The following is a 111676-nucleotide window of genomic DNA, read 5'->3' as shown; positions in this document are numbered from 1 at the left end:
CCGATCTTCTTCATGATGCGCAGGTTGGCGGTCATGACCTTGGCGTAGGTCTCGTCGGACATGCCGAGCACGGGCGAGAACCGCAGCAGGCGCTGGGTGGCGACCGACTGCGACTCGGTGTAGCGGTGGATGCCCTCGCTGCCCTGGCGGCGGCCCGTGCCCGACTCGCGCATGCCGCCCATCGGCGCGTCGATGCTGGCGAAGGTGGCCGCGAAGGCCTCGTTGACGTTGACGGTGCCGCACCTGACGTGGCGCGCGATCGCGCGGGCGCGCGCGCCGTCCTGGCTGTAGATCGAGGCGTTGAGGCCGTAGTCGCCGTCGTTGGCGCGCGCGACGGCGTCGGCCTCGTCGTGGAAGCGGTAGAGGGAGACGACCGGCCCGAAGGTCTCGTGGCCGAAGCACGTCATGTCGGGCGTGACGCCCTCGAGGACGGTCGGCTCGAAGACGTAGGGGCCGAGGTCGGGTCGGGCCCGGCCGCCGGTCAGCACCCGGGCACCCCGGGCGACGGCGTCGTCGACGTGGGCCCGCACGGTGTCGAGCTGGGCCTGGCTGACGAGGGAGCCCATGTCGTTCTCCCAGGCCATGGTGGCCCCGAGGGTCATGGCCTGGGTGCGGGCGACGAACCGCTCGACGAAGCGGTCGTAGACCTGGTCGGCGACGTAGAGGCGCTCGGTCGACACGCACAGCTGGCCGGCGTTGGAGAACGACGCGCGGACGGCGCCCTCGGCCGCTCGCTCGAGGTCGGCGTCGCGCAGCACCAGCATCGGGTTCTTGCCACCGAGCTCGAGCGAGCAGCCGATGAGCCGCTCGGCGCACTGGGCGGCGATGACCTTGCCGGTGGCGGTGGAGCCGGTGAAGCAGACGTAGTCGGAGCGCTCGATGATCGGCCCGCCGAGCTCACGCCCGGGGCCGGCGACGACCTGCCAGAGGTCCTGCGGGAAGCCGGCCTCGTCGAGCAGGCGGGCGCCGAGCAGCGCGGTGAGCATGGTCTGCGCGTCGGGTTTGGCGACGACGGCGTTGCCGGCGAGCAGGGCCGGGATGCCGTCGCACAGCGCCATCGTGAACGGGTAGTTCCACGGCGAGATGATGCCGACGACGCCCTTCGGCACCCGGTTGACCTCGACCCGCGTGAGCCCCGGGACGACGCCCAGGCGGCGCTGGGTGGCGAGGTGCTGCCGCGCGGTGCGGGCGTAGTAGCGCGCGGTCAGCGCGATGTGCAGCGCCTCGTCGAAGGCGTGCTTGCGGGCCTTGCCGCTCTCGAGCACGACCAGGTCGAGGATCTCCTCCTGGCGCTCGAGCACGAGGTCGTGCAGCCGCAGCAGCATCCGGGCCCGCTCGGCGACCGGTACGCGTGCCCACACGGCCTGTGCGCGCCGGGCCCGGGCGAACGCCTCGGCGACGTCGGCCTCGCTCGACTGCGGCACGTGGGCCAGCGGGGCGCCGTCGAGCGGGCTGCGCACCGGCACCGTGGTGCCCGAGGTGGCGAGCAGCCGCGACGTGAGCGACTCGACGTAGCCGCGCTCGAGGGCGTAGACCGCGGTGGGGTCGTGCTCCGGGTCGGCCGGCCCCTCGACGAGAGGGTTGCCGGGTGGCGACGGGTCCTGGGGAGCGCTCATACCTACCGAGAGTATGTGACCGGGGTCTCGCGGGCTACCGATCGGTCACTTCTGTGGCGCTTTACACACCCAGCCCGTCTGTCAATCGGGCGGATCGGTCCCGGCATTGGGCAACCGAATGCCGCGCCGGGGCGTCTTCCTTGCGTGAGCAGCACGCAGCAGACGGGCCACCCGGCAACGACACGGCAACGGATCGGCGACGTCGACCGATCCGGTCGTCCTTCCGTGCCACGATCCTCCGCGTGAGTCTCGGCGGATCCCTGGTGAGGAAGTCTCGGACGATGTCGCGCAGGTCGGCCGGCCCGATGGCTCTGCTCGTCGTGCTCGGGCTCCTGGCTGCGGCGCCGGGGTGGACCAGCGCCGGACCGCTCGGGTCCTCCGGCCCAGCACCCGCCGCGACCCCGAGCGAGACGGTGAGCGACGCCCCGACCGACGCCCCGACCGAGACGCCGACGTCGCCGTCCCCGGCACCCGGCACGGTCCGCAACGCGATCGTCTTCCTGGTCGACGACATGAGCGACTTCGCCTGTCGCGACACCGCCCGTTTCCTGCCGAAGAGCTCGGCCTGGTTGAGCGCTCGCGGCACCTGCTTCGAGAACGCGGCGACCGCGACGCCCGTGTGCTGCCCCGCCCGCGCGCAGGTGCAGACGGGCCAGCTGCCGCACAACAACCACGTGCGCACGCAGTTCGAGGCCGGGCGGCTCGACGCCACCGATACCGTGCAGCACGACCTCGGCGAGGCCGGTCTGCGCACCTACGGCATCGGCAAGTTCCTCAACGGCGTCAAGGCCTCGCGGTTCTACGGTCTCGGCGCGCTCGACAACGGCTTCGAGGACTTCGACTTCTGGGACTCCTACCGGCACGCGCCGGGCCGCTTCGCGATGTACGACGACGACGGCTCGGCCCGCTTCCGGGCCACGGGCCTCAACAGCGCCGAGACCAACGGCGCCCTGCTCGACGCCGCCCTCGACGACTACCTCGCCACCGGCGAGCGGTTCTTCGTCTACAGCGCCTTCTTCGCCCCGCACAAGCAGGGCCCGGGCACCTCGACCGACTCGCTCCCGTTGCCCTCGCCGGCCAACGCCCGTCGTCCGGTGCCGCCGTTCCGCTTCGCACCCGAGGCCGACACGCGCGACAAGCTGCGGCTCTTCCGCAAGCTCCGCGCCCCGCGCGCCTACTACCAGCGCCTGTGGAACGCCCGCATCCGCTCGCTCTACGACGTCGACGACCAGATGGCCCGCACCTTCCGCCGCCTCGAGGACGCCGGCGTCCTCGACCAGACCGCGGTCGTGTTCGCCAGCGACAACGGCTACACCGACCGCGGTCAGGTCAACTGGGACGGCAAGGCGATCCCCTACCCGGCGTCGACCGACGTGCCGATGCTGGCCTGGTTCCCGGGCCGACCGCGCGAGGTGGTGCAGCGCGGCGTGCAGCTCGTCGACATCGCCCCGACGCTGTACGACGTGCTGGGGGTCGAGCCGGGGCACGAGCTCGACGGCCGGTCGCTGCGCTCCTCGGTCGCCCGACGGGTGTTCTACGGCGAGTTCAAGCAGGAGGAGAACGCGCTGGTCAAGAACGAGTCCGGTCGGCGCACCGGGTGGGTGCGGTCGTGGCGCCTGCTCAAGCGCGGTCCGTGGTCCTACGTCGTGTGGTATCACGACGACGGCCGCATCCTGGCCCGCGAGCTCTACCGCGACCCGCAGATGCTCGCCAACCTGCTGTGGCCGGGCCACCGCGGGGCGCGCCCGCCCCGGGGCGTCGTCCGGTCGCTGCACCACGAGCTCGTGCGCCTGTCCCGGTGCCGCGGCACGGCCGAGCAGGGCGCGCCCAACCCGTGCCCGTGAGCGGGTCGACGAATCGGGACGACGACCCCGAGGGTGCGAGAATCCCAGCCGTGCCCGAGCGACCCGAGACGCCGTCGTCCGGAGCCCTGGAGGCGCCGCGCCTGGGCCGTGGCGCCTGGACGACGATCGTCGCCGTCGTCGTGCTGGTCGCCGGCGCCCTGGTGGCCAACGTGGTCCAGCGGGCCCACTCCTCCGACTCCCAGGAGCCGCCCGAGCCCGCCGTGCCCGGCGTCGTGACCAACGCGGTGCTGTTCCTCGTCGACGACATGAGCGACTTCAGCTGCGCCGAGACGCGCGCCTACCTGCCGCGCAGCAGCGAGTGGCTGCTCGACCAGGGCACCTGCTTCGAGAACGCGACCAGCTCGACGCCGGTGTGCTGCCCCGCCCGTGCCCAGATCCAGACCGGGCAGTTCTCGCACAACAACCGCGTCGTGAGCCAGGTCGCGGCGCGCAACCTCGAGGTGCGCGACACGCTCCAGCACGACCTCGGCCAGATCGGCATCGACACCTACGGCATCGGCAAGAACCTCAACGGCATCACCGCCGACCAGTACTTCGGCCCCGAGGCGATCGACAACGGCTTCGCCGACTTCGACTTCTGGAACTCCTACCGGGGTCCGGCCGGAACCTTCAAGCTCTACGACGACCAGGGCCGGCGCTACACGCCGACCACCGGTCTGAGCACCACCGAGACCAACGGCGCCTTCCTCGACACGTTCCTCGACGCGCAGCTGCCCACCGGCCGGCCCTTCTTCGTCTACGACGCCTTCGTCGCCCCGCACAAGCAGGACGTCGGCTTCGACGCCGCGAGCCTGCCGCCGCCGTCGGTCGCCCACGCCGACGACCCCGTGCCGCCGTTCCGCTGGGCCCCCGAGGGGTTCGACCGCGACAAGCTCCCGATCTTCCAGGGCCAGCGATTCTCGCGCGCCTACTACGAACGGCTCTGGACGGCGAAGGTGCGCGCGCTCTACGACGTCGACGACCAGATGGCCGACACCTTCGAGCGCCTCGACGAGGCCGGGGTGCTCGACCAGACCGCGATCATCTTCACCAGCGACAACGGCTACACCGACCGTGGCCAGGTCAACTGGGAGGGCAAGTCGATCCCCTACCCGGCCGCCACCGACGTGCCGATGCTCGGTTGGTTCCCCGGCCGCGAGCCCGCCGTCGACGACCGGCCGGTCGCCCTGATCGACGTCCCGGCGACGTTCTACGACGTGCTCGACGTCGTCCCGGGGCACCAGCTCGACGGCCACTCGCTCCTGTCCGACCACCGTCGCGAGTTCACCTACGGCGAGTTCTACAACGAGAACAGCGGGTTGTCGCGTCGCGAGTCGGGTCCGCTCGCCTCGAACCTGCGGTCGTGGCGCTCGGTCCGTCAGGGCGATCGCGCCTACGTCGAGTGGTACGGCAACGGCGGCGACATCGTGTTCACCGAGTTCTACGACGACCCGGGGATGACCAAGAACCTCCTGGCGCCCGTGCACCGTGCCCAGGCGCCCGACCCCGCTCTCGTCGAGTCGTTCCGGCAGACGCTGCAACGTCTCGGCACCTGCCAGGGCACCGCGCAGCAGGGCAGCCCGCAACCCTGCGCCTGACGCCTCACGCGCGGTGCCGCGGGCCCGCCCGTTCGAGACCGCGCTCCCACGTGAGCCGTCCCTCGTGGAGCGTGGCGTGCGCGTCGCAGACCCGCACGGCGTCGAGGTCGTTGGTGGCCAGGACGACGACCGCGCCGCGGTCGGCCTCGGCGCGCAGCAGCGCGAGCACCACGTCGCGGTTGGTGGCGTCGAGCTCGCTGGTCGGCTCGTCGGCGAGCAGCACGCTCGCGCGCTGGGCCAGGCCACGGGCGACGGCGACGCGCTGCTGCTGCCCGCCCGAGAGCTCCTCGACGAGGTGGGCGTGGCTCTCGGCCATGCCGACCGCGGCCAGCGCGCCCGCGGCCGTCTCGCGGGCCGTGGCCTCCTCGGCCGGTCGGCCGCGGCGCGCCATGAGCGGCAGCAGGATGTTCTCCGTGGCCGTCAGCACCCGCGCGAGGCCGTTGCCCTGCGGGATCAGCACGACCCCGGCGTCGAGGGCGTCGTCGTGCGTGCCGATCGCGCGTCCGTCGACCGTCACCTCGCCGTTGCCGCGGGTGACCGCCCGGCAGGTCGCCCACAGCAGCGAGGTCTTGCCGGCACCGGAGGGGCCGGTCACCGCGACCAGCGCTCCGGCGGGCAGGGTCATCGAGACCGGGTGCACCGCGACGTGGTCGCCGTAGCGCACCTCGACGTCATCGAGCTGCAACGTCATGCCTCGCCCTCCTCGACCCGCACCAGCTCGATGCCACGCGGCGTCTCGACCACCCGGAGCAGGGTGCCCGGCGGCACGGTGCGCAGCACGTCGGGCGGCAGCGGCAGCGACCCGTCGGCGGTCACGACGGCGAAGTCCTCGCCGGAGCGTCCTTCCGCCCCGATCCGGCCGTTGCGTATCGTCACCGTGCGCGGGATCCGGGCCGCCACCTCGGGGTCGTGCGTGACGACGACGACGGTCGTGCCGAGCTCACGGTTGACCCGGGTGAGGGCCTCGAGGACGACGTCGCGGGCGGCGTCGTCGAGCTGGCTCGTCGGCTCGTCGGCCAGCACCAGCCCGGGTGCGTGGGCGATCGCGGCGGCGATGGCGACCAGCTGCAGGTGCCCGGCCGGGAGCCCGGCGAGCGGCCGGTCGGCGTCGGGCAGCCCGACCAGGTCGAGCACCTCGCGGGGGTCGGGCAGGGTGGCGTCGTCTCGGCCGTGCCGGCGGGCGGCGCCCTGGGCGAAGGCGACGTTCTCGGCGCAGCTGAGGTAGGGCACCAGGTTGCGCGAGGCGCCCTGGAGCAGGATGCCGAGCTCGGTGGCCCGCAGCACGTCGAGCTCGGGTGCGGTGAGCAGAGCGAGGTTGCGTCCGTCGACGAGCAGCTGGCCGGCGCTGGGTCGTAGCAGCCCCGAGCAGAGCGAGAGCAGCGTCGACTTGCCCGAGCCCGACGGCCCCAGCAGGCCGACGAACTCCCCCGCCCCGACCGAGAGCGTGACCCCGGACAGCGCGGCGACGTCGTGGCCCTCAGTGCGGTAGATCTGCACGAGCCCGACCGTGACCAGGCTCAGGCCGGTCCTGGACGTCGTCGGCGGCGTGCTCATGCGCCACCGTCCCGCACCCGGTCGAGCGTGCTGCGGGCGACCAGCCAGCGCCCGGCCGCGACCGCCGTCGAGCCCAGCACCGCGACCAGGAGCGCCAGCCCGACGACCGCGGTCAGGACGTCGGGGTCGAGGTCGAGCGGGATCTCGGGCTCGGGCACCGCGAAGAGCGGCGTCTGCCCGATGGCGAGGGCGAAGCCGGCGAGGCCGCACCCGGCGCCGACGGCGATGCCGGCCACGACCATGACGAGGTAGAGCCCGCAGGCCGCCCGACGCAGCGCGCGGCGTCCGACCCCGGCCATGCGCAGGGCCGCCAGGTCGCGCGACGCCGAGCGCCACCCGGCCGCGACCGAGACCAGCACGGCGAGCAGGCCGAGCAGCACCGCGAGGCTGCCCGCCGCCGGCAGGATCCGGCTGGTGAGCGCCTCGGCCGAGCCGGAGTAGAGCGACTCGCGGTCGGCGACGGTGTCGACGGGTCGCACGGGGACTCCTCGCTCTGCGAGCTGCTCGCCGAGCGCGCGCCGGTCGGCCGCGTCGGTGCCGTCGCCGTACCAGACCTGGACGGCCGTGCGGCCGGAGGCGTTGAGCTCGCCGGCCCGGACGACGGCGGCGACGTCGGCCACGACGACGTTGCGCAGCGCCCGGGGCACGGCCTCGGACGCCGTGGCGACCACCCGCACCGGCAGCAGGCGACCCCCGGGGCTGACCACGGTCGGGGCGGCGTACTCGGCCGAGACCGGGTGCTGGCGGGCGAGCACGACGGGTAGGACGCCGGGCAGCGAGGCGTGCTGGACGGTGAACGGCAGTCCGCCGGTCTCGCCACCCAACGTCAGCGTGCCCACGCCGGTCGTGGCCGTGGTCGACTCGGCGGCGTCGTTCTCGCGCGGCCAGGTGTCGGTGGGACCGAGATCGAGCTCGGAGACGGTGCCGGCGCCGTCGACGCCGTCGGTGACCCCGATGTCGACGAGGCTGACGTCGCCGGCCACGGGCCCGTCGGGGTCGAGACGCCAGCGCACGACGTCGCACGCGGTGGCGCAGTCGACCGGTGCCTCGAGGGTGCGCGGCTGGTCCGACACGGCGGGCAGGGCGCCGAGCCGGGCGGTGGTGAGGAAGCCGTCGGGGTGCAGGTAGTCGACCTCGAGCTCGAGCCGGGTGTCGGGCTCGTCGACGTCGAGCTCGTAGGGCTCGACCGTGACCTGCAGGGTGCGGCCGGTCATCGTGGGCGGTCGGACGTCGGGCGCGACGACGTCCGCCCACGCCGAGGCCGGGGCCGCGTCGAGCGCGCCGTAGGCGAGCCGCGTGAAGGCCTCGGGCTCGACGAAGAGACCGCCGAGCGCGTCGGCGTTCTCGGGCGAGGTGGTGACCACGAGGGTCGCGCTCTCGCGGTCGGGGTCGATCTCGTCGAGGGCGGCGACCACGGCCCCGGGCGACGCCGTGGTGGCGCCGACGGCGGCCGCGCCGGCCTCGACCTGCGCGCGGTGCTCACGGTTGGCCCCGCCGACGGCGGAGAGCTGCGTGCTGAACACGAGGAACGCGGCGGAGACGCACAGCACGGCGAGGAGCAGCCGGTTGCCGCGACCGCGCGCGAGCAGGACGGCGGCCAGTGCCGGCGCCGGTCGGCCGCGGGCGAGCCACCGCTGGGTGAGACGCCGCGCGACCCAGGTGAGCAGGCGCACCACGAGCACGCTGGCGGCCACGGCGAGCAGCGACGGCGCGAGCAGGATCAGTGCCGACTCCTCCTCGCCCGCCTGGAGGCCGACCGCGACGCCGCAGATCGCCGCGGTGATCAGGACGGTGTCGAGGAGCAGGCTCGACCGACTGGCGCTCGCCACCCGGGGGCCGGTGGTGCGCAGCAGCGCCGGCACGGGCTCGCGCACCACGGGTCGGGCCATCACGACCAGCAGGACCACCGCCACGACCACCGCCGCGGCCCAGGCGGGCACGACGCCGACCGGCGGCGCGAGCGAGGGGTGCTCGGGCAGCCACCACTGCCGCGCCAGCGCGGCGGCGCCGAGCGCGAGCCCGGCACCCGCGACGGCGCCGGCGACGACGAGCACGGCCCACTGGGCGGCCAGGCCTGCCACCAACGACGGGCCACCTCGACCGCGCAGGCGCGCCAGGCCGAGCTCGGGGCGTCGTCGGGCCAGCACGACGCCGACCATCATGGCCAGCACGATCAGCCCGAGCACGCCCACCTGCGCGGCGGTGACCACCATGGTCGTGGCGGCCGCGCGTCCGGACCGGTCGAGCTCGTCGAGCGTGTCGTCGACGCCGGTGTTGACGCTGATCCGGGCCTCGGTCGCCGCGGTGCGCAGCTCGGCGAGTCCGTCGCTCAGGACGGGCAGGTCGAGCGAGGTGAGCCCGTCGGGGTCGACCCGCAGGTCGACGGAGTACTGGACGCCGCGACCGTCGTCGCCGGTGACCGCACCCGGGGCGACGACGAACAGGTCGGAGACCGGGATGTTCAGGTCGGGCCCGATGACTCCCGAGCGGCCGGTCGGCGGGTTGCCGAACCAGTAGGGGTCGTCGGCGTCGACGGGCCGGTAGATGCCGACCACCTCGAAGGCCCCGCCCGGGAACGTGGAGGCGACCTCGGGCAGGACGTCGCCGACCTCGAGCTCGTACATCTCCGCGTCGGCCTCGGAGATGGCCACCGTGACCACACCGACCGCGTCGCTCGTCGCCGACCCGAAACAGGTGCCGGCGACGAGCTCGAGCCGCTCGCAGATGTCGTCGCGCGAGACGAGGCCGCCGGCGATCGGCTTGATCCACAGGGGCGACGTCCACTCGACGGCTGTGTCGAGCCCGCTGATCGGGTCGCTGAGCAGCGCGGCCAGGTCGTCGGGGACGACGTCGTCGAGCGACCCGTCGACGGGGTCGCCGGCGCGACTGAGCGAGATCGTCGTGCTCGGCTCGCCCACGGCGAACGAACGGGCGGTCGCGCTGTCGACGACCATGCGCACGTACCAGGGGGCGAGGACGGCGCCGGCGGTGATCAGCGCCGTCAGGACGACGACCGCGATGCTCTGGCCGCGGTGGTAGGCCAACGCGCGCAGGAGCAGCTGCCAGGACGAGAGCGCACCGGCACGTCGGGTCGACACCATGCGGGCCTCTCACGTCGCGGACAGGCCGACGATAGCGAAGCGCGCCGGCACCGGTCGGGGAACGCGCTGGCGCCCCTGCGCCTTGCCTCAAGTAGTGAACCGAGGTTCAATACTTGGGTGCCCTACCGCCGCACCCCCGCCGTCCAGGAGCGGCTCGACGCGACCCGCGCCTCGATCGTCGAGGCGACGCAGGCGCTCGTCGCCGAGCGCGGCTACGCGGGCTGCTCGGTCGCGCTCGTCGCCGCGGGAGCCGGCGTCGCCACCGGCACGGTCTACCGCCACTTCCCGGACAAGGCCGCGCTGTTCACCGAGGTGTTCCGCGTCGCCACGCAGCGCGAGGTCGACGCCGTCGCAGCGGCTGCCGCCGCGCCCGGCACGGTCGCCGAGCGGGTCGAGGCGTGCGTGTCGACCTTCGCGCGCCGGGCGCTCCGGGCGCCGCGCATGGCCTACGCCCTCATCGCCGAGCCGGTCGACCCCCAGGTCGAGGCCGAGCGCCTCACCTACCGGCGCGCCTACCGCGACATCTTCGCGGCCCTGATCGACGACGCCGTCACCGCCGGCCACCTGCCCGCGCAGGACGCCCAGGTCTCGGCGGCCGCCGTCGTCGGCGCCATGGCCGAGGCGCTCGTCGTCCCCCTGCACGCCGGTGCCGCGTCACGGCGCACCGTGCCCGAGCTCACCGCGTTCGTCGTCCGATCGATAGGAGCCCTGCCATGACGGCCACCCACGAGGTCACCAACCAGGTCCCGCCGCTCGTCGGCCACGACACCGCCGACGACGCCGCCCTGCTCGCCGCCGTCGAGCGCGAGGGCGCGGGGTGGGCGCTCGACGAGCTGCATGCGCTGGGCCGGCTCGCCGGCTCGGAGGAGGCGCAGGAGTGGGGCCGGCTGGCCGAGCGGGTGCCACCGGTGCTGCACACCCACGACCGGTTCGGCCACCGCATCGACGAGGTCGAGTACGTGCCGGCCTACCACGCGCTGATGACCACGGCGGTCGAGCACGGTCTGCACGCCGCACCGTGGGCCGACGACCGCCCGGGCGCGCACGTCGCGCGGGCCGCGAAGTTCCTGGCGTGGAACGTCGACGCCGGTCACGGCTGCCCGATCTCGATGACCTACGCCGTCGTCCCGGCGCTGCGGGCCGCGCCCGACCTCGCCGCGGCATACGAGCCGCTGCTCACCTCGCGCACCTACTCCCCCGGGCTGTCGGTGCCGTCATCCAAGGCCGGGCTGATCGCGGGCATGTCGATGACCGAGAAGCAGGGCGGCTCCGACGTCCGCACCAACGCCACGCAGGCCGTGCCGCAGACCGACGGGACGTGGCGGCTCACCGGGCACAAGTGGTTCACCTCGGCCCCGATGTCCGACCTGTTCCTCGCGCTCGCCCAGGCGCCCGGCGGGCTGTCGTGCTTCCTGGTGCCGCGGGTGCTGCCCGACGGCTCGCTCAACCCCATGCTCCTGATGAGGTTGAAAGACAAGCTCGGCAACCGGTCCAACGCCTCGTCCGAGATCGAGTACGACGGCGCGGTGGCGTGGCTCGTCGGCGAGGAGGGGCGCGGGGTCCGCACCATCGTCGAGATGGTCAACATGACCCGCCTCGACTGCACGCTGGGCACGGCGTCCGGCATGCGCCTCGCGACGGTGAACGCCGTGAACCACGCCCGGCACCGTTCCGCTTTCGGACGACACCTTGTCGACCAACCACTGATGCAGAACGTGCTGGCCGACCTCGTCGTCGAGTCCGAGGCCGCCACGACCGTCGCGATGCGCCTCGCCGGCGCCACCGACCGCGCCGTCCGCGGCGACGCCGACGAGACCGCCTTCCGCCGTCTCGCCCTCGCCGTGTCGAAGTACTGGGTGTGCAAGCGCGGCCCCGCCGTCGCCGGCGAGGCCATAGAGTGCCTCGGCGGCAACGGCTACGTCGAGGACGCCGGCCTCGCCCGCATCTACCGCGAGCTGCCCCTGCTCTCGATCTGGGAGGGCTCCGGCAACGTCGCCGCCCTCGACGCCCTGCGCGCCATGGCCCGCTCCCCCGAGTCGGTCGAGGCGTTCTTCACCGAGGTCGAGCTCGCCGCCGGCGCCGACCACCGCCTCGACGACGCCGTCGCGCTGGTCAAGAAGGAGCTCTCGGACGTCTCCGACCTCGAGCTGCGGGCCCGCCGCGTCGTCGAGCAGCTCGCGCTCGTGCTGCAGGGATCGCTCCTCGTGCAGCACGCCCCCGCGGCCGTCGCCGACGCGTTCTGCGCGTCCCGGCTCGGGCGTGACTGGGGTGGCGCGTTCGGGACGCTACCGGGTGGGCTCGACCTCGGCGCGGTGGTCGAGCGGGGGTTCGTCGGGGTTGGGTGAGTGGGCAATTGCGGCGAACTGGGCTATCCGGTCACGTGCGCATCGTGTGGTTGCGGGTTCGTCGGGTGTGGGCCTGGTGGTGGTGGAAGGGGCAGAGGACCTCGGCGGTGCGGAGGTCGGTGGTGCCGCCGTCGGCCCAGGGTTGTCGGTGGTGGAGGTGGCACAGGTAGGCCGGGACGTCGCACCCGGCGTGTTCGCACCTGCGTTGTTCGGTGATCTTGGCCAGGCGTTGAGTCGGGGTGTGGAACCGGTGCCGGCGTCCGACGGCGAGGACCTCACCGGAGGCGTTCATCCACATCGGGATGATCCCGGCCTCGCACGCCAGACGCAGGAACTCGGTGTGTGAGACCCGGACCCCGGTATCGAGGCACGCTGCCTTCACCCGACCCTGGAGGGCGTCGTAGTCCCCGATCACGACCACGGTCGCGTTCAACCCACCGACCTTCGGCAGCGCAGTGGCGGGGATCCGTTCGATCCACTCACAGAACGCCTGGCCGAGCTTCCGCGCCGACGGCACCGTGACGTCGTAGGACCCGGGACCGTGCTCGGCGCGGACGGCCTTCGGGGCGGCGAGGGCGTGGAGGTGCTTGCGGAGCATCGAGGCCTGCGCGGTCGGGATCGTGAACCGGCCATGGGTCATGCCGGCGCCGTCGTCACGCATCGTGAACCGCGTGCCCGCGCGTGCTTCGGCCTCGAGCCGCTCGAGCGCCTTCGACTCGCGTTCGTCGGCGGACTCGGGGTCGAGGTGGACGTAGATCTCCCGACCCAACCGCCCCAGCGCGGTCGCGTCATGATCAGCGGCCTCGGTGAGCAGGAAGCACTCGGCGCGCTGCTGATCATGGGTACTGACGCGCTCATTACTGAGCCGGACGACCTGGCCCGCGATCGCGACCGCCTGCTCGGCATGCACCGCGCCGCGGGCCATCGCGGCCCGGGTCGACTCCAGCTCACGCAACGCCCTCGCGAGGTCGACCTTGGCGTTCGCGGCCCGGCGGGTGACGTGTGTCTGCTGCTGCAGCCACCGTGGGATGTCTCGGCACGAGGCCCGGTCGGGCAGACCAGCCGCGACGGCTTGTCCGATCACCCGCGCCTCGACCTCGGCCACCCCCGCGACGACTCGTGCCGCCAGGCCCACCAGCCGGGTCATCGTGGCCTCGTCGAGCGACCACGTCGCGACCTCGGCCAGACCTGTCAGCTCGTCGAGCACCCCGCACAGGAACTCCTCGATCGGGTGACCCGACCGAGCGACCTCGGAGTGCTCTGACATGAGTCCATCCAAGCACCCACCACCGACACAAACCGACCGAGAATCCCGCTCAACCACAGGGGTTGTGGATCACTCGCATCACCAGCAGGATCAGCCCATGACCGACGACCAGACCGACCCGACGGACGCGATGCCGGGCCACCTGGGCGGCACGCCCGAGCGGCCGGCGCGGTTCTTCGACAGCCCCGAGGAGTGGGCGGCCTGGCTGGCGCAGCACCACGACACCGAGACCGTGCTGTGGATGGGCCTGAGGAAGAAGGGTGCCGCCGATCGCGGACTGACGTGGGAGGAGGCCGTCGTCGAGGCGCTGTGCTGGGGCTGGATCGACTCGGTCGCGCAGCGCATCGACGACGAGACGCGTCGGCAGCGCTGGACGCCGCGCAAGAAGACCTCGCACTGGAGCCGGGTCAACCTCGACCTCGTCGAGAAGCTGCGCGCCGAGGGGCGGATGCAGCCGAGCGGGTTGGCGATCTGGGAGCGGCGCAAGCACGAGGAGGCGCCCTACAGCCACGAGCAACCCTGGGCCGGCCTGCCCGACACCTACGCCGAGCAGCTCGCCGCCTCACCGGCGGCCACCGCGTTCTGGGACGCCGCGACGGCGTCCTACCGCAAGGTCTGCGCGGTGTGGGTGCGCTCGGCCAAGCAGGAGGCCACGCGCGCCCGCCGGATGGCCCAGCTGATCGAGTGCAGCGCCGCCGGCGAGCTCATCCCGGGCCAGCGGTACGGCGACGTCCCGCGATGGCTCGAGCGGGCCGCGGCCGCCGCGGCACAGGCACGCTGAGCGCTACCGGAGGTCGATGACGATCCGCGACGGCGTCCGGCGCGACGAGACCTCGAACGTGGGCCGGCCGTCGAGCCCGACGAACACCTGCGCCACGCCCTCCCACGCACCCACCGTGTGCAGGTCGACGACGTCGCCGCCGACCTTCGTGCGGGTGCGCCGGACGTCGTCGAAGGGCAGGGTCGGCGTCCCGGTGACGTCGAGGCGCAGGATCGAGTCGCCGTCGAGGTCGACGACGTCGCCGCTGCCCTCGAGCACGGCCTGGTCAACGTAGCGGGCGACCCAGCCCGGGCCGCCCTCGCCGTCGAACGCCACGACGACCCGGGTGCCGCCGTCGTGCGGCCACGCGCGGACGCTGCGCGGCACCAGGTCATAGGGGCCGGACGGCTTCTGCTCCTGGATGTCGGCCACCGCGACGTCGGCCACCGCGGTCGTCGGCGCCTCGGACGCCGGCTCGACGGTGACGTCGGAGTCGCCGCACCCGGACAGCAGGACGAGCGCCGTCGCGGCGGGCAGCACGAACGCGCGAGATCTCATGCCCGTGCGACGCGCAGGTACCCGCGGCGGTTGTCCTCACGACCGCACGAGGGAGGGGGCGGTGGCTCCAGGCTGCTCTCCCTCCCCGGAGCCACCTCGGCGCCGGCCCCCCACGGGCCAGGCGCCTCCCCCACGGTGGCACGGACCGCGCGGCCGTGTGGTGCCCCGAAGGGGTGAGCGTCAGCCCTGCTGCAGGGCCTCGGCCAGCATGACGATGATGCCGCTGGGTCCGCGGACGTAGGTGAGCTTGTAGGCGTCCTCGTAGGTCGCGACGCCACGCAGCGGGTGGCAGCCGTGCCGGGCCGCGATCGCGAGCGCCTCGTCGAGGTCGTCGACCGAGAACGCCACCCGGTGCATGCCGATCTCGTTCGGCATCGTCGGCTCGGTCTCGACCGCGTCGGGGTGGACGTACTCGAAGAGCTCGAGGGTGCCCTGGCCGTCGGGGGTCTGCAGCATCGCGATCCGGGCGTGGTTGCCGTCGAGCCCGACGGCGGTGTCGGTCCACTCGCCGCTCACCTCGTCGCGCCCGAGCACGGTGAGGCCGAGGTCGGTGAAGAACGCGATGGTCTCCTCGAGGTCGCGCACGGCGATCCCGACGTTCTCGAGCTTGATCGGCATGCGCCCACGCTAGTGCGCTGCCGGACGCCATCTAGTAGACGAAGCTGTCGGTGCGCACGAACGCACTGGCCCCGGCCGACGTCTGCACCCGCAACGGCGCCAGCTGGACCGGGTCCCACCCGTCCTGCCACGCGCCGGAGTCGTAGAACGCGGTGAAGCCCGGCGCCAGCGCCGCGCTGCGCCCGGTGACCGGACGACGGGCCCCGCCCTGCGGCGTCACGGTCACGTCGACGTCGCCGCTGACCAGGCCCAGCACGAGGTAGCGCCCACCCGTCGTGTCGACCGGGTCGCCGGGCAGGCCGAGCACGTCGCCGCCGTAGAGCAGGATCGCGTCGGTGCCCTCGGCGTCGACGGTGCCGAAGACGACCGACGTGCGCAGGATCCGGTCGCCGTCGCGCAGCCCGCGCGCCAGCATCGTGGGCCCGTCGGAGGCGATCGCGTAGAACACCTCGTCGTAGGCCCCGGAGCGACCCACCACGAGCACCTCGCCGAGGGGCGGTGCGGCCTCCCACTCGCCGCCGACCCGTCCCTGCGGCGTCGTCAGATCGCCCTGCTCGAGGCGGTCGGGGGCACGGGACGGCGGCGGCTCGCTGTCGGACGTCTCGGTGACCGGTGGCGGGGTGGATGCCGTCGGCTGGGTCGCGACCGGGTCGTCGGGGCGAGCGGCGTCGTCACCCGTGACGAGGCTCGTGGCGACCGCGACGACCGCGACGACGACCGCCGCGGCGACGACGGTGGCCGCCCGTCGCACGGCCAGCCGGCGTCGTCCGGCAGCGCGCAGCGCCACGAGGTCGGGAGGACCGACCGGCTGGGCGGCGGAGTCGTGCGCGTCGACCAGGGCGGCCAGGTCGTGGTCGAGGTCGGGTCGGGTCATGGCTGGGTCTCCTCTCGCTCGGCGTCGGCGTCACGGAGCCGCGCCAGCGCTCGCGACGCGGTGCTGCGCACGGTGCCCGGGCTCACGCCCAGCCGGTGCGCGACGTCCTTCTCGGGGGTGTCGAGGTAGTAGCGCCACACGACGATCGCGCGCTCGCGCGGGGTGAGCGGGGCCAGCAGGTCGACCAGCTCGCTGCGGTCCTCCACGCGTGGCGCCTCGACGAGGACGCCGTCGAGGTCGGCGCCGGTGGGCACCGGACGGCGCCGGCGCGTGGTGTCGATGTAGGCGTTGACGAGCGCCCGGTGCACGTAGCTGTAGGCGCCGTCGTGGCGGACCGACGACCACCGTGCGTAGCTGCGGGCGAGCGCCGTCTGGACCAGGTCCTCGGCCTCGTGGGAGTCGTGCGAGAGCAGGTAGGCGGCCCGCCGCAGTCGCGGCCACGCGGCGAGCACGAACTCCTCGAACTCGCGGTCGCGTCTCGATGGTGGTCGGGTCATGGTTCCCTCCGGCTCGGCACCCCGTCACCCGTCCCTACGCAGCAGACCCCGGCTCGGTTGAGTGGCCCGCGGCCCAGTGTCGCCCGACCCCTACCCTCGTCACCATGACCGCCACGCTCGTCGCGAAGGACCTCTCCGGCGGGCACGGGCACCGCGTGCTGTTCGAGGGGCTCGACCTCACCGTCGCCCCGGGTGACGTCGTGGGCGTGGTGGGGGCCAACGGCGCGGGCAAGTCGACGCTGCTGCGCCTGCTCGCCGGCACCGACTCCCCCCTGGCGGGCTCGGTCGCCACGGCCCCGGCCGACGCGTTCGTCGGCTGGCTCCCGCAGGAGCACGAGCGGCACCCCGGCGAGACGGTCGCGCAGTACGTCGCCCGCCGCACCGGCGCCCACGACGCGACCGAGGCGATGGAGCGGACGGCGGCCGCGCTCGGCTCCGACGCACCGGGGGCCGACGACGCCTACGCGGTCGCCTTCGACCGCTGGATGGCCAGCGGCGCGGCCGACCTCGACGACCGCATCGGGCCGGTGCTCGCCGACCTCGGGCTCACCGCGAGCGGCATCTCGGCCGACGCGCTGATGACGAGCCTGTCGGGCGGCCAGGCCGCCCGGGTGGCCCTCGCCGCCCTGCTGCTGAGCCGCTTCGACGTCGTCCTGCTCGACGAGCCGACCAACGACCTCGACCTCGAGGGCCTGGAGCGGCTCGAGTCGTTCGTGCAGGGCCTGCGCGGCGGCGTCGTCCTGGTCTCGCACGACCGCGAGTTCCTGGCCCGGTGCGTCACGCGCATCGTCGAGCTCGACCTCGCCCAGCACCAGGTCACCGTCTACGACGGCGGCTACGACGCCTTCCTCGAGGAGCGGGCGGTGCAGCGACGCCACGCGCGCGAGGCCTACGACGAGTACGCCGCCACGCGCGCCGACCTCGTCGCCCGCGCCCGTACGCAGCGCGAGTGGAGCAGCCAGGGCACCCGCAACGCGATGAAGAAGTCGCCCGACAACGACAAGATCCGCAAGCGCGCGCAGACCGAGTCGTCGGAGAAGCAGGCGCAGAAGGTGCGTCAGATGGAGTCGCGCATCGCCCGGCTCGACGAGGTCGAGGAGCCCCGCAAGGAGTGGGTGCTGCAGTTCGACATCGCCGCCGCGCCACGCTCGAGCTCGGTCGTCGCGACGCTCGACGCGGTCACGCGCCGTCTCGGCGACTTCGAGCTCGGCCCGGTCTCGCTGCAGGTCTCGGCGGGCGACCGCATCGGCATCACCGGTCCCAACGGCGCCGGCAAGACCACGCTGCTCCGGCTGCTGCTGGGCGACGACCAGCCGGACGGCGGCCGCGCCTCGCTCGGCGCCAGCGTCGCCGTCGGCGTCATCGACCAGGCGCGCACCGGGCTCGACGACGACCTGCCGCTCGGCGCGGCGTTCGAGGCCGTCGTCCCCGAGTGGACGCAGGCCGACGTGCGCACGCTGCTGGCCAAGTTCGGCCTCAAGGCCGACCAGGTGGCCAGCCTCGTCGGACGCCTCTCCCCCGGCGAGCGCACCCGCGCGGCGATGGCGCTGCTGCAGGCACGCGGCGTCAACCTGCTGGTGCTCGACGAGCCGACCAACCACCTCGACCTGCCGGCGATCGAGCAGCTCGAGCAGGCTCTGGAGACCTACGACGGCGCCCTGCTGCTCGTCTCGCACGACCGTCGCCTGCTCGACACCGTGCGCCTCGACCAGCGCTGGGAGGTCGACGCCGGACGGGTCGCCGTCCGCGTCTGACCTCGACGACCCGCTACGCCAGCGGCGGGAGCGAGAAGATCACGTCTCCGGTCACGACGTCGTCGGCCTCGGAGATCACGACGGTGCCGGGCTTGCGGTCCATCACCACGACCGGCACCACGGTGGAGATGCTGTCGCCGGAGACCGTGGACGGGTCCCACCGCACGACCGGCGTGCCGGCCTCGACCGCGTCGCCCTTGGCGGCCAGCACCTCGAACGGCGCGCCCTCGAGCTTGACGGTGTTGATGCCCAGATGGGTCAGCACACCGACGCCGTCGGGGCCGAGGACGACGAACGCGTGCGGGTGGACGGCCACGAGCGTGCCGGCGATGGGTGCGACGACCGTGGTGGGGCCGGGCTCGGGGTCGATGGCGACGCCGGGGCCGAGCATCTCGCCCGCGAACACCGGGTCGGGGGTCTTCTCGATCGGCAGCAGGCGGCCGGGGCAGGGCGCGAGGACGTCGATGGTCGTGGTCACATCAGGTCCTCGATGTCGTCGGCGAGGGTGTCGGCCTCGGGTCCGACGACGACCTGCACGACGGTGCCCGCGGCGATGACCCCGTGGGCCCCCGCGGCCTTGAGTGCCAACTCGTCGACGAGCGAGGCGTCGTTGACCTCGGTGCGCAGCCGGGTGATGCACGGCTCGATCTCGACGATGTTGTCGGCGCCGCCGAGGCCGGCGAGGATCTGCTCTGCCTTGCTGTTGCCGCTCATGGTGTTCTCCTGGTGTGGGCTGGGCCGGTTCACGAGTCTCGGTCGGTCGAGGTGACCTTGGACAGTCCCCGCGGGGCGTCGGGGTCGAGGCCGAGGGCCTGCGCGAGCTCCTCGACGACCAGCTGGGCGGCCACGACGGTGGCCAGCGGTGCGACGGCCTCGGGCAGGTCGGGCCCCGCCACGTGCACGTCGCACGCCGTCGGGAACGCCGCCGAGCCGCCGATGCCGACGACCACGGCGCCGCGCTCGCGCAGGTCGAGCGCCAGGTCGACCATCGCGCCCGCGAGCGGCCCGTCGGGAGCCGCGACCAGCACGGCCGCGGTGCCCGAGGTGACCACCGAGATCGGTCCGTGGCGCAGGTCGGCGTAGGAGTAGCCGCGCACGGGCCGCAGGCAGGTCTCCTCGAGCTTCAGCGCGGTCTCGAGCGCGGTGCCGAGCATCAGCCCGCGGCCGGCCACGACGGCGTAGGAGGCCGCCTGCAGCGCCTCGACGGCGTCGCCGACGCCGGCGCGCGCCGCGAGCAGCCGCTCGATCTCGTCGGCGACCCGGTCGAGGTCGGCGTCGAGGATCGCGGGGTCGGGGGCGAGCGCGGTGGCCAGCACCGCCATGGCCACCAGCTGGCCCACGTAGGTCTTGGTCGCCGGGACGGCGAGCTCGGGCCCGGCCTGCGTGACCAGCGCGACGTCGGCGTCGCACGCCAGCGGCGAGCCGGCGACGTTGGTGATCGCGACGGTGGCGGCTCCGCAGGCCCGCGCCCAGGCCTGGGTCTCGACGATCTCGGCCGTCGACCCGGACTGCGACACGCTCACCACGAGCGTGTCGGACAGGTCGAGCGAGGCGGCGTAGTGCGTGGCGACGCTGGCCGAGGCGAGCCCGGCGACGATGCCGACGCGGGTCTCGAGCAGGTAGCTGCCGTAGACGGCGGCGTTGTCGCTCGAGCCGCGGGCCACGAGCAGCACGCGAGAGCGGCCCTCGAACAGGTGCGCGACGTCGGCGCGCTGCGGGCGCAGCGCGGCCAGCGTGCGCCGCACGGCGTCGGGCTGCTCGGCCATCTCGCGGGCCATCTGCGTGCCCGGCGCCAGGGTCTGGGCGGTCATCAATCTCCTCGGGTCCGAGCCTTGACAGCGGTAGCCATCAGGGTGAGGATCAACTGGTACGTACCAGACCCTACCAGTGGAGGACCAGTGGAGTCGAGGGCCCAGCCGAGGTCGATCACCGACGGACCGTCGCCCAAGCACGTCCAGCTGCGCGACGTGCTGGCCGAGATGGCCGCGCACGAGCTCGAGCCCGACGCGGCCATCCCCTCCGAGCGCGAGCTGATGACGCGCTTCGACGTCTCGCGCTCCACCGTGCGCAAGGCGATCGACGCCCTCGTCGTCGACGGCCTGCTCCACAAGACGCATGGCAAGGGCACCTTCGTGAGCCGCCCGCGACTCGAGAGCCGGCTGCACCTGGCCTCGTTCAGCCAGGACATGCGACGTCGCGGCCTCACCCCGTCCACGGTGCTGCTCGGCGTCGCCTCCGACGTCCCGCCCGTCGACGTCGCCAAGGCCCTCGACCTCGCCGCCGACGCCCGCGCGTGGCGCATCGACCGCGTCCGGCTCGCCGACGGCCACCCGATCGCGCTCGAGAACGGCTGGTACCCGGCCGACCCCCTGCCCGGCCTCGACCGGCTCGACCTCGGCGGCTCGCTCTACGAGATCTTCACCGACACCTACGGCCTCGGCATCGACTCCGCCGAGCAGACGCTGTGGGGCGAGGTCGCCGACGCGCCCACCGCCCAGCGGCTCGACGCCCCGGTCGGCACCGCCCTGCTCGTCTTCCGTCGCGTCTCGCTGGCCGACGGCGTGCCGCTCGAGCACGTCGTGTCGCGCTACCGCGGCGACCGCTACCAGATCCACATGTCTCTCGGCCGCGACCAGCTCGGGTCGGACCGCAGCACCGCAGAAGGAGATCCGTCATGACCACCGCCGAGACCCCTGTCGGGCTCGAGAAGAAGCCGTCGCGGCTCAACCTCGCGCCCTTGCAGAAGTTCGGCCGCAGCCTGATGCTGCCGATCGCGGCGCTGCCGGTGGCGGCGCTGCTGCTCCGGCTCGGCCAGCCCGACCTGCTCGGCGCCGACGGCCTCGGCCTGGAGAACATCTCCGCCGTCATCGGCGCGGCGGGCGGCGCCATCTTCGACAACCTGCCGCTGCTGTTCGCGCTCGGTGTCGCGATCGGCATGGCCAAGAAGGCCGACGGCTCGACCGCCCTGGCCGCCGTCGTCGGCTACCTGGTCTTCAAGGGCGTGGGCGACGCGATGTCGCCGATCATCGGTCTGCCGGTCAACGGCGACGGCACCCAGGAGCTGGTCAACTACGGCGTGCTGGGCGGCATCGTGTCCGGGCTGGTCGCGGCCTTCCTGTGGCAGAAGTACCACCGGATCAAGCTGCCGCCCTATCTCGCCTTCTTCGGCGGACGCCGGTTCGTGCCGATCGTCACCGCGTTCGCGATGATCGCGATCTCGGTGCTGATGAGCCTGGTCTACACCTACTTCGACCGCGGACTGACCAACGTCGGCGAGTGGGTCTACGACAACGACGTCATCGGCGGCTTCGTCTACGGCACCCTCAACCGGCTGCTCATCCCGCTCGGTCTGCACCACGTGCTCAACTCCGGCCCGTGGTTCCTCCTCGGCGACTACACCGCCGCCAACGGCGAGACCTACCACGGCGACATCAGCATGTTCCTCAACGGCGACCCGAACGCCGGGGCCTTCATGACCGGGTTCTTCCCGATCATGATGTTCGCGCTCCCGGCGGCCGCCCTCGCCATCTGGCACGAGGCGAAGCCGGCCTACAAGAAGGCCGTCGGCGGCATCATGCTCTCGGCCGCCCTCACCTCGTTCCTCACCGGCGTCACCGAGCCGCTCGAGTTCGCGTTCATGTTCGTGGCCTGGCCGCTCTACCTCATGCACGCCGTGCTCACCGGCACCTCGCTGGCCCTGACCAACGCCCTCGGCATCAAGGACGGGTTCGGCTTCTCGGCCGGCCTGTTCGACTACGTCCTCAACTACAACATCGCCACGAAGCCGTTGCTGCTCGTCGTCGTCGGGCTCGGCTACGCCGTCGTCTACTACGTCTCGTTCCGCTTCGTGATCCGCAGGTGGAACCTGCGCACCCCCGGTCGCGAGGAGGAGGACGACGCCGACAAGGCCTCTGCGACGATCGACCAGTGATGCGCAGGTGATCGTCTCTGCAGCTCGGGTGCTCACCCCGGCGCGACTCCTCGCGCCGGGGTGGGTGCACGTCCACCGCGACCGTGTCGTCGACGTCGGCGAGGGCGCTCCCCCACGCCCGCCGGACGTCGACCTGCCCGACGCGACGCTGGTGCCGGGCTTCGTCGACACCCACGTGCACGGCGGCGGTGGCGCCTCGTTCGACGAGGGCACCGCCGACGCCGCCGCGACCGTCGTCCGCGCCCACCAGGCCCACGGGACGACGTCCATGGTGGCCAGCCTGGTCACCGACACCACCGACCGCCTCGCCGGGGCGCTCGGCGAGCTCGCGCTCGTCGTCGACGACGGCGGGCTCGCCGGCGTGCACCTCGAGGGCCCGTGGCTCAGCCCCCGGCGCGCCGGCGCCCACGACCCCGGCCTGCTGACCACGCCCACACCACGAGAGGTCGACGCACTCGTCGACGCCGGGCGCGGGCACCTGCGCATGGTCACCCTCGCCCCCGAGCTCGACGGCGGCCTCGACGCCGTCCGCCGGCTGCGCGGGGCCGGCGTCGTCGCGGCCGTCGGCCACACCGACGCGACCTACGACGTGACCCGTGCCGCGCTCGACGCCGGCGCCAGCGTCGGCACCCACCTGTTCAACGCCATGCGCGGGCTCCACCACCGCGAGCCCGGCCCCGCCGGCGCCCTGCTCGAGCACCCCGACGCCTACGTCGAGCTCGTCGCCGACGGCGTGCACCTGCACCCGTCGGCCCTGCGGATGGCCGCGCACGCCAAGCCCCGCCACACGGTCCTGGTCACCGACGCGATGGCCGCCGCCGGAGCCGGTGACGGCGACTTCCGCCTCGGCACCCTCGCGGTCCGCGTGCGCGACGGCGTCGCCCGGCTCGACAACGGCGCCGTCGCCGGCTCGACGCTGACCATGGCCGAGGCGGTGCGTCACGCCGTCCGGGTGTGCGGCCTCGACCTCGTCGACGTCGTCCGCGCGGCCACGCTCACCCCCGCCGAGGCGCTGGGTCTGACCGACGTCGGCGCCCTCGAGCCCGGACGCCGGGCCGACCTCGTCGCGCTCGACGCCGACCTGCGCGTCGTCCGGGTGCTGCGGCAGGGCGCCTGGGTGACCCACGGCTCTTAGAAACGCCTCATCGACGGCGGCTACGGTCGCGGCATGAGCATGATGAAGAAGCTGATGTCCGCCGGCGTCGTGAGCAAGGCCGTCGCCGAGGCGAAGAAGCCCGAGAACCAGGCCAAGATCAAGGCCGCCGCGCAGAAGCTCAAGGACCGCAAGAAGCCCGGCACCGTGCGCTAACGCACGGCGTCATGCCGTGATCCGGCCGCACGGCCGCCTGCACGCTGGCAGGATGCTCGCGTGACGACCGGCTACCGATGCCTTCTCGTGGCCCTGAGCCTGCTGCTCACCGTGTCCGGCACACTGGCTCTCGGTGGGCGCTCGGAGGCACGGACTACTGGCGTGACGACCTCGTACGTGACCGGCACCGTGACGGACACCCAGGGCCGCCCCGTTGCCGGCGTCCTGGTCAGGCTGGCGCCGGTCGAGCGCGAGACAGACTTCGACGAGGGCACCGCCACTGCCGCTGACGGCACCTACCGAACCTCGATCACGGGCACCAGTCAGGCAATCGTGCAGTTCGTGGCGCCGTACGGAGGCGATGTCGTCGGAGAGTTCTACGACGCGGCGCTCGATCTCGAGTCCGCTACGCCGGTCAATCTCCCGCCGTCGGGAACGGTGACAGGCATCGATGCCACGCTCGAACCCACGAGCTAGATCCGCGGCCGAGTCACCGACGACCTCGGTGCGCCCCTGGGCGAGTCGAAGATCATGTTCGCCCCGTCCTCCGAGACTGGCCACTACAACGAGATCACCACAAGGTCCGACGGCTCGTTCGAGCTGCCCTTCGCACGGGGCAGCTACCGCATCGGCGTCCAAGCTGCTGACCACACCACGGAGTGGTGGAGCGAAGCGGCGTCGTTCGCGGACGCCACCGACATCGTCCTCGGGCCCGGCGAAACCCGCACGATCAACGTGAGCCTGACGAAGTCGGGATTCATCCGCGGCCGCATCGTGAACCAGTACGGCCTGCCGGCCCTAACCGGCGTCTACGCCTATCGACGTGCCGGCACCGCCTGGGTGCTGGAGCAGCTGACCGTGCCCTTGGCGAGTGACGGCGGCAACTACAGCCTCGTTGACCTCCCACCCGGCACGTACCGATTGCGGTTCGGTTTCCTGCCGACCGAGCCCAATGGGAACAACGAGTACTAGGAGAGCCACTGGCCCCGGGCTGCGACGCTCGAGCGCGCCCGCGACGTAGTCGTCGGATACGGCCAGACGGTGCGCGGCATCGACGCCGTCGTCGAGAAGCGCGCTGTCATCCGGGGCCATGCCGTCGACGAGCGCCCCGACGAGATCCTGCGAACGTTTCCCGTGGTCTTCGCCCGCTGGGACGGCAGCAGGTGGGTCGAGGTCAAGCGGGTGTGGACGGCGCGTCACGCTTACGACGGCGAGTACGCCGTGGGAGGCCTCGAGCCCGGTTGCTACGCCGTCGTGTTCCACCCGCGCGCCCCGCTCCTGCCGGCCGTACGCCTGCTCGACGTTCGGCGCGGTGTCGAGTACCGAGGCGTCGACGTCGTCCTGAGGCTCCCGCCGCGGGCCACTCCCGTGCGCCCGGTCGTGACCGGCAACCCGCGGGTCGGACGGCGCCTATCGGTCACCAGCGGGCGCTGGGAACCGGCGGTCGCTCGCATGAGCTATCAGTGGTATGCCGACGGTCGACCGATCCGAGGCGCGGTCCGGCAGTCCTACCATCCGGGGCGGCTACGCGTAGGTCAGCGACTGAGCGTGCTGGTCTCGGCCCCGGGCGTGACCGACGCGTACCGGCCGACATCCGTCATGACCGCTCCCACTGTGCGCATTCGTTCGCGCCATCGGAGATAGTTCTTATATGTGAACAGATTCACTGTCTGATTCATATTTATGCACTCGATTCTTGACCTTGTGTGATCGTGGTCATACGTTCACCTGCATGACCGTGAAGCAGTGGGTCGCGCGCGCCGCGGCCGCCGCCGTCCTGGCCCCCGGGCTCGCCCTCCTCGCCGTCGCCCCGGCGCCGTCGTCCGCCGCCCCGGGAGACGTGCCCGTCGCCTGGGCCGAGGTCGAGGACGGCGCCCTCTCGGGCGGCCCGGCCCAGAACTCGGGCGACCACGGCAACTTCTCCGGCACCGGCTCCTATACGTTCCGCGAGACCGGCATGACGTCGACGATGACCGTCACCGTGCCCGAGGCCGGCAGCTATCCCGTCTGGATCCGCTACGCCGCCGGGCCGCTCAGCACCGAGGAGAACAAGACCCGCTCGATGGGCCTGCTCACCAACGGCGGCAACCGCCAGGTCGTGCAGTACGACATGACCAGCTTCGCCGACTGGGAGACCTGGCGGTTCGCCCGCGCCGACGTGACGCTCAACGCCGGCGCCAACACCATCGCGGTCAACTGTGACCGCGGAACCGACTTCTGCCGGCTCAACTTCGACGCGATCCAGGTCGGCGGCACCGCGCCCGACACCTGCCTCCCCACGCCGACGACGCCCGGGTGGACGAGCCTGTTCGACGGCACGTTCGCGACCTTCGACGGGTGGCGCAAGTCCGGCGGCGGCGGCTTCGGACGACAGACCGACTGCTCGATCAGGAGCACCCGGGGTTCGGGCGTCACCTGGTTCACCACGCAGCAGGCCAACGACGTCGCCACGGTCCGCCTCGACTGGCGGCGCAACGACCTCAACGACGACTCCAGCGTCTACCTGGGCTCGACCGCCCGCACCACCCCCGCCTCCGGCGGACACCAGGTGATGATCGGCGACGGCACCGGCAACATCGTCACGAACGGCGCCACCAAGGCCGCCACGGCCGTCGCCGTCAGCGGCGCCCTCCGCCCGATCGGCCAGTGGAACACCTTCGAGATCGAGCTGACGCCGAAGCGCATGCGGGTGCTGCTCAACGACGTCGTCGTGAACACCCTCGACCGCACCGGCACCCCGACGGCGACCGGCTTCGTCGGGCTCGAGCACCGCGGCGGCTTCGACACCGTCGACTTCCGTGACATCCAGGCCCTGCCCGACGTCGCCGTCGGCCGCCTCGACGCCGCCGCCGGCCGCTCCCGGCTCGCGGGCGGCACCGTCGACCCGACAGCCGAGTCGACCCTCGCCAACCTCGTCGCCGAGGCGCAGCGCGACGCGACCGACACCGACCTGTCGTTCGTCGACCCGGGCACGCTGGCCGGCGATCTCGGCACCGACGTCGGCTACCGCGCGGCGGCCGCGGCCCTCCCCTCGAGCGACGTCCTGACCACGATGCGTCTCACGGGCCAGCAGGTGACCGCGGCTCTCGAGCAGCAGTGGCGCGCCGGCCGCACCGCCGTGGTGCTGGGCTCGTCGTCCGGACTCACCTACACCTACGACCCGGCCGCCGCCGAGGGCTCGCGCGTCAGCGGCGTCCGCATCGACGGCGTCGCGCTCGCTCCGGCCGCGACCTACACCGCCGCGGTGCCGGCCACGCTCGCCGCCGGCGATCGCATCCCCGCGTTCGCGACCGGCACCCAGCGCGTGACCACCACGACCACCGGCCTCGCCGCGGTGCTCGCCCACCTCGACTCCCCCGAGCCCACCGCGGTCGACACCGCCCAGCACGCCGTCGGCGTCACGTTCCCGGGTGGACGTCGGGCGTCCTACCTCGCCGGCGAGGCACTGGCGCTCGACCTGAGCGGCCTGTCGTTCTCGGCGCCGGGCGACGTGGTCGACGAGACCGTCGCGATCGAGCTCGGCTCCGCGTCGCTCGGCACGGTCGCCGTCACCGACGGTGCCGCCACCGTCCGGGCCACCGTGCCGGCCGGCCTGCCGGCCGGGCCGGCCGTCGTCGGGGTCACCGGGGCCACGACCGGCACCGTCGTCGAGGTGCCGGTGACGATCGCCGCGACGTCGAGCACGACCGTCACGGTCTCGCCCGCGTCGGTCGCGGTCCGCAGCGGCAAGGCCACGGTGTCGCTCCGCGTCGCCGCCGGCAGCAACCCGACCGGTCAGGTGCGGGTGCTCGTCAACGGCGTGGCGCAGCGCACCGTCACGCTCGCCGGTGGCCGCGCCACCACGACCGTCGGTCCGTTCCCGACGGTGGGCGCGCGCACCGTCACCGCGCGCTACCTCGGCACCGGCACCATCAGGCCGAGCACCAGCGCCGCGGCCCGCGTCGTCGTCGCCAAGGCGAGGCCGACCGTCTCCGCCACGGTGGCACCCACGAAGGTAATCGCCGGCAGGACCAGGCCGAAGGTCACGGTGCAGGTCCGGGCCACGGCCCTCACGCCGTCCGGCCGGGTGACCGTCAAGGTCGCCGGCAGGTCCTACGCCGGCACTCTCCGCGGCGGCAAGGTCACGATCGCCCTCGCCAAGATCAAGAAGGCCGGCACCCTCAAGGCCGTCGTCACCTACGGCGGCGACCCGTTCACCGCCGCCGGCTCGACCAGCGCGCGGATCCGGGTGAAGAAGAAGTAGGGCGGACGGGCTCGGCGGGTTCGCGGTGCGGCGGTCGGGGTAGGCGGTCGGGGTGACCGACCCCGCCGTCCTCCACGACGACATCCTCGCTGCGGCCCGCACCGCGCTCGCCGCGGTCCGCGCGCGGCACGGCGACGACCTGCGGGCCATGGCGCTCTACAGCGACGACGACGCCATGACCGTGTGCGAGGCGTTCGACACCCACAGCCACCTGGCGGCGAGCCGGGACGACGACCCCGACGAGCTCGACTACCGGACCTTCTCACCGGCCGAGTGGGCGATGGAGGGGAACAGCCCGGCCGCGGCGATGTTCGACGACCTGTCGCGGCGCGCCGCAGCCGGTCTCGACGAGACCGATCGCGAGTCGTGGACGACGGGCCTGTTCGAGACCTGCGTGCGCGTGCTCGAGGCCCTCCGGGCCGACGCCGGCGACCTGCTGCTGCTCTTCACCGTGACCGACGGCGGGCACCGCGACGAGCCGGCCTGGATGCGGCGGACCTCCCCTGCCCACGCCGCGCGGTTCGAGACCTACCTCGCCCGTCACGCCTGAGGTACTATCTATACCAATTTAGTCGCCTTTGCATCGGGAGCCCCCATGACCGACCACCACGCCGCCACCGACGACGTCGCCACCCGGCGCGCGATCTCGATGGCCCGGTTCACCGCCGGCGTCACGCACCTGCTCGACGAGCGTCACGACCTGCACGGCGTGCACCCCATGGCCGACCTGGTCTACGACTCGGTGCGCTGGTCGGCCTGACCTCACCGCCCGCGCGGCGAGCAGGATCCGGAGCCGCGGCTGACAACCGAAACGCGTCCGGCCGCGTCTCCCACCCGTGACCCTGCGACGACTCGGCGCCGCAGCGCTCCTCTCCTGCGCTGCCACGGCCGCCGCCACCGTGCCCGGTCCGACCGTCGCCGACCCGGCACCCGACGCCGCCCTCGCCGTCGTCGTCGAGCCGGCCGCCACCCCGGTCGCCGAGCCTGATCCGGTTCCGGAGCCGCCGGCCCCACCACGGCCGCCGCGCGAGGTCAGCATCGTCATGGGCGGCGACCTGCTGTGGCACAACACCGTGTGGCAGAGCGCCGCCGACGACGCCGCCCGCACCGGACGCGGCCCCTACGACTTCGACCCCATGTTCGCCGACCTGCGGCCGATCATCGCCGAGGCCGACCTCGCCATCTGCCACGAGGAGGTCCCGTTCGCCCGGCCCGGACAGCCCTTGCAGAGCTACCCCGTCTTCGCGGCCCCGCCCGAGGTCGCGCCGTGGCTGGCCACCATGGGCTTCGACGCCTGCACGACGGCGTCGAACCACGCCGTCGACCAGGGCTGGGAAGGCCTGCGACACACGGCCGGCCTGTTGGAGCGGGCCGGCATCGCCCACGTCGGCACGTTCCGCAGCCCGGCCGAGCGGCGTCGTCCCGTCGTGCTCGACACCGCCCAGGGGGTGCGCGTCGGCCTGGTGGCCGGCACCTACGGCCTCAACGGGTTCCCGGTGCCCGAGGGGCGGCCGTGGTCGGTCTCGACGTGGGACGCCGACAACCTGCTGCGCCAGGCCCGCGCCGCCCGTCGGGCCGGCGCCGACGTCGTCGTCGTGCACGTGCACGGCGGGGCCGAGTACGACCACGACCCGACCGCCGAGCAGGTCGCCCTCGTCGAGCGGCTCACCCGTTCCCCCGACGTCGACCTCGTGCTCGGCGAGCACGCGCACGTGGTGCAGCCGATCACCCGGGTCAACGGGACGTGGGTCGCCTACGGTCTCGGCAACATGGTCGCCCAGCAGGAGGCGTACCGCACCGAGACCTACGAGGGCGTGACCGTGCGGTTCACGTTCGGCGAGCGACCCGACGGCCGCTACGCGGTCACCAACGCCGCCTACGTGCCGACGGCGTGGAACGTGTACGGCGACGGCGGGCCGGTCCGCGTGCAGCGGATCTCGCGGGCGCTCGCCGACGGCCGAACGTCACCGCTCAGTCGCGCGCGCCTGCTCGCCGCCCGCGCGTCCATCCGCGAGGCCGTGCACGCACAGGGCCGGCAGCCGGAGCTGGTGGAGCGTTGAGGGTCGCGATCGCGACCAGCACGAGCACCATGCCCACCACGCCGGGCGCGCCGAGGCGCTCGCCCAGGAAGGCCACCGCGACCAGCCCGGCCGTCACCGGCTCGACGAGCGTCGCGACGACGGCCGCGCTGCTGCTCGTCGTCCGCAGGCCGGCGTAGAGCAGGGCGTAGGCGAGCGCGAACGTGAGCACGCCGAGGTAGAGCAGGGTGGCGACGGCCTCGGGGTCGGCCGTGACGTAGGGCCCGCCGCCGAGCAGCGCCACGGGCACCAGACCGAGGGCGCCGACCGACGTCGTGGCCGTCGTCAGGACGACGGGGTCGGTGCTGCGCGCCAGTCCCTCGCCCCACGCGGTCGCCGCGGCGTACGCCGTCCCGGAGGCGATGGCGAGCACGACGCCGAGCACGGGCTCGGGTCCGGTGTCGCCGTGGCCGGCGGTGCCGCTGACCAGCACGAGTCCGACCAAGGCGGCCACCACCGGCAGGGCCTCGCGGGGCGACGGCAGCGCCCGGCGTCGGACGGCGTCCCGCCCGGCGAGCAGCAGGGGCGCGAGTCCGAGGCTCACGACGGTCGACACGGTGACCCCGACCGCCACCACCGAGGCGAAGTACAGCGCCTGGTAGGCCGCGGTGCACAGGCCGACGAGACAGGTGAGGCCGGGCCGCTCGCGCAGCAGCCGCCGGACGTCGCCGAGCCGGCGCAACAGCAGGGCCGCGACGAGCAGCACCAACGCGGCGATGCCGGTGCGGTAGGCGCTGATGGTGAGCGGCGAGAGCGGGGCGTGGTCGCGGACGACCTCGACGGCCAGCCCGCCCGTGCCCCACAGGGCGCCGGCGAGACAGATCTGGAACAGGCCGGCGCGGGCGCGCAGGCCGGGACGAGCGAGGGACATGACGGTGCCTTCGAAGAAGAGGGACGAGGAGTCTTCTCCGGAGCGGGTGGTGCTCCGGTCAGGCGACCGGAGGCGGGAGCACGCAGCGCGACGTCATGGCGGCAGTCTGGCAGAGATCGGCGCCGGGGCAGGGCGATGCCCCCGGAACGTGGACGGAACCGGGGGCATCGCGCGCGGGGGTGGGGGTGCCCCGCCGATCAGCGAGGGGGGTAGGCCCAGGCGGTGACGTTCTGGGTGTCCTCGGTGCCGGTGAAGCCCTCGACCGGGGAGTAGGTGTCCTCCACGAACCGCACGTTGGGGTCGTCGGCGGTGCCGCCGATGCCGTCGGGGCCGACGCCGAACAGGTTCTGGAAGTTGGCGCCGCCGGAGTCCATCAGGTTGACGGTCTCGGAGGCGTTGTCGGTGTGGTAGCTGCCGATCATGTGCCCGATCTCGTGGGCGGTGACGTTGCCGACGCCGTTGGCCACGAACTTCTCCCGGTCGCTGGCGGCCGTGAGGTAGGTGTTGAGCGAGGCCGGGCCGGTCGGGTCGCTGAGCACGTCGAGCAGCACGAGCGCGGTGTCCTCGTGGCCGTAGTTGCCCGGGTCGATGTACTGCGCGATGCCGATCGTCGAGATGCCCGACTGGTCGATCGTGCCGCCGACGACCACGCGCGAGACGTTCTCCTTGCCGCGCAGCTCGGGGTGGGTGCGCGAGTTGACCACGGTGACGCGCGGGTCGTTGAGCCCGCCGTCGCCGACCTCCTCGAGGTTGGCGCGCACGACGGTGGTGATCCGGTTGATCAGCGCGCGCTCGCGGTCGCGGGTGATGCCCCACTTGCCGAGGAACGCCGAGAACGGCGACAGCTCGCGGACGCCGGGGCCGCCCCACAGACCGGTGTTGACCCGGCCGCCCTCGAAGTCGAGCAGCACGGTCTGGTTCTTGTTCCGGTCGAGCTGCGCGCCGGGGCGGTAGCCCTCGATCTGCACGCTGTAGGCGCCGGTGAGCCCGGCGACGTCGATGACGTACCAGCCGGCCTCCTCGGCCACGTAACCGAAGGTGGTGTTGCCACCGCCGGGCAGGGGCGACTCGGGTGCGTAGAGCGACGACGCGTCGGTGCCGGGTGCACCGACGGCCTGGCTGCCGTCGGGGCGGTAGACCGTGAGCTCGTCGGCCTGGCCGTTGGCGACGCCGCCGACGACGTCGCCCGGACGCAGCTTGACGGCGTACGCGTCGCGGTCGAGCTGCGACTGGGTGATGGCGAGGTCGTAGGGGCCCTCGTCGGCCCCGCCGGCGCCGGAGCCGCTGTCGGCAGGGTCGGCGGGCAGCGGGCCGGCCGCGGAGTAGCCGGCGACGAGCAGGTAGTGCGTGCCGGTGGTCGCGGCGTCGTAGGAGAGCAGGCTCGCCAGGCCGGCGCCGCCGTCGTCGTCGGCGGCGACGAGCTCGCCGGCGGCGTCGTAGAGCGCGAGGATCGTGTCGGTGGCCTGGCCCGAGGTGTCGGCGACCAGGGAGAGACCGGCGGTGAGGTCGACGGCGTAGACGTCGAAGTCGTTGCTACCGGTGCCGGCCGAGCCGTGCGGCCCGTCGCCGAGCTGGCCGGTGGTCGTCACGGCGCTGACCCCGGAGATGCCGGTGTCGGCAGCCAGCGGGATGGAGCCGTTGTCCTCGGCGGCCGGCTCGAGGGCCTGCGGGGTCGGCGTGGGCAGCTGGGCCTGCTCGCCGATGATCCGCACGACGTTGGACTTGCCCTTCGCCGTGCCGAAGGCGCTGATGCGCTCGGCGTTGGCGAGGGAGTCGTTGGACCCGGCGGTGCCGGCCGGCTCCTGCTCGTCGTGGACGACGACGGTGTTGGCGGCCGGCGTGACGGCGTTGGCCTGCGCCCGCGCCTCGCGGTAGGACGTCGTGGCGGAGCGGGCCTCGCCCGCCGCGGTCAGCGTGGCCTTCCAGGCGGCGAAGTCGACGCCCGCCACGTCCGGCAGGTTGGCCAGGAACGGGTTCGCCCCGGTGGACGACGCCGCGCGGGCCTTCGCCCCGGACGACTTCGGCGCGACCTGGAAGCCGGCGTCGAGCGCCTGCTGCTGGGCCGAGGTGAGCGGGGCGTCGTCCTGGGCGGACGGCGCGGCGACGGCCGTCCCGGCCACCACGAGGGCGGTCAGGGTGAGTCCGACGGGTCCGATCGCGCGCGATCGGCGGGCGGGTCTGATCATGGGCGGGTCTTCTTTCCGAGAGGCTGCGGCCCCCGAGGGACCACGCCCAGGTCGGCCCCATGCCCCACCCTCGCCAGGGTCCCCCGAGGACCCGGAAGGCGAACCTAAAGTCGACTACCTAGGTGGGGGAAGAGTCACCGCCAGACGCAAGGGGTAACCCTCACGCGCCCGCCCTGCTACCCCAGCACGACCTCGACGCGCTGGAACTCCTTGAGGTCGGTGTAGCCGGTCGTCGCCATCGAGCGGCGCAGTGCCCCGATGAGGTTCATGGTGCCGTCGGCCACGCGGGAGGGACCGAACAGGATCTCCTCGAGAGTGCCGACCTGGTCGAGCTTGACCCGCTGGCCGCGCGGCAGCACCTCGTGGGTGGCCTCGGTGCCCCAGTGGAAGCCGTGGCCGGGCGCGTCGGTGGCGCGGGCGAACGGCGAGCCGACCATGACGGCGTCGGCGCCGCAGGCGACGGCCTTGGCGAGGTCGCCCGACTTGCCGATGGAGCCGTCGGCGATGACGTGGACGTAGCGCCCGCCGGACTCGTCGAGGTAGTCGCGGCGGGCCGCGGCGACGTCGGCCACGGCACTCGCCATCGGGACGGCGACACCGAGCACGGTGCGCGTGGTGTGGGCCGCTCCCCCGCCGAAGCCGACCAGGACGCCGGCGGCACCGGTGCGCATGAGGTGCAGCGCCGCCTGGTGCGTGGCGCAGCCACCGACGATGACCGGCACGTCGAGCTCGTAGATGAACTCCTTGAGGTTGAGCGGCTCGGCCTGGCTCGAGACGTGCTCGGCCGAGACCGTGGTGCCCCGGATGACGAACATGTCGACGCCGGCGTCGACCACGGTCTTGGCGAACTCCTTGGTGCGCTGCGGCGACAGCGCGCCGGCGACGGTGACGCCGGCGTCGCGGACCTCGCGCACGCGCTCGGAGATCAGCTCGGCCTTGACCGGCTCGGCGTAGATCTCCTGCATGCGGCGGACTGCGTCGGTGCCCTCGAGCCCGGCGACCTCGGCGAGCAGGTCGCTCGGGTCGTCGTAGCGGGTCCAGAGGCCCTCGAGGTTGAGCACGCCGAGGCCGCCGTGGCCCCCGAGGGCGATGGCGGTGGCCGGCGACATGACCGAGTCCATCGGGGCGGCGAGCACGGGCAGGTCGAAGCGGTAGGCGTCGATCTGCCAGTCGACGCTGACCTCCTCGGGGTCACGCGTGCGCCGCGAGGGCACGATCGCGATGTCGTCGAAGGAGTAGGCGCGGCGGGCCCGCTTGGCCTGGCCGATCTGGATCTCGGTCATGGCCGTAGTTTCGCAGACCCACCGGCCGCCGGCCGTCACCGGCTCGGGGCGGGGCGGGCCGTACGCCGTCCGGCACCCCCCGGGTTCTCAGCGACCCGAGTAGTTGGGCGCCTCGACGGTCATCTGGACGTCGTGGGGGTGGTTCTCCTTGAGCGAGGCCGAGGTGATCCGCACGAACCGGCCCTTGTCCTGCAGCTGCGGCACGGTGCGGGCGCCGACGTAGAACATCGACTGGTTGAGCCCGCCGATGAGCTGGTGCGCCACGTTGGCGAGCGGGCCGCGGTAGGCGACCTGACCCTCGATGCCCTCGGGCACGATCTGGTCGTCGCTGGTCACCTCGGCCTGGAAGTAGCGGTCCTTGGAGTAGGACTTCTTGCCGCGACTCGACATCGCACCCAGCGAGCCCATGCCGCGGTAGGCCTTGTACTGCTTGCCGTTGACGAACACGAGGTCGCCGGGCGACTCGTCGCAGCCGGCGAGCAGCGAGCCCACCATCACGGCGTCGGCACCGGCCACGAGCGCCTTGGCGATCTCGCCGGAGTGCTTCATGCCGCCGTCGGCGATGACCGGGACGCCGGCCGGCTTGCAGGCGAGCGAGGCCTCGTAGACGGCGGTGACCTGCGGGACGCCGACACCGGTGACCACGCGGGTGGTGCAGATGGAGCCCGGCCCGACGCCGACCTTGACCGCGTCGGCGCCGGCGTCGACGAACGCCTGCGCGCCCTCGCGGGTGCCGACGTTGCCGCCGATGACCTGGACGTGCTTCGTGGCCGGGTCGGACTTGAGCCGCTGGACCATGTCGAGGAGCATCCGCACGTTGCCGTGGGCGGTGTCGGCGACGAGCACGTCGACGCCGGCCTCGATGAGGGTGGTGGCGCGCAGCCAGGCATCGCCGAAGTAGCCGATGGCGGCACCGACCATGAGCCGGCCGTGGCCGTCGTTGGAGGCGAGCGGGAACTGCTCGCCCTTGACGAAGTCCTTGACGGTGATGAGGCCCGCGAGGCGGCCCTGGTCGTCGACGAGCGGCAGCCGCTCACGCTTGTGCTGGCGCAGCAGGAGCGTGGCGTCGTCGCGCGAGATGCCGACCGGCCCGGTGACCAGCGGCATCGGGGTCATCACCTCGTCGACCTTGGTGGTGGCCCACTCGGCGACCGGCGTGAACCGCAGGTCGCGGTTGGTGCAGATGCCGAGGAGCCGGTTGTCGGTGTCGACGACGGGCAGGCCGGAGACGCGGTACTCGCCGCAGATGCGGTCGAGCTCCTCCAACGTGGCGTCGGGGCCGATGGTGACCGGGTTGGAGATGATGCCCGTCTGGGTGCGCTTGACGAGGTCGACCTGGTAGGCCTGGTCGTCGATCGACAGGTTACGGTGCAGCACGCCGAGGCCGCCCTGGCGGGCCATGGCGATGGCCATGCGCGACTCGGTGACGGTGTCCATCGCAGCGCTGATGATCGGCACCTTGATGCTGATCTCGCGCGTCAGGCGCGTCGTCGTGTCGATCTCGTCGGGGGCGAGGTCGGAATGACCCGGCAGCAGCAGGACGTCGTCGTAGGTGAGACCGAGGGCGGCGAACTTCTCTGGAACCTCCACCCCCCGAGTCTACGCAAGCCTCCGGGGTCACCCCTTGAGCGGCCGCAGCCCGCTCACGACGATGCGCACCGTGAGCACGTCGCCGGACATCCGGATGCGCCCACGCAGCCCGGCGGCGAGGACCATCGGGAGGACCGCGCGGTTGTCGTGCGCCGTCGTCAGCACCACCTGCTCGGCGCCGGCACCGCGGGCCAGGCGAGCCGCGGTGCCGAGCAGCCGGGTGCCGATGCCACGGCGCTGGTGGGCGCGGTCGACCTCGATCTCGATCGCCGACAGGCCCGGCTCGCCGGTCGGCGTCACCCGGGCGAAGCCGATCGCGACGCCGTCGGCCAGCGTCGTGACGCGGCCGCCGTCGACGACGTAGGCCGGGTCGACACCCCGCCCCATGGCCGCGGCACCGCGCGGCACCGACGCCCGGCGCTCGCGGTCGAGCACGTCGCCGACGAGGGCGGCCACCGCGGCGCCCCGGGCGCGCTCGACCGCGGTGAAGGGCGAGACCCGGCGCACCTGCACCTGGACGTCGTCGACCTGCAGCTCCATCACGTCCTCGGGCGCGTCACCGGGCCGCACGTCGGCGTCGAAGAGCCGGGCCACGACGTGCGGGAACGACGCCGGGTCGGCCAGGACGGCGCGCGCCGCCTCGACGTAGCGCGTCGGCTGGTCGAGCCGGGCCTCCTCGGTGCACGGCAGCACGAGGACGTCGGTGGCGGCGGCGCGGTGCAGGAGGTCGACGACGTCGTCGGGGCCCCAGCCCTCGGGCGTGCGCACGTCGAGCTCGTCGGTGACCTGCTCGTCGTCCGGGAAGACCTGCAGGGCCAGGATGTTGACGCCGGCCTTGCCGCACTCGTGCGCGAGCACGGCCAGCGTGCCGGGACGATCCGGCAGCGTCGCACGCACTCGCCACACCATGCCTCAGCGTGACGGGGCCGGGTTGCGCGACGACGTCACCGGCGTTTCGTCGCCGCTACGACGGGGCCGTCACAGGGGCCGGAGGTCGTCGACGAGCCACTCGCCGTCGACCAGCACGAGCTCGACGTAGGCCCGGTTGCGGCCGAGCACCTCGGGCTCGGCGTCGTCGGCCCGCCCCTTGGCCTCGAGGAGGAGCTGGTCGACGTAGACCAGGCACGTGACGTGCTCGTCGTCCGGGGCGCGGACGACGCCGGCCCCGCGCACGACGGCCTCGGCCACGGCGGCCCGGCGGCGGGCGAACGGACGCACCCGCTCGTCGAAGACCCGGGTGAAGGTCCGGGCGTAGCGCCGCGTCATGCGGTCGGTCGCGGCCTCGAGCGCGACGTCGAGGTCGCGGTGGTCGTAGCGCAGCGTCAGGGGCACCGCCACGACGGCGGCCTCGAGCGCCGCGCGCCCGGGGCCTCGCAGGGCGGCCGGCTCGTAGGGCGGGTCGCCGAGCCCGCCGACCGCCGCCGGTGGGTCGCCGGCCCCGGCCGGGGTCGGGCGGGTGAGGGCGAGCCCGACGCACAGGGCCGAGCCGGCCAGCACCAGCGCGAGGAGCACCGAGACGCGTCGGTCGCCGAGCAACGCCATCGCCTAGGCCACCTCGTCGAGGGCGGCGACCAGCCAGTCGCCGTCGACCCGGTCGAGGGCGACCCGGGTGCGGTAGCGCGTCGTCCGCTCGCCGGCGCTGCTGCGGATCGTGACGTCGACGGCGACCAGGACCCGTGCTCGCGCCGGGTCGAGGTACTCGGTGGCGGTGCCGTCGTCGGGCAGCGCCGGCACCAGCTGCAGGCGATCGCGGCGCACCCGGCGCGCGACGGCCTCGGACTGGGCGTCGAAGCGCTCGACGAACCCGGCGGTGCCGAGCGCGCGCATGCGGCGCAGGTCGCGACGCACGTGCCGGTGGTCGAGGCTGAAGTAGCGCGTCGCCGCCCGACGCGCCGCCACGACGGCGCGCCCCGCGTCGTCGTCCTGCCACCCGGCGAGGCCGATGTCGGCCGGTCGTTCGGCCCCGACCTCCGCCGCCTCGCTCGTGCGGTCGTGGACGAGCACCCCGGCCGTGGCCAGGACGACGAGCAGCAGGAAGGCCAGCAGGGCGACGAGCAGTCGCGGTGGGCGCGCCTCGTCCCCGTCGTCCATGCACCCTCCCCGGCTCTCGGACCCGACCCGGCTCAGCCTGGCACGCCCCCTGCGCCCCGCGCGCCCGTATCGGCAACTCCGCACACCCGGGCACGCACGAGGGCCCGGTGCCGAAGCACCGGGCCCTCGTGACCTCGTTCAGCTCACCTCAGCCACCTGCACGGCGCGCCGCGCGGGCGCGCCGGCTCGCGGCCGGGGTCGCCCGGAGCGAGCCCTGCGAGCGCAGGGCGTGCCCCGGACGTGGGGCGGCGCGGTCGCTCCAGGCGGCGCGCCACGCGCGAGCTCCGCTCGCGCCATCAATCAGTGGCCGTGGCCGTGACCGTGGCCGCCCGCGGCGTCGTCGTCCTCGTCCTCGGGCTTGTCGACGACGAGCGTCTCGGTGGTCAGCAGCATCGCGGCGATGGAGGTCGCGTTGATGAGCGCCGAGCGGGTGACCTTGACCGGGTCGAGGACGCCCTGGGCGACGAGGTCGCCGTACTCGCCGGTGGCGGCGTTGTAGCCCTGGCCGAGGCCGAGCTCGCGCACCTTGGTGGTGACGACGTAGCCGTTCTCGCCACCGTTCTCGGCGATCCAGCGCAGCGGCTCGTCGGCGGCCTTGCGGACGACGCGGACGCCGATCGCCTCGTCGCCGGTGAGGCCGAGGTCGTCAGCAAGCACGGAGACGGCGTGGATGATCGCGGAGCCACCGCCGGGGACGATGCCCTCCTCGATCGCGGCGCGCGTGGCGGAGACGGCGTCCTCGATGCGGTGCTTCTTCTCCTTGAGCTCGACCTCGGTGGCCGCGCCGACCTTGATCACGCAGACGCCGCCGGCGAGCTTGGCGAGGCGCTCCTGGAGCTTCTCGCGGTCCCAGTCGGAGTCGGTCGACTCGATCTCGGTCTTGATCTGGCCGACCCGGGCCTCGACCTCGGCGGCGTCGCCGGCGCCGTCGACGATCGTGGTGTTGTCCTTGGTGACGACGATGCGGCGGGCGGTGCCGAGGACGTCGAGGCCGACCTGGTCGAGCTTGAGCCCGACCTCAGGGGCGACGACCTGCGCGCCGGTGAGGGTCGCGATGTCCTGCATCATCGCCTTGCGGCGGTCGCCGAAGGCGGGGCTCTTGACCGCGACGGCGTTGAACGTGCCGCGGATCTTGTTCACCACCAGCGTCGAGAGCGCCTCGCCGTCGACGTCCTCGGCGAGGATGAACAGCGACTTGCCGGACTGGATGACCTTCTCGAGCAGCGGCAGGACCTCGGCGACCGAGCTGATCTTGCCCTGGTGCAGGAGGATGTAGGGGTCGTCGAGGACGGCCTCCATGCGCTCGGGGTCGCTGACGAAGTACTGGCTGATGTAGCCCTTGTCGAACTGCATGCCCTCGGTGAACTCGAGCTCGGTGCCCATGGTGTTGGACTCCTCGACCGTGATCACGCCGTCCTTGCCGACCTTGTCGAAGGCGTCGGCGAGCAGGTCGCCGATGTGGCTGTCGCGGCTCGAGATGGTGGCGACCGAGGCCATGTCGTCGCGGGTCTCGACCTCGCGGGCCGACTCGAGGAGGGCGTCGCTGACGGCCTGGGCGGCGAGGTCCATGCCGCGCTTGAGGCCCATCGGGTTGACGCCGGCCGCGACGGCGCGCAGGCCCTCGTGGACCATCGCCTGGGCGAGCACGGTGGCGGTGGTGGTGCCGTCGCCGGCGACGTCGTTGGTCTTGGTGGCCACCTCCTTGGTCAGCTGGGCGCCGAGGTTCTCGAACGGGTCGTCGAGCTCGACCTCACGGGCGACGGTGACGCCGTCGTTGGTGATGGTCGGCGCGCCCCACTTCTTGTCGAGGACGACGTAGCGGCCCTTGGGACCGAGGGTGACCTTGACGGCGTTGGCGAGGGCGTCGACGCCACGCTCGAGCGCGCGGCGGGCGTTCTCGTCGAACTCCAGGATCTTGGGCATGAGGAACTAGCTCCTAGGCAGAACGGTGGGTGGAACAGAACGGGTCGTGTGCCCGCGGCCGGTCAGGAGACCGGCCAGAGGCACACGACCCGGAGTGATCGCTGAGGATCAGGAGACGACGGCGAGGACGTCGCGGGCGGAGAGGATGAGGTACTCCTCGCCGGCGTACTTGACCTCGGTGCCGCCGTACTTGCTGTAGATGACCTTGTCGCCGACGGCGACGTCGAGCGGGACACGGTTGCCGTTGTCGTCGACGCGGCCGGGGCCGAGGGCGATGACCTCACCCTCCTGCGGCTTCTCCTTGGCGGTGTCCGGGATGACCAGGCCGGAGGCCGTGGTCTGCTCGGCCTCGAGGGCCTTGACGACGATGCGGTCCTCGAGAGGCTTGATGTTGACCGACACTTCGGATCAACCTCCACTTTCGGTGTTGTGCTCGGGCTGACAGGGGGCCTGCGGGTGTACGCCGTCGCGGGGGTCGTACGTCGCAAGCGCTGGCACCCTCGGGGCGAGAGTGCCAGCACCGAAACTAGCACTCCCCAGGTGCGAGTGCCAGGAGCACCCCTGCGAGACTCGACGGGTGGACCTCGACGCCTTCCAATGGCTGCTCACCGACGACGGCCAGCAGCTGCTGGCACGGGCCGGCGAGCTCGCGGCGGTCGAGCCCGAGCCGCTGCGCGTGCAGGCCGAGCTGCGGCGGCAGGACTCCCCCGACCGGGTCGCCGCAGCGCTCACCCAGGTCGAGCTGCGCCGGCGCGCCGAGCCGAAGCTCGGCCCGAGCGCGGCGCGGATGTACTTCACGCCCGACGGCCTCGAGCAGGCCACGCGTCTCAGCGTCGCGCGGCACCGCGCCGCGCGCCTGACGGCGTTCGAGGCCCGCACCCACGTCGACCTCGGGTGCGGCATCGGCGGCGACCTCGTCGCCGTCGCCGAGGCCGGCATCACCTGCGCCGGCGTCGACCTCGACCCCGTGCGGGTGGCGGTCGCCGAGGCCAACCTCGCCGCGCTCGGCCTGCCGGGCGCCGTCCAGGTGGCCGACGCGACGCGGGTCGACACCAGCCCGTTCGACGTCGCCTACGCCGACCCGGCGCGCCGCACCGGCGCCGGTCGCACCTTCCGCGCCGAGGACTGGACGCCGCCGTGGTCGTTCGTCGAGACGCTGCTGGCGCGCGACTCGTGCGTCAAGGTCGCCCCCGGCATCCCGCACGCGCTCGTGCCCGGCGGCGTCGAGGCCGAGTGGGTCAGCGACCGGGGCGAGGTGAAGGAGGCCGCGCTCTGGTCGGGCCGGCTCGCCACCACCGCCCGCCGCGCCACCGTGATCGGCGCGACCGGGCTCGCCACCCTCACCGACGACGACGACCCGGGGCCGGCGGCGGTCGGCGTCCGTGGCGTCGGCGCCTACCTCTACGAGCCCGACGGCGCCGTCGTCCGCGCCGGGCTGGTGACGGCGGTCGCCGCCGGCGTCGAGGGAGGGCTCGTCGACGAGCACATCGCCTACGTCACCGCCGACGCCTCGTTCCGCACGCCGTTCGCCCGCGGCTACCGGGTGCTGGAGCACCTGCCCTACCGCGAGAAGCAGCTGCGCGCGGCCCTGCGCGAACGCGGCGTCGGACGGCTCACGATCAAGAAGCGCGGCGTCGACGTCGTGCCGGAGCAGCTGCGCAAGCGCCTCGCCCTGCAGGGCGACGCCGAGGCGACCATCGTGCTCACCCGGGTGTCGGGTCAGGGCACCGCGCTGCTGGTCGAGCCCTTCTGAGACGACTCCGCCGCGGCCGGCGCCCCGGCCGCCAGGTGCAGCCGCGACAAGGGGTGCCCGCGCAGCGGGACGGCGAGCAGCGACCACACGTCGCCCACGACGGCGCGCTCGCCCCCGCGGGCCTCGACGACCTGCGTGAGCCAGTCGCGCACCTCGATCACGATCGTCTCGTCGCCGGTGACGACGGAGGCCGCGAGACAGCCGACGACGTGGTCGACGTGCCCGACCAGGTCGGGCCACCAGACAGGTTGGAGGCGACGATCGGCGTGGCCCATCCGGTCGAGCAGCCGGGCGACGACCCCCTCGACGAGCACGTGCCGCTGCTCCACGAGCCACTCGCCCTCGACGTCGCCGGGGGTGCGGTCGGGGACGGGCACCTGCTCGAGCCGGCCGGGCAGCTGCTCGAGCACGTCGATGGCCTCGGCGAGGTCGGCGGCGTAGGCCGTCGCCCCGAGGGCCGCGGCACGGGCGGGGTCTCCCCCGAACGCGCTGCCGCCGACGACGACCGGGATGCCCATCGACCGCAGCTCGGCGAAGACCCGCTTCTGCGGCGCCAGCGACGACGTCAGCGAGGCGCTGAACAGCACTGCGTGCGGGCGGGTGAGCAGCACCTCGCGCACCAGGTGGTCGGGGTCGGGGTCGCCGCCGAGGTAGCTCACCCGGAAGCCGGCCCACCCGAGTCCCTCGGCGATGACCAGGGCCGGCAGCGAGTGCCGCTCGGTCTCGACGCAGGCCACCACGACGGTCGGGCGGTCGGGGTCGGGCTCGGGCGCGAACGAGCCGAGCCAGTGCACCAGGCCCTCGTTGATGGCGGTCGCCTCGTGCTCCTGCTCCACGCTCCACAGCCCGGAGAGCCACAGCTCGCCGATGCGCGCCTGCGCCGGGACGACGAGCTCGTCGATCAGCTCGGTCGCGGTGCGCCCGGCCTCGTGCTCGGCCTTGACGATCGTCAAGGCGGCGGCCCGGTCTCGGGACTCGAGTGCGGCCCAGTAGTCGGAGCGGAGCTGGTTCATCGAGCCATTTCGTCGGCGGACGTGGAGTCGATCGTGGCCGCTCGCGAGACGGCGACCGTCCAGCCACCCAACGTCATCGAGAAGTCACTGGATATACCCGCAAGGGTGTGACTAGCGTGCTGACCCGTGTTCGCCCTCCTCGGTCGCATCGCCTCCCGCCGTCCGTGGTTCGTCGTCCTGGCCTGGATCGCCGCCGCCGTCGTGGTGGTCTCCTTCGCCCCGACCCTCGAGACCACCCAGGAGCAATCGGAGTTCCTCCCGGACCACTACGAGTCGGTCAAGGCGATCGACCTTCAGTCCGCTTCCTTCCCCGGCGCCACCACGCCGGCGGCGCTGATCGTCTTCGAGCGCACCGACGGCGGCACGCTGACCGCCGACGACCAGACGACGATCGCCGACGTCGCGAAGCGGCTCGGCCCCGAGCTCGGCGCGAAGACGTTCGTGCAGCAGGTCGTGACCACCGGTCCCGACGGCAGCCCCAACGTGTCGCAGGACGGCGTCGCCCAGATCGGCGTCGTCGGGCTCGCCGAGGGCGCCACCGGCTTCGACCCGCAGGCCTTCGACGACGCCGAGCAGCTGCGCACCGACCTCGACGACCTCCTCGCGGGCACCGACCTCACCGCGCTGACCACCGGCTCGGTGCCCCAGGGCCTCGACTCGCAGGACTCCGCCGAGACGACGCTGCTGATCGTCGGCGTCGCCACGATCGTGCTCATCGTGGGCCTGCTCGCCATCATCTTCCGCAGCGTCGTCATCTGCCTGCTGCCGGTGGCCACGGTGCTCGTCGTCTCGCCGATCGCCACCGGTCTCATCGCCTGGGCCAACGAGATCTTCGACCTCAGGGCCGACTCCTCGATCGAGACGATCATGGTCGTCGTCCTCTACGGCATCGGCACCGACTACATCCTGTTCTTCCTGTTCCGCTACCGCGAGGCTCTGCGCAGGGGCGAGGAGACGAAGGACGCCGTCGTCGACGCCCTCGAGCGCGCCGGCGAGGCCATCGCCTCGGCCGGCGGAGCCGTGATCGTGGCGTTCTCGGCGCTGCTGCTCAGCTCGCTCGGCATCTTCCGCGCCATCGGGCCCGCGCTCGCGATCGCCGTCGCCGTCACGCTGCTGGCCGCGCTCACCCTGGTGCCGGCCGTCATCACGCTGCTCGGCCGGGCCCTGTTCTGGCCGTCGAAGGCGTGGCGCAAGGAGCCCGAGGCCGCCCGGTTCGGACGGGCCGGTCAGTCGGTCGGACGCCGTCCGGGCGTGTTCGCGGGTGTGTCGGGCCTGGTCATGGTGGTGCTGGCCCTCTTCGCGCTGCAGTTCAACGCCTCGTTCGACTTCAACTCCAGCCTCCCCGACGACGTCGAGTCGACCGAGGGGCTCAAGACCTTCCAGGAGCACTTCTCCGCCGGCGCGAGCGAGCCGGTGCCGGTGCTGGTGAAGTCCGACGACGGGCGGCTCGACCCGGCCGCGTTGAAGACCTACGCCGAGGCCCTCGGCAAGGCCGAGGGCGTCGACCAGGTGTACCCGCCACAGGTCTCCGACGACGGCACCGTCGCCCAGATCAGCCTGGTCCTCGACTCCGACCCGACCTCCGACACCGCCCTGAAGGACGTCGACGGCCCGATCCGCGACGTCGCCCACTCGGCCGCGCCCGCGGGCACCGAGGCGTACGTCGGCGGCACCCCGTCGGTGTTCGCCGACCTCCAGAAGGCGATGGCGCGCGACTACAAGGTGGTCTTCCCGGTGGCCGCGATCGTGATCATGCTGATCCTCGCGCTGCTGCTGCGCAGCCTCGTCGCGCCGTGGTACCTCATGGCCGCCGTCGGCCTCGGCTTCGCCGCCACCCTCGGCACGACGGTGCTGGTCTTCCAGCACGCGGTGGGCGAGAACGGCCTCATCTTCCTGCTGCCGATCTACATCTACCTGTTCGTCACCGCGCTGGGCACCGACTACAACATCCTCATGGTGGCCCGCCTGCGCGAGGAGGCGCGGGCCGGACGCGAGCCCCGCGCCGCGGCGGCCGAGGCGATCAAGCACGCCGGCCCGACCATCGCCGCCGCCGGCGTCATCCTGGCCGGCACGTTCGCCTCCCTGATGCTCGGCGGCAACGCGTTCTTCCAGTCGATGGGCTTCGCGCTCGCCTTCGGCATCCTGGTCGCGGCGTTCGTGATGTCGATGTTCTTCACCCCGGCCCTCACCGCCATGCTCGGCCACGCCGCGTGGTGGCCGGGGCACGCCGACGAGGTGCGCGAGGAGAAGGTCGACGCCGCGCCCTGACCCCGCTAGGCGCCGAGGCTCTCCTTCTCGGCGGCGATGGTCGTGTCGTCGCCGTGCCCGGTGTGCACGACGGTGTCGCCGGGCAGCGCGAACAGCCGCTCGCGGATCGAGTCGACGATGACGTCGGCGTCGCTGAACGAGCGACCGGTGGCGCCCGGTCCGCCGTTGAACAGCGTGTCGCCGGTGAACACGCAGCCGAGGTCGGCCGCGTAGAGGCAGACGGCGCCCGGTGCGTGGCCGGGCGTGTGCAGCACCTGCAGCGTCGTCCCGCCGACGTCGACCGTAAGGCCGTCGGACAGGTCGACGTCCCACAGGTAGTCGGTGTGGGTCAGCTCCCACAGGGGTCGCTCGTCGGGGTGCAGGAGGATCGGCGCGGCCACGGCCTCGCGCAGCGCCGGGGCGACGCGGCAGTGGTCGTCGTGGGCGTGGGTGAGCACGATGGCCTTGACCTTGCGCTCCCCCACCACCGCGAGGATGTCGTCGACCGAGTGGGGTGCGTCGACGACGACGCACTCGGTGTCGTCGCCGATCACCCAGATGTTGTTGTCGACGTCGAACGTCTCGCCGTCGAGCGTGAACGTGCCCGACGAGACGGCGTGGTCGACCCTGACCGCCGAGGAGGCGCTCACAGGACCACGACCGAGCGCAGCACGTTGCCGCCGTGCATCTTCTCGAACGCGGCCTCGATGTCGCCGATGCCGATCTCCTCGGTGACGAAGGCGTCGAGGTCGAGCCGGCCCTGGCGGTAGAGGTCGACGAGCATCGGGAAGTCGCGCGAGGGCAGGCAGTCGCCGTACCAGCTCGACTTGAGCGCCCCGCCGCGACCGAAGACGTCGATGAGCGGGATCTCGGGCACGGTCATGTCCGGCGTCGGGACGCCGACCAGGACGACGGTGCCGGCGAGGTCGCGGGCGTAGAACGCCTGCTTCCACGTCTCGGGCCTCCCGACCGCCTCGACGACGACGTCGGCGCCCTCGGCGCCCGGGTAGGTCTGGGCGCAGATCGACTTGATGGCCTCGACCGGGTCGGTCTCGCTGGAGTCGACGAGGTGGGTGGCGCCGAGCTTGCGGGCCGCCTCGAGCTTCTGCTTGTCGATGTCGACGGCGATGATCGGGCTCGCGCCGGCGAGCGCGGCGCCGGCCACCGCGGCGACGCCCACGCCGCCGCAGCCGATGACGGCGATGCTGCGGCCGCGTCCGACCTGGCCGGTGTTGATGGCCGCGCCGATGCCGGCCATGACCCCGCAGCCGAGCAGGCCCACGGCCGCCGGGCGGGCGTCGGGGTCGACCTTCGTGCACTGCCCGGCCGCGACCAGCGTCTTCTCGGCGAACGCGCCGATGCCCAGCGCGGGCGACAGCTCGGTGCCGTCCTCCAGCGTCATCTTCTGCGTGGCGTTGAACGTCGCGAAGCAGTACTGCGGCTCGCCGCGGTTGCACGCGCGGCAGTCGCCGCACACCGCGCGCCAGTTGAGGATCACGAAGTCGCCCGGCTGCACCGACGTCACGTCGGGACCGACCGCCTCGACGACGCCGGCGGCCTCGTGACCGAGCAGGAACGGGAAGTCGTCGTTGATCCCGCCCTCGCGGTAGTGCAGGTCGGTGTGGCACACCCCGCACGCCTGGACCTGGACGACGGCCTCCCCCGGGCCGGGGTCGGGCACGGTGATCGTGACCAGCTCGACGGGCTCTCCCTTGGCCTTGGCGACGACGGCCTGGACCTGCTGCGGCATGCGTGCTCCTGTGCTCGATCTGCCCGGTGATGCCGGACGGCGGTGGGCTCCATGCAACCGCATCGGTGGTGACGCCGGTAGGAGGGGCGGGGTCGAGGGACGGGTCGAGGGACGTCGCGTGCAAGACGTCCGCCAGCCCGCTGCAACCTCTCGGCGAGAACGTGCGTCTTGGTGACGTGAACGAAGGAGGCCCCCGATGCAGCTCCACAGCCGCAACAGAGCCGAGACTGACGACATGAGCACGGGCGACCGGCACGACCGGCAGGCCCGCCGCGACGAGGAGTTCACCTCCTACCTCGCGGCGCGCCAGCCGAGCCTGCTGCGCACGGCGTACCTGCTCACCGGCGACCGGCACACCGCCGAGGACGTCCTGCAGACCTCGCTCGCCAAGCTCTACCTGGCGTGGGACAAGGTCCGCGACCGCGACTCGGTCGACGCCTACGTGCGCCGGATCATGGTGAACGAGAACAACTCGCTGTGGCGCCGGCCGTGGAAGAAGCGCGAGCACGCGACCGACCTGACACCCGAGGGCTTCCACGACACGCCCTACGAGGACACCTACGACGACGGGCAGGGCACGGCCCTGTGGGACGTCGTCCAGTCGCTGCCGCCGAAGGCCCGCGCCGTCGTCGTCCTGCGGTACTACGAGCAGCTGAGCGAGGCCGAGACAGCCGACGTGCTCGGCATCTCGGTCGGCACCGTCAAGTCCCAGTGCAGCCGCGCGGTCGCCGCGCTGCGCACCCGCGTCCCAACGTCCCTCCACCCCGGTGGCGGAGCCGAGGAGGTCCGATGAACGACCAGCACCACGACCAGACCCGTGACGAGCACGGCGACGAGCCCTGGGAGGGAGCGATGAGCAGCGAGTTCGACCGTCGCGTCCGCGACCTCAACGCGGCGCCGCTGTCCCTCGACTCCGTGAGAGGCAAGGCCATGACCATCCAGCGCAACCGACGGCTCGCCGTCGCCGGCGGCATCCTCGCCGCGGCCGCCGTCATCGTGCCCGTGGCGGTCGCCGCGGGCAACGGCCTCGGCGACAGCTCCCCCGACGACGTCCCCGTCGCGACGAGCACCCCGAGCGCCACCGACCCGGCGACGGTCGACCCGGCGCCGGCGGCGTCCGGGCCGTCGTACCTCGAGGGCGCGACGTGGCACCGGCCCGACGGCTCGGTCTACGAGCTGCCCCGGGCGACCTACGACAACGTCGTGCAGCTCGGCGACCGCATCGTCGCGGGCGACCGCGACAACGAGGGCAACCTGAGCATCGACCTCATCGAGGACGGCGCGGTCGTCGAGACGCGCGACGCCGCCGGCGGCACCGCCCTCGTCGCCAACCAGGCCGGCGACCTGGCCGCCTACGTGACCCCCGACGGGCTCCTGCAGACGATCTGGGCCGACGGCGAGCGGACCCTGTCCGACGACGTCCAGGGCTGGTCGATCCGCACCGTCGTCGGCGGGCCCGACTGCGAGGACCCCGAGGCGGGTGGCTCCGGCTGCCGGGTCGTGCTGACCAACGACATGGTCACCAGCGACGCCCGCTCCATCGACTCCCACGGCATCGACGACGTGGCCCTGCCCGGCACCCAGCTGGTCTACGACGTCGACGACGCCGGCCGGCTCGCCGTCATCTCCCGGCTGGAGGACTTCAAGGAGTGCTCGGCCGTCTACGACCCCGAGACCGCCGAGAACACGATCGAGTCGTGCGAGCTGCGCTACACCGAGTTCTCGCCGTCGGGCCGCTACCTGCTTGCCGAGCCGGCGCAGACCGACGGCTTCGGGCCGGCCTGGATCGCGGTCGTCGACACGGCCACCGGCGACGAGGTCGCCCGGTTCGACCCGCCGGGCGACGGCGGCCCGACCAGGTACTCCTGGATCGACGACGACACGTTCGCCGCCCAGTTCTTCGACTTCGGCGCCCAGGAGTGGTCGATCCAGACCCTGACGATCGGCGACGACCAGCCGACCGTCGTCGCCGGCCCGGTGAAGGGCTCGGACTTCGAGTCGCCGTTCGGCCTCGTCGGCCGCTAGGACGCCGGCCGGGGACCGGGGTGGGTCAGGTCGGCCACTCGACCGTGGCCAGCACCGAGGCCATGACCTGCTCCTGGTACTCGCGGGTGGTGGCCTTGTCCCAGGCGAAGGTGATCGACACGACGTTGGCGCCGACCTGGGCGGCGAGCTTGTCGGCCCAGTACAGGTCGCCGAACTCGCTGAAGTTGGCCGCGGCCATGCGCACCCCGTCGACGACGACGGGCGCACGCCTCGTCATCGGGTCGGAGGACGACTGCCGGAGGTAGTCCTGCAGCTCGCGCATGGTGAATCGCGGGGTCGGCTGGGTCGGGAACGCGAACAGGGTGATCGTCGTCCCGCCGCCCTTGCCGCCGGTGGCCGCGACCGAGAACGGACCGTCCATGTCGGGCTCGAAGCCGACGGGGACGCGGAGCCGGTAGTCCTCGTAGACGAGCTCGAGGCCCTCGGCCGGCGCCGGGCCGGTCGTCTCGGACGTCGGTTCTGACGTCGGTTCTGACGTGGGCTCGGAGGTGGGATTCGACGTCGGCTCGGACGTCGGCTCGGACGCCGACGACGCGGGACCGCTCCCGGCCTCGGGGTCGGAGGTGCCCGAGCACGCGGCCAGGACGGCAGTGGCGACGACCAGCGCGATGACGGAGGCGCTGCGGGTGCGTCGACTCATGGCGATCCTGTTCCGAGAGGTCTGGAGGCTCCCAGCCTAGGGTGGCGGGCGACGGACGGGGCCGGGGGTTTGGGTCCGGCTCGTCCGGGTAGGCGGTCCTTGCACCGGGCAACACCGACGAGGAGCACAGACGAGATGCCAACCCCTCCGCTCAACCTGATCCCCTTCGCCGACGGCATCCAGGACTTCCTGGAGAACCTGAACATCGACGAGGAGATCATCCGCAAGACCGTCGCGCACCTGCTCGGCTCCGCCGACGCACTCGACGAGATGGACTTCGGGGAGATCCGCGAGTCCGCCTTCGGCGGCTCGTGGACGGCCGAGTCGATGGGCCACCACACGGCGCTGGCCCACGACTACTTCGTCCGCTCGCTCTCCTCGATGGTCACCACCCTGACCGGCACCAGCGACTGGGTGCGCAACTACCACCGCGACATGGTGATCGAGGACGAGGAGATCGAGCTCACCAGCCAGCACCTGCTCGAGGAGTACGACCTCGAGCCCACGCCGCCGGGTGGCACTCCCGGTCGCGACAACGGAGAGGAGCCGTCATGACCGGCGCACCGGGCCCCCAGGAGACGCGGTTCCGTGCCGCGATGGTCGGCGCCGACCCGGAGGCCGTCGAGAAGTCGGCCGAGACCTGGCGCAACACCAAGAAGCTCCTCGACGAGCTCGCCGGCGCCCTGGCCGTCGCCTCGACCCGCGACATGCAGCTGACCGGTCGCGTGGGGGTGACGTTCAAGAAGAACCTCGCCAAGGCCGTCGCCGACATGCGCGACGACGCGCAGCGGCTGAAGGAGGGTGCCGACGCGCTCGACGAGGTCCACCCGATCCTGAGGGAGGCCGTCAAGAAGCTGCACTCCCTTGACGGTACGGAGATCCCCGAGCGCCCCGACCCGACACCGCGTCCGACGAAGACCGACGAGAACGGTGACGTCAAGCCCGAGGGCAAGCAGCCGACGATGGCCGACTACCAGCTCGAGATCGACCGTCGCGAGAGGATCTCGCGCGAGCGGGCCGACGACCTCGAGGAGGTCTTCCGGCGCACGATCCCGGTGATGAAGAAGATCCACGGCATCCCCGACCCCCAGCGGCCGAACGGTCCCGGCGGTCCGGGTGGCCCGGGTGGGCCGGGTGGGCCGGGTGCCCCCGGCGGCCCCGGCCGGCCGCCGACGCCCGTCAACATGCCGCCGCCGGTCCCGCCGGGCACCCCCACCCCGCCGACCCCGCCGACGCCGACTCCCCCGGGCCTCCCGCCGGGCACGCCGCCGGGCCTCCCGCCCGGTCTGCCTCCCGGGGCGCCACCGGGCACGCCCCCGTGGGACTACCCCGAGACCCCGGTCCCGGTCCGGCCGGAGGGCCCGTCCGCCCCGACCAGCCCCCAGGGCCCCGGCGGCTACGTGCCCGGCCCCGGCGGCAGCGGTCCCGGTCCGGTCGGCGCGCCACCGTCCCCGAACGGCGTGAACCCCGGCCCCCTCGCCGCCGGTGGCCTGCTCGGCGGCTCGGGTGCGCCCGGTGCACCGGGCGGTCGCAGCATCGTCCCCGGTGGCAGCGCACCGGCCCCGCGACCGATCGGGTCCGGCGGGCGCGCCGCCGGTCCCTCGGGCGCTCTCGGGCGCGGCGGCGCCGTCGGCACGGGCTCCCCGGTCACCCGCGGCGCCGGTGGCGGCGTCGGCCGTGGTGGCGTGGGTGCGGCCGGCGCAGGTCGTGGTGGCGCCGGTGGTCGCGGTGGCGCCGGCGGCCGGGGCGGCGCCGGTGCGCGCGGTGCGGCCGGCGGACGCGGTGGCGTCGGTGCCGGTGGCGTCGGCGCCGGCGGGCGTGGCCGCGGACGCGACGAGCGCCGCGACGGTCGCGAGCGCGACCTGTTCGACGACGGCAGCGACTGGACCGACGACGAGGGCGCCCCCGAGGTGCTCGACTGAGTTCGTCCGACCTCAGGTGAGCCCGAGGCTCATGACCACGGCCGTCTCGCCGTCGCGGTAGTAGCGGCGGCGGCGGGCGATCTCGACGAAGCCGCGCTCGGCGTACAACGCCAGCGCGGCTTCGTTGTGCTCGCGCACCTCGAGCAGCACGCGCTCGGCCCCGCCGGCCCGCGCCGCGGCGACCACCACGTCGACCAGCGCCCGGGCCAGGCCCGTGCGGCGCCGTGCCGGGGTCACGGCGATGCGCTGCAGCTCGGCCACCTCGCCCGCCAGGCTGACGACCGCGTAGCCGGCCGGACCGCCGGCGGCGTCGTCCGGCTCGGCGACGAACCAGGTCACCGTGGGCACCTCGCCGCTCACACCGGCGGCGACCAGCGTCGACGACCACGCGTCGACGCCGAGGTTCTCCTCCTCGAGCCGGGCGAGCGCGTCGGCGTCGTCGGGGCCGGCCTCGCGGATCACGACACCGGCTTGCGCGGGCCCGGCACCTCGGCGTCGGGACGACGCAGGTAGAGCGGCTCGGGGTCGAGCAGCTCGACCCGCTCCTCGACGACGGCACGGCCCAGCCAGCCGGCGCTCGGACGGACCGGCCCGACACGCTGCGGGAACGCCTCGGGGTAGAGCACCGCTCCCTCCCCCACCACCGGGACGTCGGTAGCGACGTCGGCCGGCTTGTCGACCGCGGGGCCCTCCAGTCGCTGCCCGTCGGCGTCGTAGGTGGCCAGGTAGACCTCCTTGCGACGGGCGTCGGTGGCGACGACGAACGGCGTCGAGACGGCGCCGGTCTCGACGGCCTCGAGCGCCAGCGCGTCGAGGCTGCACACCCCGTAGACCGGGACGTCGAGCACGAAGCCGAACGTGCGCGCCGTGACCAGCCCGACCCGCAGGCCGGTGAACGGCCCCGGCCCGGCCCCGACGGCCACGGCCGTGAGGTCGCGGCGCGTCGCGCCGGCGTCGGAGAGCACCGCCTCGACCAGCGGCGCGAGCTGCTCGCCGTGGCGCATCGTCTCCTCCGAGACCCGCTCGGCGACCACCGCGCCGTCGTCGTCGAGGAGGGCGACGGTGACCTGGGGCGAGGCGGTGTCGAAGGCGAGCAGCACCCGCCGAGGATAGTCGTGGACGTTCTGCACACCGACGACGCCGGTGCGGAACGTCCACGACTGTCGGTCAGGCCCTGGCCCAGCGGGGGCCGAGGCGGAGGATCTCGACCAGGCGCGGGTCGACCTCGTCGTCGGGGCCGGACGGCGGGGTGGCCGAGCGGGTGATGCGGACCTGGAGGCGCGACTCGGCGAGGTCCTCGGCGACCCCCTCGCCCCACTCGACGACGGTGACGGCGGCGTCGAGGGTGGTGTCGAGGTCGAGGTCGTCGAGCTCGGCGGCGCCGCCGAGGCGGTAGGCGTCGACGTGCACGAGCTCGGGACCGCCATGGGTCGAGGCGTGCTCGCGGGCGATGACGAAGGTCGGCGACGTCACCGAGCCCTCGACGCCGAGGGCCTGCCCGAGGCCCTGGGTGAACGTGGTCTTGCCGGCGCCGAGGTCGCCGGTGAGGACGACGAGGTCGCCGGCGCGCAGCTCCTGGGCGATGCGCGCGCCGAGGGCCCGCATGTCCTCGGCCGTCGGCACCTCGTGGACGGCGGGCACCGGCCGCACGAGCTCGACGTAGGGCGAGCGGCGATCGGTCTGCACGAAGCCACGCCGGGCCCAGAACGCGATCGTGCGCGGCAGCTCCTCGCGGGCGACGACACGCAGCCAGGCATAGCGGCCCATCGCGAGCGCCGCCTCGGTCGCGGCCTGGATCATCGCGCCCGCGACGCCGTGGCCCTGCGCCGCCGGCAGCACGCCGAAGCGGCGCAGGTAGACGGCGTCGCCGACGGCGTCGAGCAACAGCGCGCCGACCGGCTCGCCGTCGACACGCGCGACGAGGCCGCCACCCAGGGCGAGCCGGGTGGCGATGGAGGCCACGGTCTCGCTCATCGCGTCGGCCGGCGGGTCGAGTGGCGGACGGCTGCCGAAGGCCTCCTGCACGATCGCCAGGACGACGGCCGCGGACTCGGGTCCGACGCGGCGGACCGACAGCGAGGCGCTCACCGGGTGGCGGCGCGGGTGGTGGCCGCGGTGATCAGCTGGTCGAGCTCGGCGTTGACCTGGTCGTGCCGCTCGAAGGGGACCATGTGGCCGGCGCCGTCGCACTCGAGCAGGCGCGAGCCGGGGATGCGCACGTGCAGCTTGCGGGAGTGGCCGATCGAGGTCAGCTTGTCGGCGGTGCCGCAGATGATCGAGACCGGCACCTCGTCGAGCCCCTCGACGAAGTCGAACTTGTCGAGGCTGTCGAAGCTCGGGAAGAAGTCGGCGACGACCTCGAACGGCGTGGCGGAGAGCATGTCGTCGACGAACGAGACGTAGGAGTGCGGCACGTCGCCGCCGAAGGCGAAGCGGCTGGTGGCGGCGTTGGCGATGTAGCGACCGACCCGGCGCACCTGGTCGACGGCGGCGTGGCCGTGGGCGAGCGTCCGGACGGCGCGCAGCGTGGCCCGGTTGGTCAGGCGCGCGGGCAGCAGCGGGATCAGGATGCGGCTCGGGTCGAGGCCACCGGCCGTGGTGGAGATGAGGCCGACGCCGATGACCTTGGTGCCGATGAGCTCGGGGTAGGCCTCGGCGAGCGCGACGATCGTCATGCCGCCCATCGAGTGCCCGACGAGGACGACGGGCCCGTCGGGCACGACCTGGTCGATGATCGCGCGCAGATCGTGGCCGAGCTGCTCGATGGTGGCGTGCTCGCGGTCGGAGCGTCCGGAGCGGCCGTGGGAGCGCTGGTCGTAGTAGACGGTGCGCACGAGCCCGCGGTAGGCGGCACGCTGGAAGTGCCAGGTGTCGAGGTTGAGGCAGTAGCCGTGGATGAACACGACCGTGACCGGCGGCGTGACGCCGTGGCGGCGGCCCGAACGCTCCTCGACGTCGTCGACCTCGACGTGCAGGGGCAGGCCGTCGTCGGCGACGACGGTGCGTCCCGGCGTGCGCAGGCTGCCCAGCGGCACCGACTCGCCGGCGTCGACGGAGACCGAGCGCTGCTGGCGCAGGAGGTTGACGGCGGTGCCGGCCGCGGCGAGGCCGACGGCGCCGCCGAGGGCGCCGAGCAGGCGGCGTCGGCGGCTCACGGGCGGACTCCTGTGTAGCGGCGGGACATCCGTCCTCCGATCCGGGTGACGATCTCGTAGTTGATGGTGCCGCACGCCTGCGCCCAGTCCTGGGCGGTGGCGCGCCCGTCGCCGGGCGGGCCGAAGAGCACCACCTCCGTGCCCTCGGGCGGCGTGTCGCCGCCGAGGTCGACGAGCACCTGGTCCATGCAGACCCGCCCGCGCACCGGACGGCGCACACCGCCCACGGCGACCTCGAGCCGGTTGCTGCCGGCGACCGGCACGCCCTCGGCGTAGCCGGCCGGCACGAGCCCGACGGTGGTGCGTGCCGGCGCCGTCCAGGTGTGGCCGTAGGAGACGGCGTCGCCGGCCTCGAGCTGCTTGACCAGGGCGAGCTCGGCGCGCACGGTCATGGCCGGGCGCAGGTCGGTGCCGTGGTCGACGGCGGGGGCGGGGTCGAGGCCGTAGGTGGCGAGCCCGACGCGCACGGCGTCGTAGCGGGCCTGAGGTCGCAGGATGGCGGCGGCGGAGTTGGCGAGGTGACGCAGCTCGGGGCGCAGCCCGACGTCGTGGCCCATCGCGACGGCGTCGTCGAACGCGGCCTGCTGGGCGTCGTTGGCGGGGTGGTCGGGCTCGTCGGCGCAGGCGAGGTGCGACCAGATGCCGGTGATCCGCCACGTGCCGGCGACCTCACCGGCGCGGGCACGCTCGAGGAACGGGCGCCAGTCGGCGCGCGAGGCACCGCCGCGATGGAGTCCGGTGTCGACCTTGAGCTGCACGCGCGCCGGCGCACCCACGTACGCGGCGGCCGCGGCGATCTCGTCGAGCTCGGCGACGGTGTAGGCCGTGAGGTCGACGTCGGCGCGGATCGCGTCGTCATACTGCTCGTCGGGCACGGTGAGCCAGGTGAGCAGGCGGCCCTCGTCGCCGTCGGCGCGCAGCGACCGCACCTCGTCGAGCGTGGCGACGGCCAGCCACTCGGCGCCGGCCTCGCGCGCGGCCCGGGCCACGGGCAGCAGGCCGTGGCCGTAGGCATCGGCCTTGACCACGGTGATCATCGGCACCCCGACCAGCTCGCGCAACAGGCGGACGTTGTGGCGGATCGCGTCGAGGTCGACGACGATCTCCGCCCGGGTCAGTCCGCTCACGAAGCCGATTGTCGCAGCACGTCGCCGAGCACCGTCGGCAGCGCCTCGGCCACGTCGCCGGCGGTGATCGGTCCGCGCCGGGCGGCGTGGGTCGCGGCGGCCCCGTGCAACCAGGCGCCGACCGCGGCGGCGTCGAAGGGGTCGAGACCGGCGGCGGCCAGGGCGCCGACGACCCCGCCGAGCACGTCGCCGGCGCCCGCCGTGGCCAGCCACGACGTGCCGGTCGTGTTGGCGCGCACCCGGCCGTCGGGGTGGACGACGAGCGAGCGGCGTCCCTTGAGCAGCACGGTGCAGCCGAAGGCGTCGGCGGCCCGTCGGGCGTGCGCGAGCGGGCGAGCCTCGACGTCGGCACGGTCGGCGTCGAGCATCGCGGCGAGCTCGCCGGCGTGCGGGGTGAGGATCGCGTCGTCGCGGTCGCGCGGGGCGTGGGCGAGCGCGTCGGCGTCGACGACGGTCGGGACGCCGTCGTCGAGGGCCGCGGCCAGGGTGCCGGCGGCGCCGTCGCCGCTGCCGGAGCCGACGACCCAGGCCTGCACCCGGCCGTCGCCGACGACCTCCGGGTGGTTGCGGTGCACGAGGGCGAGCACGGCGTCGTCGCCGACGTAGCGCACCATGCCCGCGAGCCCGCAGCTCGCGCCGGCGACCGAGAGCAGCCCGGCTCCCGGGTAGCGCTCGGAGCCGGCCCGGACGCCGACGACGCCGCGGCTGTACTTCTGGGCGTCGGGGGCCGGGCGCGGCAGCAGTGCGGCGACGTCGTCGGCCCGGAGCGCCTCGACCGCCGGAGCGGACAGGTGCGGCCCGAGCCCGATGTCGACGAGGTGGACGACGCCGGCCGCGCGCGCGGCGGGGTCCACGAGGTGGGCGACCTGGTGGGTGCCGAAGGTGACGGTCACGTCGGCGCGCACGTGGTGGCCGTCGTCGGGGAGCTCGCCGGTGTCGACGTCGACCCCGCTCGGGGTGTCGACCGCGACGAGCGGGACGCCCCGCAGCGCCTCGAGGGCGGCGACGGCGTCGGGGCGCAGGCCGGCCCGCCCGCCGATGCCGACGATGCCGTCGACGACGAGGTCGGGCCGGGTGGCCGGTGGTGTGGTGGTGGTGCGACCACCGGCGCGGCGAAGAGCGGCGAGGCCGTCGTCGTGCACGCGGTCGGCCAGCAACCAGGCGGTGACCGCGAGGCCGCGGCGCGCGAGCACGGCGCCGGCGAAGAGGGCGTCGCCGCCGTTGTCGCCGCTGCCGACGAGCAGCACGACGCGCCGTCCGTAGGTGCCGGGGGTCAGCAGGTCGAGCACCGCGTGGGCCAGTCCGGTCGCGGCGCGCTGCATCAGCACGCCGTCGGGCAGCGTGGCCATGAGGGCGGTCTCGGCCGCGCGGACCTGCTCGACGGTGTGGGCCTGGCGCATGTCTCCGACGGTAGCGAGAGGAGTCCCGACAGGCTCGACCGCTCCCGCGGTCGAGCCTGTCGGGACCCGATGACTCAGCGCTTGACGACGACCGTCCGCGTCGCCCGGCTCGCACCGTAGGCCGCGGTCGGCACGTAGGTGACGACGAGCCGGTAGCGGCCCGCCTTGCGGGCCGGCAGCGTCAGCGAGACCGTGCCGCCGGCGAGCCGGAACGCCGAGGCGCCGACGCTCTGGCCGGCGTAGGTCACCTTCACCGCGCCGGTCGGGACGACGCCGGGGGCCGCGACCCGGACCGTGGTGCGGGGCCGCTTGCCGGCCTTCGGCCTGGCCGGTCCGACGATGCGGGTCGTCGTCACGGCCGGCAGGACGGGGCGACCGACCGACGTCGACGTCGCCGGAGCGTGGTCGGCGAGGGTGCCGGTCGCCTGCAGCGTCAGCGTGGCGCGCACGTCGGCCGGGATCACCCGGTAGGTCGAGCCGACCCCACCGGGGATCGGCTTGCCGTCGCGCAGCCAACGGTAGGCGGTGGTCACGCCATCGAGGTCCCACGTCGGTGCGACCGCGGAGAGGACCTGCCCCACACGGCTGACACCGGTGGTCGCGGCCGGCGAGGTCGCGACCGGCGCGGCCAGCAGGTCGACGCCGACGGTCGCCGTGCCGACGCCGTCGACCGTGGTGGTCTCGAGGTCGGTGTCGACGAGGTCGAGGACGTCGGCCGAGACGGCGCCACTGCCCTGGGCCTTCGCGGTGAAGGTCAGCGTGGCCAGCGTGGCCGGGCCCGACGTCGACGGGGACGTGCCGAGCTCGGAGCCGACGACGCGCACCGTGCCGTCGCCGGGCTCGACCGACCCGAAGGGCATGGCGTCGGTGCCGGTGGCGCCGACGTAGTCGAGCACGGCGGCGTCGAAGGACAGGTCGAGACCATAGGTGAAGACGTCGTCCGCGGCGTCGGCGGCGACGGTCACGGTGACCTCGTCGCCGATCTCGACGTCGGGGTCGGACACCGTGACGGTGTAGCCCGCGGCGCGCTCCACGACGGCGCCCTTGGGCGCCGGCGCCGGGTCGAGTGCCGGGTAGAGCGCCGGGGTGGTGCGGTGGCGGGTCGCCTGCTCGTAGGCGTAGGCGATGCCGAGCAGCTCGCCCTCGGAGTAGTTGCGACCGACGAGCTCGAGGTTGACGCCGGCGCCCGGGATGGCCTCGGAGGCGTTGGCCTGGCCCATGGGCACGGTGACGGCCGGCATGCCCGTGTTGGGGCTCAGCCGCATGTTGGTGCTGTGGGTGCCGTAGCCGTTGCCCGACGGGTAGATCAGCGCGTCCCAGCCCCGGGTGTCGAGCATGGAGGTCAGCACCGTCTCGCCGTTGGCGATCGCCGCCGTGTGCGTGCCCATCCACGTGGCGTACTGCTGCTCGGTGATCGCGTTGCGCGAGGTGTAGGTGCCCGTGCGGCTCGGCACGAGGCGACCCGACGCGATGATCGTGGCGAGGTCGCGCGTGGCGATGTCGTCGTCGAGGTGGGTGGCGATGTAGCCGTTGAGGTCGTGCTTGAACTCGTTGGTGCTGCCGCTCGCCTCGTTGAGCGTCGTGTTCAGCTCGGTCGTCGTGATCGGCTCGACGGTGGCGCCCTGGGCCGTCAGGTCGGCGACGGCCTGGTTGAACAGACGCAGTGTCGTGGCATTCGTCGGGACCATCGACGTCAGGTATCCGAACTTCTTGCCCTCGAGGGCGCCCGGGTCGAGGAACGAGGTGTACGACTCCGGAACCTGGCCGGCCTGCTCGGCGGTCACCGTGTCGGCGGCGTCGACGCCGACCACGGCGTCCAGCGCGATGGCGGCGTCGGTGACCGAGCGGGCCATCGGGCCACCGGTGTCCTGGCTGAGCGCGAGCGGCACGATGCCGTCGCGGCTCGCGAGGCCGACCGTCGGGCGGATGCCGACGAGCTGGTTGTACGACGACGGCACCCGGATCGAGCCACCGGTGTCGGTGCCGAACCCGATCGCGCCGAGGTTGGCCGAGATCGAGGCGCCGGTACCGCCGGACGAGCCGCCCGCCGTCCGGGCGAGGTTGTAGGGGCTGGCGACGAGCTTGCTGGTGCCCGCCGGCTGGTTGGTCGTGTACTCCGAGGCGAAGCCGAAGGCCCACTCGTCGAGGGTCGCCTTGGCCATGATCACCGCGCCGGAGTCGCGCAGGCCCGCGACCATGAACGCGTCGGTCTCGGTCTGGTTGGTCTCCCAGCTGCCGTGGCCGGCGCTGGTGGGCATGTCGAGCGTGTCGTAGTTGTCCTTGAGGATGATCGGGATGCCGTCGAGCATGCTCCGCGGTCCGCCGTTGGCCGCCCGCAACCGGTCGCTCTCGGCGGCGGCGTCGAGCGCCTTCTGACCACCGGTGGTGATGATCGAGTTGAGCGCGCGGACGTGCGCCTCGTCGACGAGGCCGTCGTAGGCCGCGATGCGGTCGAGGTAGGCCTGGGTCAGCTCGACCGAGGTGAGCACGCCGGCGTTCATCGCCTTCTGCATGTCGACCGCCGAGGCCTCGATCAGCTCGAACTCGCCGTCGTCGTACATGACGCGCTGCGCGAGCGCGGCGACGTCGGTGAGCGTGATGGCGTCGTCACCGTCGAGGTCGGCGGCCGCGACCGCCCCCCAGCCGCTGTCGCTCGCCGTCGTGCCGATGGCCGCCACGAGCACGTCGAGGTCGGCCTCGGTGACCTGGTCGTCGCCGGTGAGGTCGGCCTCGGTGTAGTACGGCGCCAGGAAGCCGCCGGTGCCCTCGGCGCGGGCGGCGCTTCCCGTGGTCTCGGCCCGCGTGGGTGCCGGTGTGGTGACGACCGCCATGGTCGCCAGGGCGACCGATCCTGCGATGGCGGCCGCCAGCTGCTTGCGTGTGCTCACGCACGTCCCTTCGTCGTTCGTCCCTGTGGCCCGAGACGGCGAACGTAGGTACGGGATGTTTCGGGTCGGCGTCGCCCGTGCGCGCTCGCGCGTTACGGCTGGCGGCGCCGGGTCACGATTCGAGCACGACGACGGCCGAGGCGATGCCGGCGTCGTGCGACAGCGACACGTGCACGTGGACGACGCCCAGCTCGTCGGCGCGCGCCCGCACCGTGCCGCGCAGCTCGAGCCGCGGCCGTCCCGACTCCTCGGAGTACACCTCGGCGTCGTGCCAGGCCAGGTTGCCCGGCGCCCCGAGCGCCTTGGCCAGCGCCTCCTTGGCCGCGAACCGCGCCGCCAGCGACGCCGGCGGGCGCACGGCCTCGGCCGGGGTGAACAGGCGCGCGCGGAGTCCCGGCGTCCGCTCCATCGACGCCGCGAACCGCTCCAGGTCGCACACGTCGATGCCGACCCCGATCACCGCCACGGACGAGCCCTACTCGACCGTGACGGACTTGGCCAGGTTGCGGGGCTGGTCGACGTCGTGGCCGAGCGCGGTGGCGAGCTCGCAGGCGAACAGCTGCAGCGGCACGGTCGCGACGAGCGGCTGCAGCAGCACGGGCACCCGCGGCAGGCGGATGAGGACGTCGGCGTAGGGCTCGATCTTGGTGTCGCCCTCCTCGACGAGGCAGATCGTGCGCGCACCGCGGGCACGGACCTCCTGGATGCCGCTGATCATCTTCTCGTGCAGCTGGTCGCGACCGCGGGGCGGGACGACGCACAGCACCGGCAGCCCCTCCTCGACCAGGGCGATCGGGCCGTGCTTCAGCTCGCCGGCCGCGAAGCCCTCGGCGTGCAGGTAGGCGATCTCCTTGAGCTTGAGGGCCCCCTCGAGCGCGACCGGGTAGCCGGCGTGGCGACCGAGGAACAGCACCGAGCGCGACCCGACGTGGGCGCGGGCGAGGTCGTAGACCTGCTGGGCTCCGTCGAGCACGGTCTGGATCTGGTCGGGGATGGCCTCGAGCTGCTCCATCACCTGCTCGATCTCGTCGCCGTACCGGGTGCCCTTGACCTGAGCGACGTAGAGCGCGAGCAGGTAGCAGGCGACGAGCTGGGTGAGGAAGCCCTTGGTGGAGGCCACGCCGATCTCGGGGCCGGCGTGGGTGTAGATGACGGCGTCGGACTCGCGCGGGATCGTCGAGCCGTTGGTGTTGCAGATGGCCAGCACCTTCGAGCGCTGGGTGCGGGCGTGCCGGATGGCCTGCAGCGTGTCGGCGGTCTCGCCCGACTGGCTGATGGCAACCACGAGCGTGGAGTAGTCGAGGATCGGGTCGCGGTAGCGGAACTCGCTGGACAGCTCGACCTCGACCGGGATGCGGGTCCAGTGCTCGATGGCGTACTTCGCGACCATGCCGGCGTAGAACGACGTGCCGGCCGCGATGATGATCATCTTGTCGATGTCGCGGATCTCGTCGTCGGAGAGCCGCATCTCGTCGAGCTGCAGCAGGCCGTTCTGGGCCCGGCGTCCGAGCAGCGAGTCGGCCACGGCGTGCGGCTGCTCGAAGATCTCCTTGCGCATGAACCAGTCGTGGCCGTCCTTCTCGGCGGCCGAGAGGTCCCAGTCGACGTGGTAGCGCGTGCCCTCGACCGCCACGCCGGCGAAGTCGGTGACGGCGACGCCGTCGCGGGTGATGGTGACGACGGTGTCCTGGCCGAGCTCCATCGCCTCGCGGGTGTGCTCGATGAAGGCCGCGACGTCGGAGCCGAGGAAGTTCTCGCCCTCGCCCAGGCCGACGACGAGCGGGCTGTTGCGGCGGGCGGCGACGACCCGGTCGGCGTCGTGGGCGTCGACGGCGACGAGCGTGAAGGCGCCCTCGAGCCGCTGGCACACGCGCTGCATCGCCGTCGTCAGGTCGACGCCGGAGGCGACCTGCAGCTCGAGCAGGTGCGAGACGACCTCGGTGTCGGTCTCGGAGACCAGCACGTGGTCGTCGGCCTCGAGCCGGGCGCGCAGCTCGGCGAAGTTCTCGATGATCCCGTTGTGCACGAGCGCGACGCGGCGCTCGCGGCCGAGGTGCGGGTGCGCGTTGACGTCGTTGGGTGCACCGTGGGTGGCCCAGCGGGTGTGCCCGATGCCCGTGTGCGACGGCGGCAGCGGGTCGTCGGCGATCGCCTTCTCGAGGTTGGCCAGCTTGCCGGCCTTCTTGGCGTCGACCAGCACCCCGCCCGCCTCGCCGTCGGCGACCAGGGCCACTCCCGCCGAGTCGTAGCCGCGGTACTCCAGGCGCCGCAGCCCCTCGACGACGACGTCCTGGGCCTGCTTCGGCCCCACGTACCCGACGATCCCGCACATGGGCGCTCACTCTACGGCGCGCGCGGCCGCACGGCGGTGCGGGCTCAGCGGGAGCGCACGACCCGGGTGCGGGCGACCATGTCGCCCACGCGCCGGTTGTCCTTGCTGGCCAGTGCCACGACGAACCCGACGAGGTAGAAGGCGAAGCCGTCGACGATCCGCAGCGCCGTCCGGACGGCGATCGCGCCGGTACCCGCCCGGCCGCCGTCGGCGGCGACGACCTTCGTGCCGACGACCTTCTTGCCCAGGGTCTGCCCGCCGATCGACTCGGCGAGTAAGAAGTAGACGAGCACCGCCACGACGAGGAGCAGCGTCGGTCCGGCGCCGAGCTCGAGGCTCACCCGGTCGCTGCCGGCCTCGGCCTCGCCGAGCAGCAGGCCGATGACGATCGCGAGCGGCACGCCGACGACCAGGGTGTCGAGCAGGAGCCCGCCCACCCGGAGCCCGACCGAGGCGTTGTCGGTCTGCGGCGTCGTGGCGGCGGGCGTGGCGGTGGCGTCCATGGCACGGTTGTAGAGCAGCCGGGCCCGGGCGGCATCACCCCCACGTACTCGTCGTCTCTCGCGACGGACCCGTCACCACGTCCGCGGGACGGGCTGCAACAATCGCGGCCATGTCTCATGGCGGCGGCTCATCGCGCCCTGACGAGCTGGCGCGCGAGGCCGGCCGCGAGACCTCGCCCTACATCGAGCTCGACCGGGCCGCCTGGGCGGCGCTCGCGCACGAGGTCGAGAACCCGCTGCGCGCCGACGAGGTGCGGGCGCTGCGCGGTCTCGGCGACCAGCTCTCGATCGAGGAGGTCGAGGAGGTCTACCTCCCGCTCTCGCGCCTGCTCAGCCTCTACGTCGAGTCGGCCGGGCGGCTGCACCGCGAGCAGGAGACCTTCCTGCACCAGCCCACTCCCCCGCGCACGCCGTTCGTCATCGGGCTGGCCGGCTCGGTCGCGGTGGGCAAGTCGACGACGGCGCGCGTGCTCCAGCAGATGCTGGCCCACTGGCCCGAGCACCCCAACGTCGCGCTGGTCACCACCGACGGCTTCCTCTACCCCAACGCCGAGCTCGAGCGCCGCGGCCTCCTGCAGCGCAAGGGGTTCCCGGAGTCCTACGACCGCCGCGCCCTGCTGCGCTTCGTCGTCGACATCAAGTCGGGCAAGGACGAGGTCGAGGCACCGATCTACTCCCACCTCGTCTACGACGTCGTGCGCGACGAGAAGGTCGTGGTCAAGCGGCCCGACATCGTCATCGTCGAGGGCCTCAACGTCCTCCAGCCGGCCCGCACCCGCGACGACGGCCGCACCGGTCTGGCGGTCAGCGACTTCTTCGACTTCTCCGTCTACGTCGATGCCGGCACGAGCCACGTCCGCGACTGGTACGTCGAGCGGTTCCTGCGCCTGCGCGAGACCGCGTTCCGCGACCCCGAGTCCTACTTCGCCAAGTACGCCGCTCTCTCCCGCGACGAGGCGGTCGCCGAGGCGGGCCGCATCTGGGACGCGATCAACGGGCCCAACCTCACCCAGAACGTGCTGCCGACCCGCTCACGCGCGACCCTCGTGCTCCGCAAGGACCGCGACCACTCGGTGCGCTACGTGCGCCTGCGCAAGCTCTGAGCACCAGCGGTCGGCAAACGTAGGGGTCCGACCCTGACGCGATCGAGGCGCCGGCGGCGGAGGCTGTGGCGGTGACTGTGCCCGCGACCCCGCGCCTGCGTGTCCTGCTCGCCCTGACCCTCGTCGTGCCCGCACTGGCCGCGGTCGCGACGCCGGCTCCGGCGCGAGCCGCGACGACCTACACCTGGACCGGCGCGTCGAGCACGTCGTGGCATGAGGCTGCGAACTGGTCGCCGGCGGGCGTCCCCGGCACCGACGACAGCGTGGTGGTGGTCGGACCGGTGGCGCGCAACATCACCGACGTCCCGACCCTCACGCTGACCTCGCTCACCGTCGGCTCCCCCACCACCAGCGGGTTGGTGGTGGGCGGTCCGGGCACCCTCACCGTCGACGAGCTCGACTGGACGGGCGGCACGATCGACGTCGACCTCGTCGTCGCCGCGCCGAGTGGTACCGACGCGTCGGTCATCTCGCCGAGCGGGTCGCCCCTGCGCTTCGGCGGCGGCACGCGCACGCTGACGGTGAGCAGCGCCGTCGACGTGCTGCCCGGCGCCGCCGCGGGCACCGGGCCGTGGGTCCAGCTCATGTTCGACAGCAACGTGCGGGTCACCCCCAGCGGCACGCTCGGCCTCGACGGCGGCGCCTACCTGCTCGCCAACCGTTGCTGCACCGACCCGACGTCGACCATCACGGTCGACGGACGGCTCGACGTCACCGGCACCACCGGCCAGACCACGCGGCTCGAGCAGCTCGGCCTCGACCACGCCGGCGGGGTCGACGTCGACCCGGGCGTCACCCTCCGGCTGGTCGGCGGGCCCGTGCGGGTGGGCAGCAACGCCGTCAACCAGACCTCCGGCGGCGTCGTCCTGCAAGGCGGTGGGGTGCTCGAGGTCGCCGAGACCGACGGCGGCAACTTCCGGCCCGACGCCCCACTCGCGCCCGACGGCACGATGAAGTTCCTCAGTCCCGGCGGCGTGCTGGTGCTCTCGCAGGGAACCACGTTGCGGCTCGGACCGTCCGCCACCACCTCCGGGACCGGCCGCCTGGCCGGCGAGGGCCGGTTGCAGCTCGCGGGAGCCGCGCTCCGCGGCAGACTGACCCTCGACCCCGGGGTGACCGCGTCCACCGTCGCCGGGACGACGTCGCGCCTGGCCGCGTGGGACCCCGCCGTCGCCGGGCAGCACGGCGCGCTGTACCTGCGCGGCGGGCCGCTGACGGTGGTGCCGACGTCCACGCTGCGGGTCGACAGCCGCACTCGGCTCACGGTGCTCGACGGCGGGCAGCTGACCGTGCAGGGCGGCGCCTCGCTGAGCGCAGGCGGCTGCTGCACCAGTCCCGGTCAGGTGGTCCTCGACCCCGGCGGGCGGCTGCGCGTCGGCGGTGGCTCCAGCGCCCCGGCCGAGGTCAAGTGGTTCGCCCTCAGCGGGTCGGGCGAGGTGCTGCACGCCGGACCCACCACCTGGGACCTGCCGGTCAGCACGCTCACCGCCGACGCCCGCATCACCGGCACCGGCACGATCACCGGCGACTACGCCGTCGGCGCGGCGTCGGTGATGCCGGTCGGCGTGCTCACGGTCAAGGGCGACTACCGCGGCAGCGGCGCCTACCGTCCGACCCTGCCGGCCTCCGGCAGTGGCACCGTCGCCCCCAGCCGCCTCGTCGTCACCGGCGAGGCGCGGCTCGGCGGCCGACTCCTGGCCCGGGGGGCGACGCGCTTCGCACCGGGCCACCGCGTCGTCGTGCTCCAGGCCGGCCGCATCTCCGGCGGGTTCGCGTGCTCGGTCGTCCCCGGCGTCGTCCTGTCGTCGACGACGACCACCGTGGGGCTGCGCGGCATCGCGGTGGGCACTCCGGCGTGCACCTACCCGGCGCCGGCCCGGCTGCTCTCCGCGACCTTCAAGGGACGCAAGGCTGCCTCGCTCCGGCTCTCCCCCGCGGCCCGGCAGGTGATCGTCGAGGTGACGGTCTCGAAGGCCTCCGGCAGCACGCGCCTCGGCGTCTCGGCGGGCAGGGGCACCCGGACCGTCCAGGTGCGCAGAGGAAAGACGGTCAGCAGGACGCTGCTGCTGCCGGTCGGGCCGGCCCGCAGGCTCGAACTCCGGCTGGGCAAGCGGGCCCGGGTCGTCGTGACCCGGGTCGCCTGGACGGCGTAGGTCCGGTCAGCTCGCGTCGAGCACGTCGATGACGAAGAACAGGGTCGCGCCGCCGGGGATCGTGGGCGGCGAGCCCGCGTCGCCGTAGCCGAGGTCGGACGGGATCGACATGATGATCCGGCTGCCCACCTTCACCCCGGGGATGCCCTGGTCCCACCCGGGGATCAGCTGGCCGACGCCGATGGGGAACTCCACCGGCGTCCCTCGGCTGTAGCTCTCGTCGAAGGGCTGCTCGCCCTGGTAGACCGAGCCGAAGTAGTTGACGCTCAGCGTCTGCCCGACCTCGACCTCGGGGCCGTCGCCCTCGGTCACCGTGGCCACCTCGAGCTCGGTGCCGGGCTCGGGGGTGTCGGTGAAGTCGAGGCCCGTGACGCTGTCGGCGTCGTCGGTCTCGATGATCGGCGCCCACGGCGCGACCGGCGTCGGTCCGTCGGCGCTGCTGTCCGAGGTCTCGGCCGGGGTGTCGGACGACGGGTCGGTGGCCTCGGTGTCCTCGTCGTCGCCGCACGCGGCGAGGACGACGGTCAGGCTGGCGGCCGCGGCGACCAGGCCGACGCGACGGGTGAGCTGGATCAGGGACATGCGGGTTCCTCTCGAGGTGGCCGAGGTGGCCGAGACGGCACGGGGACGGTTCAGAGCGCGAGCCGGGTGCGGACGACGCCGGCCAGCCGGTCGGCGACGTCGTGGGCGAGCTGCGACGTGGGGGCCTCGACCATGACCCGGACCAGGGCCTCGGTGCCCGAGGGGCGCAGCAGCACCCGGCCGGTCGTGCCGAGCAGCGCCTTCTCGGCCTCGACGGCCTCGAGCAGGCCCGGGTCGTCGCAGCGGTCCTTGTCGACGTCGGGCACGTTGACGAGCACCTGCGGCAGACGGGTCATCACCGAGGCGAGGTCGCGCAGCGACCGGCCGGTGGTGACCATGCGCTGCAGCACGTGGAGGGCGGTCAGCAGGCCGTCGCCGGTGGTGGCGTGGTCGCGCATGATCACGTGGCCGGACTGCTCGCCGCCGAGGTTGTAGCCCCCGGCGCGCATGTCCTCGAGCACGTAGCGGTCGCCCACGGCGGTCTGGCGCACGGTGATGCCGGCGGCGGTGAGGGCCTGCACGAAGCCGAGGTTGCTCATCACCGTCGCGACGACGGTGTCGTCGACGAGCCGGCCGGCGTCGCGCATCGCGAGGGCGAGGACGGCCAGGATCTGATCGCCGTCGACGACCGCGCCGGTGGCGTCGACGGCGAGGCAGCGGTCGGCGTCGCCGTCGACGGCGAAGCCGGCGTGGGCGCCGTGGTCGACGACGGCGCGCTGGAGCCGCTCGAGGTGCGTGGAGCCGTAGCCGTCGTTGATGTTGAGGCCGTCGGGCTCGGCCCCGATGGTCACGACCTCGACGCCGGCGTCGAGGAACGCCCGCGGGCCGACCTCGCTGGCCGCGCCGTGCGCGCAGTCGAGGACGACGCGCAACGGGCCGGAGGTGCGGTCGGGGAGACGCTCGTCGAGCGGTCCGTCGAGGGTGCGCACGAGGTGGGCGGCGTACTCCTCGACCGTCGGCTGGTAGGGGCGCACCCGGCCGACGTCGGCGCCGGTCGGTCGCTGCCAGTCCTCGCCGACGTGCTCCTCGATCTCGCGCTCGAGGGCGTCGTCGAGCTTGACGCCGCCGCGGGCGAGGAACTTGATCCCGTTGTCGGGCATGGCGTTGTGGCTCGCACTGATGACGACGCCGATGTCGGCGTCGAGGGCGTCGGTGAAGTAGGCGACGCCCGGCGTGGGCAGCACCCGCAGGCGGTAGACGTCGACGCCGGAGGCCGCGAGGCCGGCGACGACGGCGTGCTCGAGGAACTGCCCGGAGATGCGGGTGTCGCGACCCACGACGGCGAGCGGTCGCTGGCGGGAGTACTCGCCGTGGTCGACCAGCACGCGCGCGGCCGCGACGCCGAGGTCGAGCGCGAGCTCGGCCGTGAGCGTGCCGTTGGCGAGGCCGCGGACGCCGTCGGTGCCGAAGATGCGGGGCATCAAACCTCCCGGTGGTGAAGCGGACGTGCCCGGATACGCCGATGGTCGGCGGCCCGGTGCGGGCCGCCGACCATCGGACGGTGCAGCTGGATCAGCGCTTGCTGAACTGCGGCGCCTTGCGGGCCTTCTTGAGACCGGCCTTCTTGCGCTCGATGACGCGGGCGTCGCGCGTGAGCAGCCCGGCCTTCTTCAGCGTCGGGCGGTTGGTCTCGACGTCGATCTCGTTGAGGCAGCGGGCCACGCCGAGGCGCAACGCGCCGGCCTGGCCGGTGATGCCGCCACCGTGGATGCGGGCGATGACGTCGAAGCGGCCCTCGAGCTGCAGCGCGGCGAAGGGCTCGTTGACGACCTGCTGGTGCAGCTTGTTCGGGAAGTAGCTGTCGAGGGCGCGGCCGTTGACGCGCCACACGCCGGTGCCGGGCACGATGCGGACGCGGGCCACGGCCTCCTTGCGGCGACCGGTGGCCGCGGCGGGGGCGATGGTGGCCGGGCGGGCCGGGGTGTCGGCGGACGGGGCCGACTCGGACGTGTAGGCCACGCCCTGCTCGTCGGTGTCGAAGGTCTCCTCGACCTCGTCGACAGAAGGAGTGTTCTCAGACATGGGTGCTTACCTGCTCAGTCTCGGTGGAAGATCGTGATTACTGGGAGATCTGCTTGATCTCGTGGGGCACGGCCTTCTGAGCGGCGTGCGGGTGCTCGGCGCCGGCGTAGACCTTGAGCTTGGTCAGCTGCTGACGGCTGAGCTTGTTCTTGGGCAGCATGCCCCACACGGCCTTCTCGATGACCTTGCGGGCGTCCTTGGCGAGCACGTCGCCGATCGCGGTCTCGGTGAGACCACCGGGGTAGCCGGAGTGGCGGTAGACCTTCTTGGTCTGGGCCTTGTTGCCGGCCAGCGCGACCTTCTCGGCGTTGATGACGATGACGAAGTCGCCGCCGTCGACGTTCGGGGCGAAGGTCGCCTTGTGCTTGCCGCGCAGGAGCGTCGCGCACGCGACGGCGAGGCGGCCGAGGACGATGTCCTCGGCGTCGATGATGTGCCACGTGCGCGTGATGTCGCCGGGCTTGGGGGCGTAGGTACCCATGACCGCACTTTCTCTCGTTCGTAGGATCCGCACCGGATGCGCTCCGGGCGGTGGTGGAGCACCGCGTCTCTTGACGAACTCGGCCCGGCTCTCCGCCTGCCGGCTCTCGCCGGGGGACGGGGTCCGGGACTGCCCGGCCCGGGTCAGGGGCAGAGCGGCAGGGACGCGACCCCCAAGATTAGGCGTCGGCTCGCGCGGGGGCCAAATTCACAGCGCCCCGGCCGGGGCTCGGGTCGTCGGCGTCGTCTCGTCGTGCCACCCGTCGTCCCACCAGCGGGCACCCGGATACCACCGATCAAGAGGGCAGACTAAGTTGTTTGGCGTGACCGACTCTCTCACCGTCCGCGACAACCGCACCGGCACGGAGTACGACGTCCCGATCAACGACGGCACCATCAAGGCCGCCGACCTCGGGAAGATCCGCACCGACGAGGAGTCCCCCGGGCTCGCCGTCTACGACCCGGGTTTCGTCAACACCGCTTCCTGCCGCTCCTCCGTCACCTACATCGATGGCGACAAGGGCATCCTCGAGTACCGGGGCTACCCGATCGAGCAGCTCGCCGAGAGCTCGAACTTCCTCGAGGTGGCCTACCTGCTCATCCACGGCGCGCTGCCGACCAAGGCCGAGTACGACGCCTGGGTGCACGAGATCACCTTCCACACCTTCGTGCACGAGAACGTCAAGGAGTTCATGCAGGGCTTCCGCTACGACGCGCACCCCATGGGCATGCTCATGGCGTCGGTCGGCGCCCTGTCGACGTTCTACCCCGAGGCCGCCGACATCAAGGACGCCGACAACCGGCACATGCAGATCGTGCGCATGATCGCCAAGATGCCGACGCTCGGCGCGTGGTCGTTCCGCAACGCCCAGGGCAAGCCGTTCGTCTACCCCGACAACGACCTCGGCTACACCGCCAACTTCCTCTCGATGCTGTTCAAGATGAGCGAGCAGAAGTACGAGGCCGACGAGCGACTCGTCAAGGCCCTCGACGTGCTGTTCATCCTGCACGCCGACCACGAGCAGAACTGCTCGGCCAACGCCGTCCGCTCGGTCGGCTCGTCGCAGGTCGACCCCTACTCGGCCGTCGCGGCCGGCGTCGGCGCGCTCTACGGCCCGCTGCACGGTGGCGCCAACGAGGCCGTCCTGAAGTCGCTGAAGAAGATCGGGTCGAAGGAGAACATCCCCGACTTCATCAAGGGCGTGAAGGACGGCAACGAGCGCCTCATGGGCTTCGGCCACCGGGTCTACAAGAATTACGACCCCCGCGCGCGGATCATCAAGAAGGCCGCGATGGACGTCTTCGAGGTCACGGGCACCAACCCGCTCCTCGACATCGCCCTCGAGCTGGAGAAGATCGCGCTCGAGGACGAGTACTTCGTCAAGCGCAAGCTCTACCCCAACGTCGACTTCTACTCCGGCCTCATCTACGAGGCCTTCCAGTTCCCGCCCGAGATGTTCACGGTGCTCTTCGCCATCGGCCGCACGCCGGGCTGGCTCGCGCAGTGGCTCGAGCTGGTGCAGGACAAGGAGCAGAAGATCGCGCGCCCGAAGCAGATCTACACCGGCGACCGTGAGCTCACGTTCACGCCGGCCGCCGAGCGCTGGGCCTAGTCCACGCTCGAACGTCAGAGCCCCGGTGCCTCGGCACCGGGGCTTCGTCGTTTCCGCGCTACAGCGTGCCCGTCGTCGGTCGAGTCAGCGGCGGGTGAGCGCGACGACGGGGATGACCCGGTCGGTCTTGGCCTGGTAGTCGGCGAAGCCCGGGTACTCGGCGGCCTGTGCGGCGTAGGCCCGGTCACGCTCGTCGCCGTCGAGGTCGTGGGCGACCACCTCGACCGTCTCGACACCGGAGCCGTCGCCGACCTCGATCCTCGCCTCGGGGTGGGCCTGCAGGTTGTGCCACCACGCGGGGTTGTCGGGGGCGCCGGCCTTCGAGGCGAACACCAGCCAACGCTCGCCGTCGGCGCGGTACATCATCGGGTGCACGCGCTCGGCGCCGGACTTCGCGCCCGTGCTGTGCAGCAGGAGCAAGGGTGCCCCCTCGAACGGCCCACCGACCCGGCCGCCGTTGGCGCGGAACTCGGCGATGACCTGGTCGTTGAAGTCGCTCATGACCTCAGTCAAGCGGTCGCGTCAAGCGGTCGCGTCAGGCCCGCGGGAGGTCGGGCAGCGGCGTCCGGTGCAACCACTCGACGAACAGGTCGGTGAGGTCGGCGCCGGTGCGCTCGACGGCCATCGCGACGAAGTCGGCGGTGACGACGGAGCCACCCGTGTGCTCGGCGACCCACGCGCGCAGCAGGTCGAAGAACGGCTCGTCACCGACGGTGCGACGCAGGGCGTGCAGGGTCAGCGCCCCGCGCTTGTAGACGCGGTCGTCGAACATCAGGGCCGGGCCGGGGTCGGCGAGCACGAGGTCCTGGTCGAGACCGCTGAGCCGCTCGTGGTGGAGCTCGGCCCAGTGGTCGGCCGACTCGCCGCCGGACTCCTCCGACCACAGCCACTCGCTGTAGCAGGCGAAGCCCTCGTGCAGCCAGATGTCCTGCCACCGCCGGAGCGTGACCGCGTTGCCGAACCACTGGTGCGCGAGCTCGTGGGCGACGAGGCGCACGGAGTCCCACTCGCCGTCGAGGAAGTTGCGACCGAAGGTCGACAGGCTCTGCGACTCGAGCGGGATCTCGAGGTCGTCGTCGGTGACGACGACCGAGTAGGTCGGGAACGGGTAGGGCCCGAAGAGCCGGCTGAAGACCTCGAGCATCTCGCCGTTGCGGCCGAAGGAGGCGTCGAAGCCGGGGTCGGCGTCGGCCGGGACGGCGGCCAGCAGCGGCGGCTCGCTCGCGAGCTCACGGACGTCGTAGCGCCCGATCTGCACCGTGGCCAGGTAGGTGGCCATGGGCAGCTCCTGCTCGTAGCGCCACGTGGTGACGCTGGCCGAGCGCTGCTTCTTCGCCAGGGTGCCGTTGGCGACGACCGTGTAGTCGTGCGGCACCGCGACGGCGATGGTGTAGGACGCCTTGTCGTCGGGCCGGTCGTTGCACGGGAACCAGGTGGGCGCACCGTGGGGCTGGCCCGCGACGATGACGCCGTCGGTGAGCTCCTCCCAACCGGCGTCGTCGTGGTGCTTGTCGACGATCGGCTGGGGGTTGCCGGCGTAGGTGATGCGCAGCTCGAAGTCGCGCCCGGCGGCCACCTGGGTCTTGGGCGTGACGACCAGCCGGTGGCCGCGCGCGGCGTAACGCGCGGGGGCCTTGCCGTCGAGCAGCACCTTGGTGACCCGCAGGTGCGCGAGGTCGAGCACGATGCGCGACAGGTCGTCGGTCGCGGTGGCCCGGATCGTGGCCTGCCCGCGCAGGTGGTTGCGGGCGAGGTCGTAGCCGAGGTCGAGGTCGTAGTGCCGGGCACTCCAGGACGGGTCGCCGTGTCCGGGCAGGTAGGGGTCGGCGGTGGGGAGGCCGTTGCTCACGCGTCGCCCGCCCAGGGGCCGATCGGGTTGCCGATCCACCGGGTCTTGTCGGGCACCGACTCGCCTCTCATCACCAGGGACACGGGGCCGACCGTAGCGTGCCGTCCGAGTGTCGCCGCCGGGAGGATGACGCTGTTCGGGCCGAGGGTCGCGCCCCGCTCGAGGGTGACGACGTCCTGGGCGAACCGGCGGTCGTGGAACAGGTGGGTCTGCACCACGCTGCCCTGGTTGACGGTGGCGCCGTCGCCCAGGACGACGAGGTCGGCCTCGGGCAGCCAGTAGGTCTCGCACCACACGCCACGACCGATCGACGCACCGAGCATCCGGAACCAGGCGTTGAGCACCGGGGTGCCGCTGACGGCGTGCGCGAACCACGGGGCCGCGACGACCTCCACGAAGGTGTCGGCGAGCTCGTTGCGCCACACGAAGCCGCTCCACAGCGGGTGGCTGCCCGGCCGCAGGCGGCCGATGAGGAGCCACTTGGCGAGCACCGTGACCAGCGCGGCGACGAGGCCGCCGACGACCAGGAGGGGCCCGGCCAGCACCAGCGCGACGACCACCCCCGGACCGTCGAGCACGGCGACGAGCGCGATGGCGACCAGTCCGGCGATGGCGAGGGAGACCATCTGGGGCAGGAGGCGGCAGGCCTCGACGAGCGCGCGGTAGACGCGCAGCCGCGTGGGCGGGTCGTAGGTGCGGTGGTCGGCGTCGTTGCCGGCCGTGCGCCGCAACGGGGCCGGTGGGCTGCCGAGGTAGGACTCGCCCTTGTGCACCGCGCTGCGGTGCGGGGCCGCCGACAGGACGGCGACCAGGGAGGCCTTGGGCACCTTGCGGCCGGGCGCGGCCATGCCGGAGTTGCCGACGAAGGCGCGCTTGCCGATCTTCACCCGCTCGACGCGCAGCCAGCCGCCGCCGAGCTCGTAGCCGCCGATGAGGGTGTCGTCGGCGAGGAACGACTCGTCGTTGACCTGCGTGAGCGAGGGGATCATCAGCACCGTCGAGGCCTCGACGTCCTTGCCGACGCGGGCGCCGAGCGCGCGCAGCCAGAAGGGCGTGAGGCTCGAGGAGTAGAGCGGGAAGAGCCACTGTCGCGCCTCGTCGAGCACCCGCATCGTCGTCCAGACCGCGAGCGCGCGGTGTCCGCGGACGGGGTGCACGCCGGCGACGACGACCCGCCCGGCGAGTCGCACCAGGCCCCACACCAGCAGGGCGAGGACGAGGAGCCCGAGCACCGTCGACAGCGGCAGCCACCACAGCAGGGCGACGAGGTCGCCGACGTCGGCCGGCCGGTCGGCCAGCAGCAGCGGCGGCAGCGCACCGACGACGACCGCCGCGACCGGCAGGAGCGCGAGCAGCAGGGCGGCCGCGGCGTAGGCGGCCACCCACAGGCGGCTGCCCGAGGGCCGGTCGGACCAGGGCCCGCGGGCGTCGTCGGAGACGCGGACGGCGGGCGATCCCGACCAGTACTCCCCCGCCGGCACCTCGTCGAACACCGCCGAGCCGGGGGCGACCTCGGCGTCGGCGCCGACGACGGCGCCGGGCAGGAGCATGCTGCGCGCGCCGATGCGGGCCCGCGCGCCGACCCGGACCTCACCGACGTGGAGGACGTCGCCGTCGACCCAGTAGCCGCTGAGGTCGACCTCGGGCTCGACGGAGCACCCCCTGCCGAGGCGCAGCAGGCCGGTGACCGGGGGCAGGGAGTGCAGGTCGACGTCGCGGCCGACCCTCGCCCCGAGCAGCCGCGCGTACCACGTCATGAACGGCGCGCCGCTGAGGGCCGTGGCGCCGACGGCGTCGCCGATGTGGCCGGCCAGCCACAGCCGCAGGTGGGCCTTGCCACCCCGCGGGTGGTCGCCCGGGCTCACCGGACGCAGCAGCAGGCGAGCGGCGCCGGCCGCGACCAGCATGCGGCCCGGCGGAGTGACGAAGACCAGGCCGAGCACCAGCAGCAGCACGACCGGCGGGTCGGGCAGCCACCCGAGCCCGTCGAGGCCGCCGAGCACCAGGCAGGCGAGACCGACCCAGAACACCCAGCGCGGGGCGGCGAGGCTGCGCAGCAGCACGGTCGCGACGACCTGGCCGGTCTGGGTCTTGAGCGGGGTCGGGCGCACCAGACGGTCGGTGGTCGCCGACGAGGCCGACATCGAGTCGAGGTAGGTGGCCAGGGTGGTCAGCGTGGAGTGCTCGTAGAGGTCGCCGACGACGACCTCGGGCTGACGCTCGCGCAAGCGCGAGACCATCTGCGCCGCGGTGAGGCTGCCCCCGCCGAGGTCGAAGAAGTCGGCGTCGCCGGACTCGACGGCCGCGCCGAGGACGTCGAGCCAGAGCCCGGCGACCCACTGCTCGGTGTCGGTGAGACCGGCGAGGGCGTCGGTGCTGGTGGGCAGCGGCCACGGCAGCGCGTCGCGGTCGACCTTGCCGGAGGTGCGGGTCGGCAACGTGTCGACCACGGCGAGGCGGGGCACGAGCGCAGCCGGCATCGAGGTCCGCAGGTCGGCCAACGAGGCCGTCTGGTCGAACGAGTCGTCGACGGTGACGTAGCCGACCAGCAGGCTGGTGCCGGACGCCGTGCGCCGGACGGCGGCCGCCGCGCCGACGACGCCCGTGAGCTGCAGCAGCGCGCTGTCGATCTCGCCGAGCTCGATGCGGCGTCCGCCGAGCTTGACCTGGTCGTCGGCCCGGCCGCCGAACAGCAGGCCCTCGGGGTCGTTCACCACGAGGTCGCCGCTGCGGTAGGCGCGCGGCCAGCCGAGGGTGGGCATCGAGGCGTACTTCTCGGCGTCCTTGGCCTGGTCGAGGTAGCGGGCCAGCCCGACGCCGCCGATGATCAGCTCGCCGCTCGCGCCGGCCGGGACCGGCCGGCCCTCGGCGTCGACGACCGCGAGGTCCCAGCCGTCGAGGGGCAGGCCGATGCGCACGGGGCCCTCACCGGTGAGCAGGGCGCCGCACGCGACGACGGTGGCCTCGGTGGGGCCGTAGGTGTTCCAGACCTCGCGCCCCGGCGCCACGAGGCGGGTCACCAGCTCGGGCGGGCAAGCCTCGCCGCCCATGATCAGCAGCCGGACGGCGGCCAGGGCCTCGGCCGGCCAGAGCGCGACGAGGGTGGGCACGGTAGACACCACGGTGACCTCGTTGGCGACCAGCCAGGGGCCGACGTCGATGCCGCTACGCACCAGCGCTCGCGGGGCCGGCACCAGGCAGGCGCCGTAGCGCCAGGCCAGCCACATCTCCTCGCAGCTGGCGTCGAAGGCGACCGAGAGCCCGGCCATCACCCGGTCGCCGGGGCCGAGCGGCTGCTCCTGCAGGAACATCCGCGCCTCGGCGTCGACGAAGGCCGCGGCCGAGCGGTGGCTGACCGCGACGCCCTTGGGCTTGCCCGTGGAGCCGGAGGTGAAGATGACCCAGGCGTCGTCGTCGAGGCTGGGGTCGGCGACCGCGCGCGCCTCGTCGCGGCGGCGCACCGTGACCGCGAGGTCGGGCCCGACGACGGCGGCGACGTCGGCCTCGCCGAACACCAACCGGGCCCGCTCGTCGGGGTCGTCGGCGTCGACCGGCACGTAGGCCGCCCCGGCCAGCAGGATGCCGATGATCGCGACGTAGAGGTCGGTGGTGCCCGAGGGCACCCGGACGCCGACCTTGTCGCCCGGGCCGATGCCGAGGCCCGCCAGCTCGGCGGCCAGCCCGTCGGCGGCCTCCTCGAGCTCGGCGTAGGTCAGCACGCCGGTGCCGGCGTCGACGGCGGGCTCGTCGGCCGCCTGCGCGACGGTCTCGCGGAACACGTCGACGAGCGTGCGCGGCGGCGGGGCGAGGTGGGCCCGCCGGAGCGGGTCGTGGTCGTGCGGGTCGGTCACGACGGAGGAGTCTTCCGAGATCAGGTGAACGGCTAGTGGACAGCCTCGCAGCGCGGGCACGTGTCGTCGCTCACCTCAGGCGCGCGCCCCGATCACCGGTGCGTCGTCGGCGGCGCCGTCGCGCAGGGCGCCCGCCACGGCGTTGAAGTCGCCGGCCGGCACCTCGAACAGCCCGCGCCGGAACGGCAGGCCCCAGTGCTCCTCGTCGTCGACGAAGCCGAGCACCGGCAGCAGCGGCCTCACCGGCACCGGCGCGACCTGCTCGAACGTCATGCGACGGCGCCAGTGCAGCAGGCCCTCGCGCACCTCGACCTGGTAGGGCTCGTCGTCGACGACGACGCCGAGCGCGGTGAACTGCTGGAGCCTCCGGCCGGTGCTCAACGCCGTGCGCGGGCTGTAGAACACCATGCCGTCGCCCCGCGAGAGCCGCCGCAGCCGGGTGTCGCGCCCGTGGCCGGCCTGGGTGAACCCGCCCTCGACGCCGAGCAGGACGTGATCGAGGCTGATCGAGTTGATCCAGTAGCGCGCCATGCGCTCGACCCTGCCACCCGCCACCGACAAGGATGGGCGGATGCGCATCGCGATCGTCGGTCTCGGCACCAGCGGCGCGACGCTCGCCTGCCTCCTCGCCGACGCCGGCATCGACGTCACCGTCGTCGAGCAGGCCGACGACCCCCGACCGGTCGGCGCCGGTCTGTGGCTGCAGGAGCTCGGGCAGCAGGTGCTCGACCGGCTCGACCTGCTCACGCCGCTACGGGCCGTCTCGCGCCCCGTGCGTCGGGTGCACATGACCGCCCGCGGGCGCACGATCGTCGACCTCGGCTACGACGCACTCCCGGGCTCGAAGCCGGCGCTCGGCGTCCGGCGCGGCGACCTGTTCGCCCTGCTGCTCTCCGAGGTGCGCCGGCGCGGCGTGCCACTACGGCTCGGGGTGCCCGTGACCGGGGTGCGGCCCACGCCGTCCGGCATCGCGGTCGAGACGGCCCACGGCGACCTCGGCTCCTTCGACCTCGTCGTCGGCGCCGACGGCAGCCGCTCCGCCGTCCGACGCAGCATGAACGTGACGAGCCGCGACCGGCCCTACGCCTACGGCGCCCTGTGGGCGGTCGTGGAGGACCCCGACGGCTCGTCGACCGACACGCTCTTCCAGGGCCTCGGTGCCGACACCAGCACCTACCTCGGGGTGCTGCCGACCGGCCGTTCGTCCGCCTCGCTCTTCTGGTCGGTCCACACCCGCGACCTGCAGGTCCGCGCCGGCGACCTCGACGCCTGGCGCGCCGTCGCCGCGCCCTACGCCGGCCCGCACACCGGGTTGCTCGACCGCGTGACCGAGCTGCTGCCGGCGTCCTACCGCGACGTCGTCGTCCGCTCGCCCTTCCGCGTCGAGGGCCGGTGCGGCGCGGTGCTCGTCGGCGACAGTGCCCACGCGATGAGCCCCCAGCTGGGGGTCGGGACGTCGCTCGCGCTCGCCGACGCGTGGACGCTCGGGCACGCGCTCGCCGGTGACGCCGACCTGCCTCGTGCGCTGGCCACGTACGCGCGCCGGCGGGCCGCGCACGTGCGCTGGTACCAGTGGACGACGCGGCTGATGATGCCGGCGTTCCAGAGCGACCTGCACCCGGTCGCCTGGCCGCGCGACCACCTCGCGCGCCCTCTGACCCGCACCCCGGGGGTGGCGCCGGTGCTCGTCGGCGTCCTGTGCGGCGACCGGACGACGCCGTTCACCCGGTGGCACCTGCCCGACGGGGCGTGACGCAGGTCACGACCGACCGTCGCGTTCTTCTCACCCTGCTAGCCAAGTCTCAGCAACGTCATAGGACCGGCGAGCAATGTCGTTGACATGAACGACACGCCCCTCCCGCCGCCGCCGGACCAGCCGCGCCAGGACCCGCAGGACTCGCAGTACCCGAACTTCCGGTCCTTCCAGGACTACCAGGACTACCGCGACGCCCCGCCGCCGCCGGGACAGTTCACCCAGGCGATGCCCGTGCCGCCCCCGCCGTCGCACGCGCCGTCGCACGCGATGCCGCCGCGCCGGGGACGCAAGGGCTTCGCGGCCGCCGTCGTCGCCGCGGCCCTGGTCGTGGGAGGTGGCGCCGGACTGGGCGGCGCCGCCGCCTACGACGCCATGAACGGCGGGGACTCCGCCTCGGGCGGTGGCCCCGGGCAGGCCGTGACCACGAGCCAGGTGGTCAAGGACTCGACCGGCACCCCGGCCGCCGACGGCAGCGTCGAGCAGGTCGCCGCCGAGGTGCTGCCGTCCGTCGTCAAGCTCGACGTCGCCGGCAGCCAGGAGGCGGGGTCGGGCTCGGGCATCATCCTGAGCTCCGACGGCCTGATCCTCACCAACAATCACGTGGTCGAGGTCGCGGGCGAGGGCGGCATGATCACCGCCTCGTTCTCCGACGGCAGCCACGCCCAGGCCAAGATCGTCGGCACCGACCCGCTCACCGACACCGCGCTCGTCCAGGCCGAGGGCGTCAGCGGCCTGACCCCGGCCACCATCGGTGACTCCAGCGCGGTCGACGTCGGCGAGGAGGTCGTGGCGATCGGCTCGCCGTTCGGCCTCGACGCCACCGTCACCTCCGGCATCGTGAGCGCGCTCAACCGTCCGGTCGGCGTCGGCTCCGACAGCCAGGGCAACGCCACGGTGTACCCGGCGATCCAGACCGACGCGGCGATCAACCCCGGCAACTCCGGCGGCCCCCTCGTCGACCTCGACGGTCACGTCATCGGCATCAACTCCTCGATCCAGTCGACGTCGAACGGCAGCGGCGAGGCCGGCTCGATCGGCCTCGGCTTCGCGATCCCCATCGACGAGGTGATGCCGATCGTGCAGCAGATGAAGAACGGTGAGACGCCCACGCACGCCCGCATCGGGGTCTCGGTGCAGAACGTCGCGAACAGCAACGGCGCCCTCGTCGTCGACGGCGCCCAGATCTCGCAGGTGGGCACCGACTCGGCCGCCGGCCAGGCCGGCCTGCGCGACGGCGACGTCATCACCAAGGTCGACGACACCCTCATCACCGGTTCCGACTCCCTGGTGGCCACGGTGCGGTCCTACCGCCCCGGCGACAAGGTCACCATCACCTACGAGCGCGACGGTCGCCAGAGCACCGTCCAGCTCACCCTCGACTCCGACGGCGGCTCCACCTCGTAGCCACCGTCGGACGGGCCTCCCCCGAGTGAGGTCCAGCGTCTGGGAGGGCGCACACCGACGGCCACCGGTCCTGCGACCGGTGGCCGTCGGCCGTCGTGTCCGCCGGCACGACGACGGCCCGGTCCGGGAGGTTCTCGACGGGTTGGGAGACTGGACCCCGTGCGATTCACCGAGCGCGAGATGACGTTGGCCCTCCAGGGCGCTGCCCAGCAGGTCCTGGCCGCGAAGGACAAGGACGTCCGCAAGGGCCGCCGCACCGCCGACGAGGCCTGGACGGCGCTCACCCAGCACCAGCGCTACGTGCTCCTCGACGGCCTCGGCACCCAGGTGCTGCCGACGTTCGTCGCGCTGCCCGACGTCGCGGTCGAGCCGGGCACCCGCCCGACGTTCACCGACGCCGAGATCGAGGCCGCCGTCCTCGAGACCGGCGCGGCCGACCTCGGCGGGCTGCGCGGCAAGGTCGTGCTCAAGGCACGGGTCGCCCTCGTGAAGCTGGCACTGGAGTGCGTCCCGCCCCGCGCCGACCCCGACGCGCTGATCGTGCCCGACCACCTCTGAGCGCACCCTCGGGCGTGCCGGTAGCCCCGCTCACGTCGTGCGCGGGGCTGGTCGGGGCGGTCAGGGATGTCGTCGGGCGTGGGTGCCGGGTGGTGGCCTGCGGTCGACGGTCTTCTCGATGCCGGTCGGTGAGGTCCAGGCGTAGAGGCCGAGTTCGACCATGCGGTAGGACCAGTGGCCGTGGGTCTTCGCTCGATGGTGCCTGCGGCAGAGCAGGGCGAGGTTCCAGGTCGCGGTGACGCCGCCGGACTCGAACGGGACGATGTGGTCGAGGTCGACCCGACGCCGGCTGCAGTCGGGGAAGACGCAGCACCGGTCGCGGAGCGTGACGCGTTCGCGGATCGCGTCGCTGGGTCGGTAGGCCGGGGTCTCGGCGGGTTCGGCGAGGTCGATCACCGGCTTCACCGTGACGTTCGTGCCGGCCGCCTGACACCATTCACGGACCTGCTGGACGAGGAGCGGGGTCTGGGTGTTGTCGAGCAACCCGGGCAGGTCAGGGTCGACCGCGTCGAGGTGGGCGTAGATAGTCACCCCACGACCCGTGCCGCTGGTGTCGAGGTCCAACGACAACTGGTGGCGGGCCATCTCCCCCAGGGCCTGCGAACGCCGCACGTCCAACGTCTCGGTCGACCCGAGGTCGGCCAAGGCCTGGGCGCCATCGCGCAGCGCGTGTTCGAGGTCGATCGCATCAGCGGTGTCGAGCGTGGCGACGACATCGACGGTTCCGTCGGTGGTCGCACCGGCGAGGTAGACGTTCACCCGCCGGCCTTCCAGTGCGGCGAGGCGTCGGGCTTCGGCGTCGGCGGGGTCGTGCTCGGCGCGGGCGGCGTCGACGGTCCGGTCGAGCTGAGCGAACGAGGACCGCTCCGCCACGGGTGTGATGGCCTTGTCGACGTGCCACGCCGCGGTCTCGGACAGCGACATGGTCGCATCCGCGATCTTGAACGCCCGCCACAGCGCGACCTCGTGCTTGACCACCCGCAAGTACAAGCGCGGGAGCCGGTGACACAGCTCGAGTGCCCGACCGAGGTAGGTCAGGCCGGCGTCGGTCGACATCCCGAGTGACAGGGCGAGGTCGAGTGCGGCGTACTCCGGCACCGCCGGCGCCCCCGGACCGGCCAGGTGCAACGGCCGCTCCGCCGACTGCAACAGCACGACGACCTCGTCCGACGTGGCCTCGTTCCGCTCAGCCCACGCCAGCACCGACTTCAGCGTCTCGACCTGTGCGTCAGCCTCAGCGACCCGACGCCCACGCACCGCGTGCAGCAGCGGATCGCTGCTGGTGCGGGTCGCGGTGGCCGTAGGCCATGATACCACGGATTCGAACGCATGTTCGAGTCAATCTCGATCACGAACCGAAGCCAGCTCCCTCCCCTGGCCGCGCTTTGGCGGGCGGTGCGCCGGAGCCTGCGGAGGCGCCACCGCACGCGCCGGACCAGCACGCCGCACGAGGCTCGGGGTCAAGGACCAATCCCCGAAACCGTGTGACGGCTCACCGTAGGGATTGGTCCTTGACGCCGAGACGCGGCGTGCTACCGCGCGCGGCCAACCCAGCCCCACACATGAAGCATCAAGACGGCGAGCAACAAGGTCGAGACCAACCACTCACACCCTCTTCTGGAACTCCCCCATCCGCGAGACCGGCCGGTACCCGAGCGCGTCGTTGACCGCGATCATGTGGTCGTTCACCTCGGCGTTCCAGGTCGCGACCCGCGTGGCGTCCGGGCGCTCGCGCTGCAGCAGCCGCTGGTTGGCGACCTTGAGTGCCAGCCCGAGGCGGTGGCCGCGGTGGTCGCGGTGCACGAGGGTGCCCCACTGGTAGGCGGTCCGGCTGCGGTTGCCCTGCACGATGAGCGTGTAGGCGACGACGACGCCGTCCGCGAGAGCGACGGAGTGGTAGGTCCAGCGGTCCTGCTTGGCGATGCTCGCCTCCTCCTCGCGCATCCGGGCGACGTCGGCGGCCATGGCCTCGCGCTCGATGTCGCCGACCGGGGCCTCGGTCATCAGGCTGCCGTCGAGCTCGGCCCACGACGGCGCGAGGTCGTCGGCCACCGGCCCGACCCACGACCGGAGCTCGTAGGCCTCGTGGTGCGGAGCCGCCGAGGCCGCGAGCCGGTCGAGCAGGGCGTCGTCGACCGGCACGTCGAGCCAGCGTTGGACGTCGCTCAGGCCGAGCCGGTAGCCGTGCCGTTCGGCGAAGCGCACGCACGCCGCGCCACCGGCGTCGAGGCCGGAGGTGCCGTGCTCGTAGCGCCACCAGCCCTCGGAGTCGAGGATCGTCCGGCCCGCGCGGGTCGCGCGCTCCTCGCAGGCCGCGAGCATCGTGCTGCCGTGCCCGCGCCGCTGGTGCGCCGGCGCGACGGCCACCTCGACGTATCCGGCGGACAGGTTGTCCAGCAGGGGCAGCGAGACGACACCCGCGGCCACGACCTCGTCGTCGACGAACCCGACGAGCGCCGTCCGGGCCCGGTCGGAGGTCGGCTCGCGCCACTGCACCGTCGTCTCGGGCAGGTCGAAGACCTGCGCCTCCTCGACGCCGACGGCGTCCTCGCGCGCGCCGGCGTAGACCGCGTGCCAGCGGGCGAGGAGGTCGTCGTCGAAGACGTCGAGCACCCGGACGTCGAGCCGCGAGCCGGTCATCGGGCGCGCGCCACCCGTCCCTCGTCCCAGACGGGTCCGTCGGACTCGTAGACCTCGCCGTCGGCACCGTAGACCAGGAACCGGTCAAAGCCGCGGGCGAACCACCGGTCGTGAGTGACGGCGAGCACCGTGCCCTCGAAGGCCTCGAGACCCTCCTCGAGCGCCTCGGCGCTCTGGACGTCGAGGTTGTCGGTCGGCTCGTCGAGCAGCAGCAGCGTGGCGCCGCTGAGCTCGAGCAGCAGGATCTGGAAGCGCGCCTGCTGACCGCCGCTCAGCGACTCGAAGCGCTGCTCGGCCTGGGCGCTGAGCTCGTAGCGGTCGAGCACCCGGGCCGCCTGCTCGCGGCCCATGCCCGTACGGCCCAGTCCGTTGGGGTCGCCGTCGCCGCGGTGCAGAATCTCGACCAGCGTGCGCCCGACCAGCTCCGGGTGCTCGTGGGTCTGCACGAACCAACCGGGCCGCACGCGCGCCCCGAGCTTGGCCTTCCCGCGGTGGACGACGGGCTCGATCTCGACGTCGCCGACCGGCTGGTGCTCGACGTCGGGGTCGCTGCCCCCGGCGGCGAGCAGGCGCAGGAAGTGCGACTTGCCGGAGCCGTTCGAGCCGAGGACGGCGACGCGCTCGCCGTACCAGACCTCGAGGTCGAAGGGCCGCATCAGGTCCTGTCCACCGGCAGAGAGCTCGAGGTCGGTGCACACGACGGCGCGCTTGCCCGTGCGCCCGCCCTTGAGGCGCATCGAGACCTGCTGCTCGCGGGGCTGCTCGGTCGGGGGGCCGGCCTCCTCGAACTTGCGCAACCGGGTCTGCGCAGCCCGATATTGGCTGGACATGCCGTCGTTGTACTCCGACTTGACCTTGAGGCGCAGCACGAGCGCCTTGATCTTGGCGTGCTCCTCGTCCCAGCGACGGCGCATCTCCTCGAAGCGCGCGAAGCGGTCCTTGCGGGCCTCGTGGTAGCTGGCGAAGCCGCCCGGGTGGGTCCAGACCAGGTTGCCGCCGCCGCCCGCACCCAGCTCGACGGTGACGACGCGGGTCGCGGTGTTGTCGAGCAGCTCGCGGTCGTGGCTGATGTAGAGGATCGTCTTGTCGGAGGCGCGGATGCGGCCCTCGAGCCACACCTTGCCCGGCACGTCGAGGTAGTTGTCGGGCTCGTCGAGCAGCAGCACCTCGTCGGGGCCGGCCAGCAGGTACTCGAGCACCAGCCGCTTCTGCTCACCGCCGCTCAGGGTGCGCAGCTCGCGATACTTGGCGCGGTCGTAGGAGACCGCGAGGGCCTTCGTGGTGCACACGTCCCAGGTGACCTCGAGGTCGTAGCCGCCGGCGTCGGCGTAGTCGTGCAACGCCTCGGCGTAGCGCATCTGGGCCTTCTCGTCGTCGGACTCCATGAGGGCGAGCTCGCACGCCTCGACCTGGGCGTGCGCGTCGCGGACGCGCGCCGGGCTGACGCTCAGCAGCAGGTCTGCGACGGTGGCGTCGTCGCCGAGGCCGGCCTTGACGTCCTGCCGCATCACCCCGAGCCCGCCGGTACGCGTGACGGCGCCCGCGTGCGGCACGAGGTCGCCGGTCACGATGCGCAGCAGGGTCGTCTTGCCTGCGCCGTTGGCACCGACCAGGGCGACCTTGGCTCCCTCGCCCACCCGGAACGAGACGTCGTCGAGCAGCACCCTCCCGTCGGGCAGCTCGTACCGCACTCCACTCACGTCCACGTGTCCCACGAGGGGTCATTGTCCGCCACGACCACCGCCCGGCGCACGGTGATTACCTCCCAGCCGGCTCGTGACCGGCGCACAGCAACCTCACAGCCGCCACGAGGAGCGTCGGGACCATCACCGGAGCACACCTCAGGAGCCGCCGATGTCCACCTCACCCGACACCCAGGTCCGACGGGTCGCCCGCTGGCGGGCCGGACTCGTCGCCGGTGCCCTCACCGCCACCCTCGGCGTCGTCGGGCTGGTCGGCGCCCACGCCGCCGCTGACGCCTCGACCACGCCGCCCTCGGTGACCAGCACGACCAGCTCGAGCACGGGTTCGTCCGGCTCGTCACACCGGTCGTCGGGCCTGTCGGCCGGCTCGGGCTCGACGGCGCCGCACGCCACCTCGGGCGGGTCGTGATGCACGCCGCGCACGAGTGGTCGCTCTGGTCGACCCGCGCCCGCGTGTGCGTGACCGACGTCCGGCTGCTCGACGAGGCCGTCGCCCGGGTGCGCTCGCTGCTGGCCGAGGTCGACGACGCCGCGAACCGGTTCCGCGCCGACTCCGAGATCAGCCGACTCGGCCCCGGGACGACGCAGGTCTCGCCGATGCTCGCCGACCTGCTGCGCTCCGCCCTCGTCGCCGCCGCGACCACCGGCGGCGCCGTCGACCCGACCGTCGGCCGCGCGCTCGTCGACCTCGGCTACGACCGCACCATCACCGAGATCGAGGACGCCGCGGCCCGCATCGCCGTCCCGGCGCCGGGCTGGCGGACGCTCCGCCTCGACGACGACCGGCTGACGCTCCCGGACGACGTCCGCCTCGACCTCGGCGCCACCGCCAAGGCCGTGGCCGCCGACCGGGCCGCCTCGCTCGTGGCCGACGGGCTCGGCTGCGGGGCACTCGTGAGCCTCGGTGGCGACGTCGCGACCGCCGGGCAGGAACCCCTCGGCGGCTGGCAGCTGCGCGTCGCGGACGCGCCGGGCGACCCCGAGACCCAGGTGACCGTCGACGCCGGGTGGGCCGTGGCGACGTCGAGCACGGTGCGGCGAACATGGCGCAGCGGGGGTCGCACCCATCACCACGTGGTCGACCCGGCGACAGGTCGCTCCGCGCCGACCATCTGGCGCACCGTCAGTGTCGCCGCCCCGACGTGCGCGGAGGCGAACGCCGTCGCGACGGCGGTCGTGGTCATAGGCCCGAGCGGCCCGGCGTGGGCGCGGGAGCTGGGTCTCCCGGTGCGTCTGGTCGACCGACGACGACAGGTGCGGCTGCTCGGCGACTGGCCGGCCGAGACCGGACGGTATGTCGCATGAACATGGACCTCGCCCTGTGGGCGCTCGGCCGCGGCACCGCCATCGTGGCCCTGGCCCTGCTGACCACGTCGATCGTGCTCGGCGTGCTCGCCCGTTCCGGTCGTCCGCTCGGGTCGCTGGGGCGGTTCGGCGTCGTCGACCTGCACCGCACCGCCGCCCTGACGGCCGTCGGGCTGGTCGTCGTGCACGTCGGGTCGCTCCTGCTCGACTCCTACGCCCAGCTGAGGCTGGTCGACCTCCTGGTGCCGTTCGTCGGCGCCTACCGACCGGTCTGGCTGGGCCTCGGGACGGTGGCCGTCGACGTGCTGCTCGTCGTCACCGTCGTGAGCCTGGCTCGTCATCGCGTCGGACCCCGGGTCTTCCGAGCCGTGCACCTGAGCACCTACGCCCTCTGGCCGAGCGCCTGGCTGCACGCCGTGGGGACCGGGACCGACTCCGGCACGCTGACCCTGAACACCTTCGCCGGGCTCTGTCTCGCCGCGGTGGTCGCGGCCGTGGCCTGGCGAGTGGCGCCGTCGTTCGCCGGTCGTGGCCGCGCGCGGGTCGAGCGGGTGACGTCATGAGCGCGACGACCGTGTCGATGCTCGGCACCCCGCCGGCCGCGTCCCTGCCGCGGCTGGGCGTCCACGACCTGCTCGCGGTGGTCGAGGCGGCCGGTCTCACCGGGCGCGGCGGCGCCGGCTTCCCGACCGCGACGAAGGTGCGCAGCGTCGCCGGCGCCCGGGACGCCGTCGTCGTCGCCAACGCGATGGAGGGCGAGCCGCTCTCCCACAAGGACGCCCTGCTCCTGGCGCGGGCGCCGCACCTCGTCGTCGAGGGCCTGGTGCTGGTCGGCGGGGCGCTCGGCGCGACCCGCCGGGTCGTCGCGGTCGGCGTCCACGTCGACGCCGGCCCGCTGCGACCCGTCGCGGCGCACCACGGAGTCGAGGTGCAGGTCGTGGACGGCGGGTTCGTCGCCGGCCAGGAGACCGCGCTGGTCCGAGGCCTCTCCGGCCTGCCCGCCGTGCCGCGCGACCCGTCGGTGCGAGTGACGTCACGCGGCGTCGACGGCCGACCGACGCTGGTGCTCAACGCCGAGACGCTGGCCTCGGTCGCGCTCGCCGTGCGTCTCGGTCCGCAGTCGGCCACGAGCCGGCTGTTCTCGGTCAGCGGCGACGTCGCCCTGCCCGGCGTCGTCGAGGCGCCGCGCCACGCGCTGCTGTCCGACGTCGTCGACCGCGCCCGGCCGGGACCGGTCCGGGCCGTGCTGGTCGGCGGGTACCACGGCACGTGGCTGCCCGCCGCCCGGCTCCCCACGCCGCTCGCCGACCTCACGCTCGGGGCCGGCGTGGTGCACGTGCTCGGACCGGGCACGTGCCCGCTCGAGGCGACGGCGCGCATCACCCACTACCTCGCGGGCCAGAGCGCTCGCCAGTGCGGGCCGTGCGTCAACGCCCTGCCACGGGTGGCCGACACCGTGGCCCGCCTGGCCGCGGGTCCGCCCGACCCACGGCTGCCGGCCGAGGTCGCCCGGCTCTCGGCCCTCGCCGCCGGTCGCGGCGCCTGCGCCCACCCCGACGGGACCGTGCGCATGGTGGCCAGCGCCCTGCACACGTTCGCCGACGAGGTGTCCGCCCACCTCGCCGGGAGGTGCCTCCCGTGACCCGCCTGCACGTCGACTGGACCCGGTGCGACGGGCACGGCGCCTGCGCCGAGCTGCTCCCCGAGCTGCTCGACCCCGACGAGTGGGGCTACCCGGTGGCCCGCTCCGGCGAGCGCGACCCCGCCGTGCCCGCAGCGCTCGACAGCCGGGCCCGCCACGCCGTCCGGTCCTGTCCACTCATGGCCCTCCGGTTGTTCACCGACTGACGCCGCACTCGACGCCTCGGGCTCATCGAACCCTCATCCGGGGCTCACCCCCGGCTCACCGGGCCCCGATAGACCACCGGTCATGATCTTCAGGACCGCGCGGTCGCTCACGATCGCCGTCGTCGTCGCCCTCCTGCTCGGTGGCCTCGGGGCAGCACGGAGCGCCGCCACCGCCGGCCCGCGCCCGGAACCCTCCGTGACGACGTCGTCGACGACGGCGACGCCGACGCCAGCCCCGGTCGAGCGCCGGGCTCCGGTGCGCCTGCGGGTGCTCACGTTCAACATCCGCTACGGCTCCTACGGCATGCGGCGGGTGCTGCACCAGGTCCGGCGGACCCGCGCCGACGTCGTCGTCCTCAACGAGATCGACAACCGGACGCGGCGCGGGGGCCTGCACCAGGCCCGGTGGCTCGCCCGGAAGCTCGGCATGAGCTACGCCTTCGACCCCAACAGCCCGATGCCCGAGGGCATGCGCGGCAACGCCGTGCTCACCCGCCACGAGATCCGCAGCATCCGCCAGCTCGAGCTGCCCTGGCCACGGCAGAGCCAGCGGCGCGGGGTCATGCAGGTCCGCATCGCGGCCCGGGGCCTCACCCTCGACGTCTGGGCCACCCACCTCAACCCCGGCGCCGGCACCGTCAACCAGGCCTGGAGCGTGAAGACCGCCATCGGGGTGCCGACGTGCGCCACGCTCCTGGGCGGCGACATCAACGCCGGCCCCGGCTCCCGCGAGGACCGGATCCTGCGGAGCCACCTGCGCGACGTCTGGCGCGACGTGCCGACCACGGGCGGCCCGACCAACTGGCAGGGCGACAACCGCATCGACTACCTCTACGTCGCCCACCTCCGCCCGCGGGCCGCCTGGACGACGCCGCCGCGCCGGGCCTCCGACCACCGGGGCGTCATCGGCGTCCTCGACCTCGACCCTGGGTCGTCCTGCGGCTGAGCCCGGTCGCGGGGCCCGGTAGCGCGCCTTTGCTACTGGCGAGTTAGATGGGCGTCACCACCCGTCCCGCACCGTCGCGCCCAGGAGGATCCGCATGCAGCTCGCCCTGTCCGAGGAGGACCAGAAGTTCCGGGAGGAGATGCGCACCTACTTCACCACCCAGGTCTCCGAGGAGATCCGGCAGACGGTGGCCGAGGGGCGCGAGCTCTCCAAGGACCAGATCGTGCAGAGCATGCGCGAGCTCAACGCGGGCGGGCTCGCCGTCCCGCACTGGCCCGAGGAGTGGGGCGGCCGTGGCTGGAGCGAGCTCAAGCGCCACATCTGGCACGAGGAGATGCAGGCCGCGTGCGTGCCCGTGCCGCTGGCGTTCAACGCCAGCATGATCGGCCCGGTCATCGCCCAGTTCGGCTCCGAGGAGCAGAAGGCGGAGTTCCTGCCCAAGACCGCCAACATCGACATCTTCTGGAGCCAGGGCTTCTCCGAGCCCGACGCCGGCTCCGACCTCGCGAGCCTGCGCACCACCGCGGTGCGCGACGGCGACGACTGGGTCGTCAACGGCCAGAAGACCTGGACGACGCTCGGCCAGTACGGCGACTGGATCTTCACGCTCGTGCGCACCAACCCCGACGTGAAGAAGCAGGCCGGCATCTCGATGCTGCTCATCGACATGCGCTCCGAGGGCCTGGAGGTGCGCCCGATCGAGCTCATCGACGGCGGGCACGAGGTCAACGAGGTCTGGTTCTCCGACGTCCGCGTGCCCGGGGCCAACCTGGTCGGCGAGGAGGGCCAGGGCTGGACGATCGCCAAGTTCCTGCTCGGCAACGAGCGGGTCGGCGTCGCGCCGGTCGGCGCCACCAAGCGCGTGCTGGCCCGGGCCAAGGAGCTCGGGGCCGAGCGCCTGGCCGCCGACCCCCTGCTGCGCGCCCGCGTCGTCGAGCTCGAGAACGAGCTGCTGGCCCTCGAGCTCACCGCACTGCGGGTGGCGGCCCACTCGGCCGGCGGCGAGCCGCACCCGGCGTCGTCCGTGCTCAAGCTGAAGGGCACCGAGCTGCAGCAGGCGGTGAGCGAGCTCGTCGTCGACCTCGGCGCCGTCGCCGTCCTCGGTGCCGGCGAGGGAGACGCCACGCTCGACTGGTACCGCCGCTCGGTGCCGACCTACCTCAACCTGCGCAAGGCCTCGATCTACGGCGGGTCCAACGAGGTGCAACGCCAGATCATCAGCCGCGGCATCCTGGGACTGTGAGGGAGAACTGACATGGACTTCAGCTACGACGACGAGCAGACCGCCCTCCGCGACGCCGTGAAGGGCCTCATCGGCAAGGCCTACAGCGACTACGAGCACCGCCGTCAGACCGCCAAGGGCGACCCGGGCTTCGACGAGAAGGTGTGGACCCAGATGGCCGAGATGGGCCTGCTCGGTCTCCCGTTCGCCGAGGACGACGGCGGCGTCGGCGCCGGCCCGGTCGAGATCGCGATCGTGTGCCGCGAGATCGGTCGCGTGCTCGCACCCGAGCCCTACCTCGCCTCCGTGGTCTACGCCGGCGGCCTCGTCTCCGCCGTCGGCACGCCCGAGCAGCGCGCCGAGATCCTCGGCGCCCTCTCCTCGGGCGAGTCGCTGCTGACCTTCGCCCACGACGAGCCGGGCCGGCTCTCGTCAGCGTCGGCGCACGACGTCACGGCCGACGCCGATAACAACCTCACCGGCGTCAAGGACGCCGTGCTGCACGGTGCGCGGGCCGACGTGCTCGTGGTGAGCGCGGCCCTGCCCGACGGCGGCACCGGGCTGTTCGTCGTCACCGAGGTCTCCTCGCTCGAGCGCGAGGGCTACGCGTTGCCCGACGGCGGCCGCGCCGCGCGCATCACCTTCGACGCCACGCCGTCCACGCCTCTCGGGGCGTCGGCGGCCGACGTCACGGCGAGCATCGCGACGGTGCAGGACATCACCCGCATCATGGCCGTCAACGAGGCGCTCGGCGCGATGCAGACCCAGCTCGCCGCCACGGTCGAGTACCTCAAGAGCCGCAAGCAGTTCGGTGTCACGCTCAACAACTTCCAGGCGCTCACGTTCCGCGCGGCCGACATGTACACCAGCCAGGAGCTGACCCACAGCCTCGTCGACTGGGCCACGATGGTCGTCGACGGCGGCACCCCGGACGCCGTCGCCGACGCCGCCGCCCGAGCTGGTCTGCAGGTCAGCCGGGCCGGGCGGCACATCGGCCAGGAGACGATCCAGCTGCACGGCGGCATCGGCATGACGGCCGAGTACAACGTGGGGGCCTACACCGCCCACCTCACCGTGCTCGACCACCTGCTCGGCGACGCCGGGCACCACCTGCGCACGCTCGACGAGAAGCTGGCGACCTACGCCGCCATCGACCCGCTCGACGTGGCATGACCGGGCTGCGGGGCCTCGCCGGCAAGACCGCGATCGTCACCGGGGCCAGCCGCGGCATCGGGCTCGGGGTCGCGCAACGGCTGGTCGACGAGGGCGCGCGCGTGGTGATCACCGCGCGCAAGCCCGAGGCGCTGGCCGAGGCGGTCGAGCAGCTCGGCGGCGCCGCGCACGCGCTCGGCGTGCCGGGCAACGCGGGCGACGCCGAGCACCGCCGCGAGGCCGTGGCCGCGGCCGTCGAGACCTTCGGCAGCCTCGACCTCCTGGTCAACAACACCGGCATCAACCCGGCCTTCGGGCTGCTCACCGAGCTCGACCTCGACGCCGCCCACAAGATCATGGACGTCAACGTCGTCGCCGCTCTCGGTTGGGTGCAGGAGGCCCACCGGGCCTGGATGAAGCAGCACGGCGGCGCCGTCGTCAACGTGTCGTCGCTCAGCGGCGTGCAGCCGGCGCCGTTCATCGCCTTCTACGGCGCCAGCAAGGCCGCGCTGATCTCGCTCACCGAGTCGCTCGCGCAGGAGCTCGGCCCCGGCATCCGGGTCAACGCCGTCGCCCCCGCGGTCGTCAAGACCCGGTTCGCCGAGGCCCTCTACGTCGGGCGCGAGGAGGAGGCCGCGGCCAGCTACCCGCTCAAGCGCCTCGGCGAGACCGACGACATCGGCTCGCTCGTCGCGTTCCTGCTCTCCGACGAGGCGTCGTGGTTGACCGGGCAGACGGTCGTCGCCGACGGCGGCATCTCCCTGATGGGCCAGCACTGATGGGGCCGCACTGATGGGTCACCCGGCACTGGAGGGCAAGGGCGCGGTCGTCACCGGCGCCGCCGGCGGCATCGGGCGCGCGCTCGCCGCGCGACTCGTCGCCGAGGGCGCCCGCGTCGTCGTCAACGACGTCGACGCCGACCGGCTCGCGGCCACCGCCGACGAGATCGGGGCCGTCGCGGTGCCGGGCGACTGCTCGTCGGCGTCCGGCGTCGACGACCTCGTCGCCACGGCCGCCCACGTCCTCGGTCGCATCGACGTCTACTGCGCCAACGCCGGCATCGACCACACGCTCGCCGACAGCCTGCAGTTGCCCGACGAGCAGTGGGCGCAGATGCTCGACGTCAACGTGATGGGCCACGTGCGCGCCGCGCGCACGCTCGTGCCCGGCTGGGTCGAGACGGGCGGCGGCCGGTTCGTGGTGACGGCGTCCGCGGCCGGCCTGCTGACCATGATCGGGGCGGCCGCCTACAGCACGACCAAGCACGCGGCCGTCGGCTTCGCCGAGTGGCTCTCGATCACCTACGGCGACCGGGGGGTCGCCGTCCAGGCCATCTGCCCACAGGGCGTGCAGACCGCGATGCTCGACCAGGCCGGCCCCCTCAAGGACCTGCTCTCGCACGACGAGGCGCTCACGCCCGACGCGGTCGCCGACGCCTGGGTGTCGTCGCTCGACGACGACCGCTTCCTGGTGCTCCCGCACCCCGAGGTCGGCGGCTACTACGCGGCCCGGGCCGCCGACACCGACCGGTGGCTCGGCGGCATGCGTCGCCTGCAGGCGAAGGTCGACGGCCTCTCGTGACCGACCTGCCGGGGCTCGACCTCGCCGACTTCCACAGGTGGTACGACCTCGAACGACCGGGCGACCTCCGCCCCGACCTGGTCGGCCACCTCATCGCGGGCGGCAAGTCGAACCTGACCTACGAGGTCTCCGACGGCACGTCGACCCGCATCGTGCGCCGTCCGCCGCTGGGGCACGTGCAGGCCACGGCCCACGACATGGGCCGCGAGTTCACGGTGATGTCGGCGCTCGCCGGCTCCGACGTCCCGGTGCCGCCGACCTACGCCCACTGTCGCGACACCACGGTGCTCGGTGCCGAGTTCTACGTGATGGGCAAGGTCGACGGCGTCGCCTACCGCACCTCGGCCCAGCTCGAGCCGATCGGCGCCGACGCCACGACCGCCCTGGCCCGATCGATGGTCGAGGTGCTGGCCCGCCTGCACGCCGTCGCGCCCGACGACGTCGGGCTGGGCGACCTCGGCCGCCCGGCCGGGTTCCTGGAGCGCCAGGTGCGCCGGTGGGGCCGGCAGCTCGAAGGCTCGGCCACCCGGCCGCTGCCCGACGCCGTCAGGCTGCTCGCGCGGCTCTCGTCGTCCGTGCCGCCCGACGGTGCGCCGGGCATCGTCCACGGCGACTACCGGCTCGACAACCTCCTCTGCGTGGCCGACGACCCGGCGCCGGTCAAGGCCGTCGTCGACTGGGAGATGGCGACCCTGGGCGACCCGCTCACCGACGTCGCGCTGCTGCTCGTCTACGACGAGCTCGGCTCGCTCGTCGGCGGCGCCGCGGTCTCCGACGCCAGCAGCGCGCCGGGCTACCCCGACCGCGACACCCAGCTCGCCACCTACGAGTCCGCGAGCGGCCGGCCCCTGGGCGACCTGTCGTTCCACCTCGGGCTGGCCTACCTCAAGATCGCGGTCATCCTCGAGGGCATCCACCACCGCCACCTGGCCGGGCAGACCGTCGGTGACGGCTTCGACCGCATCGGCGAGGCGGTCGAGCCGCTGCTCGCAGCAGGGTTGGCTGCCACCCGATCGGGCCAGTCCGAGTAGTCCGATCGGTCACCCCTCGGGTTTTTCGCTGCGCGGTGCTAAGACACCCACCTACGGTGCCGCGGTGAACACCTACCCCCACCCCCACCGCACCCGCCTCGCCGGCGCCGCCGTCGTCGCCCTGGTCGCCCTGGTCCTCGCTCTCCTCGCCCCCGTCGGGACGGCGTCCGCGCGCGTCCCCGCCGGCGACCGCGCCGCGGCCACCTCGAGCGCCGCACCCGCCGAGCGCGCCGTCGTCCACAAGACCGTGAAGAAGCGCTGGACCATGCCCTTCCGGACCCGCGTCGTCCGCACGAACGACCTGCCCCGCGGCACGACCAAGGTGTCCCGCAAGGGCCGCACCGGCGTGAAGCTGGTCGTGTGGCGCATCACCTACGACGACGGCCACCAGGTGTCGAAGAAGAAGGTCCGCACCAAGATCGTCCGCCGTCCCGTCGCCCGGATCGTGCTCAAGGGCACCCGTACCCACACCGAGCAGCGGTGCGACCCCAACTACAGCGGTGCGTGCGTGCCGATCGCCAGCGACGTCGACTGCGCCGGCGGCAGCGGCAACGGCCCGGCCTACGTCGACGGCCCGGTGTACGTGGTCGGCGACGACATCTACGGCCTCGACTCCGACGGCGACGGTGTCGGCTGCGAGTGACCTGACCGTTCGGGCGGGGGTCCGGGCGCCCGGCACGTGAGAGTGTCGGGCCATGGACCTCCGCCTCGACGACGAGCAGACCGCGTTCCGCCAGGCCGCCCGCGACTTCCTCGACCGTGAGGCACTGCCGTTCCGCACGCAGTGGGACCGCGACGAGTCCGTCGACCTCGACATCGTGCCGAAGATGGCCGAGCTGGGGTTCTTCGGCCTGACCATCCCCGAGGAGTACGGCGGCGTGGGCGGCGACTACGTCACCTACGCGCTGGCGATGGAGGAGCTCGGCCGGGCCGACTCGGCGCTGCGCGGCATCGTGTCGGTGAGCAGCGGCCTGGTCGGCAAGTCGATCCTGTTCCACGGCACCGAGGAGCAGAAGCAGGAGTGGCTGCCGGTGCTGGCCGCGGCCGAGAAGCTCGGGTGCTTCGGCCTCACCGAGCCCGACACGGGCTCCGACGCCGGCAACCTGACCACGCGCGCCGTCCGCGACGGCGACGACTGGTTGCTCAGCGGCCAGAAGCTGTTCATCACCAACGGCACGTGGGCATCGGTCGCCCTCGTCTTCGCCCGCACCGGCGCGCCCGACTCCGGTGCCCGAGGCGTCTCGGCGTTCCTCGTGCCGACCGACTCCCCCGGCTTCGAGGCGCGCGAGATCAAGGGCAAGCTCGGCCTGCGCGGGCAGGCCACCGCCGAGCTGTTCCTCGACGACGTCCGCGTGCCGTCGTCGGCGATGCTCGGCGGCCCCGACGGCGAGGGTCGCGGCTTCAAGGTCGCGATGTCGACCCTCGACAAGGGCCGCCTCGCCGTCGCCGCCGGCTGCGTCGGCATCGTGCAGGGCTGCCTCGAGACCTCGGTGGCCTACGCGAAGGACCGCACCCAGTTCGGCCGGCCCATCGCCGGCTTCCAGCTGGTGCAGGACATGATCGCCGACATCTCCCTCGACGCCGACGCCGCGCGCCTGCTCGTGTGGCGCGTGGCCGACCTCGTCGATCGCCACGAGCCGTTCGGCGTCGCGGCCTCGAAGGCCAAGCTGTTCGCCTCCGAGGCCGCCGTCCGCGCGGCCAACCTCGCCATCCAGATCCACGGCGGCGCCGGCTACATCGACGAGTACCCCGCCGCCAAGTACCTCCGCGACGCGCGGGTGATGACGCTGTACGAGGGCACCTCGCAGGTGCAGAAGCTGCTGATCGGGCGGGCCGAGACGGGCATCAACGCGTTCGTGTGAGCACTCAGCTCGCGTAGGGGTCGGCGAAGCTCGATGCGCCGAGGGCCGGCAGCAGGTCGGCGGCGGCCTCGGGGCAGCCCTCCGCGGCGAGGGCGTCCATGTCGGCGCCGTCGATGTCGGTGAGCAGGCCCTCGTCGGCGTAGAAGGCGACCAGCTGGGTGCCGAACTGTGCCGCCGCGAACTCGGCCGGCTGGAGCCCGACGACGTCCGGTGCGGTCTCGGCCAGGAAGCCGCAGAACGCCTCCGGGGTGAGCTCGGCGCCGGCGTCGGCCTCGCCGTCGAGGTCGGTGTCGCCCGACGTGGCGTCGTCCACACCGCCGGCGAGGTCGGTCGCCGCCGTCGACGGGGCGCCGTCGTCGCCTCCCCCGTCGTCGGACCCGCCACACGCGCTCAGCGCCATGCCGACCAGGACGATCGCTGCCGCTGCGCTCCACCGTGGGTTGCCCATGACCACAGCCTGGCAGCCGGGGCGGTCGACCGCCCGGCTCGGGTGGGCCTTGCGTTGCGGCCCCATCGGTGCTCGATCGGCCGGGTCAGCCCGATCGGGCAGACCGTCCGCGACGCGGTGAGGCGGGCCCCGCGACGTCCTATCCTCCCGAGCATGGACGACGACCTCCTGGCCGGGCGCTACCAGCGGCTGCGCCCGCTCGGCTCGGGCGGCATGGGCGACGTCTGGCTGGCCGAGGACCTCGAGCTCGGGCGGCAGGTCGCGGTGAAGCGGCTCCGGCTCGGGGGTGATGCCGACCTCGACGGCGAGCTGATGGAGCGCATGGTCCGCGAGGCGCGCACCGTGGCCCGGCTCAACCACCCGGCGATCGTGACGCTGTTCGACCTCGTGCGGGTCGAGGGCCGGCCCTACCTGATCCTGCAGTTCGTCGAGGGCGAGTCGCTCGCCGACCGCATCGCCCGCGAGCGCCAGGTGCCGTGGCCGGTCGTGGCCCGGGTGGTCGCCGACGTCGCCGGCGCGCTGGCGGCCGCGCACGCGGCCGGGGTGACCCACCGTGACGTCAAGCCCGCCAACCTGCTGCTCGACCGCGACGCACGTGGCCACCTGGCCGACTTCGGCATCGCCCGCGGCGTCGACGACGTCGCGATCACCCGGGCCGGCCAGATGATCGGCACGATCGCGTTCCTGCCGCCGGAGGCGGCGCGCGGGGAGGGCACCAGTCCGGCGAGCGACGTCTGGTCGCTCGGCGCCACGTTCTTCGCCGCGGTCGAGGGTCACGCGCCGTTCCTCGGCACCGGCCAGCCCGAGGTCGGCTGGATCCTTGCTCGCCTGGCGCGCGAGGAGGCTCCCGCGTCGTCCCGGGCCGGCGCGTGCACCGACGTGGTGGCCGCGATGCTCGCCAGCGACCCCGCCGTCCGCCCGACCACGGCCCAGGTGGCCGGCGAGATCGAACGCATCCTCTCCGCCACGCCCGCCCCGCAGCCGCACCCGCCGTCGCCGTCGCCGTCGCCGCAGGCGGAGCGTGCCGCGATGCCGACCCAGGCCCTCAGCGCCCCGACGCGCGTCGACGACCCGTCACCGCCCCTCCCGGCGACTTCGAGCGGACGAGGCGTCGGACGGAAGCTGCTCGTGCTGCTGGTGGCCCTCGTGGCCGTCGGTGCGGTCGTCGTCGGCCTCCTCGTGCTCGGCGGTGGGCCGGACGACGACGACCGGGCCGACGACGAGCGCACGCCGTCCGGTCCGGCGACGGCCACGCCGGTGGGCACGATCGACCTCGCCGCGGGCGCCCGTCGCGTCGAGCTGCCCACCGGGGCCGCCGGGCCCCTCGTCGTCGCCAGCACCGACGCCGACCTGGTCTCGATCATCGACGCCGCCACCTCCGAGGTGACCGAGGTCCCGGTCTGCGACGCCCCGTCGGGCGCGGCGCCCACACCCGACGGCACCACCGTCTTCGTCACCTGCGAGGGCAGCGGCGAGGTCGCCTCGGTCGTCGACGGCGAGGTCCGCGACTACATCGACCTCGGCGGCACGCCCGCGCTCCCCCGGGTCTCGCCCGACGGCACCCGCCTCTACGTGGGCATCGCGGTCGCCGACACCGAAGCCGGCCGCATGCTCGTCATCGACACCGCGACCGACGAGGTCGTCGGGGCGATCGAGGCCGACGCCCCGGTCGGGCTCGCCCAGTTCACGCCCGACGGCACCACCGCCTACGCCCCCGTCGACGACGCCGGCGCCGTGCTGCGCATCGACGCGGCGTCCGGCACCGGCGAGCTGGTCGACCTCGACGGCGCCGAGCCCAACGGACTGCAGGTCAGCGCCGACGGCAGCCGGGTCTTCGTCACCACCGGGACGTCGATCGAGGTGCTCGACCGCCTCGACGGCACCGACTCCGTCGGTGCGTCGTTCGACCTCGGCGGCACGACGATCGGACGCGTGCGTCAGCAGCCCGGCACCGACCTCGGCTGGATCCCCGAGCCCGAGCGGGGTCGCATCGCGGTCCTCGACCTGACCACGGGCGAGGAGGTCGACGAGATCGCCGTCGACGGCCGTCCCGGCTCGATCGTCGCCTTCGCCGCCGACGGCGCCACCGCCTACGTGCCGGTCACCGACGACGACGCGGTGCTGGCCGTCGACACCGTGACCCACGAGGTCACCACCGTCGCCGAGGTCGAGGCCCCGACGACGATCGCGCTCACCCCCGACGGCGACACCCTGTACGTCATCGGCTCGGCCGACACCGACGACCGCAGCCGGCTGACCACCCTCGCCCTGCAGTAGCCCTGACTAGGCGCGGCGGCTCCAGGCGTCGACGACCCGCCGTGCCGCGCGCTCGCTCAACCCGTGCTCGCGCACCGTGCCGGCGACGATCGGCTCCTTGGTCGACAGCACCGCGACGAGCAGGTGGCCCGACGTCACCCCGCGCCCGGAGTCGACCCGTCGGACGCCGAGCGCGCGCACCAGCAGCTCACGCGTGGCGTCGGTGAGGCGGCGTCCGGCCCAGTCGGGCGGGTCGTCGAACGGCGGGTTGACGACGGCGAGCACCGTGGCGAGGTCGATGCCGAGCGTCTCGACCTCCTCGACCTCGATCGTGTCGGACGCCGCCAGCCACCGTTGGTCGAGGGTCAGTCGCACCCGGTCGGCCTCGACGCCGAGCTCGGCCAGCACCTGCCGCACGAGGCGGTCGTCGAGCAGCGCGCGCAACAGGTGGTGCGGGTGCACGTCGCGCCGGTCGGCCATGGCTCGACCGTACGTCGCTCAGCCGCGTCGGACCTCCAGGATCCGGAAGCCCTTCGCGCTGGCCAGCCGCGTCGTCGGCCAGCCCTGCTCGTCGAGCCAGCGCTGCAGCGAGTCGGCGCCGAGGTTCTTGCCCACCACCATCACCGCGCGGCCGCCGGGCGCGAGCGTGGGCAGCCAGCGCAACAGCAGCTCGTGCAAGGCCTGCTTGCCGATGCGGATCGGTGGGTTCGACCAGATCTCGTCGTAGGTGGCGCCGGGGTCGACGTCGTCGGGCAGCACGGCCTCGAACCGGTCGGCCACCCCCAACGTGGCGGCGTTGTCGCGGGCGAGCAGCAGCGCGCGCTCGTTGACGTCGACCGCCGCCACCTGCGCCTCGGGCAGCGCGAGGGCGAGCGCCAGGCCGATCACCCCGTAGCCGCAGCCGAGGTCGAGCACGCGGCGCACCGACGGCGCCGGCGGCTCGGTCTCGCGGAACAGCACCGCGGTGCCGACGTCGAGCCGGCCCTGCGCGAAGACGCCCGAACCCGACTCGAGCGACATCGCCCGGCCCCACACCTCGGTCTCGACGGCGGCACGCTTGAACGGCACCGACGGGTCGGCGGTGAAGTAGTGCTCGTCAGGCATCGCTGCGCACCCGCCTCGCCATCGTCTGGACGGCGCGCGCGGCCAGCTCGTCGTCGGCCGGGTAGGCGACCTCCTCGAGCGTGAGGCCGTGCGCGTGGACGACCGCGACCGCGGGGTCGCGGGTCTCGGCCCGCAGGACCTCCCCCGCCCAGGCCGGCGGGCGTCGTCCCTCGCCGATCGCGAGGAGGCAGCCGACGATCGCGCGGACCATGCTGTGGCAGAACGCGTCGGCCCGCACGGTCGCCACGGCGACGCCGGCCTCGTCGCGCGCCCACGACAGCTCGAGCAGCGTGCGGATCGTGGTCGCACCTTCGCGCTGCTTGCAGAACGAGGCGAAGTCGTGCCGCCCGACCAGCAGGTCGCACGCCGCATTCATCGCGTCGAGGTCGAGCTCACGCGGCCAGGCGAGCACGTGGGCGCGGGTCAGCGGGTCGAGCAGGTCGGCACGGTCGGCTACGCGGTAGGCGTAGCGCCGCCACAGGGCACCGAAGCGGGCGTCGAAGCCGTCGGGTGCGATCGTCACGCGGCGCACCCGCACGTCGGGGTCGAGGACGCCGTTGAGCCGACGGGCGAGGCGATCGGGCAGCACCTCACCATCGGGCCCGTCGGGCACGTCGGTGTGCACCACCTGGCCGCGCGCGTGGACGCCGGAGTCGGTGCGGCCCGCGCAGACCACGGCGACGTCGTCGCGGCGCAGCACCGTGGCCAGGGCCGCCGTCAGCACGCCCTGCACCGTGCGCAGGCCCGGCTGGGCCGCCCAGCCCTTGAACGACGTCCCGTCGTAGGAGAGGTCGATCCGCAGTCGCACCCGCCGATTGTGTCAGCGACACCCGGTCGCGACGCGTCCGGACTAGATTCGGGGGGTGGCCGATCCCGTCATCCTCCTCGTCTCCGCCGAGCACTCCGAGTTCCTGCTCGACGAGTTCGGGCGCTACGCCCGCGACTACGACCTCCGCACCGCCCACTCCGCGGCCGAGGCGATCGAGGTCATCCTGCAGGTCAAGGCCGAGGGCTCGACCGTGGCGCTGTTCGTGCAAGACGGACAGCTCCCCGACGAGCACCCGCTCATGGCCTTCCACCACTGGCGCAAGAAGGTGCCGACGGCGCGCCGCGTGATCGCCGCCCCGTGGGAGCACTTCCTGGCCCAGGCCGCCGAGCTGCGCCCCGGGCTGGCCAAGGGCAAGTACGACGCCTACCTGCTGATGCCGCGCGGCGTCCGCGACGAGGAGTTCCACGGCGCGATCACCGAGCTGCTCTCCGACTGGGGCTCCACCGTCGCGATGCCCGAGGTCGAGTCGGTGCGCATCGTCTCCCCGCCCAACACCCCGCTCACCAACGCGATCCGCGAGTTCACCGAGCGCATGGGCATGCCCACCCGGGTCTATCCGCCCGAGTCCCCCGAGGGCCGCGAGGTCCTCGACGAGCACGCGCAGACCGGGGGCGAGGTCACCTGGCCGGTCATGCGCACCATCGGGCGCCCGGTCTACGCCCCGACCTCCGTGCGCGACGTCGCCACCCAGGTCTACGGCGCCCCCAGCGACATCGACGTCGACGAGGTCGTCGACCTCGTCATCGTGGGGGCCGGCCCCGCCGGGCTCGCCGCCGCGGTCTACGGCGGCAGCGAGGGCCTGTCGACCGTCGTCCTCGAGGCCGAGGCGATCGGCGGCCAGGCCGGCACGTCGTCCATGATCCGCAACTACCTGGGCTTCCCGCGCGGCATCTCCGGCATGCGCCTGGCGCAGCGGGCACGCAACCAGGCCATCAGGTTCGGCGTGCAGTTCTACACCGGCTGGGAGGTCGACGCACTCGACCGCTGCCACGACGGCGGGCACCACCTGCTGCGCACGCAGGGCGGCGACGTGCACGCGCGCTCGGTCGTCGTCGCCACCGGGGTCGCCTACCGCAAGCTCGGCTGCGACGGCATCGACGACCTCGTCGGCATGGGCGTCACCTACGGCTCGGCGATGTCGGCGGCCCGCGAGTCCCAGGACGGCGACGTCGTGGTCGTCGGCGGTGGCAACTCCGCCGGCCAGGCCGCCATCCACCTGTCCCGGTTCGCCCGCTCGGTGACCATCATGGTGCGGCGCCCCGGGCTCGAGGAGACGATGTCGCAGTACCTGATCAACGAGATCGCCTTCAACCCGCGCATCACCGTCGAGACCTGCTGCCAGGTCGTCGACGGCGGCGGCGAGGGCCGGCTCGAGTGGCTGGACGTGCGCGACGTGACCACCGGCGAGGTCGCCCGACGTGAGGTCACCGGGCTCTTCCTGCTGCTCGGCGCCGACCCGCACTGCGACTGGCTGCCCTCCGGCGTGGCTCGCGACGCGCACGGCTTCGTGCTCACCGGTCGCGACGTGCCCCCGGCGTCGTGGTCCGACGGCCGCCCGCCCGCCAACCTGGCCACCACGATGCCGGGCGTCTTCGCCGTCGGCGACATCAGGGCCGGCTCGATGAAGCGGGTCGCGTCGGCGTCCGGCGAGGGTGCGAGCGTCGTCCCGCTCGTGCACTCCTGGCTGTCGCCGTAGCCCGCCGCCGCGATAGTCCCGGACGAAATGGTCGTTTCTCGGGCCGGAAGGCGACGAGAACGTCAGGGACTACCCCAGCTCGGCGCGGGTCGGCGGGTTCGGGCCCGCCCGCGAGACGGTGACCGCGGCGGCCCGGGCGGCGTGCGCGACGGTGGCCGCCGGGTCGAGACCGTCCCAGAGCGCGTCGACGATCGCGGCCGAGAACGTGTCGCCGGCGCCGATGGTGTCGACGACCGTCGTCGGCACGGCCCGGCCCACGACGACGCCGTCGGCGCCGTGCCACTCGGCCCCCTCGGCGCCCCGGGTGACGACGACGGCCTCGGGCCCGAGGGAGCGCAGGTGGGCGGCGGCGTCGGTGAGGGGGAGGTCTGGCCAGAGCGCGGCGAGGTCCTCGTCGCTGGCCTTCACGATCGTCGCGCGGCGGGTCACGGCCTCGACGCGGGCGACCACGCCGGGCCCGGTGCCGGTGATCGCCGGCCGGGCGTTGACGTCGTAGGTCACCACGGGCCCGGGCGCGAGGCGGTCGAGCAGGGCCAGGACGTCGTCGGCCCCCGGCGCGAGGACGGCGGCGATCGAGCACACGTGCACGAACGCCGGTGGCTCGGCGACCTCGACCGGCCCGAAGCGCCAGTCGAGGTCGAACTCGTAGGACGCCGAGCCGTCGGGCCCGATCGTGGCGATCGCGGCCGACGTCCGGTCGAGCACGTGCGGGTCGGTGGCCAGCTCGACCCCGGACGCCGCCAGGTGCTCGGCGACCACCCGCCCGCGGGCGTCGTCGGCGTACGACGTCGCGAACCGGACGGGCCGGCCGAGCCGGGCGAGCGCGACGGCGACGTTGGCCGCCGAGCCGCCCGGGTGCTCGACGTCGCCGACGACGTCGACCAACGACTCCCCCACCACCAAGCAGTAGTCCATCGTCCTACTCTCGCAGGCGTGACCATCCACCCGCTCGACCCGGACTCCCCCACGCCGCTCTACGAGCAGCTGCGCGCCCAGGTCGCGAGCCGCGCGGCGACCGGCGACCTGCCGGCCGGCACGAGGCTGCCCTCCGTGCGCCAGCTCGCGGTCGACCTCGGCATCGGCGTGCGCACCGTGCAGCGGGTCTACACCGAGCTCGAGGCCGACGGCGTCGTCGTCACCGAGGGCCGGCGCGGGACATCGATCGCGGCCACAACGGCGCCGGGCGACGCCACCGCCATGGCCGACGAGTACGCCGCCACCGCGCGTCGGCTCGGCCTCACCCTGGCCGAGGCGACCCGTCTGCTGGAGCAGCGCTGGTAGCCCTGTCGGTGCCCACCACTAGCCTCGCCGCATGGCCCTGGACACCTCCGCCGAGCAGCCGGCCCCCGTCCGGCAGGTGGCGACCGCCATCGCCGGCTGGGTCGACCGGCTCGGCGCGATCTGGGTCGAGGGCCAGATCGCCCAGCTGAGCCGGCGTCCGGGCCTGGCCACGGTGTTCCTCACGCTGCGCGACTCCCTGGCCGACATCTCGGTCTCGGTCACCGCGCCCCGCGCGCTCATCGACTCCCTCAACCCGCCGCTCGTCGAGGGCGCGAGCGTGGTCGTGCACGCCAAGCCCTCGTTCTACGCCACCCGGGGCACCCTGTCGCTGCAGGCCCGCGACATCCGCATGGTCGGGCTCGGCGAGCTGCTCGCGCGCATCGAGCGGCGCCGCCAGGTGCTGGCCGCCGAGGGCCTGTTCGACCGCGAGCTGAAACGCCGGCTGCCGTTCCTCCCGGGTCGCGTCGGGCTCGTCACGGCGCCGTCGTCGGCCGCCGAGCGCGACGTGCTCGACAACGCCCGCCGCCGCTGGCCGGCGGTCGAGTTCACCGTCGCCGCGGCCACCATGCAGGGCACCCGGGCCGCCGGCGAGGTGATGGAGGCCCTCGGGCGGCTCGACCGCGACCCCGAGGTCGACGTCATCGTCATCGCCCGCGGCGGCGGATCGGTCGAGGACCTCCTGCCCTTCAGCGACGAGGGGCTCGTGCGTGCGGTCGCCGCCGCCCGCACCCCGGTCGTCTCGGCGATCGGCCACGAGCAGGACCAACCGCTGCTCGACCTCGTCGCCGACGTGCGCGCCTCCACCCCCACCGACGCCGCCAAGCTCGTCGTCCCCGACGTCGCCGCCGAGGCCTACGCCGTCGCCTCGGCCCGCGAGCGGCTGCGCTCCCTCGTGCTCGCCTCGCTCGGCCGCGAGCAGGCCGGTCTCGACGCGCTGCGCTCCCGACCGGCGCTCGCCGACCCACGCACCCTGGTCGACCGCCACGTCGTCGACCTCGTCGCCCTGCGCGAGCGGGCCCGTCGCTCGCTCGGTCACCAGCTCGCCCGGGCCGCCGACGACCTCGGCCACCACCGCGCCCGCGCCCGGGCGCTGTCGCCGCTCGCCACCCTCGAGCGCGGCTACGCCGTCCTGCAAGACGCCGACGGCCACGTCGTCACCTCGGTCGCCGGCCTCGACGCCGGCGCCGCCGTCAGCGTGCGGGTGGCCGACGGCCGCGTGCACGCCGACGTCACCTCGACCACGGAGGAACCCACATGAGCAAGACCACCGACAGCAGCGCCGAGGCACCCTCCTACGAGGAGGCCCGCGAAGAGCTCGTCGACGTCGTCCGCCGGCTCGAGGCCGGTGGCACGACGCTCGAGGAGTCCCTCGCGCTCTGGGAGCGCGGCGAGGCGCTCGCCGCGACCTGCCAGCAGTGGCTCGACGGCGCCCGTCAGCGCCTCGACGCGGTCATGACGGAGAAGCCGTCGGGAGCGGAGCAGTCGTGAGTCGCGCCACGACGTCGGCGAGCTCGTCGGGGTCGACGGCGCCGTAGACCAGCACGGTCTCCTCGCCGAGCGAGGCCGTGAAGGCGTGGTCGCCGTCGGGGTCGCTCCACCCGTCCCAGGTCGGCGCGAGGTCGCCCACGCCGGTCAGCGGGTCGGCGGTGCGCACGTCGTCGACGCCGGCGTCGGCGAGCATGGCCGCGGCGTCCTGGTCGGCCTGACGGATGCCGACGAACTCGTCGTCGCGGGTGAACAGGTTGATGTCGTAGCGCGGACCCTGGTCGCGGGTGGCGGGCGTCGGCTCGACCCGGGTGGCCTTCCACCCCTCGGGCAGCGTCGCCGGGTAGACCAGGTCGGCCCCGTTCTGCTGGAGGTTCAGCACCTCCGCGGCGAGGTCGACGTCCGGGACGTCCTGCTCCGGCGGGTCGGAGAAGAACCCGCGGAAGACGACGAACGCCACGACGCCGAGCACGGTGACGATGATGGCGCCGATCAGCCCCTCGAAGGAGCGCTGGTAGCGCCCGCCCTGCTCACTCACGCCCCCATCGTCCCAGGACGGGCCCGGCGGCGGGCGAGGAGGGCCGCTCCGGGGGATAGCATCCGCGACATGAGCCCCGCCGCCGTGCCGCCGCACTTCGAGCCCGCCCCCAGCTCGCCCGACCGCAACCTGGCTCTCGAGCTCGTGCGGGTCACCGAGGCCGCGGCCATGGCGGCCGGGCGGTGGGTCGGGCGCGGTGACAAGAACGGCGCCGACGGCGTCGCCGTCAACGCCATGCGGGTGATGATCTCCACCATCGGCATGCGCGGCACCGTGGTGATCGGCGAGGGCGAGAAGGACAACGCGCCCATGCTCTACAACGGCGAGCAGGTCGGCGACGGCACCGGGCCCGAGTGCGACGTCGCGGTCGACCCGATCGACGGCACCACGCTGACCGCGAAGGGCATGTCCAACGCGGTCGCGGTGCTCGCCGTCGCGCCGCGGGGGTCGATGTACGACCCGTCGGCGGTGTTCTACATGGAGAAGCTGGTCACCGGCCCCGAGGCGGCCGAGGTCGTCGACCTGCGCTACCCGGTCGCCGAGAACATCCACCAGGTCGCCAAGGCCAAGGGCAAGAAGCCGCAGGACGTCACCGTCGTGCTGCTCGACCGGCCGCGCCACGAGCAGCTGGCCGACGAGATCCGCGCCACCGGGGCCCGGATCAAGCTCATCGTCGACGGCGACGTCGCCGGCGCGATCATGGCCGCGCGCCCCGACACCGGCATCGACCTGCTGCTCGGCATCGGCGGCACCCCCGAGGGCATCATCGCCGCGTGCGCGATGAAGTGCACCGGCGGCGTCATCCAGGGCCGGCTCTGGCCGCAGGACGACGCCGAGCGGCAGCGGGCCGTCGACGCCGGTCACGACCTCGACCCGGAGCACGTGCTAACCACCGACGAGCTCGTCACCGGCGACGACTGCTTCTTCGTCGCCACCGGCATCACCGACGGTGAGCTGATGCGGGGCGTGCGCTACAACGCCGGCAGCGTCAGCACCCACTCGCTGGTCATGCGCTCGCGCTCGGGCACGATCCGCTCGATCACCGCCGAGCACCGCCTCGAGAAGCTCGGCCCGTTCTCCGCCATCGACTTCGGCGGCTCGTAGGTCGATCGACCTGGCACGGCCCCCGCGGTCAGGCCGACTTGAGCTGCACCTGACCGGCGTCGATCTGGCGACGCAGGGCGGCGGCGACGTGGTCGACGACGAGCGGGTCGAAGGCCATGCCGCAGTGCGACGTCGTCACCTCGACCGCGACGGCGAGCGGGTCGATGCAGGCCCGCCAGTCGACGATGCCGTCGCGCTTGCTGTAGATCGCGGTGAAGCCGACGTCGCCGGCCAGCGGCTGGCGGCTCTCCTCGAAGCTCTGGCGCGCGCACGTGCCGCCGACGCACTCCTCCGACATCAGGCCGGGGACGCCGGCCCGGCTCAACCGCACCAGGCCCTCGACGCTCCAGGTGAGCGTCGCGTGGTGGGCGGCGGGGGCGAGCATCGGGCTGCCGAGGGTGACGATGCCGGAGACGAGGTCGGGACGACGCACGGCGACGCCGCGGGCGATCATGCCGCCGAGGCTGTGCCCGACGACCTGCACGCGGGAACCGCGCCGGGTCGCGATGGCCTCGAGTCGCGACTCGAGCTGCGCGGCGGCGTTGAGCGTGCAGCCGACGTTGGCGTGGATGTGCGAGCGGTAGGTGCGGAAGCCGCGCGTGCGCAGGGTGCGGGCCATCAGCGCGAGCGAGCCGTCTCCGGCCATGAAGCCCGGCACGAGGATCACCGGCTCGACCGCCCGCCCCGCGGAACGACCCGTGTAGGGGCGTGCCCGACGGATGCGCCGTTCCTCGCCGGCCCGGACGGCGTAGCGGCCAGCCTCGGTGACGACGCTGGACTCGCGGAGCACCGCGGTCAGCGACGGGCGCGCGAAGCCCTCCGGGAGGAGGAAGGAGGCGAGCGGGCTGTCACTCATGTGACGCACGCTACTGCCCCGTGGGCATGCCTCGGGGGACATCACCCTCCTCCGGGGCCGTGCTTGGATGGAGGGCGTGCCGACACGACCCAAGCCCGCCCCACCGGTGACGGTGTCCGACGAGCTGTTCGCGCCCGTCTCCGGCGACATCGAGCTGTGCTACCAGACCTTCGGCGACCCGGCCGACGAGCCGTTGCTGCTGGTGATGGGGCTCGGCTGCCCGATGACCTGGTGGGACACCGACCTGTGCGAGATGCTGGCCCGCCGGGGCTTCTACGTGATCCGCTTCGACAACCGCGACGTCGGCCGCTCGAGCCGCGCGACCGGCCGGGTCACCCGCCGCCTCCTGGTGCGCGGGTTCGCAGGCCTGCCGACGCGCTCGCCCTACTCGCTCGACGACATGGCCCGCGACGCCTTCGGCCTGCTCGACCACCTCGGGCTCGAGGCGGCGCACGTGGCCGGCGTGTCGATGGGCGGCATGATCGCGCAGTCGATGGCGCTGCAGCAGCCGCAGCGGGTGAGCTCGCTGGCCAGCATCATGTCGACCACCGGACGACGCACGGTCGGCTGGCAGCACCCGGTCCTGTTCCGCAACCTCCTGGCCAGCAGCAGGGGCCGTGAGGGCTACATCCGCTCGAGCGTCGCCACCTGGCGCCTCATCGGCTCGCCCGGCTACCCGACGCCGCAGGAGCACATCGAGGAGCGCGCCGCCGACACCTACGACCGCGGCGTGAGCGTGGCCGGGCTCACCCGGCAGATGGCCGCGATCGTCACCACCGCCGACCGCACGCCCCGGCTGCGCGGCCTGCGCGTGCCGACCGTCGTCGTCCACGGCCTGGCCGACAAGATGGTGCACGTCTCGGGTGGACGGGCCACGGCCAACGCCGTGCCGGGCGCCGACCTGCTGCTCGTCGACGGCATGGGACACGACCTGCCGCCCGCCCTCCACGAGACGTTCGCCCAGGCCATCACCCGCAACGCCGAGCGGGCCACCGCCCGCTGACGCCGACCCGGCGCGTCTCTGCCGGGCCGGCGTCGCCGGCTACTGGCTGAGCCGGGCGCCGGACTCGGTCTCGAACACGTGCACCTGCGCGGGGTCGGTGGTCACGTGCACGGTCTCGCCCTTGGCGACGGCACCCCGGCCGCCGACCCGGACGATGACGTCGTGCGGGGTGCCCTCGACGCCGCAGGTGCCGTGCACGTAGGAGTCGGCGCCGAGCTCCTCCACCACGGTGACCCGCACGGGCAGGCCGCCGTCGGAGGGACCGACGAGGCGCCAGGCCTCGGGCCGGACGCCGATGGTGATGTCGCCCTTCATGCGCTGGGCGGCCACCGGGTCGACCGGCACGACGTAGTCGCCGATGCGGGCCTGTGCGTCGGTGGCGACCGCCTCGATGAGGTTCATCTGGGGCGAGCCGATGAAGCCGGCGACGAACAGGTTCACCGGCTTGTCGTACAGGTCGAGCGGGGTGTCGACCTGCTGCAGGACGCCGTCCTTCATCACCGCGACGCGGTCGCCCATCGTCATCGCCTCGACCTGGTCGTGGGTGACGTAGACGGTCGTGACGCCCAGGTCGGCCTGCAGCCGGGCGATGTCGGCCCGGGTCTGCACGCGCATCTTGGCGTCGAGGTTGGACAGGGGCTCGTCCATGCAGAACACCTGCGGGCTGCGCACGATCGCCCGCCCCATGGCGACCCGCTGGCGCTGGCCGCCGGAGAGCGCCTTGGGCTTGCGGTCGAGGTAGTCGGTGAGCCCGAGCATCGTCGCCGCCTCCGCCACGCGCCGCTCGCGCTCGTCGGCGGGGACCTTCGCCATCTTGAGCGCGAAGCCCATGTTCTCGGCGACCGTCATGTGCGGGTAGAGCGCGTAGTTCTGGAACACCATGGCGATGTCGCGGTCCTTGGGCGGGACGTCGGTGACGTCGCGGTCGCCGATGAGGATCCGACCGTCGTCGACCGGCTCGAGGCCGGCCAGCATGCGCAAGGTGGTGGACTTGCCGCAGCCCGATGGCCCGACCAGCACCATCAGCTCTCCGTCGCCGATCTCGAGGTCGATGCCCCGGACGGCGGGTTCGGGGGCACCGGAGTACCACCGTTGGGTCTTCTCGAACGTCACTGTGGCCATGCTTGATACAGCTCCCTTCACCGGCAGGTACGTGCCGGACGATCCGTCGTGAAGTGACGCGGATCACCCTATGGGCCGTGTCCAGTCCCCTCCGACCTGCGGCTTTGCCGGGTACCGCCACCCCTAAGAGTGGTCTGGACATCACCGGTCATCACCGACAGGGTGTTGAGACCATCACACAACGGGAGGGGTGCGGATGAGTCCCGACAGACTCCGTGGACACCGGCGCCGGAGGCTCGCCGCAGCCGCCGTGTCGCTGGTGCTGGGCGGCACGCTGCTGAGCGCGTGCGGGAGCGACGGCAAGCCGACGCTCAACTGGTACATCAACCCGGACGGCCAGGACACGCTGACCAAGCTCGCGGCCGACTGCAGCGAGGGCAAGCCCTACGACATCCAGATCAACCTGCTGCCCACCGGCGCGACCGACCAGCGCACGCAGCTCGCGCGCCGGCTGGCGGCGTCCGACAGCGAGACCAACCTGATGAGCCTCGACCCGGTCTTCGTGGCCGAGTTCGCCAACGCCGGCTGGATCGCGAAGTGGCCCGACGACCTCGCCGCCGAGGTCACCGACGACGACGTGCTGTCCGGGCCGGCCGACACGGTCACCTGGGACGACGGCGTCTACGCCGCGCCGCAGTGGGCCAACACGCAGCTGCTCTGGTACCGCAAGTCGCTGGCCGAGGCCGCCGGCCTCGACACCAGCCAGTCCGACACCTGGACCTGGGACCAGGTCATCGACGCCGCCGCCGCCAACAACGGCACGGTCGGCGTGCAGGCCAACCGCTACGAGGCCTACTTCGTGTGGATCAACTCGCTCGTGGCCGGTGCCGGCGGCGACGTCGTCAGCGACACCGAGGCCGGCAAGGACGCCAAGGTCGACATCGACAGCGACGCCGGTCGCGCCGCCGCCGCGGTGATCCAGAAGCTCGCCGACTCGGCGGCCGCGCAGCCCGACCTCACCGTGTCGCAGGAGGGCACCAGCCTGCCGTTCATGTTCGACCCCAACTACGCGGGCGAGTTCATGACCAACTGGACCTTCGTCTACAAGAACTACGAGCCCACCGACGAGAACGGCTTCACGAAGGAGCAGTTCGACGACCTCGGCTGGGCGCGCTACCCGCGCACGGTGCCCGACCAGGAGTCGCGCCCGCCCGTGGGCGGCATCGACATCGCCGTCGGCGAGTTCACCGAGAACAAGGACTGGGCCTTCGAGGCCGCGCAGTGCGTGTCCTCCCCCGAGGCGCAGGAGCAGCTCGCCGTCAACGACGGCCTGATGCCGGCGCGCCAGTCGGTCTACGACTCCTCCGGCCTGACCGAGGCGTTCGACCCGACCGTCCTCGAGCTGTTCCAGCAGAGCCTCGAGGCGGGTGCACCCCGGCCGAAGAGCGCCTACTACAACCTGATCTCGGGGGCGACGCAGAAGTCGTTCCACCCGCCGACCAGCGTCAACCAGGACACCCCGGCCGACGCCGCGAAGTACATCCGCGACGTGCTCGACGGGAAGGCTCTCCTGTGAGCGCCACCGCGACCAAGCCGGTCGAGCCGCGCAGCCACAAGCCCGTCGAGAGCGACCGCGCCAAGGCCGAGCAACGCCTCGGCCAGAAGCTGGTGCTGCCCGCGGTGATCGTGATGCTCGCCGTCACGGCGTTCCCGATCGTCCGCGCGCTCTACCTGTCGTTCTACAACTACTCGCTCACCTCTCCCGAAGACCGGGAGTTCGTGGGCCTGAGCAACTACGTCACCGGCCTCACCGACCCGCTGCTGTGGAAGTCGATCGGCATCACCGTGCTGTACATGGTGGTCACGGTCGCCATCGAGCTGGTGATCGGCTTCGCGTTCGCGATGGTGATGCACCGGGTGATCTTCGCCCGCGGCGTCATCCGCACCTCGATCCTCATCCCCTACGGCATCATCACCGTCGTGTCGGGCTTCGCCTGGCAGTTCGCGTTCAGCGCCAACAACGGCTTCATCAACGGCTGGCTGCCCTTCATCGGCGACGACTTCAACTGGTTCGGCGAGGGCACGCCGGCGGTCATCGCCATCATGGTCAGCGAGATCTGGAAGACCACGCCGTTCATGTCGCTGCTGCTGCTGGCCGGCCTGGCGCAGGTCTCGGAGGACATGATCGAGGCCGCCAAGGTCGACGGCGCCACCTGGACCCAGCGTCTGACCAAGGTGATCCTGCCCAACATGCGGGCCGCGATCATGGTGGCGGTGCTGTTCCGCGCGCTCGACGCCTACCGCATCTTCGACAACATCTTCGTGATGACCAACGGCGCCCTGGGCACCGAGTCGATCTCGTTCCTGGTCTACCGCCAGACCATCGAGCAGTTCCAGCTCGGCATGGGCTCGGCCCTGTCCGTGGTGCTGTTCCTCTCGGTGCTCCTGGTGGCCTTCCTGATCGTCAAGCTGTTCCGCGTCGACCTCGCGCGGGCGCGAGGAGAGGGGTGATCGCGCGATGAAGCAGAAGATCGGACTCATCGTCGGCGTCGCACTCGTGCTGGCCTGGTGCCTGCTGCCCGTGGTGTGGATCATCTCGCTGTCGTTCAAGGACGCCACCGCGGTCACCAACGGCTCCCCCGGCTTCTTCCCGCAGGGCGGCGCCGGCTTCGCCGGCTTCGACAAC

106 protein-coding genes (2 of these 106 running past the window's edge) are annotated in these 111676 nt (G+C 73.2%); 52 read left to right on the top strand and 54 right to left on the bottom strand.

What is annotated here, in order from left to right; translation table 11 throughout:
- Positions 1-1616: the 5' portion of a succinic semialdehyde dehydrogenase gene (locus tag ABFT23_RS20045; RefSeq protein ID WP_347898424.1), read on the bottom strand. The gene continues 10 nt to the left of window position 1, outside the view; 1616 of the gene's 1626 nt are visible here — the first part of the coding sequence; the start codon lies at positions 1614-1616; its stop codon lies off the left edge, out of view.
- A gap of 281 nt (positions 1617-1897) precedes the next feature.
- On the opposite strand from ABFT23_RS20045, the gene ABFT23_RS20040 reads away from it, so the two are divergent.
- A complete protein-coding gene (locus ABFT23_RS20040) occupies positions 1898-3460 on the top strand; it encodes a sulfatase-like hydrolase/transferase (protein WP_347898422.1) in 1563 nt (520 codons plus the stop codon).
- Between the two features lie 50 nt (positions 3461-3510).
- The gene (locus ABFT23_RS20035) at positions 3511-5058 is read left to right on the top strand and encodes a sulfatase-like hydrolase/transferase (RefSeq protein WP_347898420.1); all 1548 of its coding nucleotides are present in this window, start codon (positions 3511-3513) and stop codon (positions 5056-5058) included.
- A gap of 4 nt (positions 5059-5062) precedes the next feature.
- Here the strand turns inward: ABFT23_RS20035 and ABFT23_RS20030 are convergent, their stop codons facing one another.
- The 3 genes from ABFT23_RS20030 to ABFT23_RS20020 are packed head-to-tail and all read right to left on the bottom strand — an operon-like array spanning position 5063 to position 9713.
- The gene (locus ABFT23_RS20030; RefSeq protein ID WP_347898418.1) at positions 5063-5749 is read right to left on the bottom strand and encodes an ATP-binding cassette domain-containing protein; all 687 of its coding nucleotides are present in this window, start codon (positions 5747-5749) and stop codon (positions 5063-5065) included.
- Positions 5746-6612, bottom strand: coding sequence for an ABC transporter ATP-binding protein (locus tag ABFT23_RS20025; RefSeq protein WP_347898416.1), 867 nt, complete (start codon positions 6610-6612; stop codon positions 5746-5748). Before ABFT23_RS20025 ends, ABFT23_RS20030 begins: the two co-directional genes overlap by 4 nt.
- The gene (locus ABFT23_RS20020; RefSeq protein WP_347898415.1) at positions 6609-9713 is read right to left on the bottom strand and encodes an FtsX-like permease family protein; all 3105 of its coding nucleotides are present in this window, start codon (positions 9711-9713) and stop codon (positions 6609-6611) included. The genes ABFT23_RS20025 and ABFT23_RS20020 overlap by 4 nt, the downstream gene beginning before the upstream one ends.
- A gap of 117 nt (positions 9714-9830) precedes the next feature.
- On the opposite strand from ABFT23_RS20020, the gene ABFT23_RS20015 reads away from it, so the two are divergent.
- Positions 9831-10430, top strand: coding sequence for a TetR/AcrR family transcriptional regulator (locus ABFT23_RS20015; protein ID WP_347898413.1), 600 nt, complete (start codon positions 9831-9833; stop codon positions 10428-10430).
- On the top strand, positions 10427-12058 hold the full coding sequence (locus tag ABFT23_RS20010) for an acyl-CoA dehydrogenase family protein (RefSeq protein WP_347898411.1): 1632 nt from the start codon (positions 10427-10429) through the stop codon (positions 12056-12058). Before ABFT23_RS20015 ends, ABFT23_RS20010 begins: the two co-directional genes overlap by 4 nt.
- A 31-nt stretch (positions 12059-12089) precedes the next feature.
- Here the strand turns inward: ABFT23_RS20010 and ABFT23_RS20005 are convergent, their stop codons facing one another.
- Positions 12090-13325 carry an HNH endonuclease signature motif containing protein gene (locus ABFT23_RS20005; protein WP_347898409.1) on the bottom strand — a complete coding sequence of 412 codons (1236 nt, stop codon included), beginning with the start codon at positions 13323-13325 and terminating at the stop codon, positions 12090-12092.
- Between the two features lie 97 nt (positions 13326-13422).
- Here ABFT23_RS20005 and ABFT23_RS20000 point away from each other — a divergent pair, with 97 nt between their 5' ends.
- Entirely contained in the window at positions 13423-14106 is a 684-nt protein-coding gene (locus ABFT23_RS20000) for a YdeI/OmpD-associated family protein (RefSeq protein ID WP_347898407.1), read from the top strand.
- Positions 14107-14109: 3 nt separating this feature from the next.
- Here ABFT23_RS20000 and ABFT23_RS19995 read toward each other — a convergent pair whose 3' ends face one another.
- The 4 genes from ABFT23_RS19995 to ABFT23_RS19980 all read right to left on the bottom strand — a co-directional run bounded on the left by ABFT23_RS19995 (position 14110) and on the right by ABFT23_RS19980 (position 16632).
- Positions 14110-14643, bottom strand: a complete 534-nt coding sequence (locus ABFT23_RS19995) for an AMIN-like domain-containing (lipo)protein (RefSeq protein WP_347898405.1) — start codon at positions 14641-14643, stop codon at positions 14110-14112.
- A gap of 180 nt (positions 14644-14823) precedes the next feature.
- The gene (locus ABFT23_RS19990) at positions 14824-15261 is read right to left on the bottom strand and encodes a VOC family protein (protein ID WP_347898403.1); all 438 of its coding nucleotides are present in this window, start codon (positions 15259-15261) and stop codon (positions 14824-14826) included.
- Positions 15262-15292: 31 nt separating this feature from the next.
- Positions 15293-16135: a hypothetical protein gene (locus tag ABFT23_RS19985; protein WP_347898401.1), complete on the bottom strand. Its 843-nt coding sequence runs from the start codon at positions 16133-16135 to the stop codon at positions 15293-15295.
- Entirely contained in the window at positions 16132-16632 is a 501-nt protein-coding gene (locus ABFT23_RS19980) for a SigE family RNA polymerase sigma factor (protein ID WP_347898399.1), read from the bottom strand. Before ABFT23_RS19980 ends, ABFT23_RS19985 begins: the two co-directional genes overlap by 4 nt.
- Before the next feature lie 104 nt (positions 16633-16736).
- Here ABFT23_RS19980 and ABFT23_RS19975 point away from each other — a divergent pair, with 104 nt between their 5' ends.
- Entirely contained in the window at positions 16737-18386 is a 1650-nt protein-coding gene (locus ABFT23_RS19975) for an ABC-F family ATP-binding cassette domain-containing protein (protein ID WP_347898397.1), read from the top strand.
- A gap of 13 nt (positions 18387-18399) precedes the next feature.
- Here ABFT23_RS19975 and ABFT23_RS19970 read toward each other — a convergent pair whose 3' ends face one another.
- Genes ABFT23_RS19970 through ABFT23_RS19960 form a run of 3 tightly spaced genes read right to left on the bottom strand, consistent with a single transcriptional unit; the run spans position 18400 to position 20197 of the window.
- Positions 18400-18864, bottom strand: a complete 465-nt coding sequence (locus ABFT23_RS19970; RefSeq protein WP_347898395.1) for a PTS sugar transporter subunit IIA — start codon at positions 18862-18864, stop codon at positions 18400-18402.
- Positions 18861-19100, bottom strand: a complete 240-nt coding sequence (locus ABFT23_RS19965) for a PTS glucose/sucrose transporter subunit IIB (protein WP_347898393.1) — start codon at positions 19098-19100, stop codon at positions 18861-18863. Before ABFT23_RS19965 ends, ABFT23_RS19970 begins: the two co-directional genes overlap by 4 nt.
- Before the next feature lie 29 nt (positions 19101-19129).
- Entirely contained in the window at positions 19130-20197 is a 1068-nt protein-coding gene (locus ABFT23_RS19960; RefSeq protein ID WP_347898391.1) for an SIS domain-containing protein, read from the bottom strand.
- Between the two features lie 87 nt (positions 20198-20284).
- Between ABFT23_RS19960 and ABFT23_RS19955 the strand changes: the two genes are divergently transcribed.
- From ABFT23_RS19955 to ABFT23_RS19905, 11 genes are all read left to right on the top strand, one after another.
- On the top strand, positions 20285-21064 hold the full coding sequence (locus ABFT23_RS19955) for a GntR family transcriptional regulator (RefSeq protein ID WP_347898389.1): 780 nt from the start codon (positions 20285-20287) through the stop codon (positions 21062-21064).
- A complete protein-coding gene (locus tag ABFT23_RS19950) occupies positions 21061-22317 on the top strand; it encodes a PTS transporter subunit EIIC (protein WP_347898387.1) in 1257 nt (418 codons plus the stop codon). Before ABFT23_RS19955 ends, ABFT23_RS19950 begins: the two co-directional genes overlap by 4 nt.
- A gap of 7 nt (positions 22318-22324) precedes the next feature.
- The gene (gene nagA, locus ABFT23_RS19945; protein WP_347898386.1) at positions 22325-23452 is read left to right on the top strand and encodes an N-acetylglucosamine-6-phosphate deacetylase; all 1128 of its coding nucleotides are present in this window, start codon (positions 22325-22327) and stop codon (positions 23450-23452) included.
- Between the two features lie 33 nt (positions 23453-23485).
- Positions 23486-23626, top strand: a complete 141-nt coding sequence (locus tag ABFT23_RS19940) for a hypothetical protein (protein WP_347898384.1) — start codon at positions 23486-23488, stop codon at positions 23624-23626.
- Between the two features lie 60 nt (positions 23627-23686).
- Positions 23687-24103, top strand: coding sequence for a carboxypeptidase-like regulatory domain-containing protein (locus ABFT23_RS19935; RefSeq protein ID WP_347898382.1), 417 nt, complete (start codon positions 23687-23689; stop codon positions 24101-24103).
- On the top strand, positions 24104-24598 hold the full coding sequence (locus ABFT23_RS19930) for a carboxypeptidase-like regulatory domain-containing protein (RefSeq protein ID WP_347898644.1): 495 nt from the start codon (positions 24104-24106) through the stop codon (positions 24596-24598).
- Between the two features lie 69 nt (positions 24599-24667).
- Positions 24668-25270 (top strand): hypothetical protein, encoded by a 603-nt coding sequence (locus ABFT23_RS19925; protein WP_347898380.1) that lies wholly within the window; start codon positions 24668-24670, stop codon positions 25268-25270.
- A gap of 88 nt (positions 25271-25358) precedes the next feature.
- Entirely contained in the window at positions 25359-27869 is a 2511-nt protein-coding gene (locus ABFT23_RS19920; protein ID WP_347898378.1) for a 5'-nucleotidase C-terminal domain-containing protein, read from the top strand.
- A gap of 52 nt (positions 27870-27921) precedes the next feature.
- Positions 27922-28419 (top strand): DUF4303 domain-containing protein, encoded by a 498-nt coding sequence (locus tag ABFT23_RS19915; protein WP_347898376.1) that lies wholly within the window; start codon positions 27922-27924, stop codon positions 28417-28419.
- A 45-nt stretch (positions 28420-28464) separates the two neighbouring features.
- On the top strand, positions 28465-28629 hold the full coding sequence (locus ABFT23_RS19910) for a hypothetical protein (RefSeq protein ID WP_347898374.1): 165 nt from the start codon (positions 28465-28467) through the stop codon (positions 28627-28629).
- A 76-nt stretch (positions 28630-28705) separates the two neighbouring features.
- Positions 28706-29929: a CapA family protein gene (locus ABFT23_RS19905; RefSeq protein WP_347898372.1), complete on the top strand. Its 1224-nt coding sequence runs from the start codon at positions 28706-28708 to the stop codon at positions 29927-29929.
- Here ABFT23_RS19905 and ABFT23_RS19900 read toward each other — a convergent pair.
- The 9 genes from ABFT23_RS19900 to groES all read right to left on the bottom strand — a co-directional run bounded on the left by ABFT23_RS19900 (position 29841) and on the right by groES (position 40293).
- Positions 29841-30818 carry a DMT family transporter gene (locus tag ABFT23_RS19900; RefSeq protein ID WP_347898371.1) on the bottom strand — a complete coding sequence of 326 codons (978 nt, stop codon included), beginning with the start codon at positions 30816-30818 and terminating at the stop codon, positions 29841-29843. The genes ABFT23_RS19905 and ABFT23_RS19900 overlap by 89 nt on opposite strands.
- Positions 30819-31015: 197 nt before the next feature.
- Positions 31016-33004, bottom strand: a complete 1989-nt coding sequence (locus ABFT23_RS19895) for a PPC domain-containing protein (RefSeq protein ID WP_347898369.1) — start codon at positions 33002-33004, stop codon at positions 31016-31018.
- A gap of 176 nt (positions 33005-33180) precedes the next feature.
- Entirely contained in the window at positions 33181-34287 is a 1107-nt protein-coding gene (locus tag ABFT23_RS19890) for a GuaB3 family IMP dehydrogenase-related protein (protein ID WP_347898367.1), read from the bottom strand.
- A gap of 87 nt (positions 34288-34374) precedes the next feature.
- A complete protein-coding gene (gene guaB, locus ABFT23_RS19885) occupies positions 34375-35877 on the bottom strand; it encodes an IMP dehydrogenase (protein WP_347898365.1) in 1503 nt (500 codons plus the stop codon).
- A gap of 27 nt (positions 35878-35904) precedes the next feature.
- Entirely contained in the window at positions 35905-36774 is an 870-nt protein-coding gene (locus tag ABFT23_RS19880; protein WP_347898363.1) for a GNAT family N-acetyltransferase, read from the bottom strand.
- 81 nt (positions 36775-36855) lie between these two features.
- Positions 36856-37419, bottom strand: a complete 564-nt coding sequence (locus ABFT23_RS19875) for a hypothetical protein (RefSeq protein WP_347898361.1) — start codon at positions 37417-37419, stop codon at positions 36856-36858.
- Positions 37420-37422: 3 nt separating this feature from the next.
- Positions 37423-37968: a hypothetical protein gene (locus ABFT23_RS19870; protein ID WP_347898359.1), complete on the bottom strand. Its 546-nt coding sequence runs from the start codon at positions 37966-37968 to the stop codon at positions 37423-37425.
- 300 nt (positions 37969-38268) lie between these two features.
- Positions 38269-39891 carry a chaperonin GroEL gene (gene groL / locus ABFT23_RS19865; protein ID WP_347898358.1) on the bottom strand — a complete coding sequence of 541 codons (1623 nt, stop codon included), beginning with the start codon at positions 39889-39891 and terminating at the stop codon, positions 38269-38271.
- A 108-nt stretch (positions 39892-39999) separates the two neighbouring features.
- Positions 40000-40293, bottom strand: coding sequence for a co-chaperone GroES (gene groES / locus ABFT23_RS19860; protein WP_347898356.1), 294 nt, complete (start codon positions 40291-40293; stop codon positions 40000-40002).
- Between the two features lie 175 nt (positions 40294-40468).
- Here groES and ABFT23_RS19855 point away from each other — a divergent pair, with 175 nt between their 5' ends.
- The gene (locus ABFT23_RS19855; RefSeq protein WP_347898354.1) at positions 40469-41644 is read left to right on the top strand and encodes a class I SAM-dependent methyltransferase; all 1176 of its coding nucleotides are present in this window, start codon (positions 40469-40471) and stop codon (positions 41642-41644) included.
- Here the strand turns inward: ABFT23_RS19855 and ABFT23_RS19850 are convergent.
- Positions 41611-42657 (bottom strand): cobalamin B12-binding domain-containing protein, encoded by a 1047-nt coding sequence (locus ABFT23_RS19850; RefSeq protein ID WP_347898352.1) that lies wholly within the window; start codon positions 42655-42657, stop codon positions 41611-41613. The two genes, ABFT23_RS19855 and ABFT23_RS19850, sit on opposite strands and share 34 nt — an antisense overlap.
- 126 nt (positions 42658-42783) lie before the next feature.
- On the opposite strand from ABFT23_RS19850, the gene ABFT23_RS19845 reads away from it, so the two are divergent.
- On the top strand, positions 42784-44925 hold the full coding sequence (locus tag ABFT23_RS19845) for an MMPL family transporter (RefSeq protein ID WP_347898350.1): 2142 nt from the start codon (positions 42784-42786) through the stop codon (positions 44923-44925).
- Between the two features lie 5 nt (positions 44926-44930).
- Here ABFT23_RS19845 and ABFT23_RS19840 read toward each other — a convergent pair whose 3' ends face one another.
- Positions 44931-45554, bottom strand: a complete 624-nt coding sequence (locus ABFT23_RS19840) for an MBL fold metallo-hydrolase (protein ID WP_347898348.1) — start codon at positions 45552-45554, stop codon at positions 44931-44933.
- Entirely contained in the window at positions 45551-46654 is a 1104-nt protein-coding gene (locus ABFT23_RS19835) for an S-(hydroxymethyl)mycothiol dehydrogenase (protein ID WP_347898346.1), read from the bottom strand. Before ABFT23_RS19835 ends, ABFT23_RS19840 begins: the two co-directional genes overlap by 4 nt.
- A gap of 235 nt (positions 46655-46889) precedes the next feature.
- Between ABFT23_RS19835 and ABFT23_RS19830 the strand changes: the two genes are divergently transcribed.
- Both ABFT23_RS19830 and ABFT23_RS19825 read left to right on the top strand, forming a co-directional pair.
- The gene (locus ABFT23_RS19830; RefSeq protein WP_347898343.1) at positions 46890-47447 is read left to right on the top strand and encodes a SigE family RNA polymerase sigma factor; all 558 of its coding nucleotides are present in this window, start codon (positions 46890-46892) and stop codon (positions 47445-47447) included.
- Positions 47444-48679, top strand: a complete 1236-nt coding sequence (locus ABFT23_RS19825) for a hypothetical protein (RefSeq protein WP_347898341.1) — start codon at positions 47444-47446, stop codon at positions 48677-48679. The genes ABFT23_RS19830 and ABFT23_RS19825 overlap by 4 nt, the downstream gene beginning before the upstream one ends.
- Before the next feature lie 25 nt (positions 48680-48704).
- Here the strand turns inward: ABFT23_RS19825 and ABFT23_RS19820 are convergent, their stop codons facing one another.
- Entirely contained in the window at positions 48705-49340 is a 636-nt protein-coding gene (locus ABFT23_RS19820) for a hypothetical protein (protein WP_347898339.1), read from the bottom strand.
- 135 nt (positions 49341-49475) lie between these two features.
- On the opposite strand from ABFT23_RS19820, the gene ABFT23_RS19815 reads away from it, so the two are divergent.
- Together ABFT23_RS19815 and ABFT23_RS19810 are read left to right on the top strand one after the other, a co-directional pair.
- Positions 49476-49895: a hypothetical protein gene (locus ABFT23_RS19815; protein ID WP_347898337.1), complete on the top strand. Its 420-nt coding sequence runs from the start codon at positions 49476-49478 to the stop codon at positions 49893-49895.
- Positions 49892-51262 (top strand): hypothetical protein, encoded by a 1371-nt coding sequence (locus ABFT23_RS19810; protein WP_347898336.1) that lies wholly within the window; start codon positions 49892-49894, stop codon positions 51260-51262. The genes ABFT23_RS19815 and ABFT23_RS19810 overlap by 4 nt, the downstream gene beginning before the upstream one ends.
- Positions 51263-51274: 12 nt before the next feature.
- Here the strand turns inward: ABFT23_RS19810 and ABFT23_RS19805 are convergent, their stop codons facing one another.
- From ABFT23_RS19805 to ABFT23_RS19760, 10 genes are all read right to left on the bottom strand, one after another.
- Positions 51275-51724 (bottom strand): GNAT family N-acetyltransferase, encoded by a 450-nt coding sequence (locus ABFT23_RS19805; RefSeq protein ID WP_347898334.1) that lies wholly within the window; start codon positions 51722-51724, stop codon positions 51275-51277.
- Positions 51721-52362 carry a tRNA (adenosine(37)-N6)-threonylcarbamoyltransferase complex dimerization subunit type 1 TsaB gene (tsaB, locus tag ABFT23_RS19800; RefSeq protein WP_347898332.1) on the bottom strand — a complete coding sequence of 214 codons (642 nt, stop codon included), beginning with the start codon at positions 52360-52362 and terminating at the stop codon, positions 51721-51723. Before tsaB ends, ABFT23_RS19805 begins: the two co-directional genes overlap by 4 nt.
- Positions 52363-52429: 67 nt before the next feature.
- Positions 52430-53350: a tRNA (adenosine(37)-N6)-threonylcarbamoyltransferase complex ATPase subunit type 1 TsaE gene (tsaE, locus tag ABFT23_RS19795; RefSeq protein WP_347898331.1), complete on the bottom strand. Its 921-nt coding sequence runs from the start codon at positions 53348-53350 to the stop codon at positions 52430-52432.
- The gene (locus tag ABFT23_RS19790; protein WP_347898329.1) at positions 53347-54417 is read right to left on the bottom strand and encodes an alpha/beta fold hydrolase; all 1071 of its coding nucleotides are present in this window, start codon (positions 54415-54417) and stop codon (positions 53347-53349) included. Before ABFT23_RS19790 ends, tsaE begins: the two co-directional genes overlap by 4 nt.
- Positions 54414-55544: an alanine racemase gene (gene alr / locus ABFT23_RS19785; RefSeq protein ID WP_347898327.1), complete on the bottom strand. Its 1131-nt coding sequence runs from the start codon at positions 55542-55544 to the stop codon at positions 54414-54416. The genes ABFT23_RS19790 and alr overlap by 4 nt, the downstream gene beginning before the upstream one ends.
- Positions 55541-56944, bottom strand: a complete 1404-nt coding sequence (locus ABFT23_RS19780; RefSeq protein WP_347898326.1) for a bifunctional ADP-dependent NAD(P)H-hydrate dehydratase/NAD(P)H-hydrate epimerase — start codon at positions 56942-56944, stop codon at positions 55541-55543. Before ABFT23_RS19780 ends, alr begins: the two co-directional genes overlap by 4 nt.
- Positions 56945-57018: 74 nt before the next feature.
- The gene (locus tag ABFT23_RS19775; protein WP_347898324.1) at positions 57019-59832 is read right to left on the bottom strand and encodes an amidase family protein; all 2814 of its coding nucleotides are present in this window, start codon (positions 59830-59832) and stop codon (positions 57019-57021) included.
- Between the two features lie 112 nt (positions 59833-59944).
- Positions 59945-60298: a holo-ACP synthase gene (locus tag ABFT23_RS19770; protein WP_347898322.1), complete on the bottom strand. Its 354-nt coding sequence runs from the start codon at positions 60296-60298 to the stop codon at positions 59945-59947.
- Positions 60299-60307: 9 nt separating this feature from the next.
- Positions 60308-62164: a glutamine--fructose-6-phosphate transaminase (isomerizing) gene (gene glmS / locus ABFT23_RS19765; RefSeq protein ID WP_347898320.1), complete on the bottom strand. Its 1857-nt coding sequence runs from the start codon at positions 62162-62164 to the stop codon at positions 60308-60310.
- A gap of 44 nt (positions 62165-62208) precedes the next feature.
- Positions 62209-62667: an RDD family protein gene (locus ABFT23_RS19760; protein ID WP_347898318.1), complete on the bottom strand. Its 459-nt coding sequence runs from the start codon at positions 62665-62667 to the stop codon at positions 62209-62211.
- Positions 62668-62777: 110 nt separating this feature from the next.
- On the opposite strand from ABFT23_RS19760, the gene coaA reads away from it, so the two are divergent.
- Positions 62778-63770: a type I pantothenate kinase gene (gene coaA / locus ABFT23_RS19755; RefSeq protein WP_347898316.1), complete on the top strand. Its 993-nt coding sequence runs from the start codon at positions 62778-62780 to the stop codon at positions 63768-63770.
- A gap of 71 nt (positions 63771-63841) precedes the next feature.
- Entirely contained in the window at positions 63842-65923 is a 2082-nt protein-coding gene (locus ABFT23_RS19750) for a hypothetical protein (RefSeq protein ID WP_347898314.1), read from the top strand.
- A gap of 6 nt (positions 65924-65929) precedes the next feature.
- Here the strand turns inward: ABFT23_RS19750 and ABFT23_RS19745 are convergent, their stop codons facing one another.
- From ABFT23_RS19745 to rplM, 4 genes are all read right to left on the bottom strand, one after another.
- Entirely contained in the window at positions 65930-66505 is a 576-nt protein-coding gene (locus ABFT23_RS19745) for an FKBP-type peptidyl-prolyl cis-trans isomerase (RefSeq protein ID WP_347898313.1), read from the bottom strand.
- A gap of 50 nt (positions 66506-66555) precedes the next feature.
- Positions 66556-67926: a phosphoglucosamine mutase gene (gene glmM, locus ABFT23_RS19740; RefSeq protein ID WP_347898311.1), complete on the bottom strand. Its 1371-nt coding sequence runs from the start codon at positions 67924-67926 to the stop codon at positions 66556-66558.
- A 91-nt stretch (positions 67927-68017) separates the two neighbouring features.
- Positions 68018-68527, bottom strand: coding sequence for a 30S ribosomal protein S9 (rpsI, locus tag ABFT23_RS19735; RefSeq protein ID WP_347898309.1), 510 nt, complete (start codon positions 68525-68527; stop codon positions 68018-68020).
- A gap of 37 nt (positions 68528-68564) precedes the next feature.
- The gene (gene rplM / locus ABFT23_RS19730; RefSeq protein ID WP_347898307.1) at positions 68565-69008 is read right to left on the bottom strand and encodes a 50S ribosomal protein L13; all 444 of its coding nucleotides are present in this window, start codon (positions 69006-69008) and stop codon (positions 68565-68567) included.
- 322 nt (positions 69009-69330) lie between these two features.
- On the opposite strand from rplM, the gene ABFT23_RS19725 reads away from it, so the two are divergent.
- Positions 69331-70620 (top strand): citrate synthase, encoded by a 1290-nt coding sequence (locus ABFT23_RS19725; RefSeq protein ID WP_347898305.1) that lies wholly within the window; start codon positions 69331-69333, stop codon positions 70618-70620.
- 84 nt (positions 70621-70704) lie between these two features.
- On the opposite strand, the gene ABFT23_RS19720 is transcribed toward ABFT23_RS19725, so the two are convergent.
- From ABFT23_RS19720 to ABFT23_RS19705, 4 genes are all read right to left on the bottom strand, one after another.
- Complete coding sequence (locus ABFT23_RS19720; protein ID WP_347898303.1) at positions 70705-71121, bottom strand: nitroreductase family deazaflavin-dependent oxidoreductase; 417 nt, start codon at positions 71119-71121, stop codon at positions 70705-70707.
- A gap of 34 nt (positions 71122-71155) precedes the next feature.
- The gene (locus ABFT23_RS19715; RefSeq protein ID WP_347898301.1) at positions 71156-72469 is read right to left on the bottom strand and encodes a M1 family metallopeptidase; all 1314 of its coding nucleotides are present in this window, start codon (positions 72467-72469) and stop codon (positions 71156-71158) included.
- A complete protein-coding gene (locus tag ABFT23_RS19710) occupies positions 72466-76320 on the bottom strand; it encodes a Pls/PosA family non-ribosomal peptide synthetase (protein WP_347898299.1) in 3855 nt (1284 codons plus the stop codon). Before ABFT23_RS19710 ends, ABFT23_RS19715 begins: the two co-directional genes overlap by 4 nt.
- Positions 76321-76395: 75 nt before the next feature.
- A complete protein-coding gene (locus ABFT23_RS19705) occupies positions 76396-76851 on the bottom strand; it encodes an EVE domain-containing protein (RefSeq protein ID WP_347898297.1) in 456 nt (151 codons plus the stop codon).
- 40 nt (positions 76852-76891) lie between these two features.
- Between ABFT23_RS19705 and ABFT23_RS19700 the strand changes: the two genes are divergently transcribed.
- The 3 genes from ABFT23_RS19700 (at position 76892) to ABFT23_RS19690 (ending at position 80038) form a co-directional block, all read left to right on the top strand.
- Positions 76892-78073, top strand: coding sequence for an FAD-dependent oxidoreductase (locus ABFT23_RS19700; RefSeq protein ID WP_347898295.1), 1182 nt, complete (start codon positions 76892-76894; stop codon positions 78071-78073).
- An 87-nt stretch (positions 78074-78160) separates the two neighbouring features.
- Positions 78161-79480: a S1C family serine protease gene (locus tag ABFT23_RS19695; protein WP_347898293.1), complete on the top strand. Its 1320-nt coding sequence runs from the start codon at positions 78161-78163 to the stop codon at positions 79478-79480.
- A gap of 159 nt (positions 79481-79639) precedes the next feature.
- Entirely contained in the window at positions 79640-80038 is a 399-nt protein-coding gene (locus tag ABFT23_RS19690) for a hypothetical protein (RefSeq protein WP_347898291.1), read from the top strand.
- 60 nt (positions 80039-80098) lie between these two features.
- On the opposite strand, the gene ABFT23_RS19685 is transcribed toward ABFT23_RS19690, so the two are convergent.
- From ABFT23_RS19685 to ABFT23_RS19675, 3 genes are all read right to left on the bottom strand, one after another.
- Positions 80099-81355, bottom strand: coding sequence for an HNH endonuclease signature motif containing protein (locus ABFT23_RS19685; protein ID WP_347898289.1), 1257 nt, complete (start codon positions 81353-81355; stop codon positions 80099-80101).
- 288 nt (positions 81356-81643) lie between these two features.
- The gene (locus ABFT23_RS19680; protein WP_347898288.1) at positions 81644-82678 is read right to left on the bottom strand and encodes a GNAT family N-acetyltransferase; all 1035 of its coding nucleotides are present in this window, start codon (positions 82676-82678) and stop codon (positions 81644-81646) included.
- Positions 82675-84393, bottom strand: a complete 1719-nt coding sequence (locus tag ABFT23_RS19675; protein ID WP_347898286.1) for an ABC-F family ATP-binding cassette domain-containing protein — start codon at positions 84391-84393, stop codon at positions 82675-82677. The genes ABFT23_RS19680 and ABFT23_RS19675 overlap by 4 nt, the downstream gene beginning before the upstream one ends.
- A 139-nt stretch (positions 84394-84532) precedes the next feature.
- Between ABFT23_RS19675 and ABFT23_RS19670 the strand changes: the two genes are divergently transcribed.
- The 13 genes from ABFT23_RS19670 (at position 84533) to ABFT23_RS19610 (ending at position 95328) form a co-directional block, all read left to right on the top strand.
- Complete coding sequence (locus ABFT23_RS19670; RefSeq protein WP_347898284.1) at positions 84533-84790, top strand: hypothetical protein; 258 nt, start codon at positions 84533-84535, stop codon at positions 84788-84790.
- The gene (locus ABFT23_RS19665) at positions 84790-85686 is read left to right on the top strand and encodes an FAD:protein FMN transferase (protein ID WP_347898282.1); all 897 of its coding nucleotides are present in this window, start codon (positions 84790-84792) and stop codon (positions 85684-85686) included. Before ABFT23_RS19670 ends, ABFT23_RS19665 begins: the two co-directional genes overlap by 1 nt.
- Positions 85683-86249, top strand: coding sequence for a ferric reductase-like transmembrane domain-containing protein (locus tag ABFT23_RS19660; protein ID WP_347898280.1), 567 nt, complete (start codon positions 85683-85685; stop codon positions 86247-86249). Before ABFT23_RS19665 ends, ABFT23_RS19660 begins: the two co-directional genes overlap by 4 nt.
- Positions 86246-87328 (top strand): NADH-ubiquinone oxidoreductase-F iron-sulfur binding region domain-containing protein, encoded by a 1083-nt coding sequence (locus ABFT23_RS19655; RefSeq protein WP_347898278.1) that lies wholly within the window; start codon positions 86246-86248, stop codon positions 87326-87328. Before ABFT23_RS19660 ends, ABFT23_RS19655 begins: the two co-directional genes overlap by 4 nt.
- Positions 87325-87534 carry a ferredoxin gene (locus ABFT23_RS19650; protein ID WP_347898277.1) on the top strand — a complete coding sequence of 70 codons (210 nt, stop codon included), beginning with the start codon at positions 87325-87327 and terminating at the stop codon, positions 87532-87534. Before ABFT23_RS19655 ends, ABFT23_RS19650 begins: the two co-directional genes overlap by 4 nt.
- Positions 87535-87616: 82 nt before the next feature.
- On the top strand, positions 87617-88480 hold the full coding sequence (locus ABFT23_RS19645; RefSeq protein ID WP_347898275.1) for an endonuclease/exonuclease/phosphatase family protein: 864 nt from the start codon (positions 87617-87619) through the stop codon (positions 88478-88480).
- Between the two features lie 94 nt (positions 88481-88574).
- The gene (locus ABFT23_RS19640) at positions 88575-89723 is read left to right on the top strand and encodes an acyl-CoA dehydrogenase family protein (RefSeq protein ID WP_347898273.1); all 1149 of its coding nucleotides are present in this window, start codon (positions 88575-88577) and stop codon (positions 89721-89723) included.
- A gap of 12 nt (positions 89724-89735) precedes the next feature.
- Positions 89736-90875: an acyl-CoA dehydrogenase family protein gene (locus ABFT23_RS19635; protein ID WP_347898271.1), complete on the top strand. Its 1140-nt coding sequence runs from the start codon at positions 89736-89738 to the stop codon at positions 90873-90875.
- Positions 90872-91633 carry an SDR family oxidoreductase gene (locus tag ABFT23_RS19630; RefSeq protein WP_347898269.1) on the top strand — a complete coding sequence of 254 codons (762 nt, stop codon included), beginning with the start codon at positions 90872-90874 and terminating at the stop codon, positions 91631-91633. The genes ABFT23_RS19635 and ABFT23_RS19630 overlap by 4 nt, the downstream gene beginning before the upstream one ends.
- A 13-nt stretch (positions 91634-91646) precedes the next feature.
- Positions 91647-92435: an SDR family oxidoreductase gene (locus ABFT23_RS19625; RefSeq protein ID WP_347898267.1), complete on the top strand. Its 789-nt coding sequence runs from the start codon at positions 91647-91649 to the stop codon at positions 92433-92435.
- Positions 92432-93466, top strand: coding sequence for a phosphotransferase family protein (locus ABFT23_RS19620; RefSeq protein WP_347898265.1), 1035 nt, complete (start codon positions 92432-92434; stop codon positions 93464-93466). Before ABFT23_RS19625 ends, ABFT23_RS19620 begins: the two co-directional genes overlap by 4 nt.
- A 64-nt stretch (positions 93467-93530) precedes the next feature.
- Positions 93531-94109, top strand: coding sequence for a G5 domain-containing protein (locus ABFT23_RS19615; RefSeq protein ID WP_347898263.1), 579 nt, complete (start codon positions 93531-93533; stop codon positions 94107-94109).
- A 52-nt stretch (positions 94110-94161) separates the two neighbouring features.
- Positions 94162-95328, top strand: a complete 1167-nt coding sequence (locus ABFT23_RS19610; RefSeq protein ID WP_347898261.1) for an acyl-CoA dehydrogenase family protein — start codon at positions 94162-94164, stop codon at positions 95326-95328.
- A 4-nt stretch (positions 95329-95332) separates the two neighbouring features.
- Here ABFT23_RS19610 and ABFT23_RS19605 read toward each other — a convergent pair whose 3' ends face one another.
- Complete coding sequence (locus tag ABFT23_RS19605; RefSeq protein ID WP_347898259.1) at positions 95333-95776, bottom strand: hypothetical protein; 444 nt, start codon at positions 95774-95776, stop codon at positions 95333-95335.
- A gap of 153 nt (positions 95777-95929) precedes the next feature.
- On the opposite strand from ABFT23_RS19605, the gene ABFT23_RS19600 reads away from it, so the two are divergent.
- Positions 95930-98053 carry a serine/threonine-protein kinase gene (locus tag ABFT23_RS19600; protein WP_347898257.1) on the top strand — a complete coding sequence of 708 codons (2124 nt, stop codon included), beginning with the start codon at positions 95930-95932 and terminating at the stop codon, positions 98051-98053.
- 6 nt (positions 98054-98059) lie between these two features.
- Here the strand turns inward: ABFT23_RS19600 and ABFT23_RS19595 are convergent, their stop codons facing one another.
- Genes ABFT23_RS19595 through truA form a run of 3 tightly spaced genes read right to left on the bottom strand, consistent with a single transcriptional unit; the run spans position 98060 to position 99944 of the window.
- Positions 98060-98512: a Clp protease N-terminal domain-containing protein gene (locus ABFT23_RS19595; protein ID WP_347898255.1), complete on the bottom strand. Its 453-nt coding sequence runs from the start codon at positions 98510-98512 to the stop codon at positions 98060-98062.
- A gap of 18 nt (positions 98513-98530) precedes the next feature.
- On the bottom strand, positions 98531-99136 hold the full coding sequence (locus ABFT23_RS19590; RefSeq protein ID WP_347898253.1) for a class I SAM-dependent methyltransferase: 606 nt from the start codon (positions 99134-99136) through the stop codon (positions 98531-98533).
- Complete coding sequence (truA, locus tag ABFT23_RS19585; RefSeq protein WP_347898251.1) at positions 99129-99944, bottom strand: tRNA pseudouridine(38-40) synthase TruA; 816 nt, start codon at positions 99942-99944, stop codon at positions 99129-99131. The genes ABFT23_RS19590 and truA overlap by 8 nt, the downstream gene beginning before the upstream one ends.
- Positions 99945-99999: 55 nt before the next feature.
- Between truA and ABFT23_RS19580 the strand changes: the two genes are divergently transcribed.
- On the top strand, positions 100000-101661 hold the full coding sequence (locus ABFT23_RS19580; protein WP_347898249.1) for an FAD-dependent oxidoreductase: 1662 nt from the start codon (positions 100000-100002) through the stop codon (positions 101659-101661).
- Positions 101662-101730: 69 nt separating this feature from the next.
- On the opposite strand, the gene ABFT23_RS19575 is transcribed toward ABFT23_RS19580, so the two are convergent.
- Positions 101731-102576: a PfkB family carbohydrate kinase gene (locus ABFT23_RS19575; protein ID WP_347898247.1), complete on the bottom strand. Its 846-nt coding sequence runs from the start codon at positions 102574-102576 to the stop codon at positions 101731-101733.
- 18 nt (positions 102577-102594) lie between these two features.
- Between ABFT23_RS19575 and ABFT23_RS19570 the strand changes: the two genes are divergently transcribed.
- Genes ABFT23_RS19570 through ABFT23_RS19560 form a run of 3 tightly spaced genes read left to right on the top strand, consistent with a single transcriptional unit; the run spans position 102595 to position 104430 of the window.
- Positions 102595-102942, top strand: a complete 348-nt coding sequence (locus ABFT23_RS19570; RefSeq protein WP_347898245.1) for a GntR family transcriptional regulator — start codon at positions 102595-102597, stop codon at positions 102940-102942.
- Positions 102943-102973: 31 nt separating this feature from the next.
- On the top strand, positions 102974-104200 hold the full coding sequence (gene xseA / locus ABFT23_RS19565; protein WP_347898243.1) for an exodeoxyribonuclease VII large subunit: 1227 nt from the start codon (positions 102974-102976) through the stop codon (positions 104198-104200).
- Complete coding sequence (locus ABFT23_RS19560; protein ID WP_347898241.1) at positions 104197-104430, top strand: exodeoxyribonuclease VII small subunit; 234 nt, start codon at positions 104197-104199, stop codon at positions 104428-104430. Before xseA ends, ABFT23_RS19560 begins: the two co-directional genes overlap by 4 nt.
- Here ABFT23_RS19560 and ABFT23_RS19555 read toward each other — a convergent pair.
- Complete coding sequence (locus ABFT23_RS19555; RefSeq protein WP_347898239.1) at positions 104393-104965, bottom strand: DUF4245 family protein; 573 nt, start codon at positions 104963-104965, stop codon at positions 104393-104395. The two genes, ABFT23_RS19560 and ABFT23_RS19555, sit on opposite strands and share 38 nt — an antisense overlap.
- 69 nt (positions 104966-105034) lie before the next feature.
- Between ABFT23_RS19555 and glpX the strand changes: the two genes are divergently transcribed.
- Positions 105035-106069 carry a class II fructose-bisphosphatase gene (gene glpX, locus ABFT23_RS19550; RefSeq protein WP_347898238.1) on the top strand — a complete coding sequence of 345 codons (1035 nt, stop codon included), beginning with the start codon at positions 105035-105037 and terminating at the stop codon, positions 106067-106069.
- Between the two features lie 28 nt (positions 106070-106097).
- Here glpX and ABFT23_RS19545 read toward each other — a convergent pair whose 3' ends face one another.
- Positions 106098-106925, bottom strand: coding sequence for an alpha/beta fold hydrolase (locus ABFT23_RS19545; RefSeq protein WP_347898236.1), 828 nt, complete (start codon positions 106923-106925; stop codon positions 106098-106100).
- A 76-nt stretch (positions 106926-107001) separates the two neighbouring features.
- Here ABFT23_RS19545 and ABFT23_RS19540 point away from each other — a divergent pair, with 76 nt between their 5' ends.
- Complete coding sequence (locus ABFT23_RS19540; RefSeq protein ID WP_347898234.1) at positions 107002-107928, top strand: alpha/beta fold hydrolase; 927 nt, start codon at positions 107002-107004, stop codon at positions 107926-107928.
- Positions 107929-107967: 39 nt separating this feature from the next.
- On the opposite strand, the gene ABFT23_RS19535 is transcribed toward ABFT23_RS19540, so the two are convergent.
- Positions 107968-109050 carry an ABC transporter ATP-binding protein gene (locus tag ABFT23_RS19535; protein WP_347898233.1) on the bottom strand — a complete coding sequence of 361 codons (1083 nt, stop codon included), beginning with the start codon at positions 109048-109050 and terminating at the stop codon, positions 107968-107970.
- Positions 109051-109246: 196 nt separating this feature from the next.
- On the opposite strand from ABFT23_RS19535, the gene ABFT23_RS19530 reads away from it, so the two are divergent.
- The 3 genes in view from ABFT23_RS19530 to ABFT23_RS19520 are tightly spaced (at most 7 nt apart) and all read left to right on the top strand, a layout consistent with a single transcriptional unit that may run on beyond the window.
- Positions 109247-110566 (top strand): extracellular solute-binding protein, encoded by a 1320-nt coding sequence (locus tag ABFT23_RS19530; protein WP_347898231.1) that lies wholly within the window; start codon positions 109247-109249, stop codon positions 110564-110566.
- A complete protein-coding gene (locus tag ABFT23_RS19525; protein ID WP_347898229.1) occupies positions 110563-111501 on the top strand; it encodes a carbohydrate ABC transporter permease in 939 nt (312 codons plus the stop codon). The genes ABFT23_RS19530 and ABFT23_RS19525 overlap by 4 nt, the downstream gene beginning before the upstream one ends.
- 7 nt (positions 111502-111508) lie before the next feature.
- On the top strand, positions 111509-111676 hold the beginning of the coding sequence (locus ABFT23_RS19520) for a carbohydrate ABC transporter permease (RefSeq protein ID WP_347898227.1). The gene runs 669 nt beyond the window's last position; 168 of the gene's 837 nt are visible here — the first part of the coding sequence; its start codon is at positions 111509-111511; its stop codon lies beyond the right edge, outside the window.

The sequence above is a fragment of the Nocardioides secundeburneus genome (genome assembly GCF_039939255.1).
Classification (GTDB): Bacteria; Actinomycetota; Actinomycetes; order Propionibacteriales; family Nocardioidaceae; genus Nocardioides.
Note: the sequence above shows the minus strand (reverse complement) of the source record. Positions and strands in the feature narration are given on the sequence as shown.

Excerpts from the sequence above, each read along its gene's own strand:
- ABFT23_RS20040 (WP_347898422.1), top strand. The coding sequence starts at position 1,898 with ATGTCGCGCAGGTCGGCCGGCCCGATGGCTCTGCTCGTCGTGCTCGGG.
- ABFT23_RS20030 (WP_347898418.1), bottom strand. The coding sequence starts at position 5,749 with ATGACGTTGCAGCTCGATGACGTCGAGGTGCGCTACGGCGACCACGTC.
- ABFT23_RS20025 (WP_347898416.1), bottom strand. The coding sequence starts at position 6,612 with ATGAGCACGCCGCCGACGACGTCCAGGACCGGCCTGAGCCTGGTCACG.
- ABFT23_RS20020 (WP_347898415.1), bottom strand. The coding sequence starts at position 9,713 with ATGGTGTCGACCCGACGTGCCGGTGCGCTCTCGTCCTGGCAGCTGCTC.
- ABFT23_RS20010 (WP_347898411.1), top strand. The coding sequence starts at position 10,427 with ATGACGGCCACCCACGAGGTCACCAACCAGGTCCCGCCGCTCGTCGGC.
- ABFT23_RS20005 (WP_347898409.1), bottom strand. The coding sequence starts at position 13,325 with ATGTCAGAGCACTCCGAGGTCGCTCGGTCGGGTCACCCGATCGAGGAG.
- ABFT23_RS20000 (WP_347898407.1), top strand. The coding sequence starts at position 13,423 with ATGACCGACGACCAGACCGACCCGACGGACGCGATGCCGGGCCACCTG.
- ABFT23_RS19995 (WP_347898405.1), bottom strand. The coding sequence starts at position 14,643 with ATGAGATCTCGCGCGTTCGTGCTGCCCGCCGCGACGGCGCTCGTCCTG.
- ABFT23_RS19990 (WP_347898403.1), bottom strand. The coding sequence starts at position 15,261 with ATGCCGATCAAGCTCGAGAACGTCGGGATCGCCGTGCGCGACCTCGAG.
- ABFT23_RS19985 (WP_347898401.1), bottom strand. The coding sequence starts at position 16,135 with ATGACCCGACCCGACCTCGACCACGACCTGGCCGCCCTGGTCGACGCG.
- ABFT23_RS19980 (WP_347898399.1), bottom strand. The coding sequence starts at position 16,632 with ATGACCCGACCACCATCGAGACGCGACCGCGAGTTCGAGGAGTTCGTG.
- ABFT23_RS19975 (WP_347898397.1), top strand. The coding sequence starts at position 16,737 with ATGACCGCCACGCTCGTCGCGAAGGACCTCTCCGGCGGGCACGGGCAC.
- ABFT23_RS19965 (WP_347898393.1), bottom strand. The coding sequence starts at position 19,100 with ATGAGCGGCAACAGCAAGGCAGAGCAGATCCTCGCCGGCCTCGGCGGC.
- ABFT23_RS19960 (WP_347898391.1), bottom strand. The coding sequence starts at position 20,197 with ATGACCGCCCAGACCCTGGCGCCGGGCACGCAGATGGCCCGCGAGATG.
- ABFT23_RS19950 (WP_347898387.1), top strand. The coding sequence starts at position 21,061 with ATGACCACCGCCGAGACCCCTGTCGGGCTCGAGAAGAAGCCGTCGCGG.
- ABFT23_RS19940 (WP_347898384.1), top strand. The coding sequence starts at position 23,486 with ATGAGCATGATGAAGAAGCTGATGTCCGCCGGCGTCGTGAGCAAGGCC.
- ABFT23_RS19920 (WP_347898378.1), top strand. The coding sequence starts at position 25,359 with ATGACCGTGAAGCAGTGGGTCGCGCGCGCCGCGGCCGCCGCCGTCCTG.
- ABFT23_RS19910 (WP_347898374.1), top strand. The coding sequence starts at position 28,465 with ATGACCGACCACCACGCCGCCACCGACGACGTCGCCACCCGGCGCGCG.
- ABFT23_RS19900 (WP_347898371.1), bottom strand. The coding sequence starts at position 30,818 with ATGTCCCTCGCTCGTCCCGGCCTGCGCGCCCGCGCCGGCCTGTTCCAG.
- ABFT23_RS19895 (WP_347898369.1), bottom strand. The coding sequence starts at position 33,004 with ATGATCAGACCCGCCCGCCGATCGCGCGCGATCGGACCCGTCGGACTC.
- ABFT23_RS19890 (WP_347898367.1), bottom strand. The coding sequence starts at position 34,287 with ATGACCGAGATCCAGATCGGCCAGGCCAAGCGGGCCCGCCGCGCCTAC.
- ABFT23_RS19875 (WP_347898361.1), bottom strand. The coding sequence starts at position 37,419 with ATGGCGTTGCTCGGCGACCGACGCGTCTCGGTGCTCCTCGCGCTGGTG.
- ABFT23_RS19870 (WP_347898359.1), bottom strand. The coding sequence starts at position 37,968 with ATGGACGACGGGGACGAGGCGCGCCCACCGCGACTGCTCGTCGCCCTG.
- groL (WP_347898358.1), bottom strand. The coding sequence starts at position 39,891 with ATGCCCAAGATCCTGGAGTTCGACGAGAACGCCCGCCGCGCGCTCGAG.
- ABFT23_RS19850 (WP_347898352.1), bottom strand. The coding sequence starts at position 42,657 with ATGAACCAGCTCCGCTCCGACTACTGGGCCGCACTCGAGTCCCGAGAC.
- ABFT23_RS19835 (WP_347898346.1), bottom strand. The coding sequence starts at position 46,654 with ATGCCGCAGCAGGTCCAGGCCGTCGTCGCCAAGGCCAAGGGAGAGCCC.
- ABFT23_RS19830 (WP_347898343.1), top strand. The coding sequence starts at position 46,890 with ATGAGCACGGGCGACCGGCACGACCGGCAGGCCCGCCGCGACGAGGAG.
- ABFT23_RS19825 (WP_347898341.1), top strand. The coding sequence starts at position 47,444 with ATGAACGACCAGCACCACGACCAGACCCGTGACGAGCACGGCGACGAG.
- ABFT23_RS19820 (WP_347898339.1), bottom strand. The coding sequence starts at position 49,340 with ATGAGTCGACGCACCCGCAGCGCCTCCGTCATCGCGCTGGTCGTCGCC.
- ABFT23_RS19815 (WP_347898337.1), top strand. The coding sequence starts at position 49,476 with ATGCCAACCCCTCCGCTCAACCTGATCCCCTTCGCCGACGGCATCCAG.
- ABFT23_RS19810 (WP_347898336.1), top strand. The coding sequence starts at position 49,892 with ATGACCGGCGCACCGGGCCCCCAGGAGACGCGGTTCCGTGCCGCGATG.
- ABFT23_RS19780 (WP_347898326.1), bottom strand. The coding sequence starts at position 56,944 with ATGCGCCAGGCCCACACCGTCGAGCAGGTCCGCGCGGCCGAGACCGCC.
- glmS (WP_347898320.1), bottom strand. The coding sequence starts at position 62,164 with ATGTGCGGGATCGTCGGGTACGTGGGGCCGAAGCAGGCCCAGGACGTC.
- ABFT23_RS19760 (WP_347898318.1), bottom strand. The coding sequence starts at position 62,667 with ATGGACGCCACCGCCACGCCCGCCGCCACGACGCCGCAGACCGACAAC.
- coaA (WP_347898316.1), top strand. The coding sequence starts at position 62,778 with ATGTCTCATGGCGGCGGCTCATCGCGCCCTGACGAGCTGGCGCGCGAG.
- ABFT23_RS19745 (WP_347898313.1), bottom strand. The coding sequence starts at position 66,505 with ATGTCCCTGATCCAGCTCACCCGTCGCGTCGGCCTGGTCGCCGCGGCC.
- glmM (WP_347898311.1), bottom strand. The coding sequence starts at position 67,926 with ATGCCCCGCATCTTCGGCACCGACGGCGTCCGCGGCCTCGCCAACGGC.
- rpsI (WP_347898309.1), bottom strand. The coding sequence starts at position 68,527 with ATGTCTGAGAACACTCCTTCTGTCGACGAGGTCGAGGAGACCTTCGAC.
- rplM (WP_347898307.1), bottom strand. The coding sequence starts at position 69,008 with ATGGGTACCTACGCCCCCAAGCCCGGCGACATCACGCGCACGTGGCAC.
- ABFT23_RS19720 (WP_347898303.1), bottom strand. The coding sequence starts at position 71,121 with ATGAGCGACTTCAACGACCAGGTCATCGCCGAGTTCCGCGCCAACGGC.
- ABFT23_RS19705 (WP_347898297.1), bottom strand. The coding sequence starts at position 76,851 with ATGGCGCGCTACTGGATCAACTCGATCAGCCTCGATCACGTCCTGCTC.
- ABFT23_RS19700 (WP_347898295.1), top strand. The coding sequence starts at position 76,892 with ATGCGCATCGCGATCGTCGGTCTCGGCACCAGCGGCGCGACGCTCGCC.
- ABFT23_RS19695 (WP_347898293.1), top strand. The coding sequence starts at position 78,161 with ATGAACGACACGCCCCTCCCGCCGCCGCCGGACCAGCCGCGCCAGGAC.
- ABFT23_RS19680 (WP_347898288.1), bottom strand. The coding sequence starts at position 82,678 with ATGACCGGCTCGCGGCTCGACGTCCGGGTGCTCGACGTCTTCGACGAC.
- ABFT23_RS19670 (WP_347898284.1), top strand. The coding sequence starts at position 84,533 with ATGTCCACCTCACCCGACACCCAGGTCCGACGGGTCGCCCGCTGGCGG.
- ABFT23_RS19665 (WP_347898282.1), top strand. The coding sequence starts at position 84,790 with ATGCACGCCGCGCACGAGTGGTCGCTCTGGTCGACCCGCGCCCGCGTG.
- ABFT23_RS19660 (WP_347898280.1), top strand. The coding sequence starts at position 85,683 with ATGAACATGGACCTCGCCCTGTGGGCGCTCGGCCGCGGCACCGCCATC.
- ABFT23_RS19655 (WP_347898278.1), top strand. The coding sequence starts at position 86,246 with ATGAGCGCGACGACCGTGTCGATGCTCGGCACCCCGCCGGCCGCGTCC.
- ABFT23_RS19645 (WP_347898275.1), top strand. The coding sequence starts at position 87,617 with ATGATCTTCAGGACCGCGCGGTCGCTCACGATCGCCGTCGTCGTCGCC.
- ABFT23_RS19640 (WP_347898273.1), top strand. The coding sequence starts at position 88,575 with ATGCAGCTCGCCCTGTCCGAGGAGGACCAGAAGTTCCGGGAGGAGATG.
- ABFT23_RS19635 (WP_347898271.1), top strand. The coding sequence starts at position 89,736 with ATGGACTTCAGCTACGACGACGAGCAGACCGCCCTCCGCGACGCCGTG.
- ABFT23_RS19630 (WP_347898269.1), top strand. The coding sequence starts at position 90,872 with ATGACCGGGCTGCGGGGCCTCGCCGGCAAGACCGCGATCGTCACCGGG.
- ABFT23_RS19625 (WP_347898267.1), top strand. The coding sequence starts at position 91,647 with ATGGGTCACCCGGCACTGGAGGGCAAGGGCGCGGTCGTCACCGGCGCC.
- ABFT23_RS19610 (WP_347898261.1), top strand. The coding sequence starts at position 94,162 with ATGGACCTCCGCCTCGACGACGAGCAGACCGCGTTCCGCCAGGCCGCC.
- ABFT23_RS19605 (WP_347898259.1), bottom strand. The coding sequence starts at position 95,776 with ATGGGCAACCCACGGTGGAGCGCAGCGGCAGCGATCGTCCTGGTCGGC.
- ABFT23_RS19600 (WP_347898257.1), top strand. The coding sequence starts at position 95,930 with ATGGACGACGACCTCCTGGCCGGGCGCTACCAGCGGCTGCGCCCGCTC.
- ABFT23_RS19595 (WP_347898255.1), bottom strand. The coding sequence starts at position 98,512 with ATGGCCGACCGGCGCGACGTGCACCCGCACCACCTGTTGCGCGCGCTG.
- ABFT23_RS19590 (WP_347898253.1), bottom strand. The coding sequence starts at position 99,136 with ATGCCTGACGAGCACTACTTCACCGCCGACCCGTCGGTGCCGTTCAAG.
- ABFT23_RS19575 (WP_347898247.1), bottom strand. The coding sequence starts at position 102,576 with ATGGACTACTGCTTGGTGGTGGGGGAGTCGTTGGTCGACGTCGTCGGC.
- xseA (WP_347898243.1), top strand. The coding sequence starts at position 102,974 with ATGGCCCTGGACACCTCCGCCGAGCAGCCGGCCCCCGTCCGGCAGGTG.
- ABFT23_RS19560 (WP_347898241.1), top strand. The coding sequence starts at position 104,197 with ATGAGCAAGACCACCGACAGCAGCGCCGAGGCACCCTCCTACGAGGAG.
- glpX (WP_347898238.1), top strand. The coding sequence starts at position 105,035 with ATGAGCCCCGCCGCCGTGCCGCCGCACTTCGAGCCCGCCCCCAGCTCG.
- ABFT23_RS19545 (WP_347898236.1), bottom strand. The coding sequence starts at position 106,925 with ATGAGTGACAGCCCGCTCGCCTCCTTCCTCCTCCCGGAGGGCTTCGCG.
- ABFT23_RS19535 (WP_347898233.1), bottom strand. The coding sequence starts at position 109,050 with ATGGCCACAGTGACGTTCGAGAAGACCCAACGGTGGTACTCCGGTGCC.
- ABFT23_RS19530 (WP_347898231.1), top strand. The coding sequence starts at position 109,247 with ATGAGTCCCGACAGACTCCGTGGACACCGGCGCCGGAGGCTCGCCGCA.